General features: G+C 41.2%; 82 protein-coding genes and 4 tRNA genes (1 of these 86 running past the window's edge). 32 read left to right on the top strand and 54 right to left on the bottom strand.

What is annotated here, in order from left to right:
• Positions 1-143: 143 nt before the first annotated feature.
• Positions 144-833, bottom strand: a complete 690-nt coding sequence (gene queC / locus LCH52_14350) for a 7-cyano-7-deazaguanine synthase QueC (protein MCA0389668.1) — start codon at positions 831-833, stop codon at positions 144-146.
• 290 nt (positions 834-1,123) lie between these two features.
• Between queC and LCH52_14355 the strand changes: the two genes are divergently transcribed.
• Both LCH52_14355 and LCH52_14360 read left to right on the top strand, forming a co-directional pair.
• On the top strand, positions 1,124-2,902 hold the full coding sequence (locus tag LCH52_14355) for a M20/M25/M40 family metallo-hydrolase (GenBank protein MCA0389669.1): 1,779 nt from the start codon (positions 1,124-1,126) through the stop codon (positions 2,900-2,902).
• 426 nt (positions 2,903-3,328) lie between these two features.
• The gene (locus LCH52_14360; protein MCA0389670.1) at positions 3,329-6,688 is read left to right on the top strand and encodes a hypothetical protein; all 3,360 of its coding nucleotides are present in this window, start codon (positions 3,329-3,331) and stop codon (positions 6,686-6,688) included.
• Between the two features lie 25 nt (positions 6,689-6,713).
• Here LCH52_14360 and LCH52_14365 read toward each other — a convergent pair whose 3' ends face one another.
• Genes LCH52_14365 through LCH52_14385 form a run of 5 tightly spaced genes read right to left on the bottom strand, consistent with a single transcriptional unit; the run spans position 6,714 to position 15,118 of the window.
• Positions 6,714-7,850, bottom strand: a complete 1,137-nt coding sequence (locus LCH52_14365; protein ID MCA0389671.1) for a carotenoid 1,2-hydratase — start codon at positions 7,848-7,850, stop codon at positions 6,714-6,716.
• The gene (locus LCH52_14370) at positions 7,851-10,394 is read right to left on the bottom strand and encodes an FtsX-like permease family protein (protein MCA0389672.1); all 2,544 of its coding nucleotides are present in this window, start codon (positions 10,392-10,394) and stop codon (positions 7,851-7,853) included.
• 1 nt (position 10,395) lies between these two features.
• Positions 10,396-11,082 carry an ABC transporter ATP-binding protein gene (locus tag LCH52_14375; GenBank protein MCA0389673.1) on the bottom strand — a complete coding sequence of 229 codons (687 nt, stop codon included), beginning with the start codon at positions 11,080-11,082 and terminating at the stop codon, positions 10,396-10,398.
• 58 nt (positions 11,083-11,140) lie between these two features.
• A complete protein-coding gene (locus tag LCH52_14380; GenBank protein ID MCA0389674.1) occupies positions 11,141-13,168 on the bottom strand; it encodes a bifunctional 3-deoxy-7-phosphoheptulonate synthase/chorismate mutase in 2,028 nt (675 codons plus the stop codon).
• 39 nt (positions 13,169-13,207) lie between these two features.
• On the bottom strand, positions 13,208-15,118 hold the full coding sequence (locus LCH52_14385; protein MCA0389675.1) for a family 10 glycosylhydrolase: 1,911 nt from the start codon (positions 15,116-15,118) through the stop codon (positions 13,208-13,210).
• Positions 15,119-15,186: 68 nt separating this feature from the next.
• Here LCH52_14385 and sthA point away from each other — a divergent pair, with 68 nt between their 5' ends.
• Together sthA and LCH52_14395 are read left to right on the top strand one after the other, a co-directional pair.
• Positions 15,187-16,560, top strand: coding sequence for a Si-specific NAD(P)(+) transhydrogenase (gene sthA / locus LCH52_14390; GenBank protein MCA0389676.1), 1,374 nt, complete (start codon positions 15,187-15,189; stop codon positions 16,558-16,560).
• Positions 16,561-16,657: 97 nt separating this feature from the next.
• Positions 16,658-19,669 (top strand): hypothetical protein, encoded by a 3,012-nt coding sequence (locus tag LCH52_14395; protein MCA0389677.1) that lies wholly within the window; start codon positions 16,658-16,660, stop codon positions 19,667-19,669.
• A gap of 24 nt (positions 19,670-19,693) precedes the next feature.
• Here LCH52_14395 and LCH52_14400 read toward each other — a convergent pair whose 3' ends face one another.
• Together LCH52_14400 and LCH52_14405 are read right to left on the bottom strand one after the other, a co-directional pair.
• Complete coding sequence (locus LCH52_14400; GenBank protein MCA0389678.1) at positions 19,694-21,910, bottom strand: VIT and VWA domain-containing protein; 2,217 nt, start codon at positions 21,908-21,910, stop codon at positions 19,694-19,696.
• Positions 21,907-23,016 carry a VWA domain-containing protein gene (locus tag LCH52_14405; GenBank protein MCA0389679.1) on the bottom strand — a complete coding sequence of 370 codons (1,110 nt, stop codon included), beginning with the start codon at positions 23,014-23,016 and terminating at the stop codon, positions 21,907-21,909. Before LCH52_14405 ends, LCH52_14400 begins: the two co-directional genes overlap by 4 nt.
• A gap of 189 nt (positions 23,017-23,205) precedes the next feature.
• Here LCH52_14405 and LCH52_14410 point away from each other — a divergent pair, with 189 nt between their 5' ends.
• On the top strand, positions 23,206-25,185 hold the full coding sequence (locus LCH52_14410; GenBank protein ID MCA0389680.1) for a 1-deoxy-D-xylulose-5-phosphate synthase: 1,980 nt from the start codon (positions 23,206-23,208) through the stop codon (positions 25,183-25,185).
• Between the two features lie 62 nt (positions 25,186-25,247).
• On the opposite strand, the gene LCH52_14415 is transcribed toward LCH52_14410, so the two are convergent.
• The 10 genes from LCH52_14415 to LCH52_14460 all read right to left on the bottom strand — a co-directional run bounded on the left by LCH52_14415 (position 25,248) and on the right by LCH52_14460 (position 35,174).
• Complete coding sequence (locus LCH52_14415; protein MCA0389681.1) at positions 25,248-25,622, bottom strand: cyclic nucleotide-binding domain-containing protein; 375 nt, start codon at positions 25,620-25,622, stop codon at positions 25,248-25,250.
• 10 nt (positions 25,623-25,632) lie between these two features.
• A protein-coding gene (prfB, locus tag LCH52_14420; protein ID MCA0389682.1) for a peptide chain release factor 2 occupies positions 25,633-26,734 on the bottom strand; the annotation gives its coding sequence in 2 pieces (ribosomal slippage) (positions 25,633-26,664 and positions 26,666-26,734; 1,101 coding nt in all).
• A gap of 125 nt (positions 26,735-26,859) precedes the next feature.
• Positions 26,860-27,177, bottom strand: coding sequence for a hypothetical protein (locus LCH52_14425; GenBank protein ID MCA0389683.1), 318 nt, complete (start codon positions 27,175-27,177; stop codon positions 26,860-26,862).
• A gap of 1 nt (position 27,178) precedes the next feature.
• Positions 27,179-28,546, bottom strand: coding sequence for a DUF1446 domain-containing protein (locus LCH52_14430; GenBank protein ID MCA0389684.1), 1,368 nt, complete (start codon positions 28,544-28,546; stop codon positions 27,179-27,181).
• Between the two features lie 18 nt (positions 28,547-28,564).
• Complete coding sequence (gene miaA, locus LCH52_14435; GenBank protein ID MCA0389685.1) at positions 28,565-29,476, bottom strand: tRNA (adenosine(37)-N6)-dimethylallyltransferase MiaA; 912 nt, start codon at positions 29,474-29,476, stop codon at positions 28,565-28,567.
• A complete protein-coding gene (locus tag LCH52_14440) occupies positions 29,461-30,102 on the bottom strand; it encodes a protein-L-isoaspartate(D-aspartate) O-methyltransferase (GenBank protein ID MCA0389686.1) in 642 nt (213 codons plus the stop codon). Before LCH52_14440 ends, miaA begins: the two co-directional genes overlap by 16 nt.
• A 117-nt stretch (positions 30,103-30,219) precedes the next feature.
• Positions 30,220-30,296 (bottom strand) — tRNA-Cys (locus tag LCH52_14445).
• 47 nt (positions 30,297-30,343) lie between these two features.
• Positions 30,344-30,419 (bottom strand) — tRNA-Gly (locus LCH52_14450).
• 101 nt (positions 30,420-30,520) lie between these two features.
• Positions 30,521-32,851, bottom strand: a complete 2,331-nt coding sequence (gene topA / locus LCH52_14455; GenBank protein ID MCA0389687.1) for a type I DNA topoisomerase — start codon at positions 32,849-32,851, stop codon at positions 30,521-30,523.
• Between the two features lie 217 nt (positions 32,852-33,068).
• Positions 33,069-35,174 carry a carbohydrate binding family 9 domain-containing protein gene (locus tag LCH52_14460; protein MCA0389688.1) on the bottom strand — a complete coding sequence of 702 codons (2,106 nt, stop codon included), beginning with the start codon at positions 35,172-35,174 and terminating at the stop codon, positions 33,069-33,071.
• 157 nt (positions 35,175-35,331) lie between these two features.
• On the opposite strand from LCH52_14460, the gene LCH52_14465 reads away from it, so the two are divergent.
• The 12 genes from LCH52_14465 (at position 35,332) to LCH52_14520 (ending at position 52,321) form a co-directional block, all read left to right on the top strand.
• Positions 35,332-36,969, top strand: coding sequence for a SpoIIE family protein phosphatase (locus LCH52_14465; GenBank protein MCA0389689.1), 1,638 nt, complete (start codon positions 35,332-35,334; stop codon positions 36,967-36,969).
• 50 nt (positions 36,970-37,019) lie between these two features.
• On the top strand, positions 37,020-38,264 hold the full coding sequence (locus tag LCH52_14470) for a hypothetical protein (protein MCA0389690.1): 1,245 nt from the start codon (positions 37,020-37,022) through the stop codon (positions 38,262-38,264).
• Positions 38,261-42,757: a hypothetical protein gene (locus LCH52_14475; GenBank protein MCA0389691.1), complete on the top strand. Its 4,497-nt coding sequence runs from the start codon at positions 38,261-38,263 to the stop codon at positions 42,755-42,757. Before LCH52_14470 ends, LCH52_14475 begins: the two co-directional genes overlap by 4 nt.
• The gene (locus LCH52_14480; GenBank protein MCA0389692.1) at positions 42,751-43,812 is read left to right on the top strand and encodes a mechanosensitive ion channel family protein; all 1,062 of its coding nucleotides are present in this window, start codon (positions 42,751-42,753) and stop codon (positions 43,810-43,812) included. Before LCH52_14475 ends, LCH52_14480 begins: the two co-directional genes overlap by 7 nt.
• Positions 43,809-45,593 (top strand): hypothetical protein, encoded by a 1,785-nt coding sequence (locus LCH52_14485; protein ID MCA0389693.1) that lies wholly within the window; start codon positions 43,809-43,811, stop codon positions 45,591-45,593. The genes LCH52_14480 and LCH52_14485 overlap by 4 nt, the downstream gene beginning before the upstream one ends.
• A gap of 15 nt (positions 45,594-45,608) precedes the next feature.
• Positions 45,609-46,298: a TrkA family potassium uptake protein gene (locus tag LCH52_14490; protein ID MCA0389694.1), complete on the top strand. Its 690-nt coding sequence runs from the start codon at positions 45,609-45,611 to the stop codon at positions 46,296-46,298.
• Between the two features lie 5 nt (positions 46,299-46,303).
• Positions 46,304-47,251, top strand: a complete 948-nt coding sequence (locus LCH52_14495) for a pyridoxal-phosphate dependent enzyme (GenBank protein ID MCA0389695.1) — start codon at positions 46,304-46,306, stop codon at positions 47,249-47,251.
• A gap of 170 nt (positions 47,252-47,421) precedes the next feature.
• Positions 47,422-47,503 (top strand) — tRNA-Leu (locus LCH52_14500).
• 27 nt (positions 47,504-47,530) lie between these two features.
• A complete protein-coding gene (gene tig / locus LCH52_14505; protein MCA0389696.1) occupies positions 47,531-48,904 on the top strand; it encodes a trigger factor in 1,374 nt (457 codons plus the stop codon).
• 99 nt (positions 48,905-49,003) lie between these two features.
• Positions 49,004-49,585, top strand: a complete 582-nt coding sequence (gene clpP / locus LCH52_14510) for an ATP-dependent Clp endopeptidase proteolytic subunit ClpP (protein ID MCA0389697.1) — start codon at positions 49,004-49,006, stop codon at positions 49,583-49,585.
• Positions 49,586-49,706: 121 nt separating this feature from the next.
• On the top strand, positions 49,707-50,804 hold the full coding sequence (locus LCH52_14515; protein ID MCA0389698.1) for a VWA domain-containing protein: 1,098 nt from the start codon (positions 49,707-49,709) through the stop codon (positions 50,802-50,804).
• Between the two features lie 8 nt (positions 50,805-50,812).
• A complete protein-coding gene (locus LCH52_14520; protein MCA0389699.1) occupies positions 50,813-52,321 on the top strand; it encodes a magnesium chelatase in 1,509 nt (502 codons plus the stop codon).
• 50 nt (positions 52,322-52,371) lie between these two features.
• Here LCH52_14520 and LCH52_14525 read toward each other — a convergent pair whose 3' ends face one another.
• The 3 genes from LCH52_14525 to LCH52_14535 all read right to left on the bottom strand — a co-directional run bounded on the left by LCH52_14525 (position 52,372) and on the right by LCH52_14535 (position 57,242).
• Positions 52,372-53,535 (bottom strand): hypothetical protein, encoded by a 1,164-nt coding sequence (locus LCH52_14525; GenBank protein MCA0389700.1) that lies wholly within the window; start codon positions 53,533-53,535, stop codon positions 52,372-52,374.
• A 196-nt stretch (positions 53,536-53,731) separates the two neighbouring features.
• Positions 53,732-56,644 (bottom strand): T9SS type A sorting domain-containing protein, encoded by a 2,913-nt coding sequence (locus LCH52_14530; protein MCA0389701.1) that lies wholly within the window; start codon positions 56,642-56,644, stop codon positions 53,732-53,734.
• Between the two features lie 28 nt (positions 56,645-56,672).
• A complete protein-coding gene (locus tag LCH52_14535; GenBank protein ID MCA0389702.1) occupies positions 56,673-57,242 on the bottom strand; it encodes a hypothetical protein in 570 nt (189 codons plus the stop codon).
• A gap of 196 nt (positions 57,243-57,438) precedes the next feature.
• Between LCH52_14535 and LCH52_14540 the strand changes: the two genes are divergently transcribed.
• The 3 genes from LCH52_14540 (at position 57,439) to LCH52_14550 (ending at position 61,974) form a co-directional block, all read left to right on the top strand.
• Entirely contained in the window at positions 57,439-58,518 is a 1,080-nt protein-coding gene (locus LCH52_14540; GenBank protein ID MCA0389703.1) for a hypothetical protein, read from the top strand.
• Between the two features lie 49 nt (positions 58,519-58,567).
• On the top strand, positions 58,568-59,035 hold the full coding sequence (gene ybaK, locus LCH52_14545; GenBank protein ID MCA0389704.1) for a Cys-tRNA(Pro) deacylase: 468 nt from the start codon (positions 58,568-58,570) through the stop codon (positions 59,033-59,035).
• 98 nt (positions 59,036-59,133) lie between these two features.
• Positions 59,134-61,974 carry a prolyl oligopeptidase family serine peptidase gene (locus LCH52_14550; protein ID MCA0389705.1) on the top strand — a complete coding sequence of 947 codons (2,841 nt, stop codon included), beginning with the start codon at positions 59,134-59,136 and terminating at the stop codon, positions 61,972-61,974.
• A gap of 51 nt (positions 61,975-62,025) precedes the next feature.
• Here LCH52_14550 and LCH52_14555 read toward each other — a convergent pair whose 3' ends face one another.
• The 3 genes from LCH52_14555 to hisS are packed head-to-tail and all read right to left on the bottom strand — an operon-like array spanning position 62,026 to position 66,197.
• Positions 62,026-62,997, bottom strand: a complete 972-nt coding sequence (locus tag LCH52_14555) for a pyridoxal-phosphate dependent enzyme (GenBank protein MCA0389706.1) — start codon at positions 62,995-62,997, stop codon at positions 62,026-62,028.
• A gap of 21 nt (positions 62,998-63,018) precedes the next feature.
• The gene (locus tag LCH52_14560) at positions 63,019-64,620 is read right to left on the bottom strand and encodes an aromatic amino acid ammonia-lyase (protein ID MCA0389707.1); all 1,602 of its coding nucleotides are present in this window, start codon (positions 64,618-64,620) and stop codon (positions 63,019-63,021) included.
• Positions 64,621-64,643: 23 nt separating this feature from the next.
• Positions 64,644-66,197, bottom strand: a complete 1,554-nt coding sequence (gene hisS / locus LCH52_14565; GenBank protein ID MCA0389708.1) for a histidine--tRNA ligase — start codon at positions 66,195-66,197, stop codon at positions 64,644-64,646.
• A gap of 109 nt (positions 66,198-66,306) precedes the next feature.
• Between hisS and LCH52_14570 the strand changes: the two genes are divergently transcribed.
• Positions 66,307-66,954, top strand: a complete 648-nt coding sequence (locus LCH52_14570) for a hemolysin III family protein (GenBank protein MCA0389709.1) — start codon at positions 66,307-66,309, stop codon at positions 66,952-66,954.
• Positions 66,955-67,151: 197 nt separating this feature from the next.
• Positions 67,152-68,924, top strand: a complete 1,773-nt coding sequence (locus LCH52_14575; protein ID MCA0389710.1) for a T9SS type A sorting domain-containing protein — start codon at positions 67,152-67,154, stop codon at positions 68,922-68,924.
• Positions 68,925-68,973: 49 nt separating this feature from the next.
• On the opposite strand, the gene LCH52_14580 is transcribed toward LCH52_14575, so the two are convergent.
• A tRNA-His gene (locus LCH52_14580) sits at positions 68,974-69,047 on the bottom strand.
• A gap of 251 nt (positions 69,048-69,298) precedes the next feature.
• Here LCH52_14580 and LCH52_14585 point away from each other — a divergent pair.
• Genes LCH52_14585 through truA form a run of 5 tightly spaced genes read left to right on the top strand, consistent with a single transcriptional unit; the run spans position 69,299 to position 72,737 of the window.
• The gene (locus LCH52_14585) at positions 69,299-69,721 is read left to right on the top strand and encodes a hypothetical protein (GenBank protein ID MCA0389711.1); all 423 of its coding nucleotides are present in this window, start codon (positions 69,299-69,301) and stop codon (positions 69,719-69,721) included.
• Positions 69,718-70,857, top strand: a complete 1,140-nt coding sequence (locus tag LCH52_14590) for a histidine kinase (protein MCA0389712.1) — start codon at positions 69,718-69,720, stop codon at positions 70,855-70,857. The genes LCH52_14585 and LCH52_14590 overlap by 4 nt, the downstream gene beginning before the upstream one ends.
• A gap of 31 nt (positions 70,858-70,888) precedes the next feature.
• Positions 70,889-71,527: a radical SAM protein gene (locus LCH52_14595; GenBank protein MCA0389713.1), complete on the top strand. Its 639-nt coding sequence runs from the start codon at positions 70,889-70,891 to the stop codon at positions 71,525-71,527.
• 4 nt (positions 71,528-71,531) lie between these two features.
• Complete coding sequence (locus tag LCH52_14600) at positions 71,532-71,951, top strand: 6-carboxytetrahydropterin synthase (GenBank protein MCA0389714.1); 420 nt, start codon at positions 71,532-71,534, stop codon at positions 71,949-71,951.
• A 3-nt stretch (positions 71,952-71,954) separates the two neighbouring features.
• Positions 71,955-72,737 carry a tRNA pseudouridine(38-40) synthase TruA gene (gene truA / locus LCH52_14605; protein MCA0389715.1) on the top strand — a complete coding sequence of 261 codons (783 nt, stop codon included), beginning with the start codon at positions 71,955-71,957 and terminating at the stop codon, positions 72,735-72,737.
• Here truA and lpxD read toward each other — a convergent pair.
• The 8 genes from lpxD to lexA all read right to left on the bottom strand — a co-directional run bounded on the left by lpxD (position 72,734) and on the right by lexA (position 79,677).
• Complete coding sequence (gene lpxD / locus LCH52_14610; GenBank protein MCA0389716.1) at positions 72,734-73,780, bottom strand: UDP-3-O-(3-hydroxymyristoyl)glucosamine N-acyltransferase; 1,047 nt, start codon at positions 73,778-73,780, stop codon at positions 72,734-72,736. The two genes, truA and lpxD, sit on opposite strands and share 4 nt — an antisense overlap.
• Positions 73,780-74,286, bottom strand: coding sequence for an OmpH family outer membrane protein (locus LCH52_14615; GenBank protein ID MCA0389717.1), 507 nt, complete (start codon positions 74,284-74,286; stop codon positions 73,780-73,782). Before LCH52_14615 ends, lpxD begins: the two co-directional genes overlap by 1 nt.
• 21 nt (positions 74,287-74,307) lie before the next feature.
• Positions 74,308-74,835, bottom strand: a complete 528-nt coding sequence (locus tag LCH52_14620) for an OmpH family outer membrane protein (GenBank protein MCA0389718.1) — start codon at positions 74,833-74,835, stop codon at positions 74,308-74,310.
• A 26-nt stretch (positions 74,836-74,861) separates the two neighbouring features.
• Positions 74,862-77,372 carry an outer membrane protein assembly factor BamA gene (gene bamA, locus LCH52_14625; protein MCA0389719.1) on the bottom strand — a complete coding sequence of 837 codons (2,511 nt, stop codon included), beginning with the start codon at positions 77,370-77,372 and terminating at the stop codon, positions 74,862-74,864.
• Positions 77,372-78,154, bottom strand: coding sequence for an isoprenyl transferase (locus LCH52_14630; GenBank protein MCA0389720.1), 783 nt, complete (start codon positions 78,152-78,154; stop codon positions 77,372-77,374). Before LCH52_14630 ends, bamA begins: the two co-directional genes overlap by 1 nt.
• Before the next feature lie 160 nt (positions 78,155-78,314).
• A complete protein-coding gene (locus tag LCH52_14635; protein ID MCA0389721.1) occupies positions 78,315-78,761 on the bottom strand; it encodes a hypothetical protein in 447 nt (148 codons plus the stop codon).
• A gap of 16 nt (positions 78,762-78,777) precedes the next feature.
• The gene (locus tag LCH52_14640) at positions 78,778-79,026 is read right to left on the bottom strand and encodes a hypothetical protein (GenBank protein ID MCA0389722.1); all 249 of its coding nucleotides are present in this window, start codon (positions 79,024-79,026) and stop codon (positions 78,778-78,780) included.
• A gap of 9 nt (positions 79,027-79,035) precedes the next feature.
• Positions 79,036-79,677 (bottom strand): transcriptional repressor LexA, encoded by a 642-nt coding sequence (gene lexA, locus LCH52_14645; protein ID MCA0389723.1) that lies wholly within the window; start codon positions 79,675-79,677, stop codon positions 79,036-79,038.
• Between the two features lie 159 nt (positions 79,678-79,836).
• Here lexA and surE point away from each other — a divergent pair, with 159 nt between their 5' ends.
• From surE to LCH52_14660, 3 genes are read left to right on the top strand one after another with little or no spacing between them, the layout of a single operon-like run.
• Positions 79,837-80,619, top strand: a complete 783-nt coding sequence (surE, locus tag LCH52_14650; protein ID MCA0389724.1) for a 5'/3'-nucleotidase SurE — start codon at positions 79,837-79,839, stop codon at positions 80,617-80,619.
• A gap of 2 nt (positions 80,620-80,621) precedes the next feature.
• Complete coding sequence (locus LCH52_14655; GenBank protein MCA0389725.1) at positions 80,622-82,763, top strand: hypothetical protein; 2,142 nt, start codon at positions 80,622-80,624, stop codon at positions 82,761-82,763.
• Positions 82,764-83,447, top strand: a complete 684-nt coding sequence (locus LCH52_14660; protein ID MCA0389726.1) for a ComF family protein — start codon at positions 82,764-82,766, stop codon at positions 83,445-83,447.
• Here LCH52_14660 and argS read toward each other — a convergent pair whose 3' ends face one another.
• The 7 genes from argS to LCH52_14695 form a co-directional block, all read right to left on the bottom strand.
• Positions 83,448-85,076 (bottom strand): arginine--tRNA ligase, encoded by a 1,629-nt coding sequence (gene argS / locus LCH52_14665; protein MCA0389727.1) that lies wholly within the window; start codon positions 85,074-85,076, stop codon positions 83,448-83,450. It lies immediately after the preceding gene.
• Positions 85,077-85,112: 36 nt separating this feature from the next.
• A complete protein-coding gene (gene rsfS / locus LCH52_14670; GenBank protein ID MCA0389728.1) occupies positions 85,113-85,481 on the bottom strand; it encodes a ribosome silencing factor in 369 nt (122 codons plus the stop codon).
• Positions 85,482-85,490: 9 nt separating this feature from the next.
• Entirely contained in the window at positions 85,491-85,982 is a 492-nt protein-coding gene (locus tag LCH52_14675; protein ID MCA0389729.1) for a LytR C-terminal domain-containing protein, read from the bottom strand.
• Positions 85,983-85,996: 14 nt separating this feature from the next.
• Positions 85,997-86,512 (bottom strand): hypothetical protein, encoded by a 516-nt coding sequence (locus LCH52_14680; GenBank protein ID MCA0389730.1) that lies wholly within the window; start codon positions 86,510-86,512, stop codon positions 85,997-85,999.
• 34 nt (positions 86,513-86,546) lie between these two features.
• The gene (locus tag LCH52_14685) at positions 86,547-86,903 is read right to left on the bottom strand and encodes an aspartate 1-decarboxylase (protein MCA0389731.1); all 357 of its coding nucleotides are present in this window, start codon (positions 86,901-86,903) and stop codon (positions 86,547-86,549) included.
• A 74-nt stretch (positions 86,904-86,977) separates the two neighbouring features.
• Entirely contained in the window at positions 86,978-87,904 is a 927-nt protein-coding gene (porQ, locus tag LCH52_14690) for a type IX secretion system protein PorQ (GenBank protein MCA0389732.1), read from the bottom strand.
• A 73-nt stretch (positions 87,905-87,977) separates the two neighbouring features.
• A complete protein-coding gene (locus LCH52_14695; protein ID MCA0389733.1) occupies positions 87,978-89,075 on the bottom strand; it encodes a response regulator in 1,098 nt (365 codons plus the stop codon).
• A 170-nt stretch (positions 89,076-89,245) separates the two neighbouring features.
• Here LCH52_14695 and LCH52_14700 point away from each other — a divergent pair, with 170 nt between their 5' ends.
• Complete coding sequence (locus tag LCH52_14700; GenBank protein ID MCA0389734.1) at positions 89,246-90,235, top strand: ABC transporter substrate-binding protein; 990 nt, start codon at positions 89,246-89,248, stop codon at positions 90,233-90,235.
• Complete coding sequence (locus tag LCH52_14705) at positions 90,232-92,268, top strand: methyl-accepting chemotaxis protein (GenBank protein ID MCA0389735.1); 2,037 nt, start codon at positions 90,232-90,234, stop codon at positions 92,266-92,268. The genes LCH52_14700 and LCH52_14705 overlap by 4 nt, the downstream gene beginning before the upstream one ends.
• Here the strand turns inward: LCH52_14705 and LCH52_14710 are convergent.
• From LCH52_14710 to LCH52_14775, 14 genes are all read right to left on the bottom strand, one after another.
• Entirely contained in the window at positions 92,265-93,551 is a 1,287-nt protein-coding gene (locus LCH52_14710) for a cyclic nucleotide-binding domain-containing protein (GenBank protein ID MCA0389736.1), read from the bottom strand. The two genes, LCH52_14705 and LCH52_14710, sit on opposite strands and share 4 nt — an antisense overlap.
• 5 nt (positions 93,552-93,556) lie before the next feature.
• Positions 93,557-93,976: a Holliday junction resolvase RuvX gene (gene ruvX / locus LCH52_14715; GenBank protein MCA0389737.1), complete on the bottom strand. Its 420-nt coding sequence runs from the start codon at positions 93,974-93,976 to the stop codon at positions 93,557-93,559.
• Positions 93,976-96,141, bottom strand: a complete 2,166-nt coding sequence (locus LCH52_14720) for a bifunctional (p)ppGpp synthetase/guanosine-3',5'-bis(diphosphate) 3'-pyrophosphohydrolase (GenBank protein MCA0389738.1) — start codon at positions 96,139-96,141, stop codon at positions 93,976-93,978. The genes ruvX and LCH52_14720 overlap by 1 nt, the downstream gene beginning before the upstream one ends.
• Positions 96,142-96,223: 82 nt before the next feature.
• The gene (locus LCH52_14725; protein MCA0389739.1) at positions 96,224-97,255 is read right to left on the bottom strand and encodes a hypothetical protein; all 1,032 of its coding nucleotides are present in this window, start codon (positions 97,253-97,255) and stop codon (positions 96,224-96,226) included.
• Positions 97,256-97,268: 13 nt separating this feature from the next.
• The gene (locus tag LCH52_14730; GenBank protein MCA0389740.1) at positions 97,269-98,615 is read right to left on the bottom strand and encodes an FAD-dependent oxidoreductase; all 1,347 of its coding nucleotides are present in this window, start codon (positions 98,613-98,615) and stop codon (positions 97,269-97,271) included.
• Positions 98,615-99,925, bottom strand: coding sequence for a ribosome biogenesis GTPase Der (gene der, locus LCH52_14735; GenBank protein ID MCA0389741.1), 1,311 nt, complete (start codon positions 99,923-99,925; stop codon positions 98,615-98,617). Before der ends, LCH52_14730 begins: the two co-directional genes overlap by 1 nt.
• Positions 99,926-99,945: 20 nt before the next feature.
• Positions 99,946-100,974 (bottom strand): DUF459 domain-containing protein, encoded by a 1,029-nt coding sequence (locus tag LCH52_14740; GenBank protein ID MCA0389742.1) that lies wholly within the window; start codon positions 100,972-100,974, stop codon positions 99,946-99,948.
• Between the two features lie 9 nt (positions 100,975-100,983).
• A complete protein-coding gene (locus LCH52_14745) occupies positions 100,984-102,396 on the bottom strand; it encodes an MBOAT family protein (protein ID MCA0389743.1) in 1,413 nt (470 codons plus the stop codon).
• A gap of 22 nt (positions 102,397-102,418) precedes the next feature.
• Complete coding sequence (locus LCH52_14750; protein MCA0389744.1) at positions 102,419-103,291, bottom strand: DUF5683 domain-containing protein; 873 nt, start codon at positions 103,289-103,291, stop codon at positions 102,419-102,421.
• A gap of 12 nt (positions 103,292-103,303) precedes the next feature.
• Positions 103,304-106,375: a biopolymer transporter Tol gene (locus LCH52_14755; protein MCA0389745.1), complete on the bottom strand. Its 3,072-nt coding sequence runs from the start codon at positions 106,373-106,375 to the stop codon at positions 103,304-103,306.
• Between the two features lie 9 nt (positions 106,376-106,384).
• Entirely contained in the window at positions 106,385-109,387 is a 3,003-nt protein-coding gene (locus tag LCH52_14760) for a T9SS type A sorting domain-containing protein (protein MCA0389746.1), read from the bottom strand.
• Positions 109,388-109,520: 133 nt separating this feature from the next.
• A complete protein-coding gene (locus LCH52_14765; protein MCA0389747.1) occupies positions 109,521-110,681 on the bottom strand; it encodes a PorV/PorQ family protein in 1,161 nt (386 codons plus the stop codon).
• A gap of 34 nt (positions 110,682-110,715) precedes the next feature.
• A complete protein-coding gene (gene porU, locus LCH52_14770; protein MCA0389748.1) occupies positions 110,716-114,705 on the bottom strand; it encodes a type IX secretion system sortase PorU in 3,990 nt (1,329 codons plus the stop codon).
• A gap of 229 nt (positions 114,706-114,934) precedes the next feature.
• A protein-coding gene (locus LCH52_14775) for a hypothetical protein (protein MCA0389749.1) crosses the window boundary here: on the bottom strand, positions 114,935-115,343 show its final stretch. The gene runs 1,421 nt beyond the window's last position; the window shows 409 of its 1,830 coding nt (coding positions 1,422-1,830); its start codon lies off the right edge, out of view — the gene reads right to left on this strand; the stop codon is at positions 114,935-114,937.

Genomic DNA, 115,343 nt, shown 5'->3' on the forward strand with positions numbered 1-115,343 from the left:
AATTTAACGTAAGGCGAGGAATAAATAAAACGGAGATCATAAGTTGGAACCAACTTGAGGCGAAGACTCTTTTTGCTAAATCTGAGAATATAATAAAAAAGGCTGCCCCTTTTGAGACAGCCTCTTTGTTATTTTAAAGAAAACTACACAACATAATGGACAGGATCTTTTACACCCGCCTGCTCAAAACCATGTTTCCTTAGAATGCAACTGTCGCATTCGCCGCATGAAGTTCCGTCAGGAAGAGGATCGTAGCAGGAATGAGTGATTGAATAATCCACACCGAGTCTGATACCCAGTTCAATGATTTCCTTCTTGCTTAATTTCTGAAGCGGGGCGTGGATTTTAAGATGTGTCGTCCCCTCCACTCCCACTTTTGTTGCAAGATTAGCCATCTTTTCGAATGATTCAATATATTCAGGTCTGCAATCAGGGTATCCGCTGTAGTCAATTGCATTCACTCCGATAAAGATGTCACTCGCCTGAAGCACTTCAGCAAATGCAAGCGCATAGGATAAAAATATTGTGTTTCTTGCGGGAACATATGTGACAGGAATATTTTTTGACATCTCCTCTTCTTCCCTGTGCTTTGGAACTTCGAGTCCAGATGTCAAAGCCGATCCCCCAATCACTTTCATATCAATATCGATTACAAGGTGCTTCTTTGCCCCGAAATATTCAGCAACCATTGCGGCAGATTTTAATTCCTGAAGATGTCGCTGACCATAATTAAAACTGAGGCAGTAAATTTCATATCCTTGTTCTTTGGCAACCGCTGCCACGGTGGTTGAATCAAGCCCTCCGCTCGTAAGAACAACTGCTTTTTTTGGCATTTTTTATTCTTTGACTTTTTGATAAAATTAAAAATTTGAAGCCCAAATCTAACCAAACAGTGACTTTTGACCAATTTTAAGATTTTACTTCTCTCTCGTTTGACTTGTATGGTAAATTGAATAACACTAAATTAAGGGTTCACTTTAAATATTTAATGCCGGTGTCTGCATGCTGTTAATTTCTTTTGCGGTGCCTCAAATATGAACTTTTAACTTCTCTGACAGGTTTTCATCTGACAGCAACAATCTTATTCCAAAACAATAAAGCCCTTTTTCTCAAAGGAGAAACAATGTACAAGTATTTTCTCATGTTAGCCGTCTTTTCTTTCGTGACCTTTGGCCAAAGCAAAGGGAATCCTGAAATTACGCCGAAAGAAATCATTGAACACATTAAATTTTTGGCTTCAGATGAACTGGAAGGCCGGTCACCGGGAAGTGGCAAAGATATCATCGCCGCTAATTATATCAGGGAGATTTTGAAAAGATCCGGTATTACTCTGCTCGGTAATGATGGATTTCAGCACTTTGAAGTTGGCGGTGCATCGAAAATCAGCGAGAAAAGTTCGTTGACCATAAACAAGACGGAACTTAAATTTGACAAAGATTTTACACCTCTGGTAATATCCTCCTCAGGTGAGGTGAATGCAGAAGTCTTCTTTTGTGGCTACGGTTATGTAATTAACGACCAAAAATTGAAAGTCAACAATTACACATCAGAAGTAAAAGGTAAATGGGTTTTGGTTATGAGAGGGGCTCCGGATGTTCCCGGGATGAAGGAAATCTTCGAAAGTCACTCTTCGCTTCGGAAAAAAATTATCACCGCAAAAGACAACGGAGCCGCTGGGATAATTTTCGTTAACGGCTACGAATTCGATAAAAATGACAATCTTGTCAACAGCTCACAAGGTGCCGGGGAGCCCGATGCAGGAATTCCGGCAGTTCATATTACCAGGGAAATGGCTGAGATCCTGCTCAAGGGTTCCGGTAAGTCTCTGGCTCAGTTGGAAACCTCACTTAAAAATGATATCTCCCAAAGTGTCTCTTTCAACACCTCCGTGGTTGTAAAAGGAACAACGGTGGTTACAAGAACAAAGAAACCGACTGTAAATGTTGTGGGCATGATTGAAGGCAGCGATCCGGTTTTGAAGAATGAATATATAGTTATCGGTGCCCATTTTGATCACTTGGGTTGGGGTGGTCCCGGTACGGGCAGCAGAAGACCCGATACAATCGCCATTCATAATGGTGCCGATGATAATGCTTCCGGAACTGCAACTGCTTTGGAGATAGTCGAAAAACTCGCGGCAAATAAATCGCAGTTGAAAAGAAGTGTAATCTTTCTCGCATTTGGTGCCGAAGAAATGGGTTTGCTGGGATCGAAGTACTTTACCGATAATCCGATTAAGGAATTGAGAAACATCAAATTGATGATAAATCTTGATATGGTTGGAAGGCTGAATCCTGATACCAAAGTTTTGAGTGTCGGAGGGACAGGAACCGCCGTCGAATTTGAAAAATACATCGACAAGTATATTGCAAAATCAGGATTGCAGGTCAAGAAATCACCCGAGGGTTACGGACCTTCGGATCATGCCTCATTCTATTCAAAGGACATCCCCGTTCTCTTCTTCTTTACCGGCGTGCATGATGATTACCACACACCTTTCGATGACTGGGAAAAAATCAATTCAGACGGAGCTGGTGTTATCGGCAATCTGGCTTATGACATCACCATGGAAATTGCAAATACTGATATACCTCCTGTGTTCCAGCTCGCCGGTCCCAAAGAAAGACCAAAAGACTCACCGGGCTACAAAGTCTCCCTTGGAATTATGCCTGATATGTCAGCATCGGATATTGTCGGAGTCAGAGCTGAAACAGTTATCCCCGACCGTCCCGCTCATAAAGCCGGCATGTTGAAGGGTGATATTATCACGGCTATCAATGGGAAACCTGTTAAGGATTTGTATGAATATATGGAGAGACTGGCAGAATTAAAGAAGGGTGATCTTGTCAATGTAACTGTTACCAGAGGCAATGAAAGCCTGATTTTAAAGGTTCAACTCTAAAAACTTTTCGGAGCGGAGATTCTTGGTTCTAAGGGTCTCCGCACTACTGCATCTCTATTCATCTCTTGAATGCGTTTTCAGCCCGAATTGACAATTTCTTTCCTTTTTTGGTATTTTATACACAAGTTATCAACATTTCTGTTGATAACTTTATATGGAATTAATTTCAGATATTCAAATTAAATCTCTCTTTTTAGGCAATATTTTTTTCTTGATGCAACTTTTTTTCCGTTTCGAAGGATAATTACGCAATAATTGTCAATTTTTTAGTAAATTTCGATAGTTTTAATAAGCAGAATCGTAGCAGGCTTTTGGACACAAAAAAGTTATCAACAATTTTGAGTCAACGGCGGTCATAATTATGATCTCAATTATAATATTCCAAAACTCCCTGTTTTAACCTTTATCCATTCAAATGAGTGAAAAATGCCGCAGGATCAATTAGCCAGGTTTTTAGATGAACAGTATGTAATCTCAGACTTGCCATATCTCGAGATTGGAGACTCAATCGTACTATCGGGTATTACATACAAAATCATCGAGTCATTTTATGACATAGATTTTTTGCCTGATGGATTTTACTACAAAGCTTCAAACAGCGATAATGAATATTTCCTTATAAAGCTGCTTTTCAAATTTAGAAATGTAGCCAATGAGCCCAAAGCTGTGGTACATTCCGGACTGACCGGTTTGTCTCACGAATCCCTTGCGGTTCCCGTCGAATTTGGTACTGGAATTAAGAAGTACAACTTCAAATACTGTTTCGAGATATATGAGCTTCCGGGTGATGTGGTGCCTTTGGTTAATGTGGATATCGCGGCAGGTGCAGTCAGAAACGGTCTCCTTCCACAAGTGAAGAACCTCCTTGAATATTTGCATGAAAATGATTTCTATCTTCCCCACCTGCATTTATGCAATTTATTTGTTTCTCCGGGAAAGTCCCCCAGGATAGTGTTGTTTGGTTACGGTCATGCTTTGATGAAGAGTAAATTTCCATTTATAGCAAAGACATCCTTCTCTGAAGGGAACCTCTGCAGATATTATTATTCCCCTGAAATCATCGAAGGTCTTTACTCTGAAACCAGCGACTATTATTCCGTGGGTATGATATTGCTGCGACTGTTTTATCCGGAGACTTTTGACTCTGCAGCATATCGTTCGATCGTTCGTAATGGCGAAGAACTAAAACCGGTTATAGATTATAAAACCGATCTTTACGAGGTCAATACGATTATTGAAGGATTGACTCTGCATGAGGAACTGAACCGGTTTTCTTCAAAGGAAATTGAAGACTTGATAGCAGGAAAAAGGGTCGTTCCTCTCTATTACGGAAGCTTCTTCCTTTTTAAAGACGATTTTGGTGAAGGTAAACTTCACAACCTTGGCGATTTTGTCGAGCTTGTTAAATCGGAACCAGAAAGATTTCTTGCGTTCAGCAAGGCTCCTCAAAATCTTAAAGCTCTGTCTGACTGGTTTAATGGTCTCGAGGGGGTTAAAGATATAGCCGGACTGAAAAAGCGGATCATCAGATATCAAAATATCACTCCGAAATATTTCATCGAGGTAATTCTTCGTCACCTCCTTCCTACAAAAAATCTGATCTTGAATGAGATCGAATTCGATTTTTCTGATAAAACAGAGATTGAAAAGAATCTTCAGATATATTTCAGAAATCTTGAACATATTCATTATTACTTCCCCACTCACGATATACGCGCTGAACTCTTTTACTTTCTCCTTGCTGCGAGCGAAATCAGTGAATCCGATCCAACCGGCTATAAACTTCTAAGGGACGCAAGGGATACAGTTTGCAGTATTCTCGAGATTAATCCTGTCGGATTGATAGATTCATTCAGTACCCCCTCAATGACAGTTTTTCCGGCCCAATGGGCACGAATATTTCATGCTTTTATACCAAAAAAATATTTCAGGTCTTTCGAGGGAACGAAAATTCAAAACCTCGAGGATTTTGCTTTCTACCTCGCTCAGCACCCTGAAGTACTTACCGATGAGTTTCACTACTACGATATGATCAGATTTCTTGAAAATTTCGGTATAACTGACCTGAAAGGCAGAACCTACAAGGAAATTGTATTCGAGATTATGGACAAAAAAGTTGAATGCGACATCAACATTTCGAGAATCGATGAAATCGAAGCCGGTAAATATAAAATGTACTTTTCGTACCGGTATTCTCTGACTAATTTTTTCAAATCTCATGGTCTCGAACTTCCCTTCACCACGGAAATTAAACAGCAGTACAATTATGAGTTCAAGAAAAAGGGACTAAAATCTGCCTCCCAGACTGTAAAGCATTTCTTTTCGCATCTTGAAAAAGAGTTTTCCGTAAAAATCGAGAAAATTACAGAGGAGAAGAAAAGTGAAATCGCAAACCGGTTCAATGAAATTCTGGCAACTAAAATAAGATGGCAGACAGTCCTTGTAAACATCCTGATTATTGCGGGTACCGGTTTTCTGATTTCGGAGTTCGGATCAGGTCTTGTCTTGAATGAAAAGATGAAGTGGTACCTTAATTTGATGCCCGATTTTGAATTCTTTGCCATTAAACTGTTGCCGTATATCGTTATGACTGGCTTTGTGGGCATGCTCTATGTCCTGTCCCAAAACCTGAAACTGATCGGATTTATTGTCTTTACTCTTCTTCTTGCAACGGGCGGAGCAACCTGGTTTGTGTATGAAAAAGGAAGTAAAGCAATTGAAGAGGATGTCAGTTTGAAAAAATCGATTCTGACTGAACTTTATACAGGGCGCTCTGCAGAAACCAAACCTGAGGTTATCTCCCCGAAGGAAATGGCGGCACTTTTTGATATCACATTTGGTATTGTAAATCCCGGATACAAGCCTCTTGTTCAATATTTGGCCGATCAGGAGAGATTTCGGGTTAAATCAAACAGCAGGGTGGTTTCCCGTACTCTCCGCAAATTACAGGATGATTCCTGGGCAGCCAAATTTGATCTCATCGACAATTTCTCCCTCCCGATTGAAAGAACCGTTGGAACCGTTCCAATACCCGATAACAACGGATTCTTTAACAGTCTCGGCTACTTTGGATTTAAGTTAAAGATGGATAAAATAAAAATTGAAGGCGGTGATAACTCTGTTTTTGGTATCGCTTTCAACAGATACTACCTGCTAATCACAAAATCTGAAGTAAAACTGTACAAAAAAGAGGAAGAAAACAAAGGGGACAAAAATGAATTTTTACTTCTTAGTCAGATGACAGGTTATGATTATTCGATTGAAGCTTCAGGTCCCGACAGAGAGGTTATGCCGGCAGGAGTGCTCGAAAAATTGTTCACTGAAAAAGAGCTTGTGAAAGGGAATCCGGAGATCAACAATTCTGAATTTGATCTGGAAATTACAGTTTTGTTTTCGTCAATTTCAGTCAGGATCAATGGGAAAGAAGTGATTAAAACGAACGAAAAGAATGGCTACACTGACCTCGATTATGAACATTTTAAACCCAATATATCTCTTGTTTTTGGAGTGGAAAGCGACTATTCATTCACTTCTGTCACCATTTCCCCATTACCTGATCCGACAGGTGACAGGAACTATCTGGCAAGGCACAATCTTAAAGGAAAAATCAAACCCGGTTCATCACTTTTTACGGATAAGGGTTTGTCTTCAGCATCTGCTGAAAAACCAACCGACAAGGAGATTCTTTTTGTTAAAAATCTGGAAGGAAATGTTGTCACTCTTGAGAGTTCTGCCGGAAAAGTCTTTTACTTAAGTAAAAAGGATGTGGACGATATTTATTTCTGATCACCCGGATAAAAAGATTCACTGATCAGTCACCATACCCTGTAAGTTCGACATAACCCGAACCTTTGATGGTCGTCCCCTTGATTTTTTCAATATCAACTGCTCCTTCGTAGTATGTGATACGGAATTTATGCAGTTGATTTTTCATCGAAGTGGATATCTTGTAAATCGTTTTTTCGGAGTCCACTTCAATTTCCCACGCAGAGGGATACACATTTTTCTCAATTGTTACGGTATTCGTTACTCTGAATTTTAACTCCTCATTCCTCAGGGTTTTGCTGGTGCCATCCGCTTTTACCAGACTCCCCTTCTGAAAGTTTGTATTCCCGTCTTTATCTCTCAATCTGAAGTACATAAGTTCTGAGTTGTCATCCAACTGCAATGCGAACCAGTCCCAGCCTTTTTGATCCGGCTCGAGGGCACTTGTTGACCATTCGTGATCCATCCAGCTCCACCCTTCAAGAGCGTGTGATTCACCTCCGGTCTTTAGTTGCCCACTCGTGGCGATTCTGGTAAAGGAATAATAATATGAAGCATTTCCGGGATTGTTGGACTTTCTGCTCAGCCCTTTTTCACCCTGCAAAACCATTTCCTTTTGTGGCTCAAGGGAAAAGGAAAATTCAAATTCCCGGCTCCTGGCAAAAATGGAAATCTTCGGTTTGGAACTGCCCGTTTTGAAGTCAAAATTGAGTTCGAAACCCTCAATATGTATTCTGCCCTTTTCAGGGTCGCTTCCAGCCAGCGCTCCGGTTCCTCTTGCGAACTTTTCGGCAGAATAGAATTTTCCTGTTGTGATATCACTAAGTCCCAAATGTGCAGAATAAACCGATCCTGTTTGAAACCCCAGAGAATCATCTTCTTTTCCCGGTACAATACCGTTTCTGAAAATTGTGAATTGATAACCGAACCGTCTGCCCGTTGCGGTTTTGAGATTACCGGTGAAGTACCACCACTCCGTTTTATAATCGTAGTGGGCAAAGTGATCTTCCGGGAAATTAAAACTGATTATTGAATCTGCCTTTTTGAATCCTTTGGATTCTGCAGACATCACACTCGAAACCGTCAATTCTGCCTCACCCCTCTCACCTTCAAGATTCAACACAAACCACAACACTCCAGAGAGTATAATAACGGTGACTAAAGAAAGAAGCAACAATCTCATCTATTCGTCCCTCAACGATTTTGCCGGGTTGGTTATTGCCATCTTGTAGGCAGGGTATAAACCGGCGAACACAGAGGCAACTATGGATATAAGAAACGCCTGAATCAACAGGAAAGGAGATACCTGCATGTCCATCGTCCAACCGAATGAACGGAGATTAATAACATAAATTAAGGCGTAAGCCAGAACCATCCCGAGCGGAACTGCAATAACAGATGCGAGTGTACCCATGGAAAATGTCTGAATGGATATCAATTTGAACATCTGCCCGGGTGTCAATCCCGTAGCCCTCAGAATTCCCATTTCCTTCTCCTTTTCAAGTTGAATCGACATCAACGCGCTAAATATTCCGATGAACGCAACAATAACGGATAAAAGATGCAACAGACTCGCCACTACAAAAGTACGGTCGAAAATTTCCACCGAGTAATTCCGCAATTCACTGTTCAATCTTATTACTATATTTTGCTGTGAGCTAAAAAGGGATTCGGCAGTCTTTCTTACCTGAGCTGAGTTGGAACCCGGCTTAAGGTAAATACCTATCCCGGAAATTTTATAATTTTCCCACAAACCGGAAAATAATTTGTAATCAAGTGAGATATGCCCCATTTCTGAACTGTAGTCATAGTAAACAGCGGATATTTTCACACTTTTTAACCCTTCAGGTGTAGTAAATGTGACTGTATCACCAATGCTCAGTTTCCATTTATAGGCAAAAGTTTCGGTAACCAGTGCACCCCTGCCCTCTCTTATCTCTTTCCACGCAATTCCGGGAACACCTGCTTTTAATTTGAAACGGTATTCATTTTCAGGATCTATTCCGGCACCGAAAACTTCAATCTCTCTCCCCCGGAAAGTACTTTTTGCCTCGGAATAGTAATCAATTGATTTTACTCCTTCAATTTTGAGCAGATTATTTAGAATTGAAGGCTCAATCACAGGTTCATTCTTTCTCGATACAGGACCGGGTGCCGAAATGAAAAGATCGGCTACAAGTGTCTGCTCCAGCCAGGTTATTACTGTTCCACGAAAGGAGGTGATCATGGTTGATACACCGATAGTTGCTGATACAGCGATTGCCAATGCGGCAATAGCCACAGTTGTTCTGCTCAGGTTCGCAACTATGCCTCTTAAACCTGTTTTTCCCGTGTTTCCGAACAGTTTTTGAACGAGCGGCTGCATCAATGCCACACCCTGTACAACAACAAATGGTGTAAGCAGAGCAAACGAGATTATGAGCAGGAGAATTCCGAAATAGCTGAGCAAAATTCCCGCATCCGCAATAACCAGTATTAAAGTGCCTGAAATGAATAATATCATTGACAGAAGAGTGAAATATTTTGATTTCTTTCTCAGCCCTGCCTCAATCGACGATCGTTTCAGTACAACCCCCGGCGAAGTTGTGGCAGCCTCATATGCCGGATAGAGGGATGCAAGCAGGGTACCAGTTATTCCGGCAAATCCTGCTTTAAAGATACTTTCCGCAGGAATCGCTACAGATTTGACATTTGTAACAAAATAAAGGTCATTTATACTCTGTGTAACGAGACCCAGAAGTTCCTTCCCAAGGAAAATACCCGCAACTATTCCGGTAAATGTTCCAATGGCTCCAATGAATACAGTCTCAGCCAGAATTTGAATGTAAATTTCCCTTCTGGTCACTCCGATTGCTCTGAACAGTCCAAGAAGTTTTCTACGCTGGATTACAGAAAATGTCATTGAATTGTAGATCAGAAACAGCCCGACAATCAAACCCAGCATGCTCATGGCATTCAAATTGAGCCTGAATGCCTCGGTCAGAGACCTCGCTGTGTCGTTTGATTTGCTCGACTCTTTTAACTGAAGATCGCTGTTGTTTTCCATTATTTTAACCACCCGGTCATAATCCTGCCGGTCGAGTATCAGGTCGATATAACCAATCGTGCCATTTTTATCGAAAAGTGAATCTGCCGTTCCAATATCTGCGATGACAAACTGATCAATCGAGTTTTTACCGGTATTTGAAGAGGAAGGAATTAAAGACTGACAATATACTTTGAACTTTTTCGTTTGCCAGATGACAGTAAGGGAATCACCCGGTTTCACCCCTGAAGCCAAAGCGAATGCCTCGGGTAGCACCACCCGATCCTTGTGAGAGAGCAGGTCTTTTAGCAATTGATCACTCCCCTGACCCGAAACATCGAAAAAATTCCGGAATTTCTCTTCTGAGAAAGGATCGAGCCCAAGAAATGTGGCATTTTCACTCTTCTTGCCAACAATCCTTATGTTTTCTTCAATAACAGGTGCAGAAGCTTCAATTCCCTCATTTCGAATCCGGACGAATTGACTGAAACTCAACGAACCGCTCTTGGATGTGAGCCGGTGGGTAGCTTTTCCCGATACTGTTTCCATCGAAATATCGAATGCCCTCAGAGAGCTCTCATTAGCCATATCTATGGCAAGAATTACCGACACACCGAGAGCAATGCCGGTTGCAGACAGTATTGTCTGCCATGGATGAGTGAAAAGATATCTGAGTCCGGCTTTCTGAAATAATGAGATCACTTTAAATACCGGAAGTCGAGATGAGTGTATTGTTCCCCTTAAATTCAATTATCTTGTCAGCCAGTCCGGAGAGATCCCGGCTGTGGGTCGCCATTATCATGGTCTTCCCTGTTTTCTTTACCAGATTATCGAGGAGTTCGACAATTTTGTCGGCGGTCTGGTAGTCAAGGTTTCCGGTAGGTTCATCGGCAAGGATTATCTTTGGATCGTGAACAAGTGCCCGGGCTATAGCGACTCTTTGTTGCTCTCCGCCTGAGAGAACATCAGGATAGCTGTTGGACCTGTCTGAAAGTCCCACTTCATCCAGCAGGTATTTCGCTCTTTCCAGCCATTCCTTTCCCTGTTTATTGGTCAGTTCAAGGACAAGATTCAGGTTTTCCAATACTGTCAATGTGGGTATCAGATTGAAAAACTGAAATACGAATCCCACATTTTCACGACGGAAAATTGTGCGATATGGTTCTTTAAGGGATGTTAATTCGGTGGAATCGAGAATTATTTTGCCACGGTCAGGCACATCGATTCCACTTAGCAGATTAAGAAGTGTTGATTTTCCCGAACCGCTTCTGCCGAGCAGAATTACAAGTTCACCCTCATCAATTCCAAGATCAAGATCACGGAGTACATGGCGACTTGTAATTCCCTCGGTAAACGACTTGTTTAATTTTTCTATTTCAATAAAGGGCAATAGTTATCCGTTTTTATACAGATAACATTTACCCGAAACAATAAATTCCAATGTATTGCTATATTTTACTCAATTCAGCCATCATTTCATCAAACTGACTGAAGCTCATCGATTGCTGAGCATCGCTGAGAGCTTTATCAGGATCGGGATGAAACTCGACCATCACACCATGGGCACCGACAACTTTTGCAGCTTTCGCCAGAGGAATCACTTTGTCTCTGTGACCGACTGCATGTGAGGGATCGACTATTACGGGCAGATGAGTCAGCTCCTTCAAAACAGGAATGGCACTAAGATCCAGAGTATTCCTCGTGGCTGTCTCGAATGTCCTTATACCTCTTTCGCAAAGAATTACCTGACGGTTCCCTTGAGCGAGTATATACTCTGCTGCGCTCAACAACTCTTCGATTGAGGACATTAAACCCCTCTTCAGTAAAACTGGTCTGTGTGTCTTCCCCACTTCGATAAGAAGTGAGAAATTCTGCATGTTTCTTGCTCCGATCTGAAGAATATCGGAATATTTCGCCACTTCCTCCACCTGATTTATCGACAACACTTCAGTAATCACAGGAAGATCGTAGAACTTGCCTGCATCGGTCAGGAATTTTAGACCATCATAACCCAGTCCCATAAATGCATACGGATTTGTTCTTGGTTTGAAGCAACCTCCACGGAGGATGTGAGCGTTGGTCTGCTTCAATTCCCTGGCACACTCAAAAATTTGTGATTCTGACTCCACAGAACAGGGACCACCGATCACAACAAAGTTGTCACCGCCAATTAAAACATCTTTTACTTTGATGACGGTGTCTTCTGATTTATAGTCTCTGCCGGCGAGCCGGTAAGGTGATGATTTTTTCTTCACTTTCGCCGGCGGTTTAATCTCCGGGATTATCTCTCCCGCAGGTTCATCATTTTCAATGAGCCGGGGTAAGTCAGTCTTCACTGAAGTCTTTTCAATGTCATTGGCAGGATAGCTACCGAATACCTTGAAATAGCGGGTGTTTTTCCCAAGTTCATCAATCATCAAGTTGACTTTGTCATCCTCGATATTGCCCTCGAAATCGATGTAGAACATCTCCTCCCAGGGATTTCCGGCTACAGGCCGCGATTGAATTTTGGTCATGTTAACACCAAATTTATTAAAGACCATCAACGCTTCGACCAGTGCACCCGGTTTCTGAGCAGTTGACAGAACAACAGATGTTTTTGCCGGAATCCTCAGATCCACAGACACAGGTTTTTTGGAAGCTATTACGAAACGGGTAAAATTCTCTTTATTATTAGCGATATCCTCTCTGATCACAGTCATACCAAAGGTTGAAGCCGCCTGTTCGCTGGCAATGGCAGCATACTCAAGATTTCCCGAGTCTCTCACTTTTTGAACCGACAGAGCTGTATCGCTGACTTCCTCAATTTTGGCATTAGGCATGGTCTCAAGGAATTTACTGCATTGTGCCGCTGCCTGTGGATGAGAGAATATTTTCTTAATGGTCAGAGGGTCAACATTGGCAATACCGATTAGATTCTGCTTGACCCGCAATTTTTCCTCACCAATAATGGCGACAGAAGATTTAACGAGTGCATCGTAAACATCATTAATATTCCCCGAAGTGGTATTCTCAACGGGTAACATTGCGTAATCGGCTTCCTGATCTTCAACAGCCTTAACCACTTCCTCAAATGTCATCTTGCTTATAAAACCAATATCCACACCCCTGTTGGCAAAGAATCTTGCTGCAGCCAGTGAACTGAAGGAGCCCTCTATCCCCTGAATGGCTACACGAATGCTTCCTCCGGATTCACCACCTTTTTCGCCGAGTCTGTGCAAATATGACTGTTGCAACCTGACGGAATCATCAATTATTTCATGAAAGATCCGGGTTACAAAAGTCGGCTCCAAACCCGCCTTCTTGCCGGACTTGATAAGCTTTTGAAGCAATTCCTTTTCCCGCGTAGTATCCCTTAAAGGATAACCTTCACGGTCTTTTCGTTTTACAACTTCCATACTCAAACCCCTCCTCTTTACGAGGAGCGCTATGAGTTCTTCATCCAAAGCATTAATTAAATCTCTTAGGTCGTTCATTTTTTCCGGATTCTGTTCTTAAATGTTAAATTTAAATTTTTACTTGATTAAAAGCGTCTTGATCACTCCATCAGACTTCCCTGTCTCAACTCTTATGTAGTATGCCCCGCTTGCATAACCTGATGCATCCCACTTCCATTCATGTATACCGGGTGGTACTTCACCGGCATCATGAGTTGAAATCAGTTCACCCAACTGATTGTAAATAAATATCTTAACGAGTGCCGTCTCATTGGTTTTATAACTGATAACCGTCACCGGGTTAAAAGGATTTGGATAGTTTTTAAGTATGAGAATGTTTTCCGGGTTTGAGGCAACCTTCTCATCCTTGATTGATGTAACAACCACATTGGGTGATTTTTTTCTGTCGATCAAAGCCATACCGGCATCTGACATCACATATTTACCGGATAGAACCCCTTCATTGCTCAATTCAATCACTTTGTGATATCCCTGTTGCAGTTGAAAACTGCCGAGATGGAACCAGCCCTGCTTTCCCGGGCTTTGTTGATTAACGATAATGATGGAGTCACCATTCTTTGATGAGATTGTGTATTTCACCTGATTGGAAAAGGAAAATGACGGAATCAGGTAAACATAAAGATTATACCATGCTTCCGCCGGGATATCGTAGTGATACTCAAGTTTTGACGGTTGCGAAGTCCCTGTTCGAGTTATACCACCCCGAAAACCGGGAACAGGCAGGTTATCCCACTGGCCGGTTTTGACCACATTTAATGAATCTTCATTGATTACCAAACCCTTGGGTCTCCGGTTAAACTGTCTCCCCGGCATCCCTGCAGGATTTTTGTAATATGTCGCTCTAAGTGTGTCAGCAAGGCGGTTATTGTTTCTCCTCAATCCTTCATAAAAGAAGAATCCCTCACCCATGACACCATTCTGCCGGTTCAACTGCAGCGATTGAAGTAGAAACTGCGGATCGATGGTATAACTCCCTATATTCATTAGGATGCCGGCAAATGTAATTCCTTTTTTTGAGGGATCAATATGAAACAGGGAATTGTTAAGTTCGTACAGGTATTCCATGAAACTATAGCGATAGAGCTGCGGCAAAAACTGATCGACAATTCCGCTGTTTACCCAGGTCTTTGAATCCTGAAGATATTCTTCATATGCCCAGGGATAAAGGCTTGGTGAAGAAGCAACAAAAATATGGCTGTCGCTGTTCTTTATACTGTCTCTTACCCTTCGATAAAAATCGTTCAACCTGTCAGCGCGCCATCTCTTCCATGTCAGGTCATTGTAATCTGATGGCGGAGCAGCACCGTTATGATCAAGTTTGTAGAGAGCAACGGTTACAGAATCATAGCCACACTCCACAGGAAGTGCCGGCATCCTGTCAGAGTACTCGATGCCGTCAATATCATATTTATTCATCACCTCCCTGGTCAGAGCAATAATCATGTTCTGAACCTCGGGATTAATGCCGGACATCCAGTCAAATCCGTTTTTTACGCAAATGTCGCCGTTAACAAGCCTGGCAGCCCATTGAGGATAGCGTTGAAGAATATGCCCTCCGTAAGGTGGAGTTCCCCCGGAATAATAGGATGAAAAACCGTACTCAAACCAGGGATACACTTCAATTCCTACTCTGTGCGCTTCAATAACCACCGTTTCCAATGGATCCCTGCCTCCGAATACCGGATCAATTAAAAATCCGAACAAAGAGTCTGTTATACGGCTTGGATACTGGGTGTACCCACCATTCCAAACGACCGGGATGACAGAATTGATGTTAAAGGAGGCTAAAAAATCCATCGCTTCAGAAATGGACTTTTCTGAAAAGAGTACCTGACTGTCGATATCTGTCAATTTCACCCCGCGAAATTCATTGGTCTGGGCAAGACACTTCGAAGATGATAACAGCATCACAGAAAGAATTAGTAATATTTTAGTAAATTTTGGTAGCTGATTCAAATATTGTGACATTAAAAGGTAATCTATTTATATATTAATTTACAAAAATACAGAAATTTTCATTAGCAGACGAAACGCAAATGCCCCCAAAATTCGACTTTGATTGTATTGTAATTGGCAGTGGTCCCGGAGGAGAAGGTGCCGCTATGAAACTCGTGAAAGCGGGAAAAAGGGTCGCCATGGTCGATTCTTTTCCAAGAGTCGGCGGCAGTTGTACTCATACAGGTACAATTCCCAGCAAAAGTTTGAGACAGGAAATTCAAAGAATTGCTGAAATCGGAAGAACCGCCGGAATCACCTATCAGGAGGTCTTGAGGAATACTCAACGGGTTGTCGATCAGCAGGTTGATCTCCGATACGGTTTCTACAGACGGAATTATGTCGATGTAATAAACGGCTGGGCTAAATTTGCAGACGAACACACACTTGATATCGAACTTGGCAATGGCGGATTCGAACGCTACACCGCAGAATATTTTATTGTTGCAACCGGTTCCAGACCTTATCACCCGGATGATGTGGATTTTTCTCATCCAAGAGTCCTTGACAGCGACACAATACTCACTACGCCTCTGAATTTTCGCTCAATTGCGATTTACGGAGCCGGGGTCATTGGGTGTGAATATGCTTCCATTTTTAGGGGGCTTTCCATTAAAGTAAATCTTATCAATACAAGAGACCGGTTACTTACATTTTTGGATGATGAAATAAGTGACGCTCTATCCTATCACCTGAGGGAAAATGGTGTACTCATCAGGAACAAGGAAGAGTATGTAAAAGTTGTACCTGAAGACGATTCCGTTTCCATACATCTTGAATCCAACAAAGTAATAAATTCTGATGTATTGCTTTGGGCACAGGGCAGGACAGGTAACTCACACGCACTCGAGGTCAACAAACTGGGCATAGAAACTGATTCGAGAGGATCTATTGTTATCAATGATAAACACCAGACCGTCCACCCCCATATTTATGCTGTTGGTGATATTTGTGGCTACCCTTCCCTTGCAAGTGCCGCATACGATCAGGGGCGGTTCGCAGCAACTCATATTATTGAAGGAAAATGCGAAAACCAGTTACTGAATTTTATACCTACGGGAATCTACACAATACCTGAAATCAGTTCGATCGGAAAAACTGAAAGAGAACTCACCCGGGACAAGGTACCCTATGAAGTGGGACATTCATTTTTCAGACACCTTGCCCGTGCTCAGATAACCGGACACAAAACAGGAATGCTTAAGATCCTGTTTCACCGCGAAACTCTTGAAATCCTTGGAATTCACTGTTTTGGCACAAACGCAAGCGAGATTATTCATATCGGACAGGCAATCATGGTCCAAAAAGGAGAAGCTAACTCACTTATGTACTTTATTAACACGACCTTTAATTATCCAACTATGGCAGAAGCTTACAGAGTTGCCGCCCTTAACGGTCTTAACCGGGTAAGATAATTTGATCCATCTGCGTACTCTCCTCTTTCTTGTTCTGACTTCCACAATCCTGGTTCCCCAGCAATTTGAGATGCATAAATATGGTATCCGAGATGGATTGAGCATTGAATTAACAAAATCAGTTACTCAGGATACTTTCGGGTTTATCTGGGCTGCAACTGATGAAGGATTAAGCAGATTCGATGGATACACTTTTAAATCGTTTAATTCAATCCCGGAAATGGCATTTTCGAAACAAATTTTAAGAAGAAAAAACGGAAATCTGCTGGCGGTCTCAGATCTTGGTATCTTTGAAATTACGCCAAGACTCGATTCTGCAATTATTAAAATGATATCCAAAGGCTCAAGAGAATTTAGCCGCTCCACTATATGGTATCCTAAAAGCATATTTGAGGCAAAGGATGGTACCATTTTTGCCGGTGAACAAGGATCGATCATACGAATTAAAGACGGCAGGCTGAAAAAATATCCTCTCGACAAGGCAGATTTCTCGTACAACTTCCTGCGGGCTCACCACTTCTTTGAAACCGAAACTGGTGAATTGTTCATTGTTACATATAATGGTGGAATTTTCCACTTTGACTTCACCAATGACAGACTCATCCCCGCCGGCAGACTGAATAACACAAGTAACATAGCCGCCGTAAAATATCTTGACAATCTAAAGTTTTTAGCTGGTAATAATCTGGGTGTAACCGAAGTAAAACTCGTTCACGGAAAAAATAATGAATTCAAAATTGCCTCTTCAAAAAAATATTTCCCCGAACTGAATATCTCAAGTTTTCTCTTTAAGGACGGCTTTGTTTTAGCCGGAACATGGGACAGGGGTGTTTATTCATTTAAAGCTGATAAAGAGATCTCCGATCTGCAGCACCTTGAGGAAGTCGGCGAAATTAAAATAAACAGCGTCTTTCTGGCGAAGGATAATGATATCTGGTTGTGCTCGGAGAGTGGTCTCATCCTGCTTAATTACAGGCTTTTCAATCCTGTGCTACCGTCCGTGATAAAGCAATATATTCAGGATATAATTACAATAAAGGACAACAAAACTTTCGTTTCAGACGGAAACACACTTTACAGAATAGATTTAAATGGTTCTTCCATCTCTTACAAGACTGTTTTAACCGTTCCTGATAATGTTATCATAAGCATCTGCAGATTTAAAGAGGGAGTACTTGCTTCTCTTTCAAACGGTGAACTCGTTTATCTGAATGACAACGGCACCCGAACCCCGGTGAGGATTGAGAGAAAAGGTAAATTCTTTAAATATCTCTCCTATGGATCTTCTGATGATTTGTGGATGATTGAAGAAGGCGCAAGAGAGATAATAAATTTGAAATCCGATCTTTCGGTAAAACGATACGATGTTTCCCATTGCCCGATCGAAGCTTACAGCATAATTTATTCCAACGCAAAAAATGAAATTTTTGCTGCCGGAACTGCAGCAAAGATCGAGCTGATAAAACTTGATCCGAAGAAAGAAATGTTTGAACCGGTGAAAATTTCATCGGATTTGTCAGTGAATGGTGAAATTACAGTAAATGACATGGATTTTGATCGTGCGAACAATCCCGTTCTTGCTACCACAAAAGGTGTCTTCGTTATTGCGGGTGGAAAGGCCACTCTTCTTGATCCTTCTTTTAAAGGTGTGAATGTGCGATCGCTCTCGATTGATAATGTCAATTTAAACTATTGGATCGGTACTTCAGACGGACTCTACCGTTTTGACGGACAGAGTATTTCGCATTTTGATGTTATCTCAGGCTTGCCAAGTAAAACCATCGGAAGCAGAACTCTCACAATAGACCCTTCAGGAAATATTTGGGTTGGAACCGCAGAGGGTGTAGCACTCATGCGTGGTGTCTTCAAAATTGATATCTCTGACCCTGCCAAACTAATCCTTGCCAACAAGAAAAGCGGGTTGAGTTATTCTCTCTACGACAACTCAATCGAAATTCCTGAAGGAGAAAACTGGTTTATTAAGGTTCTGAATTTCACTTATCCAACAAGATCAATACTGTATCAATACAGATTTTCAGAAAAAGAAGAGTGGACAAACCTTTCAGATGGAAATATAATCCCTTTGGAGGGAATTGGCTCCGGAAGCTTCAAAATTGAGGTCAGAACCCGTCAGCACGGCAACCATTCCTGGAGTGATATCAGTTCACTGGAATTTACAATTGTGCCACACTGGTATAAAAGATGGTGGGCAATTCTCTTATGGGTTATTCTTGTGACCGTTGCTGTCTATACAATAGCCAGAATCTATGCAAGAAACCTGCAAAGGGAAAACCTGCTGCTTGAAAAAACCGTTAGTGAGAGAACCGCAGAACTCTCGAGTAAAAATTCCGAGCTTGAGAAAAGCCAGAATGAAGTCGTTACAAAAAACAAAGCGCTTGAAGTTTTGTTAACTGACTTACGGAATATAAATGCAACAAAAGATAAAATGTTCTCCATCATCTCACACGATTTGAAGAATCCTTTTACTACAATCATGGGATTCTCTGAAATTTTAAAAGATGACCTTGATGACATGACAAATGTGGAAGTTAAGGATTTTGTCACAAGAATATACAGTACCTCGAAGCGAACATATGAACTTCTTGAAAACCTGCTTGGCTGGAGCAGAGCACAATCCGGCAGCCTTTCGATCACTAAATCAAATATTTTGCTCCTGCCGATTGTCAAAAAGGTCGTTGATTTGGCGACAGATACAGCTTTCGACAAGCAGCTTTCGATCCGGACTGAACTTCAACCCGATCTGATGGTTAATGCAGACCCGAACGCACTTGAGACAATTTTGAGAAATTTACTTGTAAATGCCATTAAATTCTCAATTCCCGGGAAGGAAATAGTGATTTCTGCTCTTACCGGGGGTCCAAGTGTGAAAATTAGCGTGATTGATCAGGGAGTGGGCATGAATGAGGACACATTAAATAAACTTTTCAGAAACGATCTTCATTACACCACGAGCGGAACTCAACAGGAACGGGGAACAGGTTTGGGTCTTATTCTCTGTAAGGAATTAGTGGAAAAACACGGTGGGAACATCTCCGTAAAAAGCAAACCGGCAGAAGGAAGCACATTCTCTTTCACTCTGCCGGTTTAGCCTTGGGATCAGGTTATCTGTGTATTAGTTTATAACTTCTATTATTTCACCTTTATAAGCAAATCTTACATTCCTGCCGAGCGACAGCACCTGAGCTGCTTCTTTGTCTGAGAATGCAAGTTCAAAATATTCACTCGACTCAAATTTGATTTTCTTCAATTTCATGTTCCCCTGTTTTTCGAGCTTCGAGTCAATCCAGATACCATTATTTTCATAGAAAGCTCTGCCTGCTGCATCTGTGAGATTTATGGTTTGGTATTGTCCCGATTTGTTATCCTTGTCGACATTCCGCTTTTCCCAATCACGGTGGTTCACCTGGTCAGCACCAGAGTAATCCCGTATGGTCTCACTGGCTGTCGTACTCCCCTTCCCTTCCTTGTTTTTCATCCCGTCGAATTCTTCTTTGAAGACCTGCGGATTTGCCTCGGGGAATCCTCCTGCATCTTTCAAATTGGGTGCAAGCGGGGGTCGCGGAGTACCTGTAAGTTGTTCATCTTCGAGAATTAAATATGCTGTGTAGGGTGTTATCAGACCATATTTCTTCGCGAGATAAACAACCTCATCGATCATTTCTTTCGATTCACCGTTCAGCCTGATCAAGTCCAGCAAATGACCCACCCGCCTCATTGACCAGATAACCGGAATAAATGTATAGGAATCATCATCGGAAATGGTTACATCCCTTTCAAACTTAACCTCTTTACCGTTCCGTTTTCCTTTGATAATTATTTTGCCGGAACCTCCTTCTTCGATCAGTCCCGCCAGTGTCAGCACACCACCTTTGAAAATATCTATCTTTGTATTTGGATACGCTTTGCTGAATTTAATGTTACCCGAAGTGCTTACGGTTACATCTGTTAGAATTGGGAATTCAATTTTTTCAAAGAAACTGCTGATATTTACTTCAATTTCACTGTTTGGCGGTGAATAATTTCTTACTCCGCCTGTTTTAAGCGCAATTTTATCGAGCAAATGAATGTTTATATCGTATCCGATACCGAAAGTGAATATTCTTTTACCTGAGATCAGGGAAGAATCGAGACCGGCAACCAGTTTAAGATCGTCCCTTTCACCGATTGTTGGTTTACCATCTGTAATGAAAACCACATAGAACGGACGGTCTTTCTCCCCTTTCTCTCTTAATGCAAGTTTGAGAGCCTCATCGATATTGGTGCCACCCATTGCTTCCATTTTCTTTATTTTTTGCTCGGCAGACTCTTTATTTTTCTTGTCAGCTTTCATAAAGGAGGAAAAGACTTTCTCGGCTTCGGTTCCAAATTTAATGATCTGGAAATTGTCTTTATCTCTTAATCTGTTGATGCAATAAACAAGAGCGGACTGGGCAGCCGTCATTTTTTCACCTGCCATGCTGCCTGAAATGTCCAATACGAAAACGATATCCTTGGGAACATACTCAGCGGGAAATTCAGATTCATCGACTGAAAAATTTAAGAGGAAGAATTTCTCCTTGTCGGAGGAATTGTAAGTCATCAAATCGATGACACTTCCTTTCGGTACTGTATGTATCACAAGGAGATAATCTTTGTCAGGTCTTACATTGATTTCACTGTAGACCGACTTAAAATGGTTATCGTCCAACCGCTCACTTTTGGTTTCGTGCGTAGGTGAATAAATACCGTTGATTTTGTTTTTGTTTTTTATATCAATGGCAACAGACACTTTTTCGAGAGCTTTTGAAGAAAATTTCTCGGTATTCAGAGGATAAAGATATTTGTATGTTCCCCCGTCGTATTCGAGAGTCTGAAAATATTCAATCTCAATTTTTCTCTCCGACCTCGGCTCGATTGGGAAAATTTTCAGCGTATAAATATTCTTGCCCGAATATTCCAGAAGTGCCGGATCCTTACTCTTGGAAACTATTTCCTGATAAAGTTTTTTTGCTTTTTCTGCATCAAGAAGTTCTGCTTTGTACTCTTTCCCGTTTATAAACATTTTGAATCCGGTAATAACCGCACCTTCGGGAATTGGAAAAATATACTGACCTTCAAGCCGCTGATTTAACGGATTGAAAAAGACCTGATCGATCTTTGTTTTGGCTGTAAAACCGTCAATCGTCACTTTTACATCGTGATATTTCACCTCGAGTGGAAACGGGTCTCTCCAGCCCGGATGGGGTCTCGGACTCGGGTATGGCGGATCCGGAATGATAATGAAGCCGTCCGCAAAAATCTGCGGAACGGCTAACATTAAAATAATGAGGAACTTGACTGAGGATTTCATTTTAGTTTCAACTCTGTTTTAATTGACTGGATCAGGGCACTTCCAAAAGTGTTTTTCGAAGCAGGGTCGTCATTTTTTGCAAGGAAATCGTTTCTCATTTTCTCATATTTTTTGATTTCACTTTTTATCTTGTCCCGCTCCTTGTCATACTGGTCAATTTTAGCCTGAATTTCCTTTTCTGATAAATTCTTAAACTCTTCGGGTAAATCAGCTTTGTCAATTTTCTTTAGATCAAATCCTTCGTCTTTGGAAGCATCAACAAGGTCCCATTTCGAGTTGTTGTAAAACTCGGTTGCTTTGGCACCTGCTCTTTGAACGGCAGCACTTGGAGCCGACATCATGGCATTGTTGTCTTCCTGCTCCTGACGCAGTTTTGCTTCCTTGCCTGACTTCGAGAAATAAAGGTAGGTACCGTTTAATTGATTGTTCAGATCAAGAATTGTCTTGTCGTAGGGGGTCGGTTTCTGCTCTGCAGCAAGATTCTGATCGATAAACATAAATGTGCCGTTACCAAGGGTTGAACCGTCACGCCATGATTTGGCTTCGTCGTTATCAGGATTTCCACAATAAATTGTATTTACCTTTATTCCTTTTTCAGCAGCTTTTTTGCAGACATTTTTATAGTCAATTATGCCTTGATTGAAAGGCTCATTACCAGCAATCAGTATTACATTTACGGCATCCTTGTCTCTGTCCCAGTTGATCTTAAGTAATGCCTGCTCTATAACTGCTCCGCAGTATTCAGCACCGCCATTGGTTACAAGCCCAAAAAGGTGCTCGGAGACCTTGTCAAGATCCTGACTGAGTGAATCCACCATTCTTATATAATGCTCTGCGGGCTTCAATCCATCATTACCATATTCGAAGAGTGATATACTTAGATCGAGTTTCGTATCGGGCATATCCTTGCTCAAAGAAGCCATTTCGTTCACTATCCGCCACAATTCCTGTCTCGCCTGGTTTATCAAACCATCCATACTGTTGCTTGTATCCAACAGAATAGCGATGTTTATCTTTTTTGTGTTTTTCTTTTTATCAACAACATTGGGAAGTATCGCTGTTGTTAAAAGGAGAAACATCAAAAATCCACTCATTAACTTTTTCATCTCTTAATCCTTTTTTTGAATCTACTTTCTTATACTATTAATGTGATTTTATGTTCCGGGAAAATCTTAACACTCACTTAAAATCATCCCGCCTCTTTATTTAAGTTTATTTCTTTAAATTTGTTGCTGTCAATTATTTTTTTAATTAATTGGCGCAAACTCAGAATCAAGTAATTTAATGGAGAATAAATGTTCAGCTTAATTCCGAAACAGGAATTTGACCGGGTAAGAGAACTTAACCGGAGTGATTTTAAGGATCTTCAACTGTTTGCAGATATGTGCAGATTAAACACATTCATTATGGTTAAAAAAGCCGGAAGCGGGCACCTGGGGAGCAGTTTTTCGGCAGCTGATATCATTACTTATCTCTACCTTAAAAAACTGAATGTACTTGAGACCGGGTTTGACTCACCCGACAGAGATATTTATTTTTCCTCAAAAGGACACGATGTTCCAGGGTTCTACTCGCTTCTTTACGCTTTGGGTGTTATCCCTGAAGAAAAAGCATTAATGCTTCGTCGCCTCAACGGTCTCGACGGGCACCCCGAAGTGAGGATTACGGGTGTGGAAGCTTCCACCGGTTCCCTGGGCATGGGAATATCCAAGGCAAAGGGGATGGCATGGGCGAAAGCTTACAACGGTTCTGGTGGAAAAGTTTTTGTGCTGACAGGTGATGGTGAATTTCAGGAAGGTCAAATCTATGAATCTCTCCAGTCGACTGCCCACCAAAAAGTGAACAATGTTACTGCGATTATTGATCACAACAAATATCAAACCGATATGCTTGTGAAAGATGTGAACAATATCGAAGATTTGACTGAAAAAATTTCAGCATTCGGCTGGCATGTTGAAAAAATCGACGGTCACGATTTTGCGCAATTAGACCGTACACTGAGGAAACTCGATACAATAAATGATAAGCCCAAACTCATTATTGCTGATACGATCAAAGGGAAGGGTATCTCATTTATGGAATCTCCGGTGCTCGATCCGGCAACAGGCAACTCATTTTATAAATGGCACTCGGGTGCTCCGGACGACGATACCTTCAAGGCAGGTTATAACGAACTCAAAAGCAGAATTGAATTTCAGGCAGCGGAGCTTGGACTCGATCCGATCGATTTGCCGGTAATAAATGTCGACTCCGCCCCTCCTTCCAAAGCAACTAAAGAATTTGTTACCGAAGCCTATGGCGATGCTTTGGTTGAACTCGCAAAAACCAACAAGAAATTTGTGGTGTTGGATGGTGATCTTTCAGCGGATTGTAAACTCAGAAAATTCGAAAATACTTATCCTGACAGGTTTATTGAAAACGGAATTGCTGAGCAGGACATGGTTTCAATGGCAGGTGGGTTAGCCCGTATGGGACTTATTCCTGTTGTAAATACATTCGCAAGTTTCCTCTCTGCGCGAGCTAATGAACAGATTTACAACAACTCCACGGAACACAAAAAGATTATATATACCTGTCACTTTGCAGGAATGATTCCTGCCGGACCGGGAAAATCACATCAGAGTGTTCGTGATATTTCCCTCTTTGGCGCACTTCCCAACGCAACCATTCTACAGCCATGCAACGCACTCGAGACTAAACTCGTTACAGAATATTGCATTAATTCAGAAGATGAAGTAAATGTTATCAGATTGAACATAGGTCCTTCCCCAGAGGTAATAAAGCTCCCTGAAAATTATAAACTGACGATTGGAAGAGGGGTTTCTCTAACCCATGGATCTGATGCCATTATTTTCGCTTATGGTCCTGTTCTGCTGCACGAGGCTTTAGTAGCCGCAGATTATCTTCGTAAAATCGAATTCGGACTGCAGGTTGTTAATATGCCATGGTTGAACAAAGTGGATGTGGAGTGGATTGGAAGTCTGGTTGAAGATCACAACAAAATTTTCGTCCTCGAAGATCACTCCAATTTTGGAGGATTGGGTGACAGATTATTGAACGCTCTCGTTTCGGGACACGACCTCGGCTCGAGAACCTTTATAAAACTCGGACTGGATGATTACCCTGAATGCGGAACACCGCTTGAAGTACTCGAATACCACAAGATGGACGGGAAATCTCTTGCAGAGAGAATCGCAGGAATCAGCAATATTGATGATCTCATCGAACAGAATCCCGAGCTTCAATCAAAATATACTGCTGACGCTCCTCAATAGAGGATAAACACTAAATAATTTCAGAGGCTGCTCTCATTTAAGGGCAGCCTCTTTTAATTTCACTACTCTTGTGAATCTGTATCCAGTTGGTCAGGAGTGATTCCCTTGGCAAGACAATAATACTCTTTTGTAAGCACCTGAAGTCTTTCAGCCAGATTGATCAGCATCTTTTTCACCAGGTCAGGATATTTTTCTATAAGTTTGTCAATAGGCAGATTTAGATTCAGCACGACAGATTCTTCTTCTGCTATGAGCGTAGCAGTTCTTAATCCATTCAGAATAATGCTCATTTCTCCGATAACCATCCCTTTTTCTGAGAATTCAGCAACTTTCACATCTGCTTTAAAAACTCCAATCTTACCATTGATAAGAATAAAAAGTTCTTTGTCGTTTGCACCTTCCCGGGTAATTACTTCTCCGGCTTTGAAGATTTTCATGTTTGTTCCTTTAATTTGCGGAAAATTTTAACAGATACGCTTTAATAAATTTATAAATATCTCCGTCCATCACCCCCTGTGTATCGGAGGTTTCCACATCAGTCCGGTGATCCTTGACCATGTTGTATGGATGAAAAACATATGACCGGATCTGACTTCCCCACTCAATTTTCATTTTACTTTTTTCCAGTTCGTTTTTTGCGGCACTGAGTTTTTCTTTTTCAATCTGATAGAGCTTCGATTTCAAAAGTTTCATCGCTCTCGTCTTGTTCTGGATCTGAGAGCGTTCGCTCTGACAGGCAGCCACAACACCTGTAGGCATATGAGTAATTCTCACAGCCGTCTCAACTTTATTCACATTTTGTCCGCCTTTACCGCCTGATCTGAAGGTGTCGATACGCAAATCAGCGGTATTAATGTCAATCTGGATACTGTCGTCCACTTCAGGAATAACAGAAAGAGCAGCGAACGAAGTGTGTCTCCTCTGGTTTGAATCGAAAGGTGAAATTCTGACCAGCCGGTGAACACCCGCTTCGGCTTTCAGGTAGCCGTATGCGAATTCACCCTCAACCTCAATTTCAGCACTTTTAATTCCTGCTCCGTCACCATCAAGGATATCAACAATTGTTGCTTTCAATCCGCTCAGATCACAGTATCTTAAATACATTCTGAGGAGCATTTCTGCCCAGTCCTGTGCCTCTGTGCCGCCTGCACCCGAATGGACTGTAATGATACAGTTGTTTCCATCTTCTTCACCCGAAAGCATATTTTTGAATTCGAGTTCTTCTATTTTTGCGGAAATTTTTTCGAGTTCCTTACCTATGTCTTCCGAGAGCGATTCATCTTCTGCTTCTGCAGCCATTTCGATAAGTTCACCCACCGAGATCACGCCGGAATTCAATTCGTCCCACAACTCGATCCAGACCGATAGTCTTTTAGCTTCCTGTAGAAGGGCTTGTGCCCTTCTTTGATCATTCCAAAAATCACTTTGTTCGCTGATGAGTTTTATCTCGTCAACACGAGACTGTTTCTCATCTAACTTAAAGATAACTCCGCATGTTATTCACCCGAACAGTCAAATCTTTATGCGTTCTTATCTCATCATCAAACATCAAATACTCCATTCATTTTTATCGACAACTGTCAACCGTAAATTACTTAAAATCTTAAATATTACTGCATTACTGCATTATTGCATTACTGCATTATTGCATTACTGCATTATTGCATTACTGCATTACTGCATTATCTCTATTTCCATTCTCAGAAGTGCTGCCGCAAGGGTTTTTCCCTGCGCATCCAGCTTAAGAGAGATGGTGCCACCTCCACCAAGTGTATTGTGAAGGATAAAATTCAAGGCTCTCAGGTTGGGAAGTTCGTATCTCTCGACCTCTCCAAGACAAACGCCTTCGAAATAGTTCTTTACCCGCTCAACTGTGAGATGATTTTTGATTATTTCGTAACCTTCATCATCGTAGGCAATTATACCAACATTCGCGGCATCACCTTTGTCACCACTTCTGCCATGAGCTATATCTTTTAATCTTATTTTCATTTCATAACTCCAGGATTGAGACAACAGGAACCACAAGTTCCTTTTTAATAAGTGCGGGCCAGTATGCTACAACAGAGCTGGGTTTGGGTCTTCCTCCTGCAAATCCCGTAACAGCGGGTGGACCGGTTAAAATCAGGGGAGCAATTTCCTGTCCAAATCTTTCGATTGACTTGTAGTCTGTTCCTCTGACTGCAAATCTCACCATGATCTCGTTGATATTCTCTTCATCAACCTCTTTGGCAGCATTGCCATGACAGGCATTGTACCCGACAAATTCAGTTCTGAATTCTTCATACACGCATCCGAGCGCCTCGAGTCTTTTCTTAAGAATTTTTTCTGCTGCCCTGGCTTTTGTAAGAGCCTGGGGCCAACTGTAAGTCAGCGATGCAAATGAAGAATAACCATATTCATAAGAGCAGGAAACCTTGTAGAACGGAGTAAACGGTTTTCCCTTCACTCCTGTCATCCTGACTCTGTTTTTACCGTCATCACTCAAATGTATTGAGGTAAAATCAGCAACACAATCGGGTGTTATATACTCTGTCGGGTCACCGATTTCATAAAGAAGTTGCTCCGAAACGGTGTCTATGGTAACTGCACCTCCAAGTGACTCGTGCTTGGTGATCACGACTTCACCGTTTGGATAAGCTTCTGCTATCGGAAATCCGGGTTTTTCCATATTTTCAATCGATTCCCAGTCGCCGAGAAAGTTTCCACCCGAAGCCTGAGCACCACATTCAAGTATGTGCCCCGCAACGGTACCGGCAGAAAGACGGTCAAAATCATCGCTCGACCAGCCAAACTCATAAATCATTGGAGCAAGAGTAAGCCCCGTATCTGTGGTTCTCCCCGTTATCACAATATCTGCACCCTTTTGGAGAGCTTCAACAATTGGGAAAGCTCCAAAATAAACATTGGCGCTGAGGAGCCGGTCTTTAACAATTGTAATCGGTTCCCCGGTCTCCATATTTGATAATCTGCAATCATCACTCAAAAGTTCATCAAGCCGGTCTTTTATATTATCGCCTTCGATAATGGCTACTTTTAACCCCTCAATTCCCAGTTCCCTGGCAATATTCAGAATCGCTGCAGCACAGGAGGATGGATTGACTCCCCCGCCATTCGTGATTACCTTTATTCCCTTTTCTTTACAGACAGGGAGAATTCTTCTCATCAAGGGCGGGATGTCTTTTGCATATCCGAGATTGGAGTCTTTGTTTTTTTGTTTCTGAAGAATTGACATCGTCACTTCTGCAAGGTAATCCATAACCAGGTAATCAATGTCACCCGATGTGACCTGCCAGTATGGTGCCTCAATCAGGTCTCCCCAAAATCCTTGCCCGGAAGCGATTTTTATTTTTTCTTTCATTTCAGTTTCAACTTCATTTTAATGATGAATCAGTTCTAACAGTTGGGTTGGAGATGGTAAAGACTCCGCAGAAATCCATTTTATTTTGGGATCAGCTCTAAACCAGGTGACCTGCCTTTTGGCATACCTCCGGGTGTTTCGCTTAATCAGCTCGATACATCTATCGCAGGAGATTTCATTGCAAATATAGCTAATCATCTCTTTATAACCTACAGTATTCAACGAATTAAGATTCCGCGAGTAACCAAGATCGAGGACTTTCCTGGTTTCGGTTTCCAAACCTGATGAAATCATTTGATCAACCCGCTCCTCAATCCTTTTATAGAGACTTTCTCTCGGAAAGTCGATCGCAAATTGAAAAAACTGAATATCTGTTCTCCCGGTCTGTTTTTTGTGGTGTGCCCAGATTGGTTCTCCGGTAAGCTCCAGTACTTCCAGGGCTCGTACGATTCTTTTCCAGTTGCCTGTATTCATCTTCGCTGCACTGACGGGGTCTTTTTCCTTCAATAAATCAAGCAGCTTCCCGGTGCCGTCGCGCTCCATTATCCTGTGCATTTCCTCACGAAAAGAGATATCTTTTGACGGACCTTCAAAAATACCCTCAACAAGCGCCTTCAGGTATAATCCGGTACCTCCCGCAACAACGGGTATTCTCCCATTGTTTATCAGTGATTCAATAATTTCGATTGCCTGTATTTCAAACATTGAAGCGTTGTATTCTTCGTCAGGTTCAAGAATATCAATTAAATAATGTCTGACGGAAGATAACTGGGCATGGGACGGTTTGGCAGTTCCGATGTTAAGGTGTCTGAAAATCTGCCTGCTGTCAGCGGAAATTACAGCAGAACCGAGATATTTCGCAAGATTAATTGCATAATCAGTCTTACCGGAAGCTGTCGGACCGGTTATGATGATTACTTTTTTTTCCATCCTTCTTTACCGAGAAGCGGCACAAAAGCAAATTCGGGAATCTCTTCAATCCTGAACTCACTTTCTGAAACCTTTTGAATAATCATCATTTTCTGCGATTCCTTCTCACCAACCGGAATTATCAGCCTGCCGCCGGGAACAAGTTGTTTTTTAAGCGGTTCGGGCACGGAAGGTGAACCTGCTGTCACCAGAATTGCATCATAAGGTGCAAACTCATTCCAGCCGATCGATCCATCGCCCCACTTCGAATAAACGGGGTATCCAAGTTTCTCGAAACGCTCTCTCGACTTCATGTAAAGATCATATTCTCTTTCGATGCTGTAGACTTTCGCTCCCAGAGTACATAAAATCGCAGCCTGAAACCCGGAACCGGTGCCAATTTCCAAAACCTTGTCGCCCTTCCGAAGTTTTGCAGCCTGAGTCATAATTCCAACAGTCGTGGGTTGAGAAATGGTTTGACCGTAACCGATGTGGAGGGCGGAATCTTCATATGCAAGGTGAGAAATGGCTTCTGGAACAAATCTGTGGCGGTCGCAGATCATAAAGGCATCAAGTACCTGTGGATCATTAACTCCATTGGCTGTCAGTTTTTTTATGAGTGTTTTTTTTGCAGAAGTGAACATCATTGTCGATCGAAAAGAAAGAATTTATACACCAAAATAAAAAAAGCTGTCAAAAAAGTTGTTTACCGGTCGTTTGCCGAATTTCAGCTAAAAAGATGAACAACTATTAAGACAGCTTTGTGGAGGCGCCGGTCGGATTCGAACCGACGGATAAAGGTTTTGCAGACCTTCCCCTTAAGCCACTTGGGTACAGCGCCATTTTTATTCTCCAAAATGAAAAAATCCACTGGCGTGGATTTTTTACTGGAGCGGGAAACGGGACTCGAACCCGCGACTTCAACCTTGGCAAGGTTGCGCTCTACCAACTGAGCTATTCCCGCAAATCTTCAATAAATTGGTCTACAAATATAGCTAAATTCAATATTTCATGCAAGTGGACGAAATAATTTTTTTTAACCAAATATCATTTTTTTTGAAGGATTTACCTTCTTTTCCTCTTTACAGGCTCTTTTACAGCACTCTCCTCGATTAATTTAAGAGCCTCTTCAAATGTAATCGAAACGGGTTCCTTCCCTTTAGGTATTTTTGCGTTTACTTTTCCGTTTGTGATATAGGGGCCGAACCTCCCGTTCAGAATTTTAATCTCAGGGTTCTCAGTAAAGCTTTTAATATTCCTCGCCGATTCAACATCCCGCTTCGAGAGTATCAACTCGATACATTCCTTTTCTTCAATTTCCAGAGGGTCAATATTTTTTGGAATCGAGTAAAACTTGCCGGCATGCTTTACATACGGACCAAATCTTCCGGTACCTATTGTAAGTTCCTCACCTTCAAATTCTCCCGCGATTCTCGGAAGCTTAAAGAGATCCAGTGCCTCCTCTTTCGTAATGGTGTCGAGTCTCTGCCCTGCTTTAAGAGAAGCCATCCTGGGTTTGATCTCAGGATTATCAGGGTTATAGAGTTGAGCCACCGGACCATATTTTGCCATTCTGACGATCAGATCGAGACCGGTCTTTGGATCCTTGCCTAATTCCCTCGACCCCGTGGCACGGTCACTTGACTCAATTGTTTCTTTTACGATTTTATGAAAAGGCTGATAAAATTTATTCAGCATCGTTGTCCGCTCAACCTCACCCTTCGCAATATCGTCCAGCTCTTTTTCAACTTTTGCGGTAAACTTAAAATCAAGGATACTTGGGAAGTTCTTCACTAAAAAATCGTTCACAATAAATGCGATGTCTGTCGGGAACAATTTTCCCTTGTCCGCTCCCGTGATTTCGGTTTTGTCCTCGGTAATTATCCTTCCTGAGGCAACGAGCGTCAACTTCTTGTATTCTCTGGGCTTACCTTCCCTTTCCTCTTTCACTACATACCCCCTGTCCTGAACCGTGGAAATTATTGGCGCATATGTGGAAGGTCGCCCGATTCCAAGTTCTTCAAGTTTCTTCACCAGGGCAGCCTCGGTAAATCTTGCTGAGGGACGGGTGTAGCGTTGTGTGGCGGTAATTTCTTTCATGCCCAGACTTTGTCCCACCTTCAATGGAGGAAGAATCGAGAGGTCCTGTTCTTCATTGTCATCATCATCTTTTGACTCGATATACAATTTGAGGAACCCGTCAAAAAGTATCACTTCCCCGGTTGCAATAAACAGGTGCTCTGATGTTGAGACAGCGATGGACGCAGTTGTTTTTTCAATTTTTGCGTCACTCATCTGGGAGGCAAGAGCCCTTTTCCAGATAAGATCATATAAAACCGCTTCGTCGCGGGAAAGGTTTGAAATTTTTCGCTTGTCGAAGTAAGTGGGCCTTATGGCTTCATGCGCTTCCTGAGCATTTGCTGACTTTGTTTTATATTTTCGCAAATGATGATAACTGTGGCCAAAACTCTCGGTAATTGTCTCTTTTGCAGAACCCAAGGCGAAATCGGAAAGATTTACTGAATCTGTACGCATGTAGGTAATGTGTCCGGCTTCGTAGAGATTCTGAGCAATTCGCATCGTCTTTGAGACCGAAAACCGCAATTTTCTCGCAGCTTCCTGTTGAAGCGTCGAAGTGGTGAATGGTGGAGCCGGCGACTTTTTTAACTCCTTCTTTTCAAGGCTGGAAATGGTGAAATCTGCACCTGCACATTTCTGAAGAAATTCAAGAGCAGATGCCTGGTCATCAAATTTTGTATCCAAATCCCCTTTCAAGGAATAATCCTTGCTGCCATCCCTGACACCAAAAAGTCCGGAAACATTGAAATAATCTTTGGTAACGAATTCCTGGATTTCTCTTTCCCGGTCCACAATCAATCTTACAGCTACTGACTGAACTCTGCCTGCTGACAGGGATGGCCTTACCTTTTTCCAAAGAACCGGCGAAAGTTCGAAGCCAACAAGACGGTCAAGTATTCTTCGCGACTGTTGGGCATCGACCAGATCATCATCAATGGTTCTTGGATTTTTTACAGCCTCAAGAATAGCAGGTTTTGTGATCTCATGAAAAACAATTCTTCTGATCTTCTCTTTCGGTATCTCCAAAGCCTCTTTTAAATGCCAGGAAATAGCCTCACCTTCGCGGTCCTCGTCAGTGGCAAGCCAGACAGTCTCCGCTTCCTTTGCCATCTTCTTTAATTCAGTCACCTTTTTCTTTTTGTCAGAAGGCACTTCGTATTTGGGAATGAATCCGTTCGTGGTATCAATTCCCATATCTTTCTTTGCGAGGTCTCTTATATGTCCATAACTCGAAGTTACTGTGAAATCCTTGCCGAGAAATTTCTCAATTGTCGAAGCTTTTGCGGGTGATTCTACAATTACCAGGTTTTTTATCATAATTCGTAAATTTTCAGATTAACTGTTTTGTTCTGTTCGTCCGGTATGGCTGTCCAATTCCGGTATAAAAAAATATATTTTCAGGATGCAAAGGAAATGATTTTATTTGGATGTGCAAAAATAATGCTGTTTTCGATAAAAAATTAACGACAGTTACCTGAATTATATCGCCAGCATAGCTCACTTCAATCCCAATTTTGTTCGTTAACTTCTTATTCTATATTACAAACATCCACGATACTTTTAAAATAACAACAAGGTCCTTCGATCTTAAGCCGTCGTGTGTACTCAATATTTTATTAATGACAAGATAGATGTCGCTCCCTGGAGATGGCTTGATATTTAATTTGTAATTAAAATTGAGCTCCTCCACTTCATTATTCCACTGAAACAGCAAAAAAGATGCGACATTTACATTCATCGTATATTTTATGCGTGTAAAGAACTCATTTGTTTGAAATCTGGAGGAGTTCACATCAAGATCATTAAACCTGTATCCGAGTGTAAACCCAAAATTCTGATTCAGAGTTGCATTTAATTCATTCTCGAATTCAAACCTTTTCCCTCCGTAATAATCTCCGTACACCATCTCAAATCCACCAAACAACTGCCTTGCCGGATTCGATTCAAACGATAATCCGTACATGTTTCCGTAGTACTCCCCTTTTCGAATGACCGTGTTTTTGAAAATTCTGAAATCCTCTTCAGGCTTGTCAAATTGTCTTAGAAAAGTAAAATCAATCTTATCGTTGGAGGCAAAAGTGAGACTTAAAGGAGTTGCCTCATACTCAAAGGAAATCATACTGCCCTGCGGATCGTGAGTCATGCGAAACTCAACGGGAATAATTTTCAACCGTCGGAGCATGCCACTGTTAAATCTTGGTGACCATGCCGCATTAAAAACAAATTCGTTCACCCCAGCTTCCGAGATAAATCCCGATTCGGGATTGAAATTCTTCTGTGTGAATCCATACGAGGAGAAAATACTCACCAGATCATTCGGAAATTCAACACTAATACCACCTGCAAGATTATCACTGTAGTTGTTGTTATCCTGAGAAGCAGCGATTCTTGAAGTAATTATGAGATTCTGATCTCCAAGAAAATCGTTAAAATTAAAGCTTAGATCAAGACCTCCCATACGGTTATATCTGTCAGTTGACTGAACATTACTAAAAATAAACCCGGCATAGGAATTGGTGCCAAATCCGAATTTTGCCCTTCCGACTGAATAATTTGTCGTGTTTTTGGTGGAGGTACCTTCTGTTTGAACTGAGAGCAAACCCGCTTCCAGATTCCCGGTTGAACCGGTGACTTTCAGTCCTCCGATAATTGGAATTCCCTCACCACCGGAAATACCTATAACCCGGGAATAATATGCAAGATTGCGACTTGCCAGATTAAAAGAGAACAATTTGTGTCCCTCAAGGAAAAAATCCCTCTTCTCGGGCAGATAGAGAGGAAATCTGGTCAGGTTTATCTCGGCTATATCTGCTTCGACCTGTGCAAAATCCGTGTTTATGGTAAGATCGAGAGTGAAAGCATCGGAAATTCCATACTTAAGATCGAGTCCCGCTTTAAATCTTGTCTCCTTTTCGGAATTGATATCCTGAAATCCTCCATTCACATAAGGAAGCAAATAAACAGGATTCCCTCTTTTTATTCCCTGTAATCCGGTGAGTTGTCCTGCCCGGGTAAGGTCAAACAAAAATCCATTCCTTACAGCACCTGACCAGATTACATCCTGACTCAACCTCCTTATCCCCCTTTGAAAATTAATCCTCCAGTTTTGAATATCTCTTTCTGGAAATTTCAGAGAGGAGAAAGGTAATTTGAATTCAGCGCACCAGTAGTTTTTATGAACTGCAGAACTCACATCCCAGATCATATCCCAATCCTCATTAAATTCACCGTATGATCTGCCCGCGACCAAAGCATCATTTTTTACAGACAGTGGATTTGTCGCAAACCAGTATCCGTTTCTTTGATCTCCAAATGTATCCAGTATCAATTTTACATTGTCATCGCCGGATGTAAATCCATCGTATTTCATCTCCCTGGCAATTATTTTCTCCGGCTCGGGATCAAAACAGATATACAAAACATACAATGCATCAGCAGTATATGCAACTTTGACAATTGTGGGAAACGCAGGTGCCTCTCCCGGATTCGGATCGATTTGTAAAAATGATGAATCACCGGGAATTGAGACCCAGACACTGTCTTTCTCACTCCCGTCAAGCTTAGGTGCTGTCTGGATTCGGGTTGCTTTAATCGATTTTTCACCGTTTTGTGAAAGGACAGTAAACGAAATCAATATCAAAATAAGAAATGTATTCCGAACGGTTGCGATAGTTACTCTCATAATATTAATGAATAATGGTTGTTACTGTACCAATTAAAATTGAATTTCTGTTTTGCGATAAATTACTTTAAAGTATATTTATAATTACAAAAATAGCTTATTTTAATATTTACACATGAAAATACTTTATTCTTCAGCAGAATCGCTGGCACAACAGCTTAAAGTGTACCTCGCCCCCGGTGGAATGATTGTTCAATCCACCCCGGATGGCATTCTTGATTCAGCAAAACTCGAAAAACCCTCTGCTATAGTACTGTTGCCTGATGAAGTGAATATTGATGTTTTGCTTGCGGTAAGGTTTGCCTCCCCTTCCTCATTTATAATAGTTGCTGGATCGGATCTGCCCTCCGACTGGCTTAAAGAACTTTTTAACCATAACTGCATCCACTTCTTTCTTGATGAACGAAACATTGAAGTAGAATCCGACCTTCTTAAACATTCATTTTGGAGCCATTATTATGTTCGAAGAAAAATCGATCAAACGGAAAACCGTACCGAATATTTCTTTGCCAGAATAAAATTCCTGCATGAGATTACCGTAAAGATGCTGGAAAACAAACCCCTTGGAAGACTCCTCGACGAGATAATGCTTGCAAGTCAGCATGTTCTCGATGCTGAAAAAAGCTCTTTTATGCTTTATGACCCAAGGGACGGACTTCTTCACTTCCATGTTCTTGAGGGAGCATCTGAAAATATAATAAAGGACAGACCTCTCGAGCTCGGAAGTGGAATTGCCGGGTGGGTTGCGAAACACAGAATTGCCCAGCTAGTGGATGATTGCTACAGCGACAAACGGTTCAACCCGAATTTTGATAAAATTTCCAATTTTAGGACCCGCAATATGGTTTGCGCCCCTATTATTAAAAATGATGTGCTGCTTGGGGTGATTTCAGTTCTGAACAAGAGGGGTGACAGTAAATTTCTGGTTGAGGATGTACAACTTCTCGAGACTCTCGCAGGACAGTGTGCTGTAGCAATCGAAAACGCACGATTGCTCGATTCCAAGATTGAAAATGAGGCAATAAAAAAAGAACTCGAGATGGCTTTTAAGATACAGCAAAAATTACTTCCGAGCGAACTGCCTGTTTTCAGATCGCTTTCTGTGTCGGCAAAATTGATTCCGGCTCAGGAAGTCGGTGGTGATTACTATTCCGTACACAGGTTGTCTGAGAACCGTTGTCTGCTGATGGTTGCAGATGTGTCCGGCAAAGGGATACCCGCAGCCTTGCTTGTTTCAACAATTGATGCCACTCTCCATACAATAATAAAACTCAAAGGAGATGACCTCGATCCAAAGTTTATCGCCGAAAACATTAATTCAGTACTCTGTGATGTTACAACAAGTGAAAAATTTGCCACTGCCTGGATTGGTATTCTTGATACCGATTCCGGAAGTCTAAAGAGCATAAATGCCGGGCATAATGAACCAATTCTGTTCAAATTCTCCGATTCATCAATCACCAGATTGAGAAAGGGAGGGATTTTTCTTGGAGTGGTTCCTTTTGATTACGAAGTGGAGACAGTCGATTTCTCGAAAGATGATATAATAGTATTCTTTTCGGATGGTGTTGTTGAAGCCATGGATACCAGACTAAATCTCTACTCCGATAAAAAACTGGTTGAACTGGTGGAACAGAATTCTCATCTCTCTTCAGATAAACTCGTCGATATGATTGTTAAAGATGTTTTGCACCATGAGGAAAACACGCAACAAAGCGATGATATAACCATTTGCATTGCAAAGGGTTTGTAAAAATTGGCAATTTATTTAGTATGTTTCAAAGTTTGATTTAAATATTTCCGATGCAAACTTTATACCTTTTTATCCTCGTTCTCTTTTTTGGCTATCTCGGTACCGGATTGGTTCTAAGGAAGATATCCAATAAGAATTATTTCCCCACCGGGACCGAGTATATTATTACGGGAATCATACTCAGTCCTGCACTTTTTTCCCTTATAAATCAGTTTCTTCCGGAATATTTTCAATCGCAAACGGGATCCGGGCTTATTCCTGCCTTGTCGCCTTTTATGAGCGCTGCCACAGGATTCATCGGCTTCTGGTTCGGGATGCACTTCAACATTGTGGAGCTGCTAAAGACTAATCGTGAGAGTGTCAGAATTGCATTATACGATTCATTGTTTTCCCCTCTTTTAACCGGAGCAGCCACCTTCGCAATTCTTGCTTACTTTTTCACTGATAAGCTGGATTCGGCTCAAATTCTCGCAGCATCAGCAGCAATCGCAATTATTATCTCGCTCCCGACCTCTTTCTTTATCGATAAAATGAAGAATGAACACTCCATTTCGGGAAAACTGACAGAATCACTTCAGATCGCCACAAGGTTCTCCAAGTTCTTCTCCATTCTGCTGTTCGGAACAATCTTCCCCCTCTACCACTCAAGTCAGAATACAGCACCCGGAATGACATCGACTGAATTTTTAGTTATCAGTCTTGGTATAGCTGTTGCCGGAGGAATTCTCTTTTTTGTTTTTCTCGGCAGAGAATCGAATCAGCAAAAGATAGTCACCGGTACATTGGGCATCACTTTACTGGGAAGCGGCATTGCCTATTATCTGGGAATCTCCCCGCTCGCTCTCTGTTTTATAATCGGGGTACTTGCAGGTAATTTTTCCAAAATAAAAAAGGAAATCCTCTCTTCTATTGAAGACCTTGTATATCCCGTATCTCTTGTAACCGTTATTTTTGCAGGAATAATGTGGACTCTGCCGGAGAGTGAAATTTCGTGGGCTATAATCCTGATTCTGCCAATAGTCAAAGTATTCTCAAAAATCCTGAGCCACAAAACTGCCATTAGTGCGGCTTTCGATAAAAAAAGTGTTAATAATCGTCAATATGAGATTTTTCTGCCCAATGATATTGTGATTTTTTCACTTCTCATAAACTATGCCACCGTCATCAACAATTCACTGACTTCCATAGTGATCAACACAGCCATTATTTCGGCAGTCATATTTAATTTTTCAGGCAGTCATACTGCAAAACGATTCCTTGTTGAGTCAGACGAAATCCGGGGAGAAGTAAAATGATTTCGTATTTCAGAAAATTTGCAGTCTTGGGGATTTTATTCGGTTTGATGATACTCACTCTGAATATTGGTTCTTCGGAGAGTCTTATATACCCTAAAATGATAGCTATTCTTGGATTTATAATTCTTGCTTCTTCCACAATTGGTGAGCTTTTTCAACGACTATCACTCCCCAGAGTGCTTGGATATCTGATCTGTGGTGCACTTTTCGGATTACCATTTTACCAGCTTTCGGATATCCCTGAACTAAACCTGATGACCGAAACAGTAGTTGGTAATTTGACTTTCGTCGCCAATATCGCACTCTCATTTATTGCATTTTCAGCAGGACTTGAACTGAACCGGACAAGAGTATCGGGAATTTACAAAAACGCTCTCCTCACAGTCGGGTTCAAGGTGTTTTTTGTTTCACTGTTTGTCGGCGGTGGAGTTTTCCTCCTTTTCCCTTTCTTTTCTGAGAACCCTTTTGCAACTGATTATCTGATTTTCTCAGGGATTCTTATTTCCGTTCTGGCTATGGGATCATCTGTGGAATTTACAACTGCCGAAGCCAGTGATGAGGCTGGTGAAAACCAGTTACTCGATTTCACCTTGGGTACCGTTGCTTTCAAAGAAGTTTTCAATCTTCTGGTGATAGCCGGATCCTTCTACTTTTTAGCAACAGTACCATCATTTAGTTCCCCTTCATTTTCACCCGACTATATTCAAAGTCTTTTGCGTGACCTGTTGCTATCTCTGATTGCCGGGATGATTTTGGGAATTCTTACAATATTATATGTCAGATTTATAAAAAGTGAAATTTCATTTTTCCTCATCATTCTTGTTTTGGCAGGAAGTTACGGATCGTCACTTTTTAACCTTCAGCCATTGATTGTTTTCCTGGTCGCTGGTATCGTTTCGGTGAACTTCATCAAAGATATCGACTTTAAATCCCATGTCGTTAACTTTAACCTCCCTGTCTTTTTGGTCTTTTTTACCCTGCTGGGGGCGTTTCTTAATTTTTCCCACATTCTCCCGGCGCTCTTCCCTGCGTTTATACTTTTCCTGCTTAGAATTGTCGCGATTTATGCTTCAGTAAAGATTTCTTCAGGAATTACCGGGATGTCTGCTCAAACCGGCAGATATGGATGGGCAGGATTTATTTCACCAAACATGACTCTGACTGCTCTCATACTTTTAAGCATTTCTTCACTCTCTATCGGGTCTCCTTTTGTAACCGGAGTGATTTATGACTTTTTCCTCCTCAATTTGTTTTTTGGTCCATTACTTTTTAAACTTGCTCTCGTTCTAAGCAAAAAACCTGTCAGCCCTGCTCTTGAAGAGAAAAGTACGCCAGAACCTGTAAAAGAAATTGTCGAAAAATTAGAGACTGTTGAAAAGGATTATCGAATCGTTTTTTCTGAACCAAATTTTATTGATCCCGATCTCAATAAAATTCTGTTCGATCTCTATTTTAAAGTTGTGGAACTTGCGAATGAGTTCAGAGACAGTTTTATTTCCAAAAGAAATTTTGAGACAGAAGAAATTTTGAATGAAACCGTTGCGCTCTACAGGAACATGTTTTCGAGCATCGAGTCGATTCTTTTGTCAGGCAAAGAACCCAGAGCTATAAAATCAACTCTGCAAAGTCTTCGAATCAATCAAACTGAAGTGCTGCTCCACAAGCTTGATGAGCGTAAAAATATCGAACGGGAGTTTGCCAATTCTGATACTCTCATCAAAAGACTCTTAAATGAAGTCATGCAACTTACAGATGAACTCTCCGAAGAGTACCCTCTTGATGTGGAGATTGATTATGCCTCTTATTCGAAAAAACCTCTCTCATTTAAGTTATTCATCCTAAAACTTAAAATCAAAGCTTTTTTCCAGACCTTTTTTACGGGGCACAGCCAAACAGCAGTAAAGGTTAATCTTAAAAATATTGCCAGATACTATCTGAATTCGAAAACGACTCACGAGTTGTTGGAAACTATAAATTTAACGGGTGCCGACAGGTTAAACCTGTTTAGAAAATTAAAGGCGATACATAAAAATTATATCAGTTACCTCGATGAATTAATTCTGTTGATCGGCCAGGAAAGAAGCAGCCTGGGATTTGTGACAGTTTTTTTCATGCGTTACGAAGAACTGAAAGCAATGTTTTTTAATGAACTCGATGTTTATAACTCGGAACAATCTTCCACTGTTCAGGAAATAGAAAAAAGACTAAGTTACGCCTTTGCCTCTCCCTACAATTCACTCCTCGATGAAATTGCCGATATTATGCTGGTAAAAAAACGGGGCGATGAGTTAAACTTCCTCGAAGCTTTTGAGAAGGCACAGTTGGAGAAGGAAAAACTCCTCGACTCTATCAGGTACTGGGTTATATATTATCAGGGCATTATCGGGTTGATTCAGAAAGAGCTGTATATCTACCGATTCGAAATTCAACTCAACAATTTTATCGACAGAGCCTTGATAAATCTGGCAGATGAAGTCAGTGACCGAATCCGTGCCGGTTGTCCTAAAGTAGCTGATCAGTTTAGAACTTTTTCAAAAGAACTTGGGGAACTGATTCCCCTAGGTTACAGCGCTTTAAAGATCTATTCTGACAGCTTCAGGATGTCGTTCGCCATACCTGAGCTCACCTCATTAATAAGAGATCTGGAAAAAACCGCCCGCAGCCGGAAAATAAGAACTTTTTTTGATACCCTGATCAACGGAATTAAATCAGTCTCACTTGGGTTGCCGGAAGAATCTGTTTTCCTGGATGAGAATGATTTGGTACTCCCAAACCGTACTCCTGAGTTCAAGGAACTGAAAACCTACAAAATAAGGTCACTAACCTCCCATTTCCTTCTCCTGAAATTGCCACGGGAAATTGGCGAAGTTAACGAGTTTCTCGTTAACTATATTGATGGAGCCCTGAAAGAAATTCGTAACCTTGAGTCGAGCATAAACTACTACTTCGATTCGATGGTAAAAAGACTGCAGGAGGATCCGGATGACCATGACAGCATAAAAGCAATACTTGAATCTCTGGATGAAAATTTCATCTCCCGGTTAAGGGAAATTGAAAATAACAACGATAAACTTGAACTTGCGATTAATAAGCAGGTGGCAAGTAAAACCGCTTTTGCAGTTACCGAAGTAAAAAGATTGATTTCTCTCTCAGCAGTCAACTACCAGAGTTCGGCACTCGATGCGGAAGAATTCAGGTTAAAGATTTACTATTCGATGAGAAAAGTAAAGGTGCTTACAAAGAGATTCTTTCGCTCCATATATATTTCTGTCAAAAACACCCTGTCCCGTTTTGTCTTCCCCTTGTTCAAAAGAGGTGTTGAGAACTTAAAATATCTCTCGGGCAGGTTAACAGTAAATTACCGTGAAGACCTGTTTAAAACACAGGAAATTCTTAACTCACTCCCCTTTATCTACAGACGCCTTTTTGACGGCACATCGTTGGAGTCCAGCGAACTGTTTCTCGGGAAAGATGAAATAAAGTCGATCGTAAACCAGGCGAAGGAACGGTTTAAAGCGAAACTTCCTGCCTCAATCCTTATTACAGGTGCACCCGGATCCGGGAAAACTTCATATATCTATTATATTAAAAAGGATTTATTACAACCCGGCGAGTATATCGAACTCTATTTCCTTGAGAGAATCAGCACCGTTGAAGAACTTAGAAGACTGATTTCGGATGCTCTGGGCTACAATGAACTTAAAACAGTTGAAGCGATTATCATCGATTTGAACGAGAGATTCAGGAATAAATTTGTTCTGCTTATTAATCTAAACAAGACTTTTGTTCGAACTGTTGATGGCTTCGAAGCATTGAAAACAATGCTTTACATTATCTCGATGACAAGTTCCAATGTTCTTTGGGTGGCAACAATTCAAAGCATCGGCTGGCAGTTCATAAAAACAAACTTCAAGGCAGCTTCACTTTTTAACTTCTCCGTTTCATTGGAAGAATTAAACAGACACAGGATAAAAGACATTATCCTGCACAGACAGCACACCACCGGTTTTGCCTTCAGATTTACCCGGGATGACCTCTACCTGTTGAGGAAAAGACTGTTTAAATCCTCCAAGCCATTGGAGGATCAATCCTACCTGGAAGAAGTCTATTTTCAGCGTCTCACTGAGTATGCAGACGGTAATATAGTTGCAGGTATGAATTACTGGTTGAATTCAATCTCAAAGATCGAGGAAAACACACTCGTAATTCACACTTACAAGTCGTTTCCACTTATCGATCTTTCTTTCCTCGATATCTCCATGATTACCGTTCTGTATACTGTAATGCTTCACGGCGGTTTGAAGAGGAGTCAACTGGCACAGTCATTGAATATTTCGGAAAAACAGGCAGGAGAATACCTGGAGAAACTTCTCTCTTTGAACCTCTTGAGGATTGGTGAATTGAGTAAAAGCCATGACTATTATTATATAAACAAATTCAAGTTCAAATCGGTACAGAATGAACTTCAAAAACGGAATATACTGCCATGGTAAATTTCAGACCTCTTCTTGTTTTGTGTCTGTTCTGTTCCCTGCAATTCGCCGGTGTTTCACAAACCGTGGAAAAAGTAAAAAAGGACTCTGCAGGACACACGATTTTACCTGTAAAAGACAGCGTATTAAGAATTGATACGATCGTTCGAATTGACAGTGTGTACATTTTTGACACGGTAAGAATTAGCGATCAGAATACTACCAGAGACAGTAATTTTTTCCCGACATCATTGATCATTGTAGATTCATCATCCAATAAGCTCCCCTCACTCGATGATATGGTGAACTCAATTAATTTCGTAAAACAGTTGGGAATCTTCAAACTCGTCCTCATTCTGTTTATTATTGCGATCGCTTCAGGTTTGACTTTTGCATTAAGGATTCTCTCAAAATATCTTTCGTTCAAGGGAGAAAAATTTGGCAGAGTTCTGAAAGGTATCTCTGTCGCGAGAACATTTGTTTGGCTTGTGACATTTTATTCGATTCTTAAACTGGTTTTTGTTCAGACGCAATTCCTTCTGCTTCTCTTTATTCTCATATCACTCGTTCTTTTGGGGATTGCAGCTCTGCCACTGCTCGGTAATTTGTTAGGGAGGATTTTCATCCTCTCAGGAAATATGTTCAATCATAATGACTACATCAAAGCCGGAATCCATAGAGGATTCGTTCAGGAAATCGGGTTAAAACATGTAACCATTCTGAGTGATGAAGGATCAGCTATTTTTATTCCAAACTCATACTTCATCAACAACCCTTTTGAAAATGTAAGCAGAGGTAAAAAAGAAGAGCAAATCTCGCTTGATTTTGACTTCCCGTCAAAGTATGACCCCGAAAGAGTGCTTGGAATCCTGAAAGAAGCAGCGATTTCAAATCCTTATTTGTACATCAATAAAGAACCGGAAGTTTTTATTAAACAGGTCGATTTCATTAATGACCGTTATACAATAAAAGTGAACCTTTATTTGTACGACTCAAACTATATTGACGAATTATATGACTCTATTAATAAATCGGTTTTAGCTAAATTGACCACCGATCAATCTGAGAATAAATGAAGAACGAACCAATCAGGCAAAGTATCCAGGCTAAAATTCTTAGAGCCCTGAGAATATTTCTTATTTTTTCTGCAACAGCCGGATTTGCAACCATAATCCTCGAGCATGGTTTTCAAATCAATTTTGTTGAGGAAGCATTAATCAATCTTCTCTCCGTGGCAGTGGTTGGTATCTTCATGATTTATCAACTTGCCAACATTACTTTTGCTGAAAATAAAGGTCAGTTTCTCCGGGCACATCTTTTTGAGTTCCTCGTAATTTTCTTCATCATCATCGAGGGAATACTGACTCTTTCTGGAGTCAGTATCATTCAGAATATTGGCACAACATTTAACATTAAAAATATCACTTTTCTATATGTTGTTCTGGCACAGGCATACATTGTAATTGGCATTATTCTCGGAGCAATCAGGTACAATAAAAAGATTCTGGAATCGAAAATACACCCCGCCAGACTCTTCATGCTCAGTTTTGCGGTGACCATTCTCATTGGAGCTCTGCTTCTAATGTTACCTGCTGCAAGCAATATTCCCGGTGGTTTACGATTCATTGATGCGTTGTTTACCTCTACGAGTGCCGTATGCGTTACCGGGCTGGCTGTAGTGGATACGGGTCTCGATTTAACCCGGTTCGGACAGATAGTACTGATGATGCTCTTTCAGATCGGCGGACTTGGCTTGATGACCTTCACAACTTTTTTTGCTATCTTTCTCTCCGGCGGACTTGGAATCAAAGAAAAATTTATTCTCCGTGAGATGATGCATGAAGATAATATCGGGGCAATCGGCAAGGTACTTTCAAGTCTTATCATTCTTACTTTCACTCTTGAGGGAGTTGGTGCTACGGTTATTTTCTTCTCAATAAAGGATTTTTATCCCGGAAATGTTGAAGAAGCAGTATTCAGCAGCATTTTTCACGGTATTTCAGCTTTTTGTAATGCCGGTTTTTCGATTTATTCGATGAATCTGGCTGATCCGATGATAAAAAACAACTATGTCTTTAACACGACAATATCGCTTCTGATTATCTTTGGAGGTTTGGGCTTTACCGCCATTCTTGGAATGCCAAGTTATATCAAAGTCAATACGAAACCATTGTTTGCAAAATTAAATATGCCTCTACAGGTTAAAATAGTATTTCTCACGACGGCTGTGCTGATAGTTGGGGGTACGCTCACAACCTACCTTCTGGAAATCAATTCATCGTTAAAGGGATTGTCAACGGGTGATGCATTATTCCATTCCTATTTCCAGGCTGTATCAGCAAGAACGGCAGGATTCAACACAATCGACATATCTGCCTTTACTGACCCGACTACATTCTTTTATTGTTTCCTGATGTTCATCGGTGCCTCTCCGGGTGGTACAGGCGGTGGAATAAAGACGACTACATTCACGGTTGTTTTTCTTTCAATTCTGATGTACAGAAACAGTACGAGGGATTTGAGGATAAACAGGAGAACCATACCGACCGATGTGATAAATCTTGCATTTATGATCTTTTGGCTTTCGGTATTATATATACTCCTCGGAGTGTTTATTATGAGCATTTCAGAACCGGGAAAGAAATTTATCGATCTGATGTTCGAAGCATTTAGTGCAGCAGGAACAGTGGGATTATCCAAATCGGTGTCACCCAACCTCTCTGATGTCGGCAAATTGGTTGACATTCTGTTGATGTACATCGGCAGGATAGGTCCACTGACAATAATTTTCAGTTTTATTGGTGAGAGGGACAGCAGCCGGTACTCTTATCCAAAAGACAACATTTCAATGTTATAATATTGAGGTTTTAATTTGAAAAAGAAATATGTAATTATCGGACTGGGTGATCTCGGAAGAAGCATCGCCCAATCACTGGGTAAATCCGGTTCGGAAGTGCTTGCCATTGATGTTGATGAGGATGCAGTAAACGACATAAAAGATCTGGTTGATACTGCTGTACGCGCTGATTCAACGGACGAAAAGGCTCTGACAATGCTCGGTATAGACGGCACAGTTGATGCAGCGATTGTCGCCATTGGTCCCGATAAATTTGAGACAACGATCCTTACATCGGTTTTGCTTCTCGAAAAGAAGGTTAAAAAAGTTGTTGCCCGCGCATCTTCAGAATTACAGGAGAATATTTTAAAGAAACTGGGCGTTCATCAGGTATTGATACCCGAAGTCCAGGTCGCAAGACAGATTATCAGCCTTGTGACAAGTCAGGATGTGCTGGACACCATAACGCTTGGCGAAGACTATAATATTGTCCATCTGAAAAACCCCAGGGCGTTTATCGGAAAAAGTTTGCAGGAACTTGACCTCCGGATTCGATATAATGTAAACCTTATCACCATCAAACGAATGTCAAAGAGTTATAAAGGTAGCGCCCAGGAACCTCATGTGGAAATATATGGCGTACCGACCGCATCCACAATCCTCGAGGAAAACGATGTACTGATTGTCTTTGGACGCGATAAGGACATTAAAAAAATTGTGGAATAATTGAAATGTTCCCTTCTGCGAATGAGATTTGCGATGCACACCAAAGGATATTTCCCTATGTGCATAAAACTCCTGTTTTAACTTCGAAAAGCATTGATGAACTCGCCGGAGCCTCGCTTTTTTTCAAGTGCGAGAATATGCAAAGGGGTGGTGCATTCAAAGCAAGAGGTGCATTTAATGCCTCTCTGCAGTTAACGAATGAGGAGCTGGCAAAAGGTGTTGCCACACACTCCTCAGGTAATCATGCCACTGCACTTAGTCTCGCTGCCCGTACTTTGGGCATTCCTGCTTACATCGTCATGCCATCCAACTCAAAACGGATAAAGATTGTTTCTGTTGAGGCTTTTGGTGGTAAAATTACTTTTTGTGAACCTACTCTTCAGGCGAGAGAATCAACTCTGGAAGAGATAGTTCAAAAGACAGGTGCTGTTTTCATCCCTCCTTATGATGACTACCGGATTATTGCCGGGCAGGCAACAGCAGCAAAGGAACTGATCGAGGAGATCGAAAACCTCAATGCAATAATTGCTCCGGTTGGTGGCGGCGGTCTTCTTTCAGGAACTGCCCTATCAGTAAATTATTTCTCAAAGGGATGTGCTGCTTACGCCGCTGAACCCGCAGGGGCTGACGATGCATGGAGATCGCTCAAAGCTGGTAAAATTATTCCCTCCATCAACCCTGTTACCATCTCCGACGGGCTGCTGACATCCCTCGGGACACGCAATTTCCCCATAATACAGGAACTCGTTTCAGAGATAATCCGGGTCGAAGAGAGTGAAATCATATCCGCAATGCGTTTGCTCTGGGAACGGTTGAAAATTGTAGTCGAACCAAGCTCTGCAACAGTCCTGGCTGCTGTGTTGAAATCAAAAGATTTGTTCGAAGGCAAAAAAACAGGGTTGATACTATCGGGAGGAAATGTCGATCTCTCCGAGATGAAGAATTATTTTTGATCTCTCGCAGAACTTTATGAATATTACAAACGCGACTTCCTGGGCTTTAGACTTGGCACTCAACAACACGCTCCAAAATTCATAATTCACAACTCATAACTCATAACTAACAACTCCCCCTCTTCTTTTTTCTTTCTTTCAATTTTGTTATATTTGCAGGCTACATTATTGCGAAAGTGGCGAAATTGGCAGACGCGCTAGACTTAGGATCTAGTGGAGAGATCCGTGGGGGTTCGAGTCCCCCTTTTCGCACTTCAAATCTTTAAACCAGAGGTTAGATTGGAAAGGAAAATAAATCAGTTATCAACAGCTGAACATCAATTAGAAGTAACATTAAGCCCTGAAGAAGCCTCACCACTTATTCAATCAGAAGTCGCAAAAAAAATTACCACTATTCAAATCCCCGGTTTTAGAAAAGGCAAAGCCCCTCGACATGTGATTAAAAATATGTATGGTGATTCTCTTGAATACGATGCTGCTGACAAAGTGGCGAACAAGATATTCTGGGACTCGGTGAAAGAGATGGAATTGAAGCCGCTTAATACACCGGGATTGGTTGATCTAAATTACAAACCGGGAGAATCTCTCTCGTTCAAGATTAATTATGAGATATTCCCTGAAGTTGACATTGTAAATTATCGTGCGAATGATATCGAAATTCCCCTGTATGAAGTAACCGATTCACTTGTTGAGGAAGAGCTCAAAAATCTGCTCAATTCCAATGCTGAATTTGAGAGTGTGGATAAAGTTGAGGATCCTGCAAATACACTTATCGACATCGATTTCTACAATACCACCACTTCACAGGAAGTGGGAACACCAAAAGCAATCGAAATCGATTATCCCCTTTTAAGTGATTCTTTCAGATCGTCAGTGAGCAATCTTAAAACCGGTGATTTCATTAAGCCGGCAGATTTTTATTCTGATCAAAAAATGATTGACGCTTACGAGAAATCCTCATATATTTTTGTCGTAAAAGGATTCAGAACAAAGAAGCTCCCGGAACTGACAGATGAATTTGTGCAGACAATTTCAAAAGAGTACAAAACTGTCGATGAGCTTAAAGAAGGGATTGCTGCCTACTATAAAGGCTACTATGAGGATATGACGAATAAAATCTATAATTCTCAGCTTGAAAAGAAAATTCTCGATGCCAACGATTTAAAAATTCCGTCAACTTTTACTGAACGAGTGCTTGAATATTTCGTGAAAGAGGAAACTGAAAAAGCAAAGAAGGAGAAAAAACCACTCCCGAAAGCTGAAGACCTCCGTACAGCTTATTTGCCTTATGCTCAAAAAGAAGCTAAATGGCAGGTGATCCGCGAGAATATCATCCGTCAGGAAAACCTCACAGTTACAGATGAATATATCGATGAACTCGTGAAACAGGAAGTTGAAAAATACAATATTGGTGAGGACATACTCAGGGATTATTTCCGGGGTGACTCAATAAAAAATCAATTGTTGTATGGACTTCTTGACAAATTCCTTGCCGCTGAAAACCCGAGGAAGTCTATCGATCCGGAAGAATATCGTGAAAAATATGTCAAGAAGCATGATCACGACCATGACCACAATCATGAACATCATGACCACGATCACGACCATGACCATGACCATGACCACGATCATGACCATGAACATCATCATTAATTGAAACCAAAAAAGATAATTGTTTGTTTTTAATTTGGATATGTTTACAAAATTTAGTGAAAGTTAATTATGAGTAATAAAATAGAAATTTTCAACCAGTTGGTTCCCTATGTCATCGAGCAGACAGGCAGAGGCGAAAGAGGTATGGATATCTATTCCAGATTGCTTAGAGAGAGAATTATTTTTCTCGGTACAGCAATCGATGATCATGTAGCCTCTCTTACAATCGCACAACTTATCTTCCTCGAGGCTGAAGATTCCTCCAAAGATATCTATTTATACATAAACTCACCCGGTGGAAGTGTTTCAGCCGGTTTAGCAATTTATGATACCATGCGGTTCATCAAACCGGATGTATCTACAATCTGTGTCGGTCTTGCTGCAAGTATGGGTGCGGTTTTGCTCGCAGGTGGTGCTGACGGAAAACGGTCGGCACTCCCCAACTCGAAGATCATGATTCATCAACCCTGGGTTGGTGGCATCTCAGGTCAGGCTTCCGATATCGAGATCCAGGCTAAAGAGATGATGAAAACAAGAGATACTCTTTACAAGATACTCTCTGACCACACAGGAAAAACGATTGCACAGATCACAAAGGACTGCGACAGAGATTATTTCATGACTTCCGAGGAAGCCGTTGAGTATAAACTTATAGATAAAATTCTCGACAAACGAAAATAATTTCTTTTTCGCGTTCAAAATTTGAAGCTGCCCCGCGAAGGGCAGCTTTTTTTTTAATCCGGTTTTTAAGTGTTACAACACTCAATATGAACCATTCTTTTCCCTGTGGTGTTAGAATTGTATGAACGGATTTAGATTTACAAAATACATTCCCCCGTCTATTGATGAGGCACGCTTCGAAAATCTTCTCAAGATTTTCCTCCAGCTTCTTACCATGACTTCAGGCGATGTCAGCGAGGCTCTCAATTGGATGAACCAACTTGACAGACGATACAGATTAACTTCTGATTCCTACGGTATGGGTGATTTTATTTCTGATTTGAAATCGAATGGATTTCTGAATGAAAACCCTGTCTCCGGTAATCTTACTCCCTCCGCGAAATCTGAAAAGACTATAAGAAAACAATCGTTGGAAGAAATTTTCGGCAAACTAAAAAGAGGAAATGTGGGTAACCACAGGACTCCCTTCAACGGACCGGGTGATGAACTGACCTCTGACAGACGGGAATTTCAGTTTGGCGATACTCTTGACCAGGTCGATATGACCGATTCCATTAAAAATGCTCAAATAAATCACGGACTCGATGATTTCAGACTAACGGAGAATGATCTGGAAATTCAGGAAAAGGATTTCAAGGCAGCCACCTCCACAGTGCTAATGATCGACATATCTCATTCCATGATTCTCTATGGCGAAGATCGTATTACACCCGCCAAGAAGGTCGCAATGGCGCTTGCTGAACTGATTACCATCAAATATCCTAAAGACACTCTGGATATCATAGTGTTCGGAAATGATGCCAGACCGGTTTCAGTTAAAGATCTCCCCTGGCTCCAGGTGGGACCATATCACACAAACACGGTTGCCGGACTTCAACTCGCGATGGAGATTCTTAAAAGAAGAAAAACTTCCAACAAACAAATATTTATGATCACAGATGGAAAACCGACCTGCCTCAAAGTTGGTATCAAATATTATAAAAACAGCTTTGGGCTTGACAGAAAAATTGTTAATAAAACTTTGGATCAGGCTGCAATAGCTAAAAAACGAGGCATACCGATAACCACCTTTATGATCGCCTCTGACCCTTATCTCCAGCGGTTTGTGCGAGAGTTTACTGAAGTAAATCAGGGCAGGGCTTTTTACAGCGACTTGAATGGTCTTGGGCAGTTTGTCTTTGAAGACTTCATCAGAAACAGAAGAAAAAATTTACGGTAAAGGACTTTATGAACTATAATATTGAAGAGATTAAAACTTTTCGTGACCTGAAAAATTCCGGTTACAAATCAAAAACCATCAAAGATGAAATGAGGAGTAATCTCATTGCTTCTCTCTCGAACGGGCAGGAATATTTTGGTGAAATTCACGGTTATGAAGAGACTGTAATCCCTGATCTCAAAAGGGCGATTCTTTCCAGACACAACATCTTGTTGCTTGGTCTAAGAGGTCAGGCAAAAACCAGAATAGCAAGAACATTGGTGAGGCTCCTCGATGAGTATATCCCCGTGATCAGAGGGAGTGAACTGATGGATGATCCGTTCAACCCTGTTTCAACCTACGGGAAGTCACAAATAGTCACGCATGGAGATGATACTGAAATTCAATGGATTCACCGCGATCAAAGATATACTGAGAAACTCGCCACACCTGATGTATCGGTTGCAGATCTGATCGGGGATGTCGATCCCATAAAAGCCGCTTCACTGAAACTCCCCTATTCTGATGAAAGAGTAATTCACTACGGCTTGATTCCCCGTTCGCACAGGTCAATCTTTGTAATTAACGAACTTCCCGATCTTCAGGCAAGAATCCAGGTGGCTCTCTTTAATATTCTTCAGGAAGAGGACATTCAGATAAGAGGATTTAAAATGAAACTTCCTCTCGATATTCAGTTCATTTTTACAGCAAACCCTGAAGATTATACAAACAGAGGTTCGATCGTCACCCCGCTGAAAGACAGAATTGACAGTCAGATCATAACTCACTACCCGAGAAGCATCGCTGTATCAAAAAACATCACTAAACAGGAAGCAAGGCTTCACGAACAGCAGGCATCAGAAATCGTCTGCTCACCGCTTCTGGAGGATCTGGTTGAACAGGTGGCGTTTGAAGCCCGAAAGAGTGAATATGTTGATGAAAAGAGCGGGGTGTCAGCACGACTCACCATTTCAAGTTATGAAAATCTGTTCAGTTCTGCCGAACTGAGACGACTTGTAAACTCTGAAAAAAGTGCTGTCGTTCGAATAGGTGATCTCTTCAACACAATCCCTTCAATCACAGGTAAAGTTGAACTGGTTTATGAAGGCGAACAGGAAGGTCCCTCCACGGTTGCCCATCTGCTGATTTCTAAGGCAATAAGAACAGTTTTCGAGCAATACTTCCCTTCACCCGAAAAAAACGGGAAAAATGAAGACGGAAAGAAAGCATATGCAAAAGTACTTGACTGGTTTTCAAAAGGAAATACTCTCGATTTGATCAGTGATTCTTCACAAAAAGAATATGAGAATTCGATTCTTAAAGTGGATGGACTGATGGAACTTGTTAGGGAATTTGTTGCCGGTATCAGCAAACAGGAACAATTTATCTTTGCTGAGTTCCTGCTTCACGGAATGTGCGAATTTTCCCTTATCAGCAGGTTTAACTTGACCGGGAAATTCGAATTCAAAGACATGTTGTCTTCCATGTTTACTTTGGACAACCTTGATGAAGATGAATTTGACGAAGACAAATTTTAATCTGATTTAAAACTAAAAAGGCTGTCTGATCATGACAGCCTTTTTTATTGTTATTTATCTTTTCGAAGCTTGAGTACCACGAACCGTTTCTCCCTGTCAGTGGCAAATTCCTTTATGGAATCGGTAATTTCTTCGTGAGAGCCGGTTTCATCTTTTGGTTTCGAAGTGAATTCCTCCCTCTTTTTTTCCAGAAATGAGGAGAAAATTGATTTATTTTCGTCTCTCTCAACATTTCCTTGGGATCTTCCTGAAACCTGTGTGGTTTGAAACTTGCTTTTCGGTCTGCCCTGTCCAACGACCTGGAATCTTGCACTCTTTTGATCTGTCGATCCGGGAGTAATATCCGCCTGGGTTGTCGTGTTCGGTCTCTCTCCCTGCAGATGCACTCTCTTACTCGCCTGATATGGGTCGTAATTATCGTCTTCTTCGAATAAACCGGTGGTTTTCCTTCCCCACGCAAGGGTTACCATCCCTTTTCTGTCGACAGTGTTCCTCTCCCCGGTTTGTTTTTCGCCCGTTGTGAAGGCAGGAGGTCGATCGGTTGTATTTTTATCAACAGTATTTTTCTTGTTAAAACTTAGGTCCATCGAAGTAAGTGCTTGGAATTTCGATCTTGTCGTTGGCTGATCCGGTTTCGTTTGCTCCGGTTTGGGGTGCTCTGCCTTCGGTGAGTCAAATGTTTCATTGGTGGCAAGATTTATCACCCTGTCAAAATCTATTTCATCAAAAGCACACAGCAATTCTGCAAACGATCTGTCATTTTGGTACTGAACCTCGGTCGCTTCAAGATCAAAACTGTATGACTCCTCAAAATCTGATAATCCATCCACCACACCCCGGGACTGGAGTCCGACCTGTTGGATTCTGAACCGAAGATCAGGGTCATCATTCAGAAAACCATTATCTTCCATCTCTTTAATACAGTAGATAGGGTCAAAATAGATAACTTCTCTTGAATTGTTCACAATAACCTGTTGACCGTACTTCACATAATTAATATCGAAATCATCAAGATTTGTCAACAACCTGTACGCAATAACCGTTTTCGGTTGCATATCATTAATGTAACCACAAACTTCGTTATAATGCAGTCGAATCGGGTTGTTAATACCGATATTTCTTCTGATCATTCGAAAATTGTTTTCTAAATTAAAGCGATTCTCAGAATAAATGAGAATATCACTTCCATCGCCGCGCGTTGTCTCTAATATCATTGTTAGACCGGTAGTTCAGATTCTGTTAATTGAAAGGAATAATTTATGGTTTTTCAACCGTAAACTTAACACTTTTTCAAACCTCAATATAATATTTTTGAGTTACATTTTTTGTCGTTAAGTTGATCATATTGAAAATAAAAAGCCCGAATAATTAAATCCGGGCTTTAATCACTATCTCATTTTTTACAGATACTTACTTGAGAAGTACCATTTTCTTTATTTCACCAAACGAATTACCATCAATTGTGTTGGCTTTTAACTCATAGAAGTAAACACCGCTTGAGAGTTTCGCACCAGCCACATCGTCTGCATTCCAGTAGAGTGAATAACCACCCGCGTTGTTAAATCCTTCATAAAGAACTTTTACCACTTCACCTAACAGGTTGTAAACAGTAATCTTAACATTAGCTGCTTTAGGGAGTGTATATTCAATCTTTGTTGTCGGATTAAATGGATTTGGATAGTTCTGTCCGAGTGAAAATGCTCCGGGCATGGTTGTGGTTGTCTTAATATCGGTCAGTGTGCCGTTGTAATTGAACGACAAGGACGCCATATTGACAATCCCGGTCGAACCAACCAGGGTGCCTGTACCGGTTAATGGATTTATCTGAATCAGATCGGTAGCCTGATTATTAGTCCCCTTCAATCCAAAAAAACCACCTTCTTTATCGAACTCGATATCAAATATTGCACCACCAAAGCCGGTGTAACCCAGTCTCGTAGTGTCACCGGTTGACTGATTAATCTTGAAAATCATATCCTTCGGTGAACCAAGTGCACGATAGAGGGATGCGTACAGCTCATTCGTCTGAGGATGAAAAGCGATACTTAAAACAGGAGCAGTCGTGGTGAATCTTTCTGTGAAAGATGAATCCGATAAACCCACCTTATAGATTTTACCCGATCTCTGCGAAGCATACAAATTCCCGGATGTATCGAATGCAATACTTCCCAAATCTGTAATACCGGCTTTAAATAAAGTATGGGCATCTCCACCCGTAGCGTTCAACCTGACGATTTCCTGCGGAGTGGTGTTCCTTAAACCGTAAATAACTTTACTCTTTGGGTCGACAGCGATGCTAATAAAAAGGTTTTTTGTTGTAGCGCCGATTTCAGTTGGAACGGCATTTCCTGTCCTTAGATAGAAAAGCCTGTTATTGTCTGTTCCACCGGAAACCGAGTACATTGCCTTTTCGTTGGCTGCTGCTATCTGATAACCATTCGCAGTAACAGCAACACCTTTCAATCCGGTCTCATTCGATCTGATAAAAAGAGTATCTGCAATCGGTCCTAAATTAACAGGTTTGGCACTCAGTTCCACTTCAATCGTTCTGTTGGGATCGAGAGTAAATGGATATGAGAGATTTGTGTTCAGAATAAAATTACCTGAACCAAAGTACATCGAATCTATTACGATACTTTGTGTGCCGAAACTTGTGAGCTTAAACCTGTCAGGGAGACTGGTTTTGTTTTGCTCAACCTCACCAAAATTCAAGATAGCTTTATCAACGAATCCTTTTGGACCATCGAAGGGAGCGATTCGCAGGATACCTGTCCATGTACTCCAGGTATTTGATGCTGATGCATATTCTGTAAACAGGACAAAATCAGTCAGATTTTCCGGATCAGCCCAGATACCCATATAATCACCCCAGCGATTTCTGGTACCGCCAAATGTTTTCACATAATTGGCTTTACCTGTCTGGAGCGGGGCACTATAAGTAAAATTGGTTTCATTTGCGAATTTTGACGAGTAGAATGCACCCGCATACTCGGTATCACCCGAGCGTGCGAAAGTTGCGGCGGCATTATCAAATTTATCAACAGCTATTGCTCCGAAGTAATACCATAAACCACTTGCTCCGAGTACCGACTGCTCTGCTACAGTGCTTGTGGCAGTGTTAATTTTAACATAGTGGAGAGCCGAATAGCTGGATGCACTCGGATTTGTTATGGTGTGTATTGACCAGATTTTACCATCTCTGAAAATCGGTTCATCCTGAAGCTGGGCACCGTTTGTGGAAAGCAACGGAGAACCTCCCCCGAGCTGATTTGCATTAGGTGGTGAACTGTAGCTGATTGTCGGGACCATCGAACCTCTGAGCACCGGATTAGTCAAAGGATTCTCTATCCAGTAGAGCGCAAACGCATTACCGCCATTGGGGGCATGAAGAAAATAGTATTTTGTCGGGTCGTGTGTGTAGGCAATAGTAGGTCTTATATGAAATATAAATTGCTGAGTTGGACCCGGTGAGGGATACTTGATACCATAGATATCGTTCCATGTAATTGTTGCATTGGCATCATTGGAATAAAGCGCTGATTTAGGGTAAATCCTGATCTTTGCATAGTTAAATGCACTTGCAAATGAGAACTGGTTACCCGAAACATACACTGCATCATCATCGAAGCCCACACCCTGATAATCCATCCAGTTGTTTGATGGAACATCACCGTTCACATCCGAACGAATGGCATAGTTGTACCATGTACCGGTCGGAATGGAATCATCCGAAACCGAGATGAGATGATAGCCTCTTGCAGGATTGTCATTCTGATCGAGCCAAACCATTACCCATTTTTTGTCAAAATGGTCATAAATCACTTTTGGATCGAACGCACCGGGTGAAGAGAGGGTTGTCGCATACCAGGCATCAGCATTAATTCTCTTAAGAAGGTTGCCGTTCTTGTCGAAAATTCCAAAATCACTGTTGACAGTTGCAACAATGTATCCTGCTCCAACGGCAACATGTGGATCGGGTGGAATCGAGTTTGTCTGGGTCAATCCCTGAAAACTCTTTAACATCAGTGCTTTTGTCGTGTCGATTGCATCTTTTCCTGCATTCGAGTCTTCAACATAGTATTTTATTGCTTCATACATGTCGTCGTATTCTTTTATGAATACAGGGCTTGCATTGTAATCAACCTTGTTTCTTATGGTTTCCGGCTTGGGGAAACTGTTCGAAGGTGTTAAGCCAAAATTGTTTGTATTGACTACGACTCCTCCGGTCTTGGAACCTGCGGCAGGTCCATTATAAGCCTGACCAAGGACAAGAGTCGAGGTTAATACCAACAACATTAGTGAAAAAAGAATGTTTCTTATCACTTTTATCTTCTCCAATTATTTAAAAATTTTATTTCTGACCGGCTTTCCATCCCTTGTACTGATTCAACAGTTCAATTGATGTGGTGTCGCTGCTAACTGTAGTGGAAAACTGGAACTCTTTGCTTCCTGAGGGCCATTTTATTATCTGTGGTCCACCATTTTCTCCAAGATATTTTCCATTGGATGAAAGATATGTCTCTGATAAAAATCCACCCATTGAATAATATACTGGAGCGCAATTACAATCTTTTTCGGCAAGGAAAGAGATTTCTGTAATATCGTTAAACTTGAATTTCACCAGACCGTTCAACTTGCCGTTTTCTTCGATCAATTCCTTGGATATAACCTGAAGAGACGGATTTTCGTCTTCAAATTTTGTCCCTTTCACATATTCATCTATCAATTCAGCGAAATCCTTTAGCGAGACATCTGTTTCACCATCTTTTGCGGATTTTATGTTGTTGAACTTGATCCAGCCCTCTCCCGAGCCATCTTTTGAAATTTTATAGTAATATTCTTTTGTATCTACCGTCAAACACCCTGTAAAGAAAACGGTTAAAAGAGCGAGTAAAACAAGTTTCAATGAAAAAGATTTCATTTAAATCTCCTTTGGGGACTAAAAGTTTATTGGGATTTTGAAAAAGTGGATATATAGACCTCAAAATATGAAAATATAATTGGATTTCAAACATTAAAATTATGACCGAACCATTCCTTGAAATCAGGCGTAACAGAGAATGCTGTGAGTGAACTCACATAAACCACGGGTTACTCCTTCACCGTGCCTGAAAGTGATGTTCAACAAAAATACCACTCCGGTCAGGAAGTATATTGCTTTCGAATTTTTAATAAACTTTAATCGTACTATGAAGAAACTCTTTTCAAAACCATTCAAAATATTTTTGTTGCTGGTTACGCTTCTGGCAACAGCCGAGATATCCTACATAAACCAATGGATAAATCCTCATTCTGGTACTTTTGACAAACTGAATCCGGAATCAGAGATTGCACCGGGCGGTAAAAGAAAGACCATTCTCGTTCTCGGTGATGAAATCAGTGCGAACCCACAAAGTTATGTAGCGATGCTCAGAAAAAATCATCCGGACTACAGAATTATAAACGGATCTGTACCGAATACAGGAGCGATTGAAGCATCTTTTATCGGTGAAAAATTGATAAAAGAATATGACCCTGACATTCTGGTTTATCAGATGAATCCGGCAAATGACTTGTATGATCTCAGAAAAGGTCAGGACTTGTCCGAAGCAAACCTGGTCGGAAGTGTTACAAACCTACTGACCGACAAAGTTAGAATTTTGAACTACATATTTTACACACTGTCAAGAACAGCTACTGAAATGGGCGGGAATGCCTTTGCGGCGCTCGAACCGCAGAACCTGATTCAGAACCAAAACATCTCATTCAAGCCCCTCACGGGAAAATCATTCGAAAAGCAAAACGGTCTGGTGGAAAACTCCACTCTGTTAAAATCGGGAAGAAACATCGACTTTGAGGAAGCACTGACCCGCCTTAATACACTTTTCTGCTGGTTAAAGAAGGGTGCCACTGTCCTGTTTCTCATTACGCCACATTGTTCTTGGATTGACAAATATTATGTTGACAACATGTTGAAGGCAGGAAACTTTGTCTCGAATGATTTTGCAAATTATTCCGGAACCTATCCAATTATAAAAAAAATAAAAGAATACTCATTTTCATTGCAAAAAGTAAAAATTGTTGATCCCACTTTAATGTTGCGCTTCTACGATATCCCTGAAAAGCGTCTTTTTAATATCTCTTCAAGTGACATGAACAAATACGGTCATGAGGTTTTGGCTTCCACTTTGTCAGGGTACATTCGACAGACATTCTGAATTTAATTCTGATTCCTATTTTTGAATTGTAAAAATCCAGGAATTTCCGATGTCAAAAACGAATGCCGTGAGAATTCTCGAATCGAGGGCAGTCCCCTTCAGCCTGATCAATTATGAAGTTTCGGAGGATGAACTTGACGCACTCTCAGTAGCAAAAAAAACAGGCTTGGATCCCGATTCCGTTTTCAAGACCCTTGTAGCTCGAAATGAGGCAAACTCACTCCTCGTGTTTGTTATTCCCGGTTCATGCGAACTGGACCTTAAAAAAGCAGCGAAAGCCTCGAGATCCAAAAGAATTGAAATGGTGAAGGTGAAAGAACTGTTTGAACTCACCGGTTACATCAGAGGAGGCTGCTCTCCTGTCGGCATGAAAAAAAATTTCCCCGTCTTCATCGACGAGACCTCACAACTTTTTGAAAACATCTCAATAAGTGCCGGTGTAAGAGGCACACAGATTATTATAAACCCCGGTGATCTCATAAATACAATCGCTGCCACTTCCGCAGATCTTATATAATTAAAATTAATTTTCTCTTCCCTCGCTAATAACTTGGTAAAATACCTTAAATTGTGTTGTTTTTTTTCAAAAATAACTCATAATCTCACCGGTATCATATGTCAAAATACTCAGCAATTTTCTTTTTACTCCTTATTGGAGCCGGTCTTCCTGTTTTGCAGGCACAGTCCAAAAAACAGCTCGATCATTCCGTTTATGAAATATGGAAGCGAATTGAGCAACCACAAATATCCAAAGATGGAAATCTGGTTGTTTTCGAAGTAAATCCACTCCGAAAAGATGGCAATCTCTCCATCTACAGGAAAAAAGATGACAGAACTGTTTTTGTCCCAAAGGGAAAGGGAGCAAAAATTACTCCTGCAAGTGAGCTGGTCGTCTTCTCGATAAAACCCGGATATGACACTCTAAAATCAGCAAATCTTAAAAAGGTGAAGAAGGATGACCTGCCGAAAGATTCCCTGGGCATTTACATAACATCCAAGGACACTCTCGTCAAATTTGCCGATATAAAATCATTCAAACTCCCCGAAGAATCAGAAGGATGGCTTGCAGTTCACTTTGACAAGCTAAAAAAGCCAAAGGAAGAGAAAAAGGCAAAAGATTCGTCGAGTGTTAAAGACACTTCATTGTTAAAGGATACTTCAAAAATCGCCAAGGAGAAAGAACCTAAACCTTCCAAAGGTAAAAAAGACGGCACCGATCTCCTCCTTTTTAATCCTCTTAAAAATCTCGAATTCAGATTTTCTAATGTGGATGATTATAGTGCGGACAAATCCGGATCCCGTTTTGCTTTTATCTCTATGGTAAATGACTCGGTGGACACAGTATATGTTGTGAGGTTCAATACTCAAACCCTGAAGGGTGACACAATTATACTAAACGGATCCGTCAAATCTTCCGTCCTGTCTGACGACGGGAAAAGACTCGCCTTGCTGTTTTCTCCCGATACGGCATCGGTGAAGAATTATAATCTTTATCTTTTGAATGACAACGATAAGACATTTTCCGTCCTGATCGACTCAGTAAACGCAGCACTTCCTGCAGGATACAGAGTATCTGCAAATTATGATCTCAATTTTTCCGATTCCGGTGAAAGACTCTTTTTCGGGATAGCAAAGGCACTCCAGGTTGAGCCTGATGAAACACTGCTTGATGAGGAAAAACCAAATGTCGAGGTTTGGGGCTGGAATGATCCGCTCATCTACACTCAACAAAACTTTGAACTCAACCGTGAAAAGAAAAAAACTTTCCTTTTTGTCTGGCACATTAATAAGGGAAAAGCTGTACAACTGACTGACTCTCTCATGGAAAGCGTCTCTTTCTCAAGATATTTTGATAACAGGTTCGCTTTAGGTACATCGGGCGTTCCGTATAAAAAATTGATTTCGTGGGACGACGGCTATTCCGATCTCTATTCAGTGGATATTACTTCCGGAGAACGAAAGCTGATAAAGAAAAAACAAAGTCAGCTTAACACCATTTCACCAAACGGCAAATTTATCGTTTGGTATGAAGAGTCTGATTCTTCCTACTATTCTTACGACAATGAGAGTGGATCAACCGCAAAAATTTCAAGTGGCATCACCGATGCTCTTTTTGATGTGGAGAACGATGTCCCTGATCAGCCTTCAGCATACGGAACCGGTGGCTGGACCGAAGATGATAAAAATCTTTTGATTCATTCCCGCTATGATGTCTGGATGGTCGATCCCCGCGGGAACGATAAGCCTGTCAGACTGACTTCAGGAAAAGAATCAAACACCGTTTTCCGTACCCTCGACCTTGACAGGGAACTCCCCTATTTCAGTGAAAACGGCACACTCTACTTCACTGTTTTTAACAAAACTTCCAAAGAGAGTGGATATGCAAAATATCAACTGAAATCAGATAAAACTGCACAGATTCTTTTTATTACTCCAAATGGATATGGAACGATTGCCAAAGCCAAAAACAGCGATGATTTTCTCATAAACAGAGAATCTTCTAAGGAGTCGCCTAATCTCTACCATTCCAAAGGACTTTCTCCTGACCTCAAGAGAATTAGCGATATAAATCCACAACACCAGGAATGGCTCTGGTCTGATGTACAACTTGTAAAATACTATTCAATCGATGGAAAACCTCTCGAAGGACTCCTCTATCTCCCCGAAAATCTGGATAAATCAAAAAAATATCCGATGATGGTTTATTTCTACGAAAAGAGCTCTGATAATCTTAACAGATACTGGACGCCCTCCCCCAGCAGATCGATCATAAATCCTGCTTTTTATGCAAGCAACCAGTATGTAGTCTTTATCCCTGATATCGTTTATGAGGAAGGATATCCCGGTAAAGGAGCATATAATTGTATAGTTGGCGGCACACTATCAATGCTTGAGCAGTTTCCTTTTATCGATCGTGAAAACATCGCTCTTCAAGGACAAAGCTGGGGTGGATATCAAACAGCATTTTTGATTACACAAACGAATCTTTACAAAGCTGCAATGGCAGGCGCACCTGTCTCAAATATGACAAGTGCTTACGGTGGAATCAGGTGGGGTTCCGGTCTTGTCCGTCAGTTTCAGTACGAGAAAGGTCAGAGCAGAATTGGTGCTTCACTCTGGGAAAAACCTGAACTCTATATTGCAAACAGTCCGCTCTTCTTTCTTGACAGAGTGCAGACTCCCCTCCTGATAATGGCAAACGATAAAGATGATGCTGTGCCATGGTATCAGGGTATTGAACTCTATGCCGGCTTGAGAAGGCTCGAAAAACCGGTCTGGATGCTCAACTACACCGGAGATGTACATAATCTTAAGGAGTCTAACTGGGGAAACAGAGTGGATTTAAGTATCAGAATGCTTCAATTCTTCGATCACTACCTGAAAGGTGCACCAGCACCTAAATGGATGACCGAAGGGATCAGAGCAATCGATAAAGATAAAATTCGCGGTTATTAATAATCAGTTGTGAATCAGGAGGGTAAGGTTATCATAACCTTGCTTTCCTGATTAATTTTCGAAATCCCCGCGCAACAATTCATACTTCGGAAACCTCTCGATAAATCCTGTTTTCCCCTGCAGTCCTCCGGTGTGGTAAACTAAAACTCTGTCATTCTCCTTGAAAAACCCGTTTTTCGAAAGATCCGATACTGCAAAGAGGACTTTTCCGGTATAAACTGGATCGAGTTCAATCTTCTGTTCATCCTGAAAATCGACGATAAACTGCAGAAGTTGTCCGGTTGTTTTCGCATAACCCCCAAAATGAAAACCGTCGATGACGCTTAGATTATCGAAATGCCCAACACCCTCCTCAGCTATGGTTTTCTTAAGATTATCAATGACATAGTGGTGATCTCTTAATACAGGAATCGAGAAGAATTTTGTGTGATGGTTTTTGCCTTCCCATGCTGCCAAAAGGTTTCCACCGAGGGTTCCTCCCGAACCTGTCGCCATCACGATGTAATCAAATTCTGTGGCATCGGAAGGCAGCATTTCTGAAGCACCAAGATACCCCAATCTGTTGCTTCCCCCCTCAGGTACAAAATAAAAGCCTCCAAAGAGAGTGCGAAGTCTATCGATGTAATTTTCAGAATACCTTTCCCTGTACTCACTTCGACTGACGAAGTGAAGTTTCATTCCGAATGATTCAGCTTCGCGTAGAGTGTGGTTTAGAGGATCAGTCCTTTCCCCTCTGATAACTCCAATTGTCTTCAGACCAAAGATTTTGCCTGCTCCTGCAGTAGCGTGAATGTGGTTTGAGTAGGCACCACCAAAAGTCAGAAGTGAATCCTTCCCCTGATCAAGGCACTCAATTATGTTCCTTTTAAGTTTGAACCATTTGTTACCCTGAAGGACAGGATGCGTTTTATCGAATCTCTCAATAAAAATATTGCCGGTTGGAAAGAGCTCGCTTTTTACGACCGGTGTCCGGGGAACCGAATAATTCTCAAAGAACTGCTTTATTTCTGAAGTGGTTGGCATCAGAGTCCGGGCAACTTCAATTTAGTCGTTATTGGTAAATGCACGATTCGAGATAAATTGTCTGAGAGACTCAATTTCGGTACCAAGATAGGTATCGCCATCCGGAAGTGGAAGAATCTCATTTAGTTGCTCGAATAATTTTGCCGTACCTTCACCCAGTCTGCACAAATCGCCCGTAAGATATCCCTCTTTGTTGTTCGTCATCTGCAAACCTCTCAAGGCACATAAAATCTCAACCGCCAGAACGGTTTTCAGATTTTCCAAAACCTTCAGCAAATGAACGACACCAACACTTCCCATCGAAACAAAATCCTCCTGACCGGCAGAGGTCGAGATGGACATAACAGAAGCGGGATTTGAAAGCACTCTGTTCTCCCCCGCTCTTGAAGCTCCCGAATATTGTGCGAGCATGAGACCCGAATCACCTTTTTCAGGCGAAATTGCGAGATTGGAAGGGAGACCAAAACTCAGGTTTTTGCTGAGCATCGAAAACGACCGCTTGTCTGATATCAGTGAAAGTGAAGTAAAAGAAAGCTTCAGGTAATCAATTACATTTGCCAGTGGTTGACCATGAAAGTTGGAACCGGAGTGAAAAACCAGTGAATCGCCATCAAGTTCAAACAAAGGATTGTCCGTGACCGAATTTATCTCTATTGTGAGGACTTCATCAAACCTCTGTAAGGCTTCCATAGCAGCTCCGTGCACCGGAGGAACTGATCTGAAACAATATCTGTCCTGCACTCTCTCTGTGGCTGAGGCTAAATCCTGCCCCTTGAACTGAATTTTTTGTGCTTCCACTGTTGTTCGTTTTGATCCCTTCAATAGTCCCCTTATCTCCGCGGAAACTCCCACAAGTCCTTTATGCTCTCTTTTGGAAGCAAGGAAACCGCTGAAGGCATCTTTTTCACCTCTTATCGCTTCGAGTGAAAGAGCGGCTGCCAAGTTACTTGTTTTTAACAGGTTACGAGCTTCAATCGATGCAAATACTGAGTTTGCTGACATAAAATTAGTTCCGTTTGTCAAACCCATCGCCTCTTTGAATCCCAATTTAACCGGATGAAGACCGGCGCTTTTCAGTGCATCAGGAGCTGTCAAAAGTTCCCCTTTGTACCATGCTTTTGCTTCAGGAAGTCCAATCATTACACCCGCAATCATAGCCAAGGGAACCAGATCACCACTTGCTCCGACCGATCCTTCTGTAAATACCAATGGTATAACTCCGGCGTTTAACATCGACTCAAGCATTCCGACAGTTTCAATCGACATAGCTGAGACACCATGCGCAAACGAGTTGAGTCTGATTATCATCATTGCTCTGACTATTTCCGGTTTCAGCGGATCACCAGTGCCACAACTGTGCGATTTAATATATTTAATCTGAAACTCTTCTGCATCCTGAGGAGAAATATAGGTGTCCTTCAAATTTCCAACACCCACATTTACACCATAAATTTTCTGAAGTGGATTTTCAGTGATCTGCCTTAAAAGCCTTTCACGACATTTTATGATGGCAAGCCGGGCTTCCTCTGTCAACAAAACCTTTAACGGTTTCACGGAGGCATCATAAACTTCTTCGATTGTTAATGAGTGCCCGTCCAAATAAAGGATATTATTCTTAGTCATTCTCTTCTCTCCCGTAATCCCTTCTACCTGTTTAACATTTGTTTTACTGTCGCAACAAGATCTTCACGCAACACTTCTTTTTGGACTTTTTGTTTCCACTCTTCCTTGTTCGTGATTGAGTCAGACATCTCTTTCCCGAGAGCAAGATCCCTGACAGTTACTACACCTTTGGCAAATTCGTCACTTCCAAGAAGCAGACATACAGGTGAATCCATTTTATCAGCATAACCGAGTTGTTTTTTCAATCCCCGCTGTGCACCATAGTAAACTTCTGTGCTGATTCCTGCATTTCTGAGTTCAGCAGCGATTTTTTGATATTCACCCATGAGTTCATCATCAAACACGGTGACAAGAACAGATGATTTCGATTTAATATCAGAATAACCCGACAACACCAGCAATTCACAGAGCCTGTCAACTCCTATGGATGCACCCGCAGCCGGCACCTTGATACCGAGCAGTCTTTCAACCAGCCCGTCGTATCTGCCGCCACCACATATCGAACCCACTTTTCTTGTATTACCTTTTGAGTCTTCAAATGTAAGCAGGGACTCTACTTCATACACAGGTCCTGTGTAATATCCCAATCCTCTCACAATTGAAGGAGAAAATAAAACTCTGTTCTCGTCAAATCCGGCGGATGAGAGAAGCATCTCAATCTTTTTTAACTCTGCCAGACCTTCTGCAAATTTTTCATTTGCTCCACCCAGTCCTTCAAGTTCCGCAAGAATTTCCGCTCTTCCACGGTCCTCGGTGAATCTTTCGAAATAACCGGCAATTCCTTTCACAACCGATTTGTCAATTCCCAAGCCCGGAATGAATGCACCCGAGGAATCTTTTCTCCCCTCTCCGAGTTCGGCTGTAATTCCCTGAACTCCGACTTTATCTATCTTATCGATGATTCTTAATACATTTGCCTCAATTGCTTCACCTTGAATTCCCAGGGATTCCAAAAATCCGGAAAGTATTTTTCTGTCGTTAACCTTCACCAAATAAGAATCTCTTGTTAGACCTATCGCCTCCAGTGCATCTGAAAGTATCATACATGACTCTGCATCGGTTGCCACATCTGCTGTACCGACAGTATCAAAATCGAGTTGCCAGAACTCCCTGAATCTTCCAGGATCAAGTTTCGCTTCAAATCTGTAAACAGGTCCGTATTGATATCTTTTGAATAAAGGGGCGTTTTTGGTCGTCAACTGCCCTTTAATCGATTGAAGAAACAACTCCTCTGCATACATTCTTGCCAAAGGGGCAGTAAGATCATACCTCATTGCGATGTGGTGGTTATCCATTATTACAAAATCGGACTCATCCCTCAATTCACTCCCGTCATCTTTGTAAACAGGCTCTGTCTCAGGGTTCCTGAATGAATATACACCCTCCGCAACTGTTTCTTTGTCGGGGAGATATTTCCCAAGATTCTCAGCATATTCAAGAATCGGAGTATCCCAATGCCTGAATCCGTAAAGCTCGTAAACCCTTCCGGCTTTTTCTACCACATTCTTTCGTAATTCATTTAATTTTGGCTCAATATCTCTGAAACCTTTAATTTTTCGGGGAATCATTCCATTCATTTTCTATCCGGGTTTTCTAAAAATTATAAATTTAAATTTACGAAAAAGTTATCATGTTGATCCATTTTGTATTTTTGAAGTGTCATTCATAAATATTACGAGACAGATTTTGAATCTCTATAGCAAATTGCGAGAACCGGTAAATGGACTTACTCATTTCCTGGGTGTAGTTCTTGCCCCAATTGCACTTTTTCTGCTTTTGAATCGCGAGCAACCCGGCGTTACAGGTACGCATATTGTTGCATTTTCAATTTTCTGTGCATCCCAGTTCTTCCTTTTCCTTGCCAGTACACTCTATCACTCGATTCCTGCATCTGACAAAAAACTTGTGGTTCTGAGAAAAATCGACCATATAATGATTTTTGTATCAATAGCAGGTTCTTATACACCTGTATGTTTAATCACTCTTGGAGGTACCCTCGGGTATGTAACGCTGGGAGTGGTCTGGACGATAGCTCTCGCAGGTTTTTTCATTAAGGTTTTTTGGTTGCATGCGCCCAGAAAACTGTATACAGCAATCTACCTCGCAATGGGGTGGCTCGTGATTCTGGTTATCTATCCTCTTTACAATGCAATGCCGGAAGGAGGAATGTTCTGGCTGATTCTGGAAGCGGTTTTTTATACGACCGGTGCTGTCATCTACGCATTCAAGAGACCTGATCCATTCCCCGGAATATTGGGATTTCACGAAATATTTCACATCTTCATCCTGTTGGGGGCATTCTCCCACTTTTATCTTTTGCTCAAATTCGTGTGATATTTGTAAACTCACCGGTTATTTGTAGTGTCTTTTATTGGCTGCCTCCAGGAAAAACAAGTTTTCGATAAAAATTTATTGATTTTTTATCCTAAATCAGTATCATTTTTGACTGAATCTTGTTTTTTCCAATTCTAAATCGTATTTTCCACACTTTAATAGAAATATTTCATTAATCAATCTCATAAGAGGTTAGCATGCGTAAATTTTACTCCCTTTTCTTTTTCATGTGTCTCTCACTCCTCGCCTTTTCTCAGGATTTGCGCGTCGAGAAACCTGTTCTTACACCCGACAATAACGGAGAGTGGGAACATGATTATACAATAATTTTTGGTACACCGCTTTCAAATATGTCTGGTGTTCAAACTTCAAATGGTGATATTTATATTGCCATTAATGATACAAACTCAACAGCCAATTTAGGACTCATAATTGCAAAATCCACGAGCGGTGGGATAAGTTGGGCTACCATCACCGGTGTGACCAACCGTACAAAATATGAGAAAATCAAACTTGTTAAAAGTTCTCAAGATTCAGTTTACTGCTTCTTTCAGATTGGCTACAGCGTTTACAGTTGGAATATAAATTCATCGACAATCAATCCCGTTATGGTTCCGGGTGCCTACAGATCTTTTGATGTGGAAGTGACTTCAACCAATTCAATCTATGTTGTTTTGGATTCACTTGCCACCAATAATCTCGTGCGTTATGCATCTCTTGACTACGGTTACAACTGGGGTAACAGAGGAAGTATATCTTCAGCAGCTGCTCTCCCCGTCCTCTCTAAATCGGTAAGTGGTGATACATTGTTTCTCAATTATATAGGACCCGTACTCGCTGATACAGCCACCTCAGTCATAAGAGGGGTCAGATATCGTGAAACATCACCAGGCATTGTTGCTTCTGCAACTTTCCAGGATGTAGCAACTGGTACTTTTCCGAAATACGAATATAAAACGGTCGCCGGCAACGGCATTGCCTGGTTCGTTTATACGAAGGTGGATGGAAGTTCACAACTTTGGGCGAGACAGAGTACTGACGGAGGCTTGACATATGGTGCTGAATTCAGGGTGAATCCAAATGAAACAGTAAATCAGTACGGATTTGATCTTAAAGCAAAATTGCCTGCCGGAAACGGATTCAGTTTTATATATCATGCTGACAGTGCTCAGGTCGGACCTGCCACTTCTGTAACTGATAAAATCCAATTTGGAACTGCTCTCCAGTCCGGTTCTACATTTCCGTCTTTTACACAGATAAATCAGGTTCCTGCGGTTTACTCAAGTGATAACTGTAAACCAATTATTGTAGAGCTTCCTTTTTACAACAGTACCGGGGTTGCATTTTTAGGTAATTCGGTGGGATCAAACAGAGTTTTCTGGAACGCATTTCACCTGGTTCCCGTTGAATTGACATCTTTTTCTGCAGATGTTTACGCAAATAAAGTCGTTCTAAACTGGTCAACTGCTACAGAAACCAACAACCGCGGATTTTCAGTTGAGAAAAAGACTACCGGGAACTGGGAAAAAATCGGATTCGTAAACGGAAACGGCACAACGACAAAGACTCACAGTTACTCATTTATTGATAATGACAACACTGCCGGAAAGGTTTACTACAGACTGAATCAGATCGATTTGGACGGTACAAGTTCTTTTTCAAAAGTGGTGGAAGTCGATCTTTCCACACCCAACGATTACAGTCTGAGCCAGAATTTCCCGAATCCGTTTAACCCTTCAACCTCAATTAAATTTGCATTGAAGGTGGATTCAAAAGTAAATCTGAAATTATACAACCCGCTCGGTCAGGAAGTAATGAACATTCTTTCTGACAACTATGCAGCAGGAAACTACAATATTTCTGTAAATGCATCAGGTTTGAACAGTGGTGTTTATTTCTACACTTTGGAAGCAAGCGGAGTGGATGGAAGCAAATTCACCTCCACGAAAAAAATGATTCTGATGAAATAGATCAATTATTTAAAACAAAAAAGGCTGCCTCGATGGCAGCCTTTTTTTGTACCGTTGATAGGATTCGAACCTATGGCCTTCTGAGCCACAGTCAGACGCTCTAACCAACTGAGCTACAACGGCAGAATTTAGTCTGCAAATATACCAATTTTATCGATTATTTCAAAAACTTCCGGCTGCCGGATCAAAATTCTTTCAAACTTTTTTCGCTCATTCAATGTTTCTGAATGATATTTTTCTTATCAGTGCCGGAATTGTTTCCGGTCTGATCTTCCCCATCACATAAATTCCTCCTGTTATTTCACTGCCTGATACCTGTCGTAAATCATTAATTTTAATGCTTCTTTTTATCTCCGTATATTTAGGGTCTGAAAATGAAAAATTTCGCAATTGGCTTCTTCGCCCTGTTACTCTTCTTTTGTTTTGTTTCCTGCGAATCACCACGACTTGTATTTCCTGATCTGGACTTTGGAGTAGTTATTGATTCGTCAGATGTCAAATTGTACCAGTCGGGTAAAAGGGATTCACTCGATCTTATTGTTCCCGGTGACAGAATAAAAGCCCAGGACAGCATCGTTATTTTATTCTCTTCAACGCAGGAATTCTATTTTTCCTCTCAGGCAACTGTAAAAATGTTTGTTGAAAGGAATCTGGATTTCGGAGATGAGACGATTGTAAACATGACTGATCATTATTCAATTTCCAAAATAAATGATTCACTCGTAGTGAAAAGAAGTGCGACAAACATCATTTTCGCATCTGAAAAGACTCAATCCATAACATGGCACAAAAAATGAACCGCTTAAAATTTACTCTACTGTTTACAATTATTCTCTTCTCTCTCAATTTCGCTCAAATTAAAATAAAAATGATCGTTAAGGCTGAAGGAGTTGAGAACAGCGAATCAGTATATATCGCCGGAAACCGGCAGGAAATCGGAAACTGGAATCCGGGTGCAACTAAATTCTTTAAAGAACCAAACGGGAACTGGGTTTATTCGTTCACCATTCCGTCACCCGATCAACTTGAGTTCAAATTTACCAAAGGGAGCTGGAGTCAGGAAGCTGCAAATCCGGATGGAACCATCCCGGGAAACACAATTGCAAACGCAGTTAGCGATACAGTCCTTGAATTTAAAATTTGTTGCTGGAGCAAATCAGCCGGTACCGTTCCTTTTAAAGGACAAATTACCGGAAAGGTGGAGTACATAAAAGAACTCGGTGAAGGAAACATCCTTCCGAGGGATATAATCATTCTTCTGCCGGAAGGTTATGAAAAGTCTTCGGACCGCTACCCTGTTCTCTACATGCACGACGGACAAAATATCTTCGATCCCTCTACAGTTGGATTTGGAGTCGACTGGCAAATAGACGAGGCTATCGACTCACTTGTAAAACAGGGAAAAGTCGAAAAAATGATTATCGTCGGTATTTACAACAGCAAAAACAGACGGCCTGAGTACTCTCATTCAAAACTCGGCGAAGAATACATGAATTTTGTCGTTAAAAAAGTAAAACCTCTCATCGATTCCGTGTACAGAACAAAACCCGGAAGGGAGTTTACATACACGGCAGGTTCGTCGATGGGTGGACTTATCTCATTCATGCTGCTCTGGGAGCATAACGATGTTTTTTCAAAAGCAGGAAGTTTCTCACCCGCTCTCAAAATAGATATTTACGATTATGTCTCAATTGTAAAAAACACATCGAGCCCCAAAAGAAATTTCAAATTATATATCGACAACGGCGGAAAAGGACTTGAAGCCAAACTTCAACCGGGAATTGATGAAATGATCGCAACGCTTGAAGAACTTGGCTACAAATCCGGAGATGATTTTATCACTGTTTTTGATCCCGAAGCTGAGCATAATGAAAGCGCCTGGGCAAAAAGAATCCCAAATTTCTTAATTAAAATGTTCGGTACGACTAAATAACCCGTGAAAATTACTGATTAAACAGGATACCATGCTTAAAATAAATGAAATATATTTTTCAGTCCAGGGCGAGAGCACACACGCCGGACTTCCCTGTGTTTTTGTCAGACTCACCTGGTGCAACCTGAGGTGTACCTACTGCGATACTGAATATGCTTTTTATGAGGGAAAGGATATGAGCCTTGAGGATATCCTTGCTGAGGTGAAGAAGTATAATTGCGATATGGTTGAAATAACCGGTGGAGAGCCCTTGATTCAGAAGGAAGTGCTGCCCCTCATGGCAAATCTATGTGATTTGGGTTATAAAGTCCTCATTGAAACCGGTGGAAGCCTCCCGATCGAGAATATCGACCCGAGAGTTCATGTAATAATGGATTTAAAGTGTCCTTCAAGTAAAATGATGAAGAAAAACCGTTATGAAAATCTTCAATTTATCAAACTAATTGATGAATTAAAGTTTGTAATCGGAAGCCGGGAAGATTATGACTGGTCAAAAGAGATTATTAAGGAATACGACCTGCAGAATAAATGCGAGATATTGTTCTCTGTAGTATTTGAAAGTTTAAAACCGGTGGAGCTTGTCAACTGGATAATTGAAGACTCTTTGAAAGTGAGATTTCAACTGCAAATGCACAAGTTCATCTGGGATCCAAAGAAAAAAGGAGTTTAGAATAATGAAAGTATCAAAAAGTTTTCACTGGGAAATGGGCCACCGCCTCCCCTTCCATCAGGGCAAGTGCATAAATCTGCACGGTCATTCCTACAGGATGTTCCTCGAAGTGGATGGCGATCTCGATGAAAACGGGCTGGTTATCGATTTCTATGACCTGAAGAAAATAGTCAACCCGATAATTGAAGAGCTTGACCACTCATTCATGGTCTCATCACTTGATCCTGACCTGAAGAGCCTTCTCAGTTCTTTCCCGACAAAGAGGGTTGATGTCGACTTCCATTCATCAGTTGAAAATATTACAAAATATCTTCTCGACCGGATCGCCTCAAGCACTCTTCCCAAAAACATTCGTTCAATCACGGCTACAGTTTATGAAACTCAGGATGCTTATGCGCGTGATACAAGGGTTACAGGGAACTGAGATATGCCGACATACAAAATTACTCTGGAGTACGAAGGAACCCGTTACAGTGGCTGGCAGGCTCAAAAAAACGCAAAGACTGTACAAGGTACTCTTCTTCAGATACTTAAACAGGTTTTTGGAACAGATAACATCGATCTTCAGGGAGCCGGTAGAACCGATGCCGGAGTACATGCCGCGGCTCAAATTGCTTCGCTTGTTACTCCCGTCGCCATTCCCCCTGATGTTCTCAAACTGAAGATCAACGATTTATCTCCTCATGACATTAATATTCTGAAGATAGAACTGGCAAATGAGCGCTTTCATGCGAGGCATAATGCCAAACGACGAACTTATATCTATCACATCTCTACGCGGAGGACGGCATTCGGGAAAAATTATGTCTGGTGGGTTAAAGATCAACTCGATTCAAAAGCGATGAGAGCTGCAGCCAAAGAGTTGAAAGGGCTCCATGATTTTGCTTCATTTGGAGATATGAAAGCCGGTGGCGATGCAAAATCGAGCAAGGTAATGGTTTATTCCACGGAACTTGTGGATACAGGCTCGATGATTCTTTTCAGAATAACAGCTTCCCATTTTTTATGGAAAATGGTAAGAAGAATTGTTGGTGTGCTGGTGGAAGTTGGCAGAGGAAATATAAAACCGGAAGATGTGAAAATATTGTTGGGTGAGACTAATGATTATCCTGCGAAATTCACGGCACCACCTAGCGGGCTTTTCCTCGAGAATGTTCAGTACGACGACAGGGATATCCTTCCGGATATTAAACCGTTATTTAAGGTTTAGACCTTTTCGTCCTGTTTCTTTTTTAACTCTTCGAGTTCCGCTTTAAGTAGTCTGACTGTTTCGTTCAAACTTTCAAGATTGCGCAGATGGACTTCTATGCGTTTGAACTGATTGATTTTTTTGACAGGACTTCCCAGATATATCCCTTTTTCAGTCAGGTTTCGTGAGACTCCTGACTGGGCTCCAATGATGATCCCGTCCCCGATTTCAATGTGATCAACAAGACCCACCTGACCGGCAAGAATTACATCCTTTCCTACTTTGGTACTGCCTGAAACACCTGAAAGTGCAGAAATTGCTGTATTCTCCCCAATTTCAACATTATGACCGATTTGAACAAGATTATCAACTTTTGAGTAGGCTTTTATCACTGTGCTTCCCAAAGCTGCTCTGTCTATGCAGGAATTTGAACCAATCTCCACAAAATCCTCGATTATCACATTCCCGATTTGAGGAATCTTGAGATAATTACCGTCGGGTCCTTTTAGAAATCCAAAGCCATCTGCACCGATAGAAGCACCACCGTGTATAATAACCTTTTTACCGATTTTTGTGTTTTCTCTGATGGTCACATTTGGATAAATCAGGGTTCCATCGCCGATCGTACAATTTTCCAATATAACTGTATTGTGATAAATGATAACATTGTCGCCTATCACGCAGTTTTTGCCAATCACAACATTTTTACCAATTGCTGTATTCAGACCAACCGTGGATGAGGGATCTACCGATGCAGTTCCATCAATTCCGTGGAGATCCGGCTGTTTGGTGAAAAACTTCTGTAAGATAAGAAGAAATGCTTTATGAGGTTCATCGACTAAGAGGAAGGTTATATCACTTCTGTCCCTGTTAAAGTCTTTCCTGACCAGAATTGCGGATGCTTTAGTGGTGTGATAAAACTTTTCATATGCAGAAGAGCCGAGAAAAGTTAAACTTCCCGGCTCTGCTTTTTCAATATTTAGAAGTGTCTCAATTGTAATTTCGTCGTCACCGGTAATTTCGGCTCCAACAAAAAGGGCAATTTCTTTTAAACTTACTGACATTATTTTAACTTGTCCAAAACTTTGGAGGTAACATCATATTTATCTTTGGCAAAAAGCAGCATAACAGCACCGCTCCGGTCGAAAATGAAATCGAGATCATCATCCTTGGCAACTTGTTGAATTGCATTAAAAACCTTGTTCTGAACAGGTCTCATCACTTCTTCCTGCTTCAGAAACAATTCACCACCATTTCCAAATTTCTTGGTTCTGTAGGCTTCGAGGTCTTTTTCAAGTTGTTTAATCTCAGCTTCAATATCAGACTTCATTTGATCAGTAAGAATAAGTTTCCTCTTCTCAAAATCCTCTTTCTTTACTCTTATGTCTGACTCGAACTTCGAAATCTCGTTCTGCCACTCGACAATCAAGGCATCAAGTTGACGCTTTGCATCTTCAGCATCCGGAAGATTTTTCATAATTGCATCCGAATCAACATAACCGATCTTGAGCTGGGCAAAAAGTCCGGTGGTTGCGAATGCAATTACAAGGATGATAAACTTAAGTTTCATCTCTGTTAGCTCTTAATGGGTTTATTTACCTGATTTTCTAATCTTGTCCAAAACTTTATAGGTAAGATCAAACTGAACATCCGCGTATAATACGATGGGATCCTGTCCGGATTTTTTGTTCAGTACATAATGCATTCCCTCTTCTTTGGCGGTGATTGCAATATTGTCATACAATTTTTCATAGATCGGTTTCAGAAGTTCATCCTGTTTTACAAGCAGGTCTTCTCTTCTCTTTGCCTGAAGATCTTCGATGCTTTTCTGTTTGTTTGCCAGTTGCATCTGTTTCTCTTTTGCTTTTGGATCATTTGGTTTGTTCTGGAATTCTTTTTGAAAAGCTTCCACTTCTTTTCCGAATGCCTGTCCTATTGAATCAAGTTCGGCTTTAAATTTGCTTTCAAGCGCCTTAAGGTCACCATTGGCTTTTATTGCTTCGGGTAATTGCTGCAGAATAAGGTCTGCGTCAACGATTGCCACTTTAAGTGTCGTATTCTGTGCATAAACAGATACACCCAGAATTAAAAACAGCGATAGAACAATTAGTTTTTTCACTTCTATTTCCTTTTTGTATAATTTAATTAAAAACCTTTACCAAACTGGAAGTGGAACTGCCATTTTGGATCAGTACCATCAACTTCCCGTCTGTCAAATCCGTAACCAAGATCAAATCCGAGCAATCCGACAGGATTAATAAGTATCCTCGCACCGAAACCGGCACTTCTGCGAAGCTTGAACGGATCTGCAGTTGTAATATTTTCGAACACATTTCCTGCCTCGGCAAATGCGAGAACATATAACGGCATCGGATCGAGAGATACCGCAAATCTCAATTCTGCGATGTATTTGAAGAACATTCTTCCACCAATTACATCACCATTGGTCTGTCGTGGACCGACCGTTCTGTCGTCATAACCCCTCAGAGAGGTTGTAGCTATCACGAGTCCGGCACCGCCCATATAAAACAGTTCAAAAGGTTGTATGGTAGTATTCTTTTTCAGTTCCTCGATATAGCCCATATCACTGCTCAGATAAAGGGCAAATCTGTTGGAATTGAACAATCTTTTATACCACTCTGTTGTGAGTGTCATTTTAAAGTAGTCTACCGAACCCGGTAAAAAAGGACCGCCACTGATTTCAGACGACCAGGTGAGTGATGATCCCTTTGAAGGGAAAATTGGATTATCCACATCTTTTCTGTTCAAGGTGAAACCAAGGGTAAACTGTTCTGATTCACCTTCTCTGTAGAATCCGCCACCATTCAATACATTATTGTTCTGGTATCTGAAAAATCCCTGGATGTAAAAATAATCATCGGGCCACTTGAGACGACGGCCAACTTTGACCGATCCGCCAGCCTGAAACAGATCATAAATATAACTCTGTCTTGTAGAAAACAGATCAAAACCCACAAGTGTCGGCGAATTCATGAACCAGGGTTCTGTAAAGCCGAATGAAAATGTCCTGTAAAGATTACCAACACCAAACTGCCAGTTAAAACTTAAAATCTGTCCTGCACCAAGTTGGAACGGTTCAGCAATCGAGAAGTTATTCAGAGTAACACCGATTGCACCGGAAAATCCAAACGATCCGCTGTATCCAATTGAAGCATTTAAATAATCGCTCGACTTTTCTTCAACTATGAATGCAACATTTACGGTGCTGTCATTTTCAAGGTTGTAATCGACACCCTCTTTGTACAATTTCTCAACATTAAAATACTGAAGATTTGCAAGCTGTTGCAGACTTCTGATCATGGCAGCTTTATTGAAAAAGTCACTCGGGACAGTGTATAATTCCCGTCTGATCACCTTTTCTTTCGTCTTGTCATTCCCCTTTATCGAAACTTTACCAATCTTAAACTGATTGTTTTCATTAACTGAAATGTAAATATCAATCGAATCCTTGGCAACTTTCTTCTCGGCAGCATTGACTGTAAAAGTCAGATAGCCATTGTCAAGATAGAGTGAAGCGACATCGTTCTGCTTTTCGTTTCCGCGTAAATTCTGATTAAATGAAATCAGATCGTATATGTCACCCGTTTTAAAACCTAATCTCTCGTTTAATACTTCAGAATTGTAAACTGTGTTCCCTTCCCACACGATATTTCTTATTTTATACCTCGAACCTTCAAGAATGTTGAAATAAACATCAACCATTTTCTTGTCTTCGGTATAAACAAGCGAATCCGACAGAATTTCAGCGTCCCTGAATCCGTTTTGATTCAGGAATTTGAGAAGTGTCTCTTTATCTTTTTTTACCTTTTCAGGTTCATATCTCGCAGAACTCCAGAATTTCCACCATTTTTTCTCCGACAATTCCTCAAGTTCGCTTTTCAGGTCCTCTTCAGAGTAAAAACTGTTTCCGGTGAACCTGATGTTTCTTACGCTTAAGCGGCTGTTTTCTTCAATTTTGAATTTAACCAGTTTCCTGACCTTAATCTTGTCAGAAAGATTGCGGTTCACTCCCTGCAGGTCGTCGTATGTGGTTGTAATCTCGTCAGAGAAATCCTTTTGATTCCGCCATGTAACCGACATTTTGTTACCCATGGAATCGATTGAAAGGAAATCATAATAAATGACATCAACTTTGGTGTTTAGATAACCTTCTTTGGTGTAGGCATCAATAATTTTATTTTTGATCCGGATCAATTCCTGAGGTTTAAGAATTTGACCCCGCACGAGAGAAATCATTTCCTCAAGTTCTGATTTGCTGAGTTCGGAGTTTCCCTGCAAAACCATTTGTTCAAAACGGGGATATTCTGAAACCTTGATCTTAAGAAAAACACCATTTTCAAAATACTTTTCAATAATTATCTGGATATCGGAAAAGATTCTCAAATCCCAAAGGTTTTTAACGGCACTGATCGTTTCATCTCCGGGAATTTGAATTTCCCTGCCGGTATCCTTGATTTTTTTCAGTCCTGAATATTCCACTATGGTGTTTGCATCTGCAGTGACATTCCCCTCTACCGAAACAGAGAGAACTTTATAGTATGTCGTATTTATCTGGGAGTATACAGAAGGGACACAAAAAAATAGTAAAAATAAGAAAAATGAAAACTTCAATCCCGAAAAGTGGAATCTCATCATTATTGCCTTTGCTTTTGTAATTGTTCGCTGACTTTTCCGAATCTTCGCTCGCGCTTTTTATAATCCTCGATTGCATCCATCAGTTCCTTTGTTCGGAATTGGGGCCAGAATACAGGGGTAATATAGATTTCCGAATATGCGAGTTGCCAAAGAAGGAAATTGCTTATTCGCATTTCGCCACTGGTGCGGATGAGGAGATCGGGGTCAGGAATGTTTTTTGTATTTAAGTATTTTGAGAATGTTTCAATTTTTATTTCATTCTCGCTTATTTTGCCGTCATTCAGATCTTTAACGATCCCTTTGACAGCATCGATTATTTCCCACCTGCCACTGTAGCTGAGAGCGAGAACAAGAGTAAGTGTCTTATTGTTTTTTGTTTTTTCGATGGCATCGGAGAGTTCATGTTGAACTTCCGTTGGAAGTGAGCAAATATCTCCAATCGCCATCAGTTTTACATCGTTGTTGTGCAACTCCTGTATCTCTCTCCTGAGAACTTTCACAAGCAGCCTCATGAGAGTTGTTACCTCTGTCTTGGGACGCTTCCAGTTCTCCGTGGAAAAAGTATAGAGGGTCAGATACTTGACACCGGCTTTGGCACTTGCCTTGACGATTTCCCTGACCGACTCGACTCCCTCTCTGTGACCGGCAATCCGGGGGAGATTATTACTCTTAGCCCAACGACCATTTCCATCCATTATGATGGCTATATGACGGGGTACTTCGCTATGAGTATTCAGTGTTTTAGATTCTGTTTGAGATGTACTGATATTTGCTTTGCCCAACTGTGGACCGGTTAGTTACAAAAATAAAAATTCAAAGAAAGGAATTTTAAATATTTTTCGACGGAAAAACAAATTACTTTAACAATTAGCAAACATCTGAATAATTTTTTTGCTAAAAAAGTCAAAAAGAAGGGAGATTTTTGGAATTTGTCTCTTTTAGCTAATTAATAAACCGGGGGAGCAAAGTTTTTGACTGAGCAAGAGCTTCGTTGAACAGTATTTCGGATTCCGGCTCGCACAGAACGAGTTCTATATTTTCGGAAAGAGAAGCCAGATCGCTTTCAACCAGATGTTTTATCAGGAAAAAGTTCTTTCTTGCGAGGGCGATAAAGAGCTTCACCGGATTCCCGCTGTATGTCGATTTCCGTTCAGCGAGAAACTTAATCTTTTTTCTGATAAACTCCGTATCCATCCCGGACAAATCATCGATCACGATTCCTATCGCGAATTCCTTCTTTTGCTTTGCCAAAATATCAATCTGAAACTCACCGATGTCGGGTGGATCCGGAATATATGTGCCGTATCGCCTGCCGAGTGTCGAGTATCCACTCGATCTCAACTTAAAATACAGCTTGTCAGTCAGGTCTCTTTTATTTAACGAATGCATAATTTCCTCCTGGTTCCTATTGAAAACGGGATGTATTTACTACTCTGGGAGCGAATCTCTCCTGTTCAAGTACTTTGATGTTATAGATTTTGCGAAACTCAAATTTCTGAATCGTATCAGTATCACTGATTTTTCCATATATCGTTTTTTTACCCTCTTTGTCGCACGAAATGATGTACGGATCAATGACAAGTTGCTGCATTGAATAGTAAAATCTGATTTTGTTTCTGTTTTTGATTGCTTTGTTCAATATATCTGTTTTCATTTTAATTCCTCAGTTATACCACCTTAAAACACCGACAACTTTACCGGCTATTGAAAAATCACTTGTTGGCTTTATCTCGATAACGGGAAATGCATCATTCTCCGGAACAAGAGTGGTCTTGCCATCTTTTTTCAGGTACCTTTTTACTGTTGCATCACCGTCAACCATTGCAACAACGATATCGTAGTTGTGTACCGGTTTCTTTGGTGAAACCACGACAATATCACCTTCGTAGATTCCGGCATTTATCATACTCTCCCCTTTCACCTTCAAAGCATAGCAGTCATCAGTAGTTCTCACGAAGACTGAATCGATCACTATGCTTCCCTCAAGATTTTCCTCTGCCAGAATCGGCAATCCGGCTGCAACTCTTCCGACTACCGGAACATTGATTGCCGAATCGATTCTTGATTCTGTCTCCCGGTCAAATCCGGAATCTGTTCTTAAGGAAATTCCCCTGCTTACATTGCTGCTCATATTCAGATATCCTTTTTTATAGAGAGTATCCAAATGCTTTTTTGCTCCACTTGGCGAGTTAAAACCAAAATGAGAAGCTATCTCTCTTACTGAGGGAGCATATCCATTGTTCCCGATATACTGAGATACAAATATCAGTATCTCTTTTTGTCTGTCTGTAAGGTCATTTTTCACTGTTCACCTAAAGTAATCAATTGTACACCACAAATATAGTGTACAGATGTACACTTGTCAAGTACTTTCTGCAATTTTTTTTAAGAAAAATGTTTTACATTGCCAGTTAAGGGCATGCTTCTTATATTTTTGATTGATTTATTATATTTTAGGCAAAAATTGAAGATATTAATTTCAAATGACGACGGCATAGATTCCTACGGAATTATTGCCCTGGGAAGGGAGCTCGAAAAATTTGGTGAAGTGTTCATTGTTGCTCCCATTTTCGAACAAAGTGCCGCCGGGCACTCAATCACCATGAAGAGACCACTTAAAGTAGTAAAGCATTTCGTGGAAGGCAGATTCTTTGGATATGCCATTAACGGTACACCGGCTGATTGTGTAAAGATAGGCATCACAAAAGTGCTGAATTTTATTCCTGATGTCGTGGTTTCCGGAATCAACCACGGTTCAAACACCGCTACCAATATCGTGTACTCCGGAACAGTTTCTGCCGCACGGGAAGCATCGATGATGGATATCCCCGGAATCGCATTTTCAATAAATGGCAGAACTTCAGAAAATATCGACTGGGCAGCGGAAGCGGCTGCAAAAATTACTGTAAAAGCACTAGAGCATGGCTTTGAAAACGGGAAACTTCTAAATGTAAATTTCCCGAACCTCCCAAAATCAGAGATTAAAGGTACCCTCATCACAAGACAGGGAATTTCCAGATTTGCTGACACTTATGACACAGTACACGATATCATCGGAAGAGAATATCACCAGCTCAAGGGCGATTTTATAAACCTCGATGGTACTGACCTTTCCATAGACCAGAATGCCATCGAAAACGGTTACATCTCAATCACTCCGATTCAGCTTGATTCCACAGACCATACTGAGATCGCCAAAATAAAAACCTGGAATTTTGAAAATCTGAACGGAACCGATGGAAATTAGAATTGCCTGAGCAAATATCACTTCTGATTTCCGGGTCATGGCTCTACTATTTCATTGCTGCGTCTCTGCTGGCTTTGCTGGCATGGTATTATTACAGAATCACCATTCCAGTTGTTTCATCAGCCAAAAGAATTTTTCTGCTGATCTTGAGAAGTACAATTCTCCTGACACTTGCGTTGCTTTTGTTCAGTCCGGCTCTGAATCTGGTTTTTACATCGATACAGAACCCGGTTAACTATTTTTTCATCGACAGATCAGAATCGATCAAGTTTGACGATGGGACAAAAAGAGAAGAAGTGATCAACAAATTTCTTGCTGACCTCGCTGCTTCACCTCTTGGCAAAAATTCCAAAGTATTCTCCTTCTCCAAATCGGTGGATTCCATCACTGCAAACTCAAATTCAGGGAAACTGAAATTTGACGGTGAGGTAACGAATTTTGAAAGCATATTTGAATTTGCCAAAGAAAAAAAATTAAAAAATGCCACCATTACCATCGTTTCTGACGGTGTGATGACTGATGGGACGAATCCACTTGTCAGTGCAGGGAAACTCGGTATCCCGGTATGGTCGGTTCTTATTGGCGATTCCACTGTTAAAAAAGACATAGCCGTGGAAAATGTATTGTACAACGATTATATCTTTAAGGGGAGCCGTTCCCCAGTTACTGCTACCTTGCAGGTTGCAGGATTTCCGAATACAGATATAAAAGTCGACCTTACTGAAGATGGAAGGATTATCGAGTCAGCCACTGTATCAGTTGATAAAAATGGCTCCACTTCGATCAGTTTTACATATATCCCGAAATCGACAGGGATTAAAAAACTTGCAGTAACTGTAAAAAATTTTCCGGCTGAGGTGAATAAACAAAACAACTCCTTTCCGTTCTTTGTTAATGTAATTGACAACAGAAAAAAAGTGCTGGTTTTGTCCGGAGCTCCCACACCGGATGTTACATTCATCAAAAATGCCCTCTCAGGTGATTCCAATCTGACAGTGAGATCAATGACTTTTGATGCGTCAGACAAGCCACTCGAAAAGGATATAAACAGCTCGGTTCTCGACAGCACAGGTGTCCTTGTACTGGTTAACTATCCTGTCAAATCGATCCCGGGGGCTATTCAGGATAAAGTTGTTGATCTTATTTCCAACAGGAATGTTCCCGTCTTCATTCTGATCAATCAATACTCAGATCTCGCTCTTCTGAAAAAAATTGAGCCTTGGCTTCCTGTAACACTTCGACCCGGAGCCGGTGTCGATTTCGAGGCTCAACTTTCGATGGCAGAAGGGGTTGAAAGAAATCCGCTCTTCTACTCGAGTGACCCTGCATCACTAAAGGAATGGGATGCACTCCCCCCTGTCCTGATTCCAAATTTACGGGCAGATGCCAGACCCGAGAGTCAGGTACTGGCTTATGTAAAACTGAACAATAAAGTGTTGCCCAATCCGTTGATCGTAAGCCGGAATTTTGGATTTAAGCGATCTTTGGCAATTATCGCCGGCGATATCTGGAAGTGGAAATTGAAGGCAAAGAAGGAACGGCTCTTTGATGATTTTCTTTTCAGTTCAGCAAAATGGCTCGGAGCAGTAAAAGATAAAAAGAGATTCAGTGTAAGGACAAACAAAAGATTTTATTCCAGAAATGAGCAGGTTGAGTTCATTGCAGAAGCGTATACAGAATCGTTCGACCCCCTTTCTGATGCAGATGTCAAGATTTTGATCAACTCCCCTAACGGGAAAACTGAATTCAACTTATCACCAGTGGGAGCAGGAATTTATCAGGGTATTTATAAACCTGAAAAAGCAGGAGACCATACATTCACAGGAACGGGGTTACTCGCCGGCAATACATTTGGTACCGATCAGGGTACTTTTAATATCGGCGATGTAAACATCGAAATGGTTGATCCTTACGCAAACCCCGGTTTTCTAAGAGATCTCTCCTCGCTAACCGGTGGAAATTTCTATACTTACACCAATTACCTTAAATTCTTTGATGAACTGGAAAAAACAAACAGGGAAACATCAGTAGAATTCAAGGAGAACAAATCACATAATCTGTGGAACAACTCATGGATGCTGGTGGTGCTCGTTTTATTGCTTTCGACTGAATGGTTTTTAAGAAAAAGAGAAGGTATGATGTAGGTGGCTCGGCTTGTTTCAAAACTTGCTGATGTTATTGTCCCCCGGTTTTGTATCCATTGCGAATCTCTTCTCCCCTTTGAGACAGATTTTTTGTGCAGGAAGTGTTACGAGAGTGAGCCCAAACTTGACCATTTCGTCTTATTAAAAATGCTCCACGAAAAATTTCATGACGAAGTGATAACTGATCTCTTCTCACTGGCTAAATTTACTCATGAATCCCCTCTCAGAACACTCGTATTATCTCTGAAATATCACGATTTATATCATGCAGGAAAGTATCTTGGCGAGCAGATTGGGAAGCATTTCAATGAGGCATTCAGTGTTTCAGGCATCGATTATATCGTTCCGGTTCCACTTCACAGATTAAGAATGATTGAGAGGGGTTTTAACCAGTCAGAAGAGATAGCCAAAGGCATAAGCAGGGCAACGGGGCTGTCAGTAGAAAAAAGCAACCTTAGAAGAATTCGCTACACCGAGGCACAAGTGGTTACCGGATCAAAAAGTGGAAGGGAGGGGAATCTTGTCGGGGCTTTTAAGGCAAAAAACCCGTTGCAGTTTACATCAAAAAATGTCCTTTTGGTTGACGATGTAATTACAACCGGGTCCACAATCCGGGAGGCAGCCAAAGCCCTTTGGGACTCCGGTGCTTCCAACATCTATGCAACTTCTGTTTTGATTGCCTGATTACATCTTCTCAGGTGCAGTTACACCAAGGATACCCAGACCATTTGAAATAACGGTTTTAACTGCATTTACCAGAGCGAGTCGCGCACCGGCAAGTCCCGGTTCACTACCTATAATCCTGCAGACGGTATAGAATTTATGAAATGTTGCCGCCAGTTCTTCGAGATATGCACAAAGAATCACTGCATCAAGCACCTTTGCCGCACTCTCCACAACATCCGGATATGACAAAAGTTTCTTAATAAGCCGTTGTTCCTCTTCGGTAACAAGCAATTCAAGATGATCAGTCTCCATCTTCAATCCTTCCTGATCTGTCATCCGTAGTATCGAGCAAATTCTTGCATGGGCATATTGAAGATAAAAAACCGGATTTTCCTCGGAATGTTTTACCGCAAGGTTCAAATCAAAATTCAAATGTGTTGAAATTGCCCGCATATTGAAGAAGTAGCGAACTACATCAGAACCGACCCAGTCAATCAGCTCATCAAGAGTGATATAATTGGCTTTTCTGGTCGACATCTTCACTGCTTTGCCGTCTTTGATAACAGTTACGAACTGGTGAATCATCACCTTTACTTTTTCAATATCGTAACCAAGTTCCGCAAGAGCAGCCAGAACATCGGGATATGTGGCTGTATGATCTGAACCGAAAAGATCGACAATGAAATCGTAACCGCGCTCAAATTTTGTGGTATGGTATGCAATATCCGGAAGTCTGTAAGTTGGTTCACCTGTGTTTTTTACGATTACTTTGTCTTTTTCGTTTCCGAGGTCGGAAAGTCTTAACCAGACAGCTCCATCTTTTTCGTAACTGAGCTCTCTCTCCTTGAAAGTCTTTAATAAACCGTCAATTTTCCCCTCCTCATAGAGAGAATTCTCATTGAAGAATACATTGTGTTTTATCCCAATTCGATCAAGGGTTTTCTTTATATCCTCAAAAATTACTCTTTCAGCCTCTGCTTTGAAAATACCTTCGGGATCTTCCGATTTGAGGCTGTCCCCATGTTTCTCGAACAGACTCTGTGCAATTCCCGTGATGTATTCACCCTGATAATGATCCTCCGGAAATTCCTCAGGCTTTCCAGTTAATTCAAGATAGCGCAACCTGACCGAGTTTCCAAGAACCCGCATCTGCCTCCCTGCATTGTTGAAATAATATTCCCTGTCCACTTCAAATCCGGTTGCTTCGAGAAGATTTGCCATCGTGTCGCCGCTCACTGCATTCCTGCCATGACCCACGGTAAGAGGTCCTGTGGGATTAGCGGAAACAAATTCTATAATTGCTCTTTTCCCCTTGTTGGAATCACTTCTGCCGAACTGCTTCCCTTCTTCCAGAATTTTTTTCACAGATGAGGAAATGTACTCGGGAGTAAAATAGAAATTTATGAACCCCGGTCCGGCAACCTCAACTTTGGAGATTATCGATCTGTCAAAATTCAGACTGTAAATAATTTCCTGAGCAAGGTCCCTTGGTTTTTTGTCGAGTCTTTTTGCAATCAACATCGCAATGTTGGTTGAAAAGTCTCCATGTGACTCATTCTTGGGAATATCAAAGCTTACTTCGATCTCTTCGGAAAGCTCAAAATTATTCTTAAGTCCGGTAAACAAACCTGACAAATACTTTTTCAAATTTCTACTCCATGAGGTAATTTAATAGGATGAGATTCAGCCGACGGGGTCTTTCAGTTCCTGAACAGGTGCATCACCCCAGAGTCGTTCGAGGTTGTAGAATTGTCTTGATTCGTTTCTGAATACATGAACAACAATATCGGAAAGATCAATAAGCACCCATGAAAGAGCTTTGAATCCCTCTTTCTTCCATACTTTGATCCCTTCATCGGAGAGGTTTTTATCAACATTGTCTGCTATGGCTTTTACCTGCATGTCTGATTCGCCACTGCAGATAACGAAATAGTCTGCAATTGTGGTTATGTTTCTTAGATCAAGTATTTTAACATCAACCCCTTTTTTCTCAAATATTGATTCTGTAATGATCTTTAATATTTGATCCTGTTCCTGGTCCCGTTCGTTCATTTTTTCCATTTATTGATTGTTGAAAGGTTTTAAATTTTTATAATCTTTCCCGATGATAACTATCACATCGAGAAGGTAGTCTTCATTAATATTTTCTGAAACATTTTTCTTGGGGTCAACGCCAAGCACTTTGGCGGTCTGGAGGGCATTTTCACGGTTTCCCCGGTTATCGATAACCAGAGTCTCTTCCACATCGAATGATGAATAATTTTCAGAATCTATAATGTCGAAATTATTCTTCCGCAAATATTCGGTTACTTTCTCACCCAGACCCTTTATTCCACATCCATTATATATCTTTACCTGAATTAATCTTTGCACGCCCGGCTGCTCGCCTGTCTTTACTTCCTTTGAAGAATCAGCAAGCTTTCCTATACCCGAATAGATAAAATACCCGAGCATAACCAAAAGAACGAAAATGGAGATATTCAGCAGGACATTGAGGGGTCCCTTTACAGAACTCTTCTCTTTATTCTCAGCACCGTCTTTATTGGAGAACAATTTGCCCCAACCTTTTAGCGAACAAACCAGTCATCATTAAATGAATTTCCCCATGGGCTGTAATTTCCGTAAAAAGGATTATTGTATCCGTAATAAGAATTGTACATGCCGGCAGGGATATTACGGTACTGAATACGAATAACAGTATCATCCCATGGTTTGAAGTTTAACTCTGCTCTGCTGATGTATAGTCCGTTGATGTTGTCCTGAAAGGTCTTGCCAAGCGAATTATAGGGTGAATAAACGAGAGAGGCATCGAGTCTGATGTTTAAATTATCGGAAAATTTGTAAAACATACTGTTGGTATAGACTGTTGTTGCCACACCATGCTCGCCAAAAGTTGAAAAAGAAGCATCGAACGAATGTTTCATAGAAAAATTATCTGAGTTAAAAATATTGGAGAGGAAATTCCCGCCGGTTTCTTTAGAGAATATACCGTCACGAACCTCAGGTTTCGAAAACGGATCCTTTTTGAACTGAGCAAAAGAAACTGCGGTAATCAGCAATACTAAAATCAATATTTTTTTCATAATTGTCTCCGGGTATCGTTCAGATAAACATCAATTAGAAGGTTTTGGTTACTCTGTTGTTATCATCAACTATCACGACTTTTGGTTTGTAATCAACCAGGGTTTCATCTTCCATCATTGCGTAGGAAATAACCACAATTTTATCTCCAACATAGCCTAATCTGGCAGCAGGCCCGTTGAGGCAGATGATGCCCGAACCTCTTTCACCGGGGATGGTGTAGGTTTCAAGCCGGCTTCCGTTATTTACATTTACAACTTGTACTTTTTCATACGGTAAAATGTTCGCTTCATCGAGTAGATCGAGATCGACAGTTAAACTTCCTTCATAATAAAGTTCAGAAGCTGTAACAGTCGGTCGCTGAATTTTGGATTTACACATTTCTCTTAACATTAAGAGTATTTTCCTCAAGAATATTTATAAAAAACAATCAAAGATACAAATAATTTGGAACAAATATAAGTTCTCTAAAACTCGGTACTTACTCCAATCCGGTGAAGTGTACCAATTTCCCCATAAGAAGAAAAGGCGTAATCAAATGTATATTTATCGATTTTGATCCCCAGACCGGCATTGAAACCTGCAAGTCCGGCAAAATCTCCCACCTTCAAGTCTTTTCTTTTTTTATTGTCATATCCCAAACGAAGAGTCAACGATTTGCTCAGGTAAAACTCGGTTCCAAAGCTGAAATATTCAAGCCTTTTAATAAACTCATCTGTATCTTCATTGAGACGATGAAAGTCCAGAAAAAGTTTTACAGGTAAATGTTCGAGTTTTTTCGTGACACCGGCACTTATATCAAATGGCAGTTTTTCAGTTGCTCCGGTATAGGAAGAGAGCTGTCCTCCAATATTGGTCATTGTAAAGCCAATGTTAATCAGTTGGGATGGAATATTATATTGTAAACCCAAATCGAAGGCAATCCCTGAAGAACTGTACGAAGCTATCGATGAGTGAATCAGCTTAATGTTTGCACCGTAGTAAAAATTTTCAGCGAGTACATTTGCATAGCCAACTGTAAAAGCCAGTTCATTAACTCCGTAGGTACCTGTTTTGTTCCCGAATTCATCCGCTTCAGTAAATGTACCGTAGTTGGCATAACGGACAGCCGCACCAAACCTGCCGATACCTTCAAATTCTTTTGTGTATGCAACACCGAAAAAATTTATGTCGAGCAAATGTTTCACAAAGTTGGCAGAAAAAGGAGAGCCGGATAATTGCTTTAAAGCAGCCGGATTATAGTGGATTACATTGGCATCATCAGTTCCCGCTGTGAAACTGCCACCCAGGGCTGCTGCCCGGGGGCTGACATCGACTCTCAAGAACTCGAAAGTGTTCTGTGCATTTACTGCCACTGATGTAATTATTAGGATTGAAAAGAGAAATCTTTTCAAATGATACTCCGGATATTTGAAATTTAACCTCTAAATATAACGATTTTCGATTTCCGAATTCACTCCAATAAATTTACTCTTTATTCAGTTTCAGTTCCAGAGTGACAGTCGTTCCCAAGCCCGGTTCAGAACTAAACCTAACATTCCCCTCAAAAATTGCCATGATACTCTTTACTATGGCGAGTCCCAGACCCGATCCCTGTTGCTCGAACATGTCCCTGTTAAACTGCACAAAAGCACCAATATCTGCCAGTTGACGGGAAGTCATTCCCCTCCCCTTGTCATAGACAGTCAACCAATAAACCTTGTTCCCCTTCTTGCCATTGATCAACACTTTTGAACCTGACCGTGAAAATTTTAGCGCATTTTCAATAAGTTCAGATATAAGAAGAGCCAGATAATCACCGTTGATCAAGACGACAGCAGTCTCAAGGTCTACCACAAGATCCTCGAATCTCTTTTTCTCAAATTTTTCCTTGTTCATTACCGCCTCCACCAGTTCATTGGAAATGATGGAATCACTCTTCAGCAGACTTCGCCTTTCGACTGCGTCATTCAGGAGTACCTGTAATTTGGAATAATTGAGGTATTTGCCGATTGTCTTTTTCAGACGCATTGAGGATTCATTTATGAAGCCTGCCATTTCTCTTACCTCATCCGGAGACATCAGGTCAGCTTCATTCATCATGATTTCTGAAAATCCAATAATTCCCGAGAGAGGTGTGTTCAATTCGTGAGGAAGGCTGAAAGAGATACTCTTCGTGATGGATTTGATTCTGTCATCGCTTACCTGGCGCACTTTGTCACTTTTTTTAAGGCGGGCATCAATTGTCAACAAAAGCTCATCCACGGAAAAAGGCTTGATCAAAAAATCATCTGCTCCCAGTTCCATGGCTTTTCTTCGATAATTTCTTTCACTGTGAGCAGTGAGAAAGATGAATGGAGTTGTAGCCCACGATTCATTTTTTGCAAGCTCTGCCAGCAGCTCGTATCCATCCATCTCCGGCATCGAAACATCGGAGATGATTAAATCAGGATTGAATAAGGGCACCGCCTCAAGTGCACTGACACCATTTGGGGTTGCCAGAACTTCAAACCCCTCTGTGGTTAGAATTTCATCCAGACTCGAGCGCAAACTCTCATCATCTTCAATTATCAGTATCTTTTTCATCAAATATTTGATTGTTTGTTGATTTGGGACAATTTCAGAACATCTTGAGTGTAAATTTACTCACTTTTTTTTGTAATATGAGTGATTCATCTTAAATTAAATAATTCCTTTTCAAATATTGTTTTTTTGTATCACAATTATCGTTGCGAACCATTTAGTTTTGAAATTTTATGAGATATTTTAGTCCAAACCGCCTTAAAATATTCCTGCTCTTCTTTGTGACAGGCATCTTCGCATTGTTGCCGATGCAGAGTAACAGCTCGTTGAGGAAGATCATTCTTGCTGTCCACTGGCAGCCACAGGCACAATTCGCCGGTTACTATGTTGCAATAACAAAAGGAATTTATAAAAAATACGGTTTGGATGTAACGATAAGGCACACCGGATTTAAGGATAATGCAATTGATTATCTCAAGGCAGGGGGTGCAAATTTTATTACCAACTTTCTTTCAGGAGCTTTGGAAGATTATGACCATGGATTCAAATACAGATTAATCGGGCAAATCTCTAAAAAATCTGCACTTACAATTGCAGGACTAAAATCAAGAGGCATAAAGCAGCTAAATGATCTCAACAATAAAAAGATCGCCATATGGCAGGCGGGTTTCCGTGAACTCCCTCAGGCATTCCTGACCAAATACAACCTCAATTCAAAATTTGTACCCGTCAGGTCAACTGTCAATCTTTTTCTAATGGGAGGTGTGGATGCACAAGTGGTCATGGACTACAATGAACTGAACAGCATAATTTTTTCAGGAATCAGTGAGGATGACCTTACCCTCTTCAGGATTGCAAATTATGGCTTGAATGTCCCCGAGGATGGAATTTATTGTACGGATGAGTTTCTGAGGGACAACAAGGAAGTCTGTAAAAATTTCCTTCTGGCATCAATGGAAGGCTGGATTGAAGCATTCAGGAACAAGGAAGAGACCGTAAATGAATGTATGAAATTGAAAAGAAAAGCTGGTCTCTCCGCCAACTACGCTCACCAGATGCGGATGTTGAACACCATGGAGGATATCATTTCGCCGGTGAATGACACTATCGACCCTGTTCTCGATAAACGCTCATTTGCTATCGCCATTCAGGTATTGAAAGATGCAAAAAGGATTAAAGGTGATATCAACTACGATTCCTTCTTCAAAGAGGTCAGGAAATGATAAAGAAAATACGCTCTCTGCCTCTCAACAAGAGATTATCTGTATATATACTCCTCATTTCCCTTGTTATCCTGGTTGCGATTTACCTCTCCAACTATTTTGTCTCCAGATCAATTATCCTCGAAGGAATTGAAGAGGATTCAAGGAACATCACCGAGGCAAAAGTCAATATGATGGAATCGTACCTCTCAAATGTCGAGAAAATTCCTGAGGCACTATCGGCTGTACTCTCCAACTTTCCTTATGATACGACCCGCAATTCCACCCTTATTAAAGATATCCTTAAGGATAATCCCGGGGTTTACGGCATTTGTATCGCTTTTGAACCATCTGCAAGAAAAGACTCACTCCCCTATGCTCCCTATTATTACAGGAACAAAGATTCGGTAATTTACACAGACCTTGCCAAAGAAGAGTATAAATACGAACTTTGGGACTGGTACCAGATTCCCTTCATCCTGAAGAGAGCAATCTGGTCAGAGCCATATTATGACACAGGTGGCGGGGAGAATTTGATGATTACTTATTCCGTACCGTTTTTCGACAAGGTTTCGGGCAAAACAAGAGGAATTGTAACCGCCGATGTTGATCTCACTCAGCTTCGCAATGTAATCTCAAATATCAAGATTCTTCAAAATGGCTATGCCTTCGCAATCAGCAGATTTGGAACCTTCATCTCTCACAGAGACTCATCTCTGATTTTGAATGAAACGGTTTTCAGTCTTTCTGAAAGACTTCAGGATGAGGAATTCAGTCTAATTGGTAGAAAAATGGTAGCCGGTGAAACCGGGTTTAACAAAATAGTGGAACCCGTATCAGGGGAGGATTACAGAATTTATTACATCCCGATGAAGTCGGCAGGGTGGTCAGTAGGAATAATGATACCTGAGAACGAACTCTTCTCAGGGCTTTATTTTCTCAATAATGTCATTCTTTTTGTCGGTTTTACCGGTGCCTCAGTGCTTGCGATATTTATTTTCTTTGTGATTCAGAGGACTACGAAACCGGTTTCCTCGATCTCAGATGTTCTGGCATTCGTAGCCAACGGTAACTTGCGGGCTGCTGTAGAAAAGTATGAAGAACTGAACAAAGGTATCAAAACATCACAGAAAGATGAAAGTTCGTCAAAAGATGAAATAACCAAACTCTGGTTTTTCATGAGGAAAATGATATTTGACTTGAGAGGTCTCTCGATAAGGATAAAATCAGCCGGTAACTATCTGAAATCATCTGCCGGCACTCTAAATGACGCAGCAGCATTTCTGGAGAATACATTCGCCGAGCAGGACATAGCAAACAAAAATGTGCGTCACTTCGGTGAAGAAATTGATAATATTACCAAAGCTCTTGCAGATGACACCGTCAGACTTACCGAGGCAGTGGAAGAAACAGGCAATCTTATTTTACAGGGGCAGAACAACATTGGAAATATCGGCGATTCAATTGTTGAAATTGGTAAATCAACCGGTTCCATCGTTCAAAAATTAAATAACATCAACAAAAGAACTGCAAATATTTCCAGGGTGATCACAACCATTTCGAATATTGCCGACAGAACCAATCTCATTTCACTGAATGCTGCCATTGAAGCCGAAAAAGCCGGCGAAGCAGGTTTGGGATTCAAAGTTATTGCGGATGAGATAAAACGGCTTTCCGAAAATACATTTAACTCGTTAAACGAGATTGGTGAGATTATCGAAGATGTGAAAGGATCTGTTGCAGACGGTGTCGAAACTGTTTCCAAATACCACAGCAGATCACTTGAAGGTTTTAGAGAGATTCAAAAAATGATTGATGACCTCAGCATCATCCTTGACAAGAACAAAGAATTGATACCGCAATTCGAAATGTTCAAAAAAGCAATGACGGTAGCTCAGAATAGCGTCGCTTCAATCGGAAGTAATCTTCTCGCTGTTGAAAAACTCAGTATCGATACCAAACAGGCGATCAGTAATTTGCTCGATGTTTCAGAGACTGTTAATGATGCAGTACATTCACTCGAAAATGAGGTGAACAAGATTATTACCGATTAGTCTGCAGACTTACCGTTGGAAGATTGTCTTTCTGCAGCTTTTGCCATAATTACAGATGCTACCTCCGGGAATCTTAGCAGGACATAATTGAATGCTGCCTTGTCCAGCGAATATGCCTCCGCATAACTTTTTGAGATGATGGTGGCGTTTCTTTTTGTATTTTCAAAAAGGGCAATTTCACCGAAAAAGTCACCGGCTTTCAGAGTTGCAATATGCTTTCGCTCTTGTCCACCGACCACTTCCAACTCTCCGGACAACAGAAAGTACATTTTGTCGCCAGTGGCTCCCTCTTCAAAAATTACATCTCCAGGAATGAATATCTCTGTTTTCAATTCACCTGATATCTCACGAATAAAGTCTTCCGGAGATTCCGAAAAAGCAGTTATCATCCTGATAATTCTCTGCTTAAGGCTTATCATTACTTCATTTCGCAACGATTCAGGCAAGGAATTTAAAAATATCTGTTCATCCTTCCCTGAATAATTCCGCGAGAAAATATAATCGTAGTAATCCCCTATTTTGTGCTGGAGTTCCGGAGGGAGCCCTCTGTTACCAACAATAGTTTTAAGTCTTTCCATATTTTCATAGTAATATTGTTCCACGGAATCCCGCTTCGACAATATACCTGCAACATTACCAATCAACCAGCCATAAATACCAACTCCAAACATCATAACCACCATGGAGTAGACCATCTGTCCTCTGGTTTCAGCAACAATGTCGCCAAATCCAACAGTTGTAAGAGTTTGAATTGTCCAGTACATCGCCTCAATGTAGAGAGAGAGGGTGTCTTTCGTCTGTACGCCGGGCTCAAGAGCTATCCACCCGCATGCCAGCCAGTGAGCGGCGAGGGTGATCCAAAAAAGGAAAAACACAATGTATAAAAAATCATTTCGCTTGAGGTCTCTCCGCCGCCAAAGTTTTTGATGTTGTGAGAGTCTCAACAATTTTAATGACCTCAGAAGGAGAACAGGCACCAAACCAAACAATTCATAAGGAAAAACAGCCAGCAAGTCAATGAACAACCACAGATTCTTCTTTCTTATTCCCAAATCTCTTGCCAAAGAACTGTATTGCTCACTTTTTTCTTTGTAGATGTTGTAGTTGGCGATCAAATCCCAGCCGTTTATAATCAAATTGGCAACCAACAGGATAAGGTACAACTCATTGTAAACGATGGTACCAACAATTATCAGTGGATAATAGATGGAAGAGACAACAGCAAGAAGTGAAACGAGTATAAACCTGATTACTGTGAGCGGATTTGATTTAAAGGACATCATGGCAATTATCCAAACTCCTTAAGATAATCTTCAAGTATTACCGCTGCGGCAAATTTGTCAACCAGTGATTTATTTCGTCTTTTCGACTTTTTTGCCACGGATTGGAGAATTCTTTCACTCGCTATAGATGAGGAATATCTCTCATCATACAATTCAACTGAAACCCCTGTCTCCTGCTCAATCGTTTTTGAAAATTTCTCGATAATGTCGGATAATACCGTTTTTGTACCGTCACCATTTAAGGGGTAACCGACAATTATCCGCACTACATCTTTCTCCTTTACCAGAATCACGATTTTTTCAATTAAAACTGAATTGTTCTCGAAGGTATCGTAAGGCGAGGCGATTATCTTCAGGGGATCACTTAGTGCTATGCCCACTCTCTTCGAACCGTAATCAATCGAGAGAATGCGTCCTTCAGCCACTATTTAGCCTCAGCCATTCTGGTGACGGAATAAACCCCCTTAACCTTCTTCAGGCGGTCGATAATTCTTGAAAGATGATTAAGGTCCTGCACAAAGAGAGTTACCTGTCCTTCGAAAAATGAATCGCTCGTGTCGAGGCTGATTGACTTGATCGATGTATTGTTGTAGCTTACTATGGTATTTGCAATATCCTTTAGCATACCGGCGGAATCGTCCCCGCGAATAACCAGACCAGCAATGAAGGATGAATTCTCGACTTCGGGCCATTTTATAGAGACAACTTTCTCCGGTTCCACTTTCGACTTCTCAATAAGGTTACGGCAAGTCTTCCTGTGAATCCTTATACCCTCACCGGTTGTAATAAATCCTGCAACTTCATCACCCGGAATCGGATTACAACACTTGGAATATGAGAGCATCATCTTTATTTCTTCACCATCCACAACAAGTTCACCACCCGTTCCTCTGGCATAACGGGCGAAATCCTCAAACTCTATGTTGGGAGAACCCTGTAATTTATGATCCTTCTCCTTTGGTTCTTCCAAAATCGCTTCAATTGTGATATTCCCCTGCCCAAGCATCTTAAACATCTGACGGGTATGATGAAACTTGTTCCTCTGAAGTATTTTGGCAATCTCATTCTCACCAAGAGTGAGTTTTAATTTCTTTAACCTCTTCTCCCAGATCTCTCTGCCGCTCTCAATAAAGACCTCTTCCTCTTTATTGAGCCACTTTCTGATTTCAGATTTGGCTTTTTGAGTCTGAACAAATTTTAGCCAGTTTTTATTGGGGTGCTGATTTTTTGAGGTAATTATCTCAACCTGATCACCACGATTCAACACAAAATCGAGGGGGACAATTTTTTTGTTTACTTTCGCCCCTATACAATGATGCCCAATATTGGAATGTATGGCGAATGCGAAGTCCACCGGAGTCGATCTGACCGGCAACCTTTTCAGGTCTCCCTTCGGAGTCATGACAAAAATTTCGTTCTCGTAGAGATTTAACTTGAAGTTTTCGATAATATTTTTTTTCAGATCATCGCTGCCCGAACTTTCCACCATTTCCCTGATCCACTGGACATAATCATCTGTATTTCTGTCCTTTACGGTGTTCCCTTCCTTATACCGCCAGTGAGCAGCAACGCCCCTCTCGGCAATTTCGTGCATTTTTCGAGTCCTGATCTGCACCTCCACAACCCTTCCCTCGGGACCTATCAGAGCTGTGTGAATCGACTGATAATTATTAACCTTCGGAATGGCTATATAGTCCTTAAATCTGTCGGGAACAGGAATATAAAGCGCATTGATGATACCAAAAACCGTATAACAATCGAAGGAATTGTCAGAATCCAAAATCAATCTTATCGCGAAAAGGTCAAATATCTCTTCGAAGGGTTTGTTCTGCTTAATCATCTTCCTGTAAATGCTGTAGAGGTGTTTTGGTCTGCCACTCAATTCACATTTAAAGTTTTTCTCTTCGAGTGCAGCCAGAATCGGTGCCGAGAACCTGTCCAGATATTCATTTCTCTCGTCCCTTTTCAAATTCAGTTTTTTTCGAATATCGTCGTAGGCATTTCTGTTCAATTCCTTGAAAGCAAGGTCCTCAAGTTCCCATTTAATTTTTCCCAATCCAAACCGGTGAGCAAGCGGGGCATAAATTTCGAGAGTCTCCGTGGCAATTCTTTTTCGCTTGTCAGGTTCCAGATATTCAAGGGTTCGCATATTGTGAAGACGGTCGGCAAATTTCACGATGATCACCCTGATATCTTTCATAATCGACATCAGGAGTTTTCTGTAGTTTTCTGCCTGGTTTATTTCAGCCGAACGGAAAAGCTCTTTTATTTTGGTCAGTCCGTCCACTATAATGGCAACATCCGCTCCAAAATTTCTTTTTATCAGGTCTGAAGAATACTCCTCGTTGTCTTCAACCACATCGTGCAGCAAGCCACAGGCGATTGAAACATCATCGAAGGGAATTTCTTCTATCAGTATGCGGGCTACAGCAAGCGGGTGGCTAAAGTAGGGTTCATCGGATGCTCGTTTGTCATTTTGGTGGGCAATAGCGGCAAATTCATAGGCTTTTTTAATAAGAGCCAGGTCAGCGTTGGGTATCTTCTCTTTGCAGAGCTTCAGCAGTTCATCTAATCTTCCATCTTCACTCATTACAGGTATTTGCTCCGGATATCAAAAAATTATCAGCGTAAAATAATCAAGAAAATCCACTTTATTAATGTTATAGAAAAGATTACACCCTTTTTTTCAATGAGTCGCGAAGCTGTTTCACTCTTTTGAGCCGTTCCGCAAGTTTTTTCTCGTCCCACGAATTGAAATTTTTCATAGCCAGTATCTCTTCACAGTACTTAAGTGCCTCTTTGTACATCTTAAGTTTTTCATAATTCATGGCAATCTTATGTTTAAGAGTCACTATATTGAAATAGTAATAATTTGTTGAGACAGGAAATGTTGAGAGAATCTGTCCGTATACTTCGATCGCCTTTTTTTTGTCGATCTCCTCAAGTGCCCTGGCTTTTGTCCACTTTACAATCCTGTTTCCGGGTGCTTTTTTAAGGATTTCATTGCAAAGATTCAGTGCTTTTGCGTACTGTTTTTTATCGATGTAAATCCAGGCGAGTGAATTGGCAGTCAGGAAGTCGTTATAGGAGTAGTAATTTCTGTTCCTCTCCAGAATCTTAATTGCCTGCTCCGAATTATCTTCAAGGAAAGGAAGCCAGGAAAGGTCTTTTGTTTTCGAACTCTTCCAATAGTCAAAAATCGCGATGGCAGTGGAAGCCTCATAAAATTTTTTATCAAGCTCAGAACACCTTTCGAAATACTTAAGGGCACTTGTCCCCGTCTTGAATACTCCAAACCAGTCTTCCTTGATAAAATCGAAATATGCCTCATATGAATAGATGAGAGCCATGGCATAGGTATTCCACACACTCTTGCTGTTTTTGTCATAATTTTGGTCGGCAATATCTTCAGCCCGTTCAAGCTTGCTCACAATATAAGATTCGTTGAAAGGGACACCCCAGTCGTATGCTTTTACGATCTCAACTCCTGCAAGGTAAAGCGAGCCGAAAGGTAGTGACGGATAGTCCTTCTCCAGTCTTCCAAATGTAGCCTTTGCACTGTCATAGCGGGAACCGGAGAGAAATGTAATTCCCCTCTCGATAAGAGCGTGCACTTTTGAATCGGGATATTTCTGTGAATAGACGGAATAATTGAAGCAGAATAGTAAGCTAAAAATTGCAAGGACGAGTTTGGTACGATTCAATGAGTTTTCCGGATTATTTTTGAACTGCTTTATATGCAAGGATTTCGAGTAGATTCTTAAAGGGTGAAAGAGTCGGAGTATAATTAAAGTTGCTCTCCTTCAAATCGGTAATTTTGAGACCAGCCTTGATTGCGAGCGCGATGATATCACAATATCCTGAGACCTCTCTCCCGCCAAAAAAACCTGCACCAAGAATTTTACCGTCATTTCCGTAGAAAATTTTCCCAAACACTTTGTGAAAGTCAGGCATTACCTTAATAATTGCATCAGAAGTGGCAGAGACGGATTTATACGGAATCTGATATTTTTCCATTCTTGAAGTGCAAATACCTGTTGTGGTGGCAAAATTGTTAAACACTCTCAACGATACATTACGGATAACGGGATTCAAAAATTCATTGCCGCCTGCAGCATTTGCTCCGGCGATGTGTCCCCCGTCCCTCGCGAGTTTCGCCATAGGCAGCCACGCAGGTCTCCCTGTAACTTTTTCCTTAAGTTCTACACAATCGCCTGCTGCGAAAATATACGGGTCAGATGTTTTCATTCTGCTGTCAACTTTGATCCCCCCACAGGTTCCAATTTCAAGTCCTGCACTTCTTGCGAGATCAACATTTGGTTCAATGCCAATAGCCACAAGAACAAAGTCACATTCCTTAAGTCTTCCGTCTATTTTTATTTTCCTGACCTTCCCGCCATCGGAAAACACTTTCAAGTCGCTGGTGTTTCCGTAGAAATCGATATCCTCTGAAACGAGTGCTTCTTTAATGAGTTCCCTGATCTCCTTCACAAATCCGTGAGCAGGCAAGGGTTCTTTATCAATTAGAAAAACTTCATTTCCTGATTTCTTCAACGATTCAGCAAATTCGATACCTGAGTATGACGCACCCACAACGCACCATCTTTTATTTACAGTCTCTGACCGATTGATGAGTTGTTCAATTTCCTCAATATTGCGGACATAAAACACATTCTCAGCTTCACGGGGAAACAGCGGATGTATTTTGTGCCGGGCACCTGTGGCAAGCACCAGCCGGTCGTAGAGCAGGTCGAACTCCGTACCGTTTTTTTCAGCACGAAGGACTCTACTCCGCGAATTTATGGACAGTACCTTTGTTTCGAGAAGAAGTTCGACATTATAATGGCGCGAAAAATCTTCCTTTGAAAAAAAGAGCAATTCACCGGGTGAAGCGACCTCGCCGGAGATCAGGTAAGGAATCTCGCAGGTCCCAGTGGATACATATCTTCCTGAATCAATTACCGTTATCTCAGCATCGGGATTCTCTCTCCTCGCCTTTGCTGCAGCAGCAGGTCCTGCAGCCCTGCTCCCGATGATAACAATTTTCTTGATCAGGTGTTTCATTATTTTTCTTTAAATGATATTGTAAAAGGAACTCCTTTAAATCCAAAATGCCTTCTTATGGCTTTTTCGAGGAACCTTCTGTAGTTATCGGAAACAGCTTTTGGATAATTGCAAAAGAAAAGAAAAACGGGGTAATTATCACCTACCTGGTTGATAAATTTTATTCTGACTTCTTTTCCTGTGTGTGTCGCCGGTGGTGGTGAAGCTTCTATCTCTTTAAGAATTTTATCGTTCAACTCACTCGTTGGAATTTTTTTGTGCCGCTCCTGCTGGATCTCTTTTGCCATTTCGATGAGTTTGAATATCCGCTGCTTGGTCACGGCAGATATAAAAACCACCGGGAAATAATCATATTTACCGAGAGTTTGTGTCAGCACTTTTTCATAATACTTGGCAGTGTTGCTGTCTTTCTCGACCAGATCCCATTTGTTGACGGCGATAATCACACCTTTTCTTCGTTGAATAGCCTCTTCCAGAATCTTTTGTTCCTGATTCTCGAAGCCCTGAACAGCATCAACCATCAGCACCACTATGTGGGCATCTGCGATCGCTCTCAAGGTCCTGACCGAAGAATAATATTCAATGTTCTCTTTGATCTTTGATTTCCGTCTCAGTCCCGCGGTATCGACAATTGTGATCTCTTCACCATAAAACTTGATAATGCTGTCGATCGAATCCCTTGTAGTACCGGGAATATTCGTCACGATGCTTCTGTCGACTCCGAGAAGAGCATTAGTAAGTGACGATTTTCCTACATTGGGCCTGCCGACAAATGCAATCTTCAAACCTTCATCCAATGGGTCTTCCTCAGCGAGCGGGAACCCGTCAATGATTACCTCGAGGAAATCGCCAGTCATTCTTCCGTTCAGAGCGGAAATGGGGTGCGGCTCTCCAAACCCAAGAGAGTAAAACTCGTGCACATTATTTTCCAGCTTTTCAGAATCGATTTTGTTTACACAGAGGATCGTCCTTTTGCCGGAAGTTCTTAATAAATCGGCTATTACTTCATCTATCGGAAGCAAGCCGGTTCTGCCGTCAACCACGAAAATAATTTTGTCAGCCTCGGTAAGGGCTATCTCAACCTGCTCTCTGATTGCAGTTTCGAACTGATCCGGAGAATCAGGAACATAGCCGCCTGTATCGATAAGCCTGAATTTTTTCAGGTTCCATTCGACATATCCAAATTGCCTGTCTCTGGTTACTCCGCTGACATCGTCAACGATCGCATCTTTTGTTCCGGTCAGCCGGTTGAACAGAGTCGATTTCCCAACATTGGGACGACCGACGATTACTACTAAATTATCTCTCATATTTTCCAAACTTTTTCATATTATCTTTTGAAATCTACCTTAAATTTTTCAATTACGGCTTGTGTTAACAACTCTCCCCCACTATTTGTGAGGTGTATCCCATCATTTGCTCTGACCAAAAGCTGTTTCCCTCCGCTTTTGATGTATGCTGTGTAGTTCCCTTTATTGTCCCCAAGTACATTAATGGCTGAAATAAACTTGCCGTTGGGCATCTTTCCTGTCTCTTCCTCAAATATCTTTGAAAGGGTTCTCATCCTGCCATCAAAACCTTTGGAAAGCATTGGTGGCATCCCTATCCAATAAAATTTCTGTGAATAATTGGAAATCATGCGGGCAAAAAGATTAACTTTACTCCTGTATAAATCGATCCAGGGCTCACTGCCGTACTGAATGTCCTTTCCATCCTGCCGAATCCCCTGAGCATCGTTTGCTCCGATCATAATTACAATCAGATGAAATTTTTTCCCTTTGCAAAGTTTGTCCAGTTGCTGAAACCAGTCGAAATAGTCCTGTCTCACCAAACCTGTGGCACTTTTACCGAAATATGTTACATCAACATTACTGATTTCTTTAAGGGCTTTTTGAAGATTGTCACCAAACCCAACTTTCAACATCGAATCGCCAATGAGCAAAACCTGAAGTACAGTACTCTCATCAATGGTGACAGAATCTGGTGCAGGATTCACAGCGAGTGAATCAATCTTTGCCGCAAGATTCATCTCCTTTTTATCTGAAGGTGTTAGCCATGGATACTTCTTAACCGAAAGAAGTGATGCCGGATCATAATCCATCGTTGCCCGATACTCGATCTCGGCAAAATTTCTGTATTTTTCTCTCGTTGATGCGGTTAGATTTGTGTAAGGCACCTTGCTGCATACAGCATAAACAGGTTCATAGACCTGAATCAGAAAATCTCTTAACCCGGATTCAACGGGCATTCTGTAAATCCATTTGATGATATCAACCGAATTGAATAACGACAGAAATACAACGACCACAAGGGTCATTTTAATAACGGTAACAAGTCTGTACTGTTTAGGTTGATTCAAGTGCCCCTCTTAGAACAGAAAACTGTTAATGTTTGCTTCAATATCCAGCCCAAAGGTTCTGATCACGAGAACAGCAATACCTATCGTCATCGCCTGAGATAAAGGATGCAACTTTTCAAAGTTTACTCTGACTATTGAACCCCAGTCTTTTGGAAGAAAATGGGATAAAATACCCCACATCACTATGGAAAATCCAAGTGGGGTCAGAAATGAAGATGAAAAATCGAATCTAAAAACGGTTTTAAAATAGTCCAACGCCATCGAAAAGCTTTCTGCTCTTACAAAAACAAGACTCAAACTTACAAATGTAATAACTAACAGAGATGAAACAATTCTCATCGGCAGAGTATCTACGACTCCATCTCTCTTTTCAGATATATATCGCTCGAAAACCAAACCCGCACCGTTCAGAATACCGAAAAGAACAAAATTAAATCCGGCTCCGTACCAGATTCCACCCAGCACCACAGTGATAAAGAGATTTCTGTAAGTGAGCGATCTTCCGTTTTTGTTACCGCCTAATTGTATGTAAAGATAATTTCTAAACCACTCAGTCACAGTAACATTCCACCTTTTCCAAAAATCCCTGAGTCGTTTTGCTCGGAATGGCTGATTGAAGTTTTCGGGAAGTTCATACCCCATAAGAAGAGCGATTCCGGAAGCAATATCACTATATGCGCTAAAATTGCAATAGAATTGCAACGCAAAAGCAAAGGCACCAGCAATTGCGTCAAACGAAGAGAAATTCTCAGGATTTTGAAAAACCGGATCCACGATTTGAATCGCGAGATAGTTGGCTATAACAAGTTTTTTGAACAACCCCTTCAAAATCAATGAGGCGGCTTGTGACGCTTTGATTCCGGTTTTTTCCTCATTAGACCCAAGCTGAGCAAAAAAGTCAGATGCCTTCATCACTGGACCGGCTATCAACTTTGGGAAAAACACCAGGTAGAGCATCACATCAAAAACCGATTTGGATTTAGTCAATTCACGACGATACAAATCAACCACATAACTTATCGACTGAAGGGTAAAAAATGACAGACCGAGAGTAAGTACCGGATTGTGGGTTGAGTATCTTTGTTCAATACCCAAAAGGGCTGTAAATGTGTTGAAGCCCGACAGAAACAAACTAAAATATTTGAAGAAAAAAAGAACGACAAGACTTGTAATTATGGAAGCAACAACAAGTTTTTTTCTTTTGGATGCATCTTCAGTTGCGGATATCTTCTTCCCAAAATAAAACGAAGAACAGCCTGTAAGAAAGAACACAGGTACAAAACGCAGGTCAAGATATCCGATAAACAGAAAGCTTGCTGCCAAAAGTATATACTTCTGAACAGCAGGTTTACCGGAAACTGACCAAATTGCAACTAAAACGGTTAAACAGAATATTCCAAAATCAATTGTTGGGAAGAGCATCCAAACCAGACATCAAAAATTATTAAAACCTCAAGCTGACATTAAGTTTTGGAATAAACTCAACATCCATGGCTGTATTAATTATTTCGGGTGATAAACGAAGATTCATCGAGAGATTTTTGTTAAAAACCGCGGATGACCAGGCTGCCTCACCTGCGGAGAGTATGTGATTGATTACAACAAAAACAATGAACCTGCTCGAAGCATTATAAAAATCGTTTGCTTCGCCTCTCATCTGACTGTAACCAAGGAACATCGGTGTCAAATTTGCATTATATTCAGGTGTGTTGTCGTTCAACTGGTCTCTCCACCCGTGGTTGTACTGGGGATATTTTCCTATCAATTCGTAGTATTGTTGCTCCCCATATCTTGGCAGTTTGTGAGAAAATCTGCTTTCGATATGATTCAGTTCAGTCCAATTGACTCTCTCCCATGGTTTTAGCGATGTGTTTGGATCGATAGTCACATTACCTTCAGGCAGACCCAGAGCAGTTCTGTTTGCGATTAACCAGTTCGCATATTTGACAACACTCCAGTTCTCATCAGCATACGATTCAAATTCCTTCGTTTTATCGTCACCCTTCTTGTTGTAGAGTATTGCAGCAGTTATGAGACCCGCTTCAAGACCGACAAATATGGCGGTTTTCCAAAAATCACCATTATATGCCTGACCCGCGCCGGGTACGGCAGCAGAAAGAATTGTTGCCAGCCAAACCGATTTTTGTTGAGGATTAAGATTAATCTCACTTATCACCTCAGGCGAATAACTTCCCGCGAGGAGTCTGGCGTCTGTCTTCAGATCACCGGTGAGTTCGATTTTATTTTCAACTGCAACCTGCGAAAAGGAAGTGAAATTAAAAAGCATGAAAGCTGTGAACAATAGGAGTGTTTTCATAAATTTTCCTTTTTAAAAATCGAAACCAAAAAGAACGCCACCATAGAAATTCCATTCTTTCCCGTACTTTACCACTTCCCCCGTTTGAGTGGCTTTGGTGACATCATCAAAACCGTATGCGGCTGAGAAAAACACCGCTGTCGGGAAAAGGTAGAAGGAATTCAGAGAAAACCGGAGTTCCGCCCCAACCCCTTTTTTCAGGTTTCCTGACTCTGAGAGGTTCCCCGTCCATGCATTTCCAAGATCACCAAAAAGTGTAAGATATATCTTGTCGAGGTAAAGATGTCCAAATTTGTAATCAATATCCCTGAAGAGTGGCATTCTGTATGTCAGGTTCGCATACACTATCTCATTACCACTTATAGCATAGAATGGATACGCTTTCATCCCGACAAGTCCACCGAGGAAGAAATCAAAGAAATCCGGAACAGATGGCCCAAAAATGGTACCTCCCCTCAACTTGACACCAAGAGAATGTCCCCTGAAAGTTTCAAAGGAATAGCCTGTATTAATTTCAAGACGGTGAAAATTATAATTTTTGTACTGTGCCACCAGAATACCGTTATCCACCGAATATTCGCCATCAGGATTGAATCTGTTCATCTCATAATCATACCTGATTTCAAGATTACTCCCGATCGGATTGATATCCATATCCTTGTTTGGTTTCTTGTAGTCAGTCTTGTAGGTGGCTCTGAAATTACTTCCAATCAGATAAGTATCGTTAAATGTCGGATACAGATCTGAAGCAGTTCCGGGGATGATAAAACTTTCAATAGTTGCTGTATAGCTGCTGTAAATATATCTAAGCTCCAGGTCCTTTTCCGTTCCGAAAAGTTTATGCTTTGCGATCAGGTCAACTTCAAAAAGGTTGTAGATTACATTCGTGGAGGCTTTGGGCAGTTCTTCAAATATGATGTCCACATCTGCTTTTCGCGTCACATTATACACCTCAAGTCCAAGGTCAGGCCTTAAACCGAGAGCCGGGAGAAGCGGCAGTTTGTTTCTGTAATCGAAACTTAGAAAAAGATCTCTCTCTCCCCTTGTGTTTATCGAACCTCCTGCAAAAATACTGAACCTGTTCAGCATGTCTGAGGAACTGACATAAAGTCCGGGTTTTATCTTTTCAAGTACATTGTTTGTTGTGCTGTAGTTGTCATATCTGACAAACGGAAAAATACTCAGCCTTGAAAAAGCTCCCGAATATTTGGTTTTTGCCGTATCAGGATACTGGTAATCATTGAAGTTTTTTAACCTGTCCCAATCGACCGCTATTTTGTCTTTTTTTGGCTGGTTGCTGTCTAAAGGCGGGTCTTCCCGTTTTACATACCTTTTGCTTTCATCCACTCTCTGTTGTTCGGTCACAGGAAGATAGAAAATCTTGTAGCCTCCGGAAGTGTAGCCGGCATAAGCAATATTTCCCGATCGATCAACTGACGGCATGAAAGCACCACCTGTTACATTGGTAAGTCTTTTTGGTTCTTTCCTGGTCAAATCGTAGCTGTAGATATTAAAAATACCTGTCTCGTCTGATGAGTAAATCAGTTTGCCGTCGGCAGTTGGAACGGGACTTCTCTCATCTTTTGGCGAATTAAGCACAAACTCTACGCTTCCGCCATCAGCCGGTATCATCGCAATGTCTCGACCGTGAAGGTAGGAATAATCGAAATAAATGATTTTACTGTCAGGAGAGAACACCGGTTTGAAAACCTGCTCACCGTTTGCGTAGAAAGTCAATTGCTTAAAATTCTTTCCATCCATGTCGATTGTACCGATGTTGGTGGTTCCGTCCTTTTGAAACAGAAAAACGATTTTCTTTCCATCCGGCGAAACTGACGGCATATTTGCTCTTAAATTGTGAGTAAGTCTGGTTTCTTTCTCACTTTTTTTATCGAAAACATATATGTCATGCACCTTGTAATCGTTTGGATTATCGTCAGAAAGTTTTGAGTAGATTATCTGGTCAGTGCCGGGAACCTCGGAATAAGTGGATCTTACTCCCGGAATCAGAACCTTTTCCTCTTTCGAAGCAATATTATATTCATAGAGAGCAGTAGGTGAAAAATAGTCACTGGTTTTATTCGAAATGTAGTAAATTTTGTTCCCGTCGGATGAAAGCGAAGGGTAGAAGTTACCAAAACCGGTCTCCCCGATTAAATTACCTGTTACTTTATTCTCAAGGACAGAAGATATTCTTTCCCTGTAATCTTTCTTGAGAAATCCAGCCCACTCATTATACAACTCTTTACCACTCATTCCAAGGATGTCACTTGCAGCAGCGTCAAACGAAAAATTTGTGAGTTTTCCGAGTGCTTTTGTAAGTTTCGTCAGTTTATCTTCACCATATTTTTGAGCGATATATTTTGTCAGGGCAAATCCTGAATTGTAAACTGATTCATTACCAAGACTGGTCTTTTCAAATACCCCCATCTGATTCCATGTGAGCATATTGCTGTCAAGAACATATGACCTTAGGATCATGTCACGGTGAGCATCCCAGTAATCGTAATCAAATTCTTTTCTCATATACTGGGCTGTTCCCTCTGCAAACCATGCAGGCATGTTCAACATCGCCAACGGGTATGAAGCGATAACATTCGGGAAACCGTATAAAATGTCAGGCCTTCTTTTGTCTTCGTAATTCAAAACCTGAAGATAAACGGCGGGAACAGACCTGGTGGTTTTAAGGGAAGCCTGAATCTGAACCATATGAGTAAATTCATGGGAGATAACATTCCTCAGCCAGTTGTGTGAGCCCCTTAGATCAAAATCAAGGGCACTCGTCCAAATCTCAATTTTATTGTCAAAGAAATAAGTCGCACCGTTGGAATAATCATCAATGTCTTTAATCACATAATGTACTTTATCGGGATAATATTCATAGAGAGAACAGACAGGATCCCAAACTTCTTCTGCTATTTTGAGAACAACCCTTGCTGTTCTTTCTGCACCTTCGTGAAAATGAACTTCAACATTCTTCCCTTTGATGGTGTACCATTCGAATTCCGAATTGTATTTGTCAAATTGAGCAAAAGAATTTGCAGTAAGCAAAAAAACTGAAATTATAGCAAGTTTCCTGAACATCAAATACCGTTACTTTATTATTGCAATTTTAATGATCTTGTAATCCGATTTACCTGAAACGGTTGACTTTGCTTCAACTCTCGCCAGGTAAACTCCTGATTGAATATTACCGACATTCCAACTAATTTCTCCATCCATGCCACCCTGTCCAAATCCCTTCAACTCGGCGACATAGTCTCCTGCCAGATCAAAAATCTTTACCGAAATATCAGAATCCTCCGAAACATAATATCTGATGAATGTCTGACCGGAAACCACCGGATTCGGGTAGTTGTAAACACTTTCCTGCGGCAGATAGGAACCGTAAACCGGAAACCCGTTGCCGATTTTGATTGAATTAGTACCGGCATTATTTCCCGATTTTCCTGAATAAAACAGAGTTCCCCCGTTGAGGTTAAGCTCCCATGCTGCTATCAACCCCGATTTCCCTGATGCCTGCAGAACAATCTTATTATTGGCGAGGGAGAATGCAGGTGTATAATTCAGTGAATCACCAATCGTCAAAGGAAAACCACCAATAAGATTACCCGTTTTTCCGTCATACGCATAAAGATTTCCTGTGGCAGTAAATGCAAGCAATTCAGGATGACCTGTACCAATAAAATCTGCAGATACCGGCTTACCGATAAAAACCTCGCCTGCTTTTATTGAAACCGGGAAATTATCAGCTGGTACATTTTCAAGATTCACAGAATAAAGTTCGTTACCGGCTACATAATTTATATATACATTCCCATCCCTTTTGGTGTCAGTAACCGAAATCTGCTCGACCGGTTTGGAGGAACGAAGCTTAAATTCTTTTTCAAGCACCGGTGTTCCATTGTCGTTTTTAAATATTTTAACGGTATTACCCGATTCTAAAACTATCAATCTGATTACTCCAGACTGATCGACCATCACTCCATTTTTATAGTTTCCACTCACAAGGATTGATTTACCTTTAAAAACACCGACATGGTAGATTGTGGATGGAGTACTCTGAACAAACATTAAAGTGCCACCCGATGAGAATAAATCGGTAACGGGAACCTGGTTTGTTGAAGGGACAGCTTCAATGAGACTTAAAGGAGCTAATGAAAAACGGTAAATCACGCCTGTTGAAGTGCCGACAGCCAATGCAGGGATTTCAGTCGGACCGGAAGTAATTACAGGATCGCTTGTTATGTCCGAATTGATGGAAAGTGTGTCCAGCCCGATGGTAACTGGATCAACAACAGCAATCTTTACTTGTTTCCCGTTAACACCCGCAAAATAATTCTTCGAAGAATATACCGTCTGGGCAACCTGTTTCGATGAAAAATCAAAATCAATTACCCTGCCCGGACTGAGATCGTTTGGTTGTTCCTCAAGCAAATTCCCATATCGGTAAAAATTACCATTGTCTGTCAGAATTATTTGTGAGGGTACCCATCCATTACTTCTCTTTCCGAAGATCACCGGTTTAATTAGTGAATCCCCCAAAGAGATTGTCATTTTCATCCGGCCAAAATTCTGAGAGAAATTTTTCATGGTAATGAGAGAATTCGCTCCCTCATTACTCCGGGTGTCGGGTCTTGAAGTGCTGCTAAAAATATTTTTATAAAGATCAGCTTTATTCTCAGCAAACCAGAAATCATATTCTGTTCCTTCACCTACAACTTCATCTCCGAAAATTGTACGGAATTTTTCTCCAATATCGTTAACACCGTCAGCTTCAACTACCGCAACTCCTCTTCTCTTCTTATCAGTATTTATCTTGTTATCGGCAATTTTTTCATTGATTACTTTTTCATCAATATGCCAGATCAGTATTCCGCTTCCGGGAAGTGCCCAGTCGAATTCGTCGACATCAACGAGTACACCGGTAAGTGAGTCAATCGAATAACTGTAAAATCCTGTTGTATCTTTTGCGTATGTTTTTGTAGTGTTCACAGAACCGTTACGGAGTGTAAGTGTCACTCCATTTCTTGAAGCATCCCGTTGCCGGTTTTCAATCAAAAAATATTCTGATTCATTTATCCGCAACTTAAGTACAACTGTATCGGAGAGCAATGCAACATTTTTTGCAGAAATCGTCACATCCTTTAAGGTACCTGAAAATTCAACAGGGGTTATCCAACCCAGTCTGATTTTTTCCCAAGGCGATGGCTCAGGCGGAAAAGCTCCGTTATAAGCAAAGATAGACTGACCGTCCATCAATCCAAATCTTCCAATAGCACTCAGCCCGGTATTCGTATCAAAAAGGTCAGGAAGTCCGAGATAACTGCCAACAGTCGAAACAAGAAGTCCGTTGATGGTTATTTGAAATAAAAACCTTGAGTTGAATGAGGAAACTTCCCTGTTTTGTGTCTGTGGAAGTATCCCGGTGTTTTTTATATTAAATGTCCCTCCACTAACCGGCACACCCTGGTATCCGCTGCCGTAAAACTTTTGCAGGGCAGGCAGATTGAAGTAAATTGAAGGCAAATCCCTTTCGTTACCGAGACTTCCGGGAAGGCTGACATCGCGTCCAACACCAGCGTGAAAGATAAAGAAAAGGTTGTAGTCCTTGAAATTGAAGCCCGGATTCGCCTGATCTGCCAGAGTCCAGGTCTCCTGCACAAAATCACCCATTACCTTAAAGTCATTGGAATTGATTGGAGGAGAATAATCTCTCATGGTTTTTGAAAGTGTGACACTGTTTGGAAGTACTTCAAAAACAACTGTCTGCTTCCCGTTCGAAGCTTTGTAATAATAGTTTTTTACAAACTCGAGATGGGCTAGGAAGTAGTTCCTGTCGTGTGGCAAAGGATCGACTATTTGCTTTCCAAAGTCCTGCGAATAAATGGAAGGGAAAGTACCATTACCAACCGTTGTATTGTCATTATCGGGTTGAAATTCTGCCATTACTGCAAGAATTTTAATGGTGTCTGTACCGGTTGGTTGGGAGATATTCGAAACTGTCCGTTGAATGGAAACAGCCGGTTGCATCACCTGACCGTGAGTCAGCGGTACTAAAAGAAGTAGAAATATTGAAGTTTTAAGTAGTTTCATTTGCCGGGAATAAAATTTATACAAATTTTAAAGATAAGGGTATCGGGGATTAAGAAAAACAGAAAAGCGAAAAACAGCCCTGTTGCAGATAAAAAAAATCAAGGGACAGTCACCTGTCCCCTGATCCTGAAAATTAGAGACCTCTTGGTAATCCTTTAACTTGATCAACAAGTCCGCCCCATCCAACAAGAATGGTAAAACGAAGTGTATCGCTCAATGGATGATTTTCTCCATCCTTGAAGACGGAGGTAGAGATATAACTGAAATCAAATCCATAAATATCATATCTGATACCGGCTCCAAGAGTGATAAACTTTCTGTTTCCGTAATTTGGATCCTCATAAAAGAATCCCGAACGAAGTGCAAAAAGGAAATCACCGGGGGTGCCATACCAGTATTCAAGACCCATCGAAGTTACGATATCTGCAAGCTCTTCACCAATCGGTTTATCACCCCAGGCAGTGAAAACAGCTTTATAGAAATCATCACTTGTTCCATCAGCGTATCTTCTGACAAGAAGTTTGGTGAAGTCGAGTGTATAAGTAAGACTGTTGTACTCATCTGACAGGATTCTGTAGGCGAGACCGAGTCTGAACTGGGTCGGGATTGGATCTGCCTGAGCTCTGTCGATGTACGATATTTTTGGTCCCAGATTACTTAAATTAAGACCAATGGAGAATTTGTTACCGAGATCATAGTCTACAAAAGGTAAAACCAGTGAGGATGGTCTCCACATGAAACCAAGGTCAAAACTTACAGAGGTAGCCGTACCGGTACCCTGTTCCTGACCTGTTGGCTGATCTGAAAGACGGCTGTGTATCAATCTTAAATTAACACCCAGACCCCAGTCCTTCGATAATTTTGTTGCATAACCAACTGTTGCAGCCATATCGAATGATCTGAAAGTACCGAGAGGATCGGGTGAATCAGGACCTGTTCTGACGAACTCACCATAATTCATGTATGTGATACTCGCAGTTACACTTCCGTTGATGTCTTCTATATAATTTCTGTAAGTAGCGTAATCATAGAAAAGATCCAGTTTGAACTGTGGCAGCCAGTTAGAGTGGGTAAAACTGAATTCCTGACCTGTTAGGAACGCAATTCCTGCAGGATTCCAGAATACAGCCGATGAGTTGTCCGCAAGACCGGCTCCGGACTCTCCAATACCACCGCCTCTTGAATCGGGTGCGATCAGAAGAAATGGTACCGCTGCTTCTCCCTGAGCCAGAACGGATTTACTGAATCCGAAAACTATAAAGAAACCCAGGAATGCGATTTTGAACTTGTTCATTAATTAACCTCCAATGAAAAATAAATTAAAAACTTTATCTGACAATACTCAGCTTACCGAGTACTGTTTTGGTCTCACCACCGTTGGATGGCTTGACAATTAATTTGTAAAGGTAAGTACCGTTTCCGGCGAGATCACCATCCTGATCCCGACCATCCCACTCAATCCGCACAAAACGGTCGTTTACCCATTTCGTATCTATTTCTTTGATTTTACGGCCCGCCACTGTGTAGATCAGAATCCTTACATCAACAGTACCAGCGATGTTATGCTGGAATGTAAAAAAAGTATTCGAAGAGAACGGATTAGGATAATTCATTACATATTCGACCGCCGTCCCGTTCCCGGAAACAACCTTGAACTCCGTCTCTGCTGTAGATGCATTGTTAAATACATCCCATCCTTTTATACGGATGTTGTAGATACCCGGTTCCAGACTTGTGAATTTATAGTTTACCTTACCGCTTTTACCGCCTGAATTGAGATCACCCGTAAAATAATTCGTCAAATCGATCGGATTCTCTTCTTTCTCATTCAAAACTGCTTCAAGTTTATGACCTACTCCCAGACCTGTCGTATTCAAGCCTGTCTCGTCCTTTAATGAAACCACGAGGGTGGAGTTAGGATTTACCAAATACGCATTTTCGTACTGTGCGTCATCAAAAGTAATATCTATAACAGGTCCCTTGCCGTCATTTATAACGGACTGGTCAACCCCACCTATTGAAACATTATTAGTGAAAGCAAGACCGTCTTTGTCACTGTTAAAAAAGTAAAAAACGATTTTACCTTTTTGATTGTCATATGAAATATCTTTTGGAACAACAAAGTCAGTATTGAATTTGCCGTTTAACACTGAAACCCTTCCCCGGAAGATCAAACCACCTGGTACCTTCATACTTACATTCGATCCGATTTCAGGAAGTGGCAGTGTAGTCTCTGCATCATATACTGTTAGCAACCCTTCGCCGTTGAAATCACTCCAGTTGCTTCCGTCCGCCTTTTTAATAGTTCCGGCTATCTTTATGTTATTTAAAGCTTTAACCGGTATTATCTGAACAGAAGGATCAATGCCGTTTATGGAATCAACCTTGCCCGAAAACTGTGGCAGGGCGAGCCTAAGTGCCGGATCACAGAACAGATGGAATTTTTGGTCATTAGAACTGGTATATCTCATCTTTGTTGTCAGATAAGCCGTTCCTATTCTTCTTGGAAGATTGTCTGAATCCCTTTGTGTGCTCAAAATCTGTGAATAAAAATCATCGTTCAGGATCGTATTTTGTTCCGAAAATACAGGTCTTACCGCAGTAAAAACTCCTATGGCTCCTGCATTCGGAAGAAACAGGAGGTCCTCAGTAGCGCTTTGAGCGTCTGTTTTATCATAATATCCAAAATCGCATGTGGCGGCAGTTAAAAAGAAGTATCTGCTGTTCTTTAGTTGAGGGATTGTCGAACTTTTCACAAACACTTGTTCATGTGCCCAAAGTTCAGGACTTCCATGACCAATATAGTTCAGAAGTACCGATCCATCATTTATCGAATTGATAATTGCAGAATTCACTTCCGGTTTCCTTCTTCCCAGACTTGTCTGTACAGTTGGATAATTGATCAGATATATTTTTTTCTGATCATATTCCCTGGGTATAACTGTCTGTGAAAGTCTCTCCGACTGTTCAGTATTCCTCGCCAGATCGATACCCTGTGATGTCAGGTTGTCATCTGCTACGAGAGTGATAAGATTTTTCCAGGCATTTTTGTCTGTGGTTTTCTCATACGCGATCAGCTTGTTGAGGTAATCATTCGCCTGTTTCTGGCTTTGAATGGCTATTCTTCCGATCGCAATATCAACTTTTCTGTCCGTTCCTGCAATGCATGCAAAAAAATCATCGGTTGGATATGCCTCTATCTCCTGCAAAAATTCACGGGTCTGATAAGTCAGGACAAAATTTTTGTTTTTACCTTCAATGTTTTTGAAGTCATAATCCCCGTCTCCCCAAAGGAAAACGAAATCGGGAGTGATTTGCCAGTTGTCAAATGCGTATTTTATAAAATCCCTTAGCCCACTTGGATCCAGACTGCCGCCGTTAAACTCGTTCATAATCTCTTCGACAAAAAATATCTTTACGGAGAGGGGGTCTGAGGGGTTTGACTCTCTGAACTGCTTGTATCGATTTGCAGATTCCTGAAAATCCTTGCTCGTAACAAGTATCAGTTTCGCACCGGTGAGATCACCCCGGATATTCTGATTTGCCACTTCAACGGCATTTACAGGGGTTTTATACTGGTTTCCACAGAAAGAGTAGTATCTGCTGACGAAATTTGGCTTTTCGTATACTCTGAAGCGGTATTCACTTCCACTTTGCATTACAGGGTTTGTCACCAGCTTTACAGAAGAGTGATCTGTAATATCATAAACCTTGATATCGGTATTTGAGAAATTGTTCAGTCTGTACTCGTACAACGAATCAGGACCCGTTGTTCCTGAAATCCTCGGAGAATAAAACAAAAGGATGTCGTTGTAGGCTTTTAAATATCTTGTGTATGTAATCTCATAAAAATCGAGATATCCATAGGAAGTGCTGTTGAGAGTACCAAAAGTAAATCTGAGGACACTCCTCTCGTCAGGATAGGTCCCGAAATGTGTAACACTTCTGCTGCTGTCCATCCTGCCGTAAGAATAGGGATCGGAACCGATTCCCGTCATACTGCTCTGTCTTACAAGATTTCCATTCTCTTCGATTGTCAAACTTATTCTGTCAGTTGATCTGTTCACAAACCAGTAACGGTAATAAGAAGGAGTACCGGGCACAATACCCTCTACTTTTTTCTGATAAACACGGGATTTGACAGACTGTGAAAATTCATCACCAACGAAGTATCTCCCGCTCTGCCCGATATTTATTTTGTCTTCGTCCCAAAATTCGTAGGCATTGGAGGTTTCAACCACAGTTGGATTCGGATCAGTTACCCCTGTTTTGGTACCAGTTCTCTTGCCGTTTGCTCCACCGGATGTTATCCAGAAGTAGTTTTTTGCAGAATAGGAATGCTGATTTCTCATCATCTGTCTGCCAAGGGTATCATAATACCAGAATGCGGTGCCCCGTCCATAAAAAATGATGTTATCAGAAGGATCGAATCTCCCGTCATCTTCACCTGAAACAGTGATCGCAATCTCCTGCAGGTCTTCGGGTCTTGGCATTAATATGTTCTCCGAGAGAACATAACCGCCATTGTTATAAATCTTTATTGTTTTTGGATTGACAGTTGCCGGATCAACACCATAATTTCGCAGTTGATCATAGGTAATGCGGTAAAATCCTTCTTCCGGAGCCTCAAATCTTACCCATTTCCCTGATGAAAGCACGGTGGAACCGACTCCGGCTCCTTTTTTCAAAGCAGGCTTTGCCTTTGCTATCCACCTTTTTGCGACATCATAATTGAATATCATGTCTCTAAGCAAATCATCTTCAACATTGGAGGAAATAGTTGATCCGCCGAATGTGAATCTTATCTGAATCCTGGTCACTACTTTTATTTTGCCAAACTCTTGAGTCGCAGGGACAATGTGGATATCCTGAACATTCAATCCCCGAATTATCCCGCTCTCACCAAAGATAATATTTTCAGATAAATCGATCGTTCCGGGTTTAGAAACCCAGGTATAGACAGGGTTTCGGTCTTCGTTAAAGGAGATTTCGGCTACAGGCGGGAGTTCGCCATCAAAATACTTAAATGATGCGGATATTATCTCAGCGGTAACGCCATTTTCAAAGGGAACACCCAGCGAAATCACTCTGGATTTCAGATTTGGCATTCCTGCTTTCAGATTTGGGAGGACGCCTGCACCCCTGAAATTGATCTCACGATACAATCTCTCACCATACAAATGCATGGAGGTATCCGTATAATCGGGTATAAATTCAATTATACACGACGCAGGAGAAGATTGAACAAGTCTTAAATCACTCTGAGGAAACACTGTGAGGAACAGAGCAACAATTGACAGTGAGATTTTTTTGAGCATACTTTCCGGTTTATTGTTATTTACAAACAAACTTTGATAAACTTAGTATAAAAATCTCGTATAATTGCTCCGGTTTTACTGGCAAACTACTACATTCACGACTGAATGTCAAGTCAAAATTCATGACTTGTTTGCCTTGGCGAGTTCTGAAAATTATTTACTTCAACTTTCAAGATAATTAATTATTTGTTAATAAGCTAAATCAAAAACATTGGATAACCGACATTTTTTACTTTTTGTTGCCATATTTAGGGAATTTGACATTAAATACAGAACCTTTACCCAATTCACTTTCCACATTTATTTCGCCGTTCATTAAGCGGGTATATTTTTCGGCAATACTGAGCCCCAATCCGGAACCTTCGTATCCCCTTCCCATCCCTTCACTTGCCTGCCTAAACTCATCCCAAACCAGTTTTATCTCCTCCTCAGACATACCAATCCCGGTATCAATAATCCTGATCAGCCAAAAATCCCCTGATTCATTCAGTTTTACCTGTATTCCCCCTTTTTGAGTAAACTTGATTGCATTATTCAGAAGATTGCTGATCACATTGAGGAATAAATCCGGATCAAGATGGCAGGCTGCCTCTTTTACCATCGAGTGAAAAGTTAAAGCCAATCCCTTCTGCCCGGCT

This window comes from Bacteroidota bacterium (assembly GCA_020161395.1).
Taxonomy (GTDB): Bacteria; Bacteroidota; Ignavibacteria; order Ignavibacteriales; family Ignavibacteriaceae; genus UTCHB3.

Excerpts from the sequence above, each read along its gene's own strand:
- LCH52_14425 (MCA0389683.1), bottom strand. The coding sequence starts at position 27,177 with ATGAAAATAAGATTAAAAGATATAGCTCATGGCAGAAGTGGTGACAAA.
- LCH52_14560 (MCA0389707.1), bottom strand. The coding sequence starts at position 64,620 with ATGACTAAGAATAATATCCTTTATTTGGACGGGCACTCATTAACAATC.
- LCH52_14575 (MCA0389710.1), top strand. The coding sequence starts at position 67,152 with ATGCGTAAATTTTACTCCCTTTTCTTTTTCATGTGTCTCTCACTCCTC.
- LCH52_14680 (MCA0389730.1), bottom strand. The coding sequence starts at position 86,512 with ATGAAAAAAATATTGATTTTAGTATTGCTGATTACCGCAGTTTCTTTT.
- LCH52_14540 (MCA0389703.1), top strand. The coding sequence starts at position 57,439 with ATGTTCAACAAAAATACCACTCCGGTCAGGAAGTATATTGCTTTCGAA.
- sthA (MCA0389676.1), top strand. The coding sequence starts at position 15,187 with ATGCCCCCAAAATTCGACTTTGATTGTATTGTAATTGGCAGTGGTCCC.
- LCH52_14760 (MCA0389746.1), bottom strand. The coding sequence starts at position 109,387 with ATGAAACTACTTAAAACTTCAATATTTCTACTTCTTTTAGTACCGCTG.
- LCH52_14750 (MCA0389744.1), bottom strand. The coding sequence starts at position 103,291 with ATGAAAACACTCCTATTGTTCACAGCTTTCATGCTTTTTAATTTCACT.
- LCH52_14640 (MCA0389722.1), bottom strand. The coding sequence starts at position 79,026 with ATGAAAACAGATATATTGAACAAAGCAATCAAAAACAGAAACAAAATC.
- LCH52_14535 (MCA0389702.1), bottom strand. The coding sequence starts at position 57,242 with ATGAAATCTTTTTCATTGAAACTTGTTTTACTCGCTCTTTTAACCGTT.
- LCH52_14525 (MCA0389700.1), bottom strand. The coding sequence starts at position 53,535 with ATGATATTAGAGACAACGCGCGGCGATGGAAGTGATATTCTCATTTAT.
- LCH52_14355 (MCA0389669.1), top strand. The coding sequence starts at position 1,124 with ATGTACAAGTATTTTCTCATGTTAGCCGTCTTTTCTTTCGTGACCTTT.
- LCH52_14380 (MCA0389674.1), bottom strand. The coding sequence starts at position 13,168 with ATGAACGACCTAAGAGATTTAATTAATGCTTTGGATGAAGAACTCATA.
- topA (MCA0389687.1), bottom strand. The coding sequence starts at position 32,851 with ATGATAAAAAACCTGGTAATTGTAGAATCACCCGCAAAAGCTTCGACA.
- LCH52_14615 (MCA0389717.1), bottom strand. The coding sequence starts at position 74,286 with ATGAAACTTAAGTTTATCATCCTTGTAATTGCATTCGCAACCACCGGA.
- LCH52_14710 (MCA0389736.1), bottom strand. The coding sequence starts at position 93,551 with ATGATGTCCTTTAAATCAAATCCGCTCACAGTAATCAGGTTTATACTC.
- der (MCA0389741.1), bottom strand. The coding sequence starts at position 99,925 with ATGAGAGATAATTTAGTAGTAATCGTCGGTCGTCCCAATGTTGGGAAA.
- LCH52_14555 (MCA0389706.1), bottom strand. The coding sequence starts at position 62,997 with ATGCCAACCACTTCAGAAATAAAGCAGTTCTTTGAGAATTATTCGGTT.
- LCH52_14695 (MCA0389733.1), bottom strand. The coding sequence starts at position 89,075 with ATGAAAAAGATACTGATAATTGAAGATGATGAGAGTTTGCGCTCGAGT.
- queC (MCA0389668.1), bottom strand. The coding sequence starts at position 833 with ATGCCAAAAAAAGCAGTTGTTCTTACGAGCGGAGGGCTTGATTCAACC.
- LCH52_14495 (MCA0389695.1), top strand. The coding sequence starts at position 46,304 with ATGTTCCCTTCTGCGAATGAGATTTGCGATGCACACCAAAGGATATTT.
- LCH52_14400 (MCA0389678.1), bottom strand. The coding sequence starts at position 21,910 with ATGAAATCCTCAGTCAAGTTCCTCATTATTTTAATGTTAGCCGTTCCG.
- bamA (MCA0389719.1), bottom strand. The coding sequence starts at position 77,372 with ATGATGAGATTCCACTTTTCGGGATTGAAGTTTTCATTTTTCTTATTT.
- LCH52_14700 (MCA0389734.1), top strand. The coding sequence starts at position 89,246 with ATGAGATATTTTAGTCCAAACCGCCTTAAAATATTCCTGCTCTTCTTT.
- lpxD (MCA0389716.1), bottom strand. The coding sequence starts at position 73,780 with ATGTCAGTAAGTTTAAAAGAAATTGCCCTTTTTGTTGGAGCCGAAATT.
- LCH52_14550 (MCA0389705.1), top strand. The coding sequence starts at position 59,134 with ATGTCAAAATACTCAGCAATTTTCTTTTTACTCCTTATTGGAGCCGGT.
- LCH52_14410 (MCA0389680.1), top strand. The coding sequence starts at position 23,206 with ATGTTCAGCTTAATTCCGAAACAGGAATTTGACCGGGTAAGAGAACTT.
- porU (MCA0389748.1), bottom strand. The coding sequence starts at position 114,705 with ATGCTCAAAAAAATCTCACTGTCAATTGTTGCTCTGTTCCTCACAGTG.
- LCH52_14415 (MCA0389681.1), bottom strand. The coding sequence starts at position 25,622 with ATGAAAATCTTCAAAGCCGGAGAAGTAATTACCCGGGAAGGTGCAAAC.
- ybaK (MCA0389704.1), top strand. The coding sequence starts at position 58,568 with ATGTCAAAAACGAATGCCGTGAGAATTCTCGAATCGAGGGCAGTCCCC.
- LCH52_14635 (MCA0389721.1), bottom strand. The coding sequence starts at position 78,761 with ATGCATTCGTTAAATAAAAGAGACCTGACTGACAAGCTGTATTTTAAG.
- LCH52_14765 (MCA0389747.1), bottom strand. The coding sequence starts at position 110,681 with ATGAACAAGTTCAAAATCGCATTCCTGGGTTTCTTTATAGTTTTCGGA.
- LCH52_14485 (MCA0389693.1), top strand. The coding sequence starts at position 43,809 with ATGAAGAACGAACCAATCAGGCAAAGTATCCAGGCTAAAATTCTTAGA.
- LCH52_14705 (MCA0389735.1), top strand. The coding sequence starts at position 90,232 with ATGATAAAGAAAATACGCTCTCTGCCTCTCAACAAGAGATTATCTGTA.
- LCH52_14360 (MCA0389670.1), top strand. The coding sequence starts at position 3,329 with ATGCCGCAGGATCAATTAGCCAGGTTTTTAGATGAACAGTATGTAATC.
- hisS (MCA0389708.1), bottom strand. The coding sequence starts at position 66,197 with ATGAATGGAATGATTCCCCGAAAAATTAAAGGTTTCAGAGATATTGAG.
- LCH52_14520 (MCA0389699.1), top strand. The coding sequence starts at position 50,813 with ATGAACTATAATATTGAAGAGATTAAAACTTTTCGTGACCTGAAAAAT.
- LCH52_14745 (MCA0389743.1), bottom strand. The coding sequence starts at position 102,396 with ATGCTCTTCCCAACAATTGATTTTGGAATATTCTGTTTAACCGTTTTA.
- LCH52_14685 (MCA0389731.1), bottom strand. The coding sequence starts at position 86,903 with ATGTTAAGAGAAATGTGTAAATCCAAAATTCAGCGACCGACTGTTACA.
- miaA (MCA0389685.1), bottom strand. The coding sequence starts at position 29,476 with ATGGAAAAAAAAGTAATCATCATAACCGGTCCGACAGCTTCCGGTAAG.
- truA (MCA0389715.1), top strand. The coding sequence starts at position 71,955 with ATGCCGACATACAAAATTACTCTGGAGTACGAAGGAACCCGTTACAGT.
- LCH52_14585 (MCA0389711.1), top strand. The coding sequence starts at position 69,299 with ATGAAAAATTTCGCAATTGGCTTCTTCGCCCTGTTACTCTTCTTTTGT.
- LCH52_14480 (MCA0389692.1), top strand. The coding sequence starts at position 42,751 with ATGGTAAATTTCAGACCTCTTCTTGTTTTGTGTCTGTTCTGTTCCCTG.
- LCH52_14515 (MCA0389698.1), top strand. The coding sequence starts at position 49,707 with ATGAACGGATTTAGATTTACAAAATACATTCCCCCGTCTATTGATGAG.
- LCH52_14385 (MCA0389675.1), bottom strand. The coding sequence starts at position 15,118 with ATGTCACAATATTTGAATCAGCTACCAAAATTTACTAAAATATTACTA.
- LCH52_14755 (MCA0389745.1), bottom strand. The coding sequence starts at position 106,375 with ATGTTCAGGAAACTTGCTATAATTTCAGTTTTTTTGCTTACTGCAAAT.
- LCH52_14595 (MCA0389713.1), top strand. The coding sequence starts at position 70,889 with ATGCTTAAAATAAATGAAATATATTTTTCAGTCCAGGGCGAGAGCACA.
- LCH52_14590 (MCA0389712.1), top strand. The coding sequence starts at position 69,718 with ATGAACCGCTTAAAATTTACTCTACTGTTTACAATTATTCTCTTCTCT.
- LCH52_14405 (MCA0389679.1), bottom strand. The coding sequence starts at position 23,016 with ATGAAAAAGTTAATGAGTGGATTTTTGATGTTTCTCCTTTTAACAACA.
- LCH52_14430 (MCA0389684.1), bottom strand. The coding sequence starts at position 28,546 with ATGAAAGAAAAAATAAAAATCGCTTCCGGGCAAGGATTTTGGGGAGAC.
- LCH52_14470 (MCA0389690.1), top strand. The coding sequence starts at position 37,020 with ATGCAAACTTTATACCTTTTTATCCTCGTTCTCTTTTTTGGCTATCTC.
- LCH52_14365 (MCA0389671.1), bottom strand. The coding sequence starts at position 7,850 with ATGAGATTGTTGCTTCTTTCTTTAGTCACCGTTATTATACTCTCTGGA.
- LCH52_14440 (MCA0389686.1), bottom strand. The coding sequence starts at position 30,102 with ATGATGTTCACTTCTGCAAAAAAAACACTCATAAAAAAACTGACAGCC.
- LCH52_14720 (MCA0389738.1), bottom strand. The coding sequence starts at position 96,141 with ATGAGTGAAGATGGAAGATTAGATGAACTGCTGAAGCTCTGCAAAGAG.
- LCH52_14475 (MCA0389691.1), top strand. The coding sequence starts at position 38,261 with ATGATTTCGTATTTCAGAAAATTTGCAGTCTTGGGGATTTTATTCGGT.
- LCH52_14465 (MCA0389689.1), top strand. The coding sequence starts at position 35,332 with ATGAAAATACTTTATTCTTCAGCAGAATCGCTGGCACAACAGCTTAAA.
- LCH52_14730 (MCA0389740.1), bottom strand. The coding sequence starts at position 98,615 with ATGAAACACCTGATCAAGAAAATTGTTATCATCGGGAGCAGGGCTGCA.
- LCH52_14600 (MCA0389714.1), top strand. The coding sequence starts at position 71,532 with ATGAAAGTATCAAAAAGTTTTCACTGGGAAATGGGCCACCGCCTCCCC.
- rsfS (MCA0389728.1), bottom strand. The coding sequence starts at position 85,481 with ATGAACGAACGGGACCAGGAACAGGATCAAATATTAAAGATCATTACA.